We start from the raw sequence: 115,343 nt of genomic DNA on the forward strand, positions 1-115,343 counted from the left end.
GATGCAGGAGCAAGCGGTTTTGCCTACTTTTCCCAAGAGAAAAGTAGGCCGCCGTAAAGGCGGAAGGGGCCGGCCGCCTCGCTGCATGGAATGGATAAGCTCACAACCCAACACCCAACCCCAGCCCCCGCTCATGGGCTTTTACATGGTTCGGCGCTACTATCGGCAACGCTTTCCCTACAAAACAGACAACCAGGAAGTTTATGGACAATCACCTGTTATCCGTTCAGGAACTGGCCGCCCCCGAGGGCGTCTGCTATGGCTGCGGCTGCTCCCACCCCAGCGGGCTGCACATTAAAAGTCACTGGGACGAAGACGGCACGCACCTGATCTGCCGGCATTCACCCGACGGCACCTTTCTCGGCTGGCCGGGCCTGGTATATGGCGGCTTGCTGGCCATGCTGGTCGACTGCCATTCCAACTGGACGGCCATGGCCTGGCATTACCGTGCCGAAGGGCGCGAGCCGGGCAGCCTGCCGCGCATCGACTGCGTCACCGGGCATCTGGGCCTGACCTACCTCAAACCCACCCCGATGGGCGTCGAGCTGCTGCTCAAGGCCCGGGTAGAGGGTGAGGTAGGGCGCAAGACCCGGGTGATCTGCGAGGTCTGGGCCGGCGATGTACTGACCGTGAGCGCCGACTCGGTGTTCGTGCGGGTCGACACCGAGAAGCTCAAGCACAAGGCCCACGGTCAGGCCTGAGGCGTCTCAGCGCAAGCTGCCGGCCATCTGTCCGAGCACATCGAGCACAGCGCTGGCCAGGTCCTTGGAGCGCTGGCCGTTCCAGCCTGTTTTCTTGTCGGGATTGTCGTCGTGGTCCTTGAACGGCATTTCCAGGGTCAGCGACAGGCAGTCGTAGGCCTGGCCGACGCTGTTGGCGCCCAGGGTCAGGTTGGCCTGGCCGGGGGCCGAGCGCGGGTAGCCGTGTACCTGCTGGAAGTCGCGGGTGCGCTTGCACAGGTTGTCGCGGAAGGCTTGTTCCAGCGCTTCCAGACGTGGCGTGAAGCCGGGGTTGCCTTCGCAGCCAGCGGTGAATACATGGGGGATTTCCTCGTCGCCATGCACGTCGAGGAACATGTCGACGCCGTACTGCCTCATCTGCACCTGGGCGAACAGCACTTCGGGGCTTCTGTCGGTGCTTGCGTTCTGCCACGCGCGGTTGAGGTCCTGGCCGGCGGCGTTGGTGCGCAGGTGGCCGGCAATCGCGCCATCGGGGTTCATGTTGGGGATCAGGTACAGGTCGGCGGCCTGCAACAACGCCTGCACGGTCGGGTCGTTGTGCTGCAGGCGATCGATTACGCCCTCCATGAACCATTCGGCCATGTGCTCGCCCGGGTGCTGCTGGGCAATGATCCAGATCTTGCGCTTGCCGGCGGCGCCATCGCCCACACGCAGCAACGGGATATCACGGCCTTCGACACTGCGCCCGGTAGCCAGCAGGTCGACGCCAGGCAGGTTGCGGGCGCGCTCGATCAGTTGATTGTGGCGGGCACGGCTATAGGGTTCGAAATAAGCGAACCACACCTGCGGTTGCGCGGCCTTGAGGCTGAAGCTGAGCGCCTTGCCGTCGAACTCGGTTGGCACCCGGAACCAGTGTTGCTGATCGTAGGAGGCCACGGCCTGGTAGCCTTTCCAGGCCTGGTTGTAGGACGACTGCCCGGCATTTTCCAGGATGAAGTGGTGGTCGTGTCCCTTGGTCAGGCCACTGACCTTGAAGTGAAACCACTGGAAGTGATCGCTGCGGGTATCAGGCCGAATCGCCAGGCGGGTACGGCTCGGGTCGCTGGCGTCGCTGATCAGGATATTGCCGGAATCGAAGTCGCAATCGATATGCAGGGGGGACAGCGTCACAGTCATCACCAGGCTCCTGTAGAGTTGTTGTGAGGCTCACTCTACACGCCTGGCTCACGACCACAAACCGATTGCTGCCAATGCCGCCAGGCCCAGGCCGATGGCCACCGTGCAACCGCCCAGTGACAAGGCCGCGCGCGGCTGACGATACCAGGCGTCGCGTCCCAGTTGCCGGGCCGGGGCGAGCAGGGTGCGCCAGCGCAGTTCCACGGCATGGAAGGCGTCGCGGTGCGCAGGGCTGGCATCCAGCCAGCGGCGAAAGTCGATACGCTCGCTGGCAGTGACCTGCGGGCTCTGCAGGCGCACGTACCATTGCCCGGCCAGGCTTGCCAGCGCATCGGGCTGCGGTTGGACGCTGTGCAGGGCCTGGTTCATGTAGCGCTCCACGGTCAGCGCGGACAGGCCCAGGCGCTCGGTGATGGCGGCGAAATCCAACTGGTCGAGGCGGCTGAGCAGGAATACCTGCTGGACACGGCGTGGCAGCTTCTTCAGTTGCTGTAGCTGGCTGTGGTCCGTCAGGTCGTGGGAATGGGGGTGATGCTCAAGGGGCAGCAACAGACGGGTCATGTACAAGCTCCTTGCTGGTTGGGGGAGGGGGCGTCCTCCATGACGCAGGCCTAGCTTATTAGTAACGAGATTGATTCTCAAGTGCTAAATCTGCAAAGCGTGCTATCGACCTTCACCGGGCGATATTCTTTTGCTATCATCGCGGCCATTCAAGCAACACCCGCCTTCATTAGCCTGAAGAGCCAAAAAAAAAGACCCGGCGAAAAAGCCGGGTCAAAAACCGTGATTAGCCTGATGAGGAGATAATCTGAGAGTCCGACCTAAGGGCTGTCAGTTTATCCAACCAGTCTCGCGACCAGTTGCAAGCAATAATAATCGTTATCATTTGCAAGTCAAATGAATTTTCTGCCATTCCGTAAAAAAATCTTACCGAATGCGCTCCCTCCTACAATGCACGGCACCGACGCCGTCATTGCCTCGACTGCTCACGTTATTCCACTGTTGATTCAAGGCCGCAGATGATCGGCCGGCACGTGTTCGAGCAGGGTTCTGGCCATGTTGATCATGTGCACGACGGTCAGTGCCAGGTCCCTGGGCATGCCTTGCAGGCCATCGGCCGATTCGCAGGCGGTGGCCGCCGCACAGCGCAGCAGCTGGGTGGCGCGTTCGGCGGCCTGGGCGTTGCTCAGGCTGCCATGGGGAACCATCCAGGGAGTGTCCGGAGGCAGGGCCGCGGGGACGGGGTTGAGGTAGAAATCCAGTGCACGCCGGGCGGCGTCGCTGCTGCTCAGGGCTTCGCTGTCCAGGTTGATGTCCATGTCGGGAAAGGTCGGTTTCATTCGGCTACCTGCCATAGAGGGTGGGGAATCGGATGTCTGGACTAACAATAATACGTAATGTAGTTGTCTCGGCTTTTTAAATACTACAATTTGTGTATTGAGCGTCCGGGAGCAGTCCGTATCGTGCCAGCGATGGATAAATGGACTGATCTGGTCAAAGCCAGGATGCGTGAACTGAAGGTCACGCAGGAAAATCTCGCCGAACGCATCGGGGTCACCCAGGGCGCCGTCGGCCATTGGTTGCGCGAGGAGCGCGAGCCCAAGCTGCGGGTGCTCAACCAGATCCTGGTGGAGGTGGGGCTGCCGCCGCTGCAGATGGTGTTCCCGGCTCGTACAGCGGAAGACAGTGGCACTTACTCGGTATCGGGCAATCCGACTACAGTGACTGGCGCTGATGGCCTACAACACGAATTGTATTTTCGTTATCCCGTCCTGAGCTGGACAGGGCTGGACCTTGGGTCTTTGCCTGCGGACGCGGTGCGCCAGTCGACCGATTATCAGGCGCAAGGGCCGGCCTTCTGGTTGCGGGTGGAGGGCGATGCGATGACGGCGCCACTAGGGGTGAGTGTGCCGGAGGGCATGTTGATCCTGGTGGACAGTGGTGTAGCGGCTGCGCCAGGCAAGCTGGTGATCGTGCGGGCTTCTGGCAGCATGGCGACGACCTTTCGCCAGCTGATCGAGGAGGGTGGTCAGCGTTATCTTAAACCGCTCAATCCGACCTACCCGAAAACCCTGTGCACCGAGCAGTGCGAAGTGGTCGGTGTGGTAGTGCAGGCCTTGATGAAATTCCTGTAGGAGCGGGCTTGCCCCGCGATGAGGCCGGCACAGGCTTCACCGCAGGTATCGCCCAGCGTTGGCCACGGTGCGGCCAATCGCGGGGCAAGCCCGCTCCCACAGCGGAGCGACTCAGGCCTCGTCCAGTTCCACCAGCACCGCGCCTTCACTGACCATTTCGCCTTCCTGGCAGAACAGCGCCTTGACGGTCCCTGCCTGGGAAGCGCGGATGCTGTGTTCCATCTTCATCGCTTCCAGTACCACTAGCGGCGTACCGGCTTCTACCGCCTGGCCGACTTCCACCAGCACACGCACGATGCTGCCGTTCATGGGCGCGCCCAGGCCACCGTGATGGCTGTGGCTGGCATCGGCTTCGGCAATCGGGTCGTAAGGGGTCACCGTGTGCAGTTCGCCGTCCCATTGCAGGTACAGGGCGTCGCCACGGCGGATGGCCAGGTGCCGGCGGCGCAGGCCGTCGTGCTCGGTCATCAGGTGCTCGCCGTCGAGCTTCAGGGTCGGCGCTGCGCCCTGCACCAGGCTGATGGCCTGGGCCTGGCCATTGCAGTTCAGGTGCAGGCTGACTTGCGCCGGCACGCCTGCGCGGAAGCCGCTGCTGGCAGCCCAGGGCGAATGGCGATCATCGCTGCGCGGTTGTGCGGGCTGGCTCTGGATGTAGGCTTCACCCGCCGCCTGCCAGAAATCGGCCGGCAGTGCCTCGCTGGCAGGCAGCAGTTGCTCCTGGTAGCGCGGAATGAACCCGGTATCCAGCTCCGCCTCGGCAAAGGCCGGGTGGGCAAGGATGCGCCGCAGGAAGGTGATGTTGGTTTTCACCCCGCCAATGGCGAATTCATCGAGCATCGCCAGCAGGCGCAGGCGCGCCTGTTCGCGGGTCTGGCCCCAGGCGATCAGTTTGCCCAGCATCGGGTCGTAGAAGGGCGAGACGTTGTCGCCTTCGCTGACGCCGCTGTCGACCCGACGGCCTTCGCCCGGCGCCGATTCGCGGTACAGCGCCAGGCGTCCGGTGGCGGGCAGGAAGTCGTTGGCCGGGTCTTCGGCGTACAGCCGCACTTCAATGGCGTGGCCGTCCAGGGGCACTTGATCCTGGCTGATCGGCAGCGGTTCGCCGCAGGCCACGCGGATCTGCCAGGCGACCAGGTCCAGGCCGGTGATGGCCTCGGTGACCGGGTGCTCGACCTGCAGGCGGGTGTTCATTTCCATGAAGAAGAATTCGCCGCGGGCATCGAGGAGGAACTCCACGGTACCGGCACCGACATAGCCGATGGCCTGGGCCGCCTTGACCGCCGCCTCGCCCATGGCCTGGCGCTGGGCGCTGCTCAGGCCCGGGGCCGGGGCTTCTTCGACGACTTTCTGGTGGCGACGCTGGATCGAGCAATCGCGCTCGTTGAGGTACAGGCAATTGCCGTGCTGGTCGGCGAACACCTGGATCTCCACGTGGCGTGGCTTGAGTACGTACTTTTCCACCAGCATGCGCGAATCGCCGAAGGACGATTGCGCCTCGCGCTGGGCCGAGGCCAGGGCTTCGGCCAGCTGGCTTTCGCTCTCGACCACCTTCATGCCCTTGCCGCCACCGCCGGCGGTGGCCTTGAGCAGCACCGGGTAGCCGATCTTCTCGGCGGCGGCGCGGAAGGTTTCCAGGTCCTGGGCTTCACCGTGATAGCCCGGCACCAGCGGCACGCCGGCTTTTTCCATCAGGGCCTTGGCGGCCGACTTGCTGCCCATGGCGTCGATGGCGCTGGCCGGTGGGCCGAGGAAAATCAGCCCGGCCTGCTCGATGGCGCGGGCAAAGCCTGCGTTCTCGGAGAGAAAGCCATAGCCCGGGTGGATGGCCTGGGCGCCGCTGGCCTTGGCCGCCGCCAGCAGCTTGTCGATGTCCAGGTAGCTTTCGCTGGCCTTGGCGCCACCGAGGTCGACACGGATATCGGCCTCGCGGCTGTGCCGGGCCTCACGGTCGATGGCGCTGTGCACGGCGACCGTGGTCAGGCCCAGGGCCTTGGCGGTGCGCATGACCCGGCAGGCGATCTCGCCACGGTTGGCAACCAGCAGGGTGGTCAACGGGGTGCGGCTCATGGGCGCGGCTCCTTGTTCGACGGCTCGGTCTGCCAGGCCGGGGTGCGTTTTTCCAGGAAGGCGCGCAGGCCTTCCTGGCCCTCGGGGCTGACCCGGATGCGGGCAATGGCGTTTTCGCAGTAGCGACGCAGGGCCGGGGTCAGTTCACCGTGGCCCACTTCACGCAGCAGCTCCTTGCTGGCGCGCATGGCCTGGGGGCTGTTCTGCAGCAGGTTGTCGATCCATAGTTCGACCTGTTGCTCAAGCTCCGCCGCCGGGTAGGCTTCGGCCAGCAGGCCCAGCTCGCGGGCACGCTCGCCGCTGAAGCGCTCGGCGGTCAGGGCATAGCGGCGTGCGGCGCGCTCGCCCATGGCCTGCACCACGAACGGGCTGATCACCGCCGGGGCCAGGCCGATGCGCACCTCCGACAGACACAGTTGCGCTTCCAGGCTGCCGATGGCCATGTCGCAGCAGCTGATCAGGCCCAACGCACCGCCGAAGGCCGCGCCCTGGACTACGGCCAGGGTCGGCACCTTGAGCTTGGCCAGGTTGTACATCAGCTCCGCCAGTTCGCGGGCGTCATCCAGGTTGGTGTTGTAGTCCAGGGCCGCCGACTGCTGCATCCAGGCAAGATCGGCCCCGGCGCTGAAGTGCCGGCCACGGCCGCGCAGCAGGACGAAACGCAGCCCGGCGTCCTCACCGATCTGGTCGATCGCCAGGATCAGTTCACGGATCATCTGCGCGTTGAAGGCGTTGTTCTTGTCTTCCCGGCTCAGCCACAGGGTGGCGAAACCACGGGGGTCCTTGATCAGTTCAAGGGTAGTGAAGTCGCTCATGGTCACATCCGGAAAATGCCGAAACGGCTCTGTTCGATCGGTGCGTTGAGGGCAGCGGACAACGCCAGGCCAAGCACATCGCGGGTTTGCGCAGGGTCGATGACCCCGTCGTCCCACAGGCGGGCGCTGGAGTAGTAGGGGTGGCCCTGGTGTTCGTACTGGTCGAGGATCGGCTGCTTGAGGCGGGCCTCGTCTTCGGCGCTGAACGGATGACCGCTGCGCTCACTCTGTTCACGCTTGACCTGGGCCAGTACGCCGGCGGCCTGCTCGGCGCCCATCACGCCGATCCGGGCGTTGGGCCACATCCACAGGAAGCGCGGGTCGTAGGCACGGCCGCACATGCCGTAGTTACCGGCACCGAAGCTGCCGCCGATGATCACGGTGAACTTCGGCACCTGGGCGCAAGCCACCGCGGTCACCAGCTTGGCGCCGTGCTTGGCGATGCCGCCGGCCTCGTACTTCTGGCCGACCATGAAGCCGGTGATGTTCTGCAGGAACAGCAAGGGGATGCCACGCTGGCAGGCCAGTTCGATGAAGTGCGCGCCTTTTTGCGCAGCTTCGGCGAAGAGGATGCCGTTGTTGGCCAGGATCGCGATCGGGTAACCGTGCAGGTGGGCGAAGCCGCACACCAGGGTGGTGCCGAACAGTGCCTTGAACTCGTCGAAGGTCGAACCGTCCACCAGGCGGGCGATCACCTCGCGTACGTCGAAAGGCTGCTTGGCGTCGGCCGGGACCACGCCATACAGCTCCTGGGCGTCGTACAGCGGGGCGATCGGCGTGCGTTGCTGCACCTTGCCCAGCTTGTGCCAGTTGAGGTTGGCCACGCAACGCCGGGCAATGGCCAGGGCGTGCTCGTCGTTGTCGGCGTAGTGGTCGGCAACGCCGCTGGTCTTGCAGTGCACGTCGGCACCGCCCAGGTCTTCGGCGCTGACCACCTCACCGGTGGCGGCTTTTACCAGGGGCGGGCCGGCGAGGAAGATGGTCGCCTGCTGGCGAACCATGATGGCCTCGTCGGCCATGGCCGGCACATAGGCGCCGCCGGCGGTGCACGAACCCATCACCACGGCGATCTGCGGAATGCCCAGGGCGCTCATGTTGGCCTGGTTGAAGAAGATCCGCCCGAAGTGCTCGCGGTCCGGGAACACTTCGTCCTGGCGCGGCAGGTTGGCGCCGCCGGAGTCCACCAGGTACAGGCAGGGCAGGCGGTTCTGCAGGGCGATGGCTTGGGCGCGCAGGTGCTTTTTCACCGTCAGCGGGTAGTAGGAGCCGCCTTTGACCGTGGCGTCGTTGGCCACGATCATGCATTCGACGCCTTCGACCCGGCCGATGCCGGCGATCACGCCGGCGGCCGGTACGTCTTCGCCGTAGACTTCATGGGCGGCCAGCTGGCCGATCTCCAGGAACGGCGAGCCCGGGTCGAGCAGGCGGTCGATACGTTCGCGCGGCAGCAGCTTGCCCCGCGAGGTGTGCCGCTCCTGGGCCTTGTGGCCGCCGCCCTGGTGGACCTTGGCCAGCAGGGTACGCAGGGCCTGGACCTGTTCGAGCATGGCCGCGCTGTTCTGGGCAAATTCCGCCGAGCGCGGGTTGATCTGGGTGTGCAGGATAGCCATGGGCGCCTGGTCCTTATGCTCAGCGGGTTTCGTTGAACAGTTCGCGGCCGATCAGCATCCGGCGGATTTCGCTGGTGCCGGCGCCGATCTCGTAGAGTTTGGCGTCGCGCAGCAGGCGACCGGCCGGGAACTCGTTGATGTAGCCGTTGCCACCGAGGATCTGGATCGCTTCGAGGGCCATCTGGGTCGCGCGTTCGGCGGTGTAGAGGATCACCCCGGCGGCGTCCTTGCGGGTGGTTTCGGCGCGATCGCAGGCCTGGGCCACGGCATACAGGTAGGCGCGGCTGGCGTTGAGCTGGGTGTACATGTCGGCGATCTTGCCCTGGATCAGCTGGAACTCGCCGATGCTCTGGCCGAACTGCTTGCGGTCATGGATATAAGGCACCACCAGGTCCATGCAGGCCTGCATGATCCCGGTCGGGCCGCCGGACAGCACTACGCGCTCGTAGTCCAGGCCGCTCATCAGCACCTTCACGCCGCCGTTGTGGGCACCGAGGATGTTTTCCTTCGGCACTTCGACGTTGTCGAAGAACAGCTCGCAGGTGTTGGAGCCACGCATGCCCAGCTTGTCGAACTTGTTGCTGCGGCTGAAGCCTTTCCAGTCACGCTCGACGATGAACGCGGTGATGCCGTGGGGGCCCTTGTCCAGGTCGGTCTTGGCGTAGATCACGTAGGTGTTGGCATCCGGGCCGTTGGTGATCCAGGTCTTGCTGCCGTTGAGGACGAAATGGTCGCCGCGCTCCTCGGCGCGCAGCTTCATCGACACCACGTCGGAGCCGGCGTTGGGTTCGCTCATGGCCAGGGCGCCGATGTGCTCGCCGCTGATCAGCTTGGGCAGGTACTTGGCCTTCTGCTCGGCGTTGCCGTTGCGGTTGATCTGGTTGACGCAGAGGTTGGAGTGGGCGCCGTAGGAGAGGGCGACCGAGGCCGAGCCGCGGCTGATCTCTTCCATGGCCACCACGTGGGCCAGGTAGCCCAGGCCGGCGCCGCCGTATTCTTCGCTGACGGTGATGCCGAGCAGGCCCATGTCACCGAACTTGCGCCACATGTCGGCCGGGAACAGGTTGTCCTGGTCGATCTGTGCGGCGCGGGGCGCCAGCTCATTCGCGACGAAGGACTGAACCTGGTCGCGCAGCATGTCGATGGTTTCGCCCAGGGCGAAGTTCAGGGTCGGATAGCGCATGCGAGGCACCTTCTGTTGATTGTTCTTGGAGTCGGGTCGGTGTGGAGTCAATCGCGGGGCAAGCCCGCTCCTACAGGGTGGGAGCGGGCTTGCCCCGAGATTGGCCGGTATCGATCACCTTTACGTTAACGTAAACCTGCATTCGGTGGCTGTCAATCGCATCATGACCTTTACGTTAACGTAAATATCAGCCACAGTAAGTCCCGCTTGAATCAGCTCCCAAAACAAACACAACAAGGGATCGCCATGAATCAACCGAGCTATACCCAGGGGCGTCAGGACAAGCCCTTGCTGGCCATGACCATTGGCCAGGCGTTCGACAATACCGTCTCGCGCTTCGCCGAGCGCGAGGCCCTGGTGGTGCGCCACCAGCAAGTACGCTACAGCTGGCGGCAACTGGCCGACAGCGTCGACCAGCACGCCCGGGCGCTGATGGCCCTGGGGCTCAAGACCGGCGATCGCCTGGGGATCTGGGCGCCCAACTGCGCGCAGTGGTGCATTGCCCAGTTCGCCACGGCCAAGATCGGTGTGATCCTGGTCAACATCAACCCCGCCTACCGCACCAGCGAACTTGAGTATGTGCTCAAGCAGTCCGGTTGTCAGTGGCTGATCTGCGCCGGGGCCTTCAAGTCCTCCGATTACCACGCCATGCTCGCCGAGCTGCTGCCAGACCTGGGCGGCTACACGCCTGGCCAGTTGCACAGCGAGCGGCTGCCCGAGCTGCGCGGGCTGATCAGCCTGGACGCCACGCCGCCGGCCGGTTTCCTGCCCTGGGAGCAGCTGGCCGCACTGGCGGCGCAGGTCGAGCCGGCCGACTACCTGGCCCGCCAGCAGAGCCTGCAGTTCGACCAGCCGGTCAATATCCAGTACACCTCCGGCACCACCGGCTTCCCCAAGGGGGCCACCCTCAGTCACTACAACATCCTCAATAATGGCTACATGGTCGGCGAGAGCCTGGGCCTGACCGAGCAGGACCGCATGGTGATCCCGGTGCCGCTGTACCATTGCTTCGGCATGGTCATGGGTAACCTGGGCTGCGTGACCCATGGCAGCACCATGATCTACCCCAACGACGCCTTCGACCCGGTGCTGACCCTGGGCACCGTCGCCGAGGAGCGGGCCACCGCGCTGTATGGCGTGCCGACCATGTTCATCGCCATGCTCGACCATCCCCAGCGCAGCGATTTTGACCTGTCCAGCCTGCGCACCGGCATCATGGCCGGGGCGACCTGCCCGATCGAGGTGATGCGCCGGGTGATCGACCAGATGCACATGAGCGAAGTGCAGATCGCCTACGGCATGACCGAAACCAGCCCGGTGTCGCTGCAGACCGGCCCCGACGATGACCTGGAGTTGCGCGTGACCACAGTGGGGCGCACCCAGCCGCAACTGGAGAGCAAGATCGTCGACGAGCACGGCTGCATCGTGCCGCGCGGGCAGATCGGCGAATTGTGCACCCGCGGCTACAGCGTGATGCTCGGCTACTGGGGCAACCCGGCGGCCACCAGCGAAGCCATCGACCCGGCGGGCTGGATGCACACCGGCGACCTGGCGACCATGAACGAAGCGGGCTATGTGTGCATCGCCGGGCGCAACAAGGACATGATCATTCGCGGCGGCGAGAACATTTATCCGCGTGAGCTGGAAGAGTTCTTCTTCACCCACCCGGCGGTGGCCGACGTGCAGGTGATCGGTATTCCCGATGACCGCTATGGCGAGGAGATCGTCGCCTGGATCAAGTTCCATCCGGGGCACGGTGCCAGCGAGATCGAGCTGCAACAGTGGTGCAAGAACCGCATTGCCCACTACAAGACCCCGCGCTACTTCCGCTTTGTCGACGAGTTCCCGATGACGGTGACGGGCAAGGTGCAGAAGTTCCGGATGCGCGAAATCAGTATCCAGGAGCTGACCTCGCAGTGAGTCCATCGCGGGGCAAGCCCGCTCCTACAGCTTGTAGGAGCGGGCTTGCCCCGCGATCAAGACTGTCTAAGCTTTCACCGGTGGCACGGTCGGCCTGACCTCGCTACCGGGATCTGGATGGCGGGACACCATTCCTTTCGACTGCACACAGCACCCATCGCTCATTTTTTTTTGAACCCCGGGCCGCCCATCCGTTCTGAACTTTTACGTCACCTCGTAACGGAGCAAGGATCGATGACCCGCGAAGAGCCCTTCGAAACCGACCGCACGACCCCGGTAGACGATCATCCCGAGCAGGCCATCAGCCTGTCCCAGGCGCTGCTGGAGCCCAGGATCGTGATCGAGAACACCCAGCCGCTGCTCGACGGCGGGCTGTTCGCGGTCAAGGCCACGGTGGGGGAGGCGGTGACGGTCAGCAGCAAGGTCTACGCCGACGGCCACGACACCCTGGCGGTAAGGCTGAACTGGCGCCAGGCTCATAGCCGGCGCTGGCATTGTGTGCCGATGCAGTTTGTCGGCAACGACCTGTGGCAGGGGGCGTTCAGCGTCAGCGAGCAGGGCCCGCACCTGTTCAGCATCGAAGCCTGGATCGACCCGTTCGCCACCTATTGCCATGACCTGGAGAAAAAGTTCACCGCAAGCCTCGACGTGTCGCTGGAGCTCAAGGAAGGGCAGTTGTTCATCGAGCAGAACATCGCCCGTAGCGACGGGCCTTTGCGTGAACAGCTACGGGCCTTGCACAAGCGCTTGCCCACGTTGCCCGTGGAGGAGCAGGTGACCTTGCTGCTGCATGCCGACACGGCGCTGCTGATGGCCGAAGCCGACCACCGCATGTACCTCAGTCGCAGCCCCGAATACCCGCTGGATGTGGAACGCCTGCAAGCGCGCTTCGCCAGCTGGTACGAACTGTTCCCCCGCTCGATCACCGACGACCCCGAGCGCCACGGCACCTTCAACGATGTGCAGCAACGCCTGCCGATGATTCGCGACATGGGCTTCGATGTCCTGTATTTCCCGCCCATCCATCCCATCGGCATGCGCTACCGCAAGGGCCGCAACAATGCCTTGCAGGCCGAACCGGGGGATCCCGGCAGCCCCTATGCCATCGGCAGCGAGGAGGGCGGCCACGAGGCGATCCATTCAGAGCTGGGCAGCCGCGAGGACTTTCGCCGGCTGGTGGCCGCGGCCGCCGAGCATGGCCTGGAGATCGCCCTGGATTTCGCCATCCAGTGTTCCCAGGACCACCCCTGGCTCAAGGAACATCCCGGCTGGTTCTCCTGGCGACCGGACGGCAGCATCCGCTATGCGGAGAACCCGCCGAAAAAATACCAGGACATCGTCAACGTCGACTTCTATGCCGCCGAGTCCGTGCCATCGCTGTGGCTGGCGCTGCGCGACGTGGTGCTGGGCTGGGTGGCGGAAGGGGTGACGATGTTTCGCGTCGACAACCCGCACACCAAGCCGCTGCCGTTCTGGCACTGGCTGATTGCCAATGTCCGCAGTCAGCACCCGCAGGTGATCTTCCTCGCCGAAGCCTTCACCAAGCCTGCGATGATGGCGCGCCTGGGCAAGGTCGGTTACTCCCAGAGTTACAGCTACTTCACCTGGCGCAACACCAAGGCCGAGCTGCAAAGCTACTTCGAGGAACTCAACCAGCCGCCCTGGTGCTGGTGCTACCGGCCGAACTTCTTCGTCAACACCCCGGACATCAACCCGTATTTCCTCCACGAATCCGGACGTGCGGGGTTCCTCATCCGCGCCGCCCTGGCCACCATGGGCTCGGGCCTGTGGGGCATGTACTCGGGCTTCGAGCTGTGCGAGGCCACGCCGATCCCGGGCAAGGAGGAATACCTGGATTCGGAGAAGTACCAGATCCGTCCCCGGGACTTCACCGCACCCGGCAATATCATTGCCGTGATCGCCCAGCTCAACCGCATCCGCCGACAGAACCCGGCGCTGCAAACCCACCTGGGGCTGGCCTGCTACAACGCCTGGAACGACAACATCCTGTACTTCGGCAAGCGCACCGCCAATCGCGACAATTTCATCCTCATCGCCGTCAGCCTCGACCCGCACAACGCCCAGGAGGCGCAGTTCGAGCTGCCGCTGTGGGAGCTGGGCCTGGACGACAACGCCGACACCCGTGGCGAAGACCTGATGACCGGCCATCGCTGGACCTGGCACGGCAAGACCCAATGGATGCGCATCGAGCCCTGGCACCTGCCGTTCGGAATCTGGCGTATCGAAAAAGCCCTCTAGACACACGGGAAAGGAGTCGACCATGGCCAAGCGCAACCGCCCGGCAGCCTTTATCGACGATCCGCTGTGGTACAAGGACGCGATCATCTACCAGGTGCACGTCAAATCCTTCTTCGATTCGAACAATGACGGCATCGGCGATTTCCCCGGCCTGATCGCCAAGCTCGACTACATCGCCGAACTTGGGGTCAACACCCTGTGGTTGCTGCCGTTCTACCCCTCGCCACGGCGCGACGACGGCTACGACATCGCCGAGTACAAGGCCGTGCATCCGGACTACGGCACCCTGGCCGATGTGAAGCGCTTCATTGCCCAGGCGCACCAGCGTGGCCTGCGGGTCATCACCGAGCTTGTCATCAACCACACCTCCGACCAGCACCCCTGGTTCCAGAAGGCGCGCCATGCCAGGCCTGGCAGCAAGGCCCGGGATTTCTATGTGTGGTCCGACAGCGACCAGAAGTACGACGGCACGCGGATCATCTTCCTCGACACCGAGAAGTCCAACTGGACCTGGGACCCGGTGGCCGGCCAGTATTTCTGGCACCGCTTCTACTCGCACCAGCCGGACCTCAACTTCGACAACCCGCAGGTGATGAAGGCGGTCATCGGCGTAATGCGCTACTGGCTCGACCTGGGCGTCGATGGCCTGCGCCTGGACGCCATTCCCTACCTGATCGAGCGCGACGGCACCAACAACGAGAACCTGCCCGAGACCCACCAGGTGCTCAAGCGGATCCGGGCCGAAATCGATGCCAACTACCCCGACCGCATGCTGCTGGCCGAAGCCAACCAGTGGCCGGAAGACACCCAGTTGTACTTCGGTGAAGGGCAGGGCGATGAGTGTCACATGGCCTTCCATTTTCCGCTGATGCCGCGGATGTACATGGCCGTGGCCCAGGAGGACCGCTTCCCGATCACCGATATCCTGCGCCAGACCCCGGAGATCCCGGCCAATTGCCAGTGGGCGATCTTCCTGCGCAACCACGATGAACTGACCCTGGAGATGGTCACCGACCGCGAGCGCGACTACCTGTGGAACTACTACGCCGAGGATCGCCGGGCGCGGATCAACCTCGGCATCCGTCGGCGCCTGGCGCCGCTGTTGCAACGCGACCGGCGCCGGGTCGAGCTGCTCAGCAGCCTGCTGCTGTCGATGCCGGGCACACCGACCCTGTACTACGGCGACGAGATCGGCATGGGCGACAACATCTACCTGGGCGACCGTGACGGCGTGCGCACGCCTATGCAGTGGTCGATCGACCGCAACGGCGGTTTCTCCCGGGCCGACCCGGCCCGCCTGGTGCTGCCGCCGATCATGGACCCGCTGTACGGCTTCCAGTCGGTCAACGTCGAGGCCCAGGCCCATGACCCGCACTCGTTGCTGAACTGGAACCGCCGCCTGCTGGCGGTGCGCAAGCAGCAGAAGGCCTTCGGCCGTGGCAGCCTGAAAATGCTGTCGCCGAGCAACCGGCGGATCCTGGCCTACCTGCGCGAGTACAGCGGCGCCGATGGCACGCAGGAAATCATCCTTTGCGTGGCCAACGTCTCGCGGGCCGCCCAGGCGGCGGAGCTCGACCTGTCGCAGTACGCCGACAGCGTGCCGGTGGAGATGCTCGGCGGCAGCGCCTTCCCGCCCATCGGCCAGTTGCCGTTCCTGCTGACCCTGTCGCCCTACGGGTTCTACTGGTTCCTGCTCGCGCCCCGGGACCAGATGCCCAGCTGGCATGTGGAGCCGGCGCAGAGCCTGCCCGAGTTCACCACCCTGGTGCTGAAAAAACGTATGGAAGAGCTGCTGGACGCGCCCGCCCGCAACACCCTGGAAGACAGCATCCTGCCCCAGTACCTGCCCAAGCGCCGCTGGTTCGCCGGCAAGGGCGCCAGCATCGACCAGGTGCGCATTGCCTACGGTGTGCGCTTCGGTACGCCCACCAGCCCGGTGTTGTGGAGCGAGATCGAGGTGGGCAGTGGCGAGCAGCTCAGCCGCTATCAACTGCCATTCGGTCTGATCGGTGAAGAGCAGATCACCACGGCCGCGCCCCAACAACTGGCACTGGCGCGGGTGCGGCGCGGGCGTCAGGTAGGCTTGATCACCGACGGCTTCGTGCTCGAAAGCTTCATTCGTGCCGTGCTCGTGGCCTGCCGCGACGGCACCCGGCTGCCCTGCAGTGAAGGCGAGCTGTGCTTCGAGGCCAGCGGGCAGCTGGCCGGCCTGAACCTGACGGACGATGCCCCGGTGCGCTACCTCTCGGCCGAGCAGTCCAACAGCTCGGTGGTGGTCGGGGGCAGCCTGGTGCTCAAGCTGATCCGTCGGGTCAATCCCGGGGTGCACCCGGAGCTGGAAATGAGTGCCTACCTGACCGCCGCCGGCTTTGCCAATATCTCGCCGCTGCTGGGCTGGGTAAGCCGGGTGGATGCCCAGGGCCAACCCCACCTGCTGATGATCGCCCAGGGCTACCTGAGCAATCAGGGCGACGCCTGGGACTGGACCCAGAACAACCTGGAGCGGGCCATTCGCGACGAGCTGGAGCCGGGCAAATCTGCCCGCGATGCGCACGCCGACGCCCTGCAAGAGCTGGCCGGTTTCGCTGCGTTGCTGGGCCAGCGCCTGGGTGAGATGCACCTATTGCTGGCAGCGCCGAGCAAAGATCCGGCCTTTGCACCGAAACCGAGCAGCGCCCGCGACTGCCAGGCTTGGGGCAAGCACATCGGAGCGCAACTGAATCGTGCCCTGGACCTGCTCGACCAGCACCGCGCCGAGCTGGACAGTGAAAGCCAGAGCCTGGTCGATGACCTGCTGCAGCAACGCCAGGCACTGCTGGCCACCGTGACGACCCTGAGCAAACAAGTCCAGGGCGGGCTGTTGATGCGCGTGCACGGCGACCTGCATTTGGGCCAGGTACTGGTGGTGCAGGGCGATGCCTACCTGATCGATTTCGAGGGCGAACCGGCGAGGCCGCTGGAGGAGCGTCGGGCCCGGCACAGTCCGTACAAGGATGTCAGCGGCGTTCTGCGATCTTTCGACTATGCTGCTGCCATGGTGCTGCGCAGTGCCTCCAGTGTCGACCTCTCGGACGTTGCCCTCAAGGCTCGTCAGCGCGTCGCCAGGCGTTATCTGCACCAGGCCCGACAAGCGTTTGTCGAGGCCTACGGGCTGGCCACCGCGGCCATGCCCCATGCCTGGGAACATGCCGACGGCGAGCGTGCGGCACTGGAACTGTTCAGCCTGGAAAAGGCCGCCTACGAAATCCTGTATGAAGCCGAGAACCGCCCAAGTTGGCTGGCCGTGCCTTTGCATGGCCTGCATGGCCTGACAAGTACCTGGGGAGAGAGCTGATGATTCAACGCAAGCGCGAGGAAGGTGGACTGGGACATCGTGACAGCGAGGCGCTGGTCAGGGCCGAGCACGCAGACCCGTTCGCCGTGCTCGGCCCGCACCCGGATGGTGCGGGCGGCCAGTTTGTCCGCGCCTATTTGCCCAATGCCCTGAGCGTCCAGGCCCTGGCCCGTGACGACGGACGGCTGTTGGGAGACCTGGAGCAAGAGCCGATACCGGGGTTGTTCATTGCCCACCTGCCGGAGCAGCAGCCGTATCTGCTGCGTATCAACTGGGCCGGGGGCGAGCAGATCACCGAAGACCCCTACAGTTTTGGTCCGCAGTTGGGCGACATGGACCTGTACCTGTTCTCCGAAGGCAACCACCGCGATCTGGCCGGCAGCATGGGCGCACAGCCGGTGAAGGTCGATGGCGTCGAGGGTGTGCGTTTTTCGGTGTGGGCGCCCAATGCCCGGCGGGTGTCGGTGGTGGGCGACTTCAACAACTGGGACGGCCGTCGTCACCCGATGCGCCTGCGCCACGCCTCCGGGGTCTGGGAGCTGTTCGTGCCACGCCTGGGCGCCGGCGAAGCCTACAAGTATGAAGTGCTGGGGCGTGACGGCATCCTGCCGCTCAAGGCCGACCCGTTGGCCCGCGCCACGGAGTTGCCACCCAGCACCGCCTCGCGGGTAGCCGGGCCCCTGGCCCACCACTGGCGGGACCTGCAGTGGATGCAAGAGCGTGGTGAACGCCAGGTGACCACGGCGCCCTTGTCGATCTATGAATTGCACGCCGGTTCCTGGCAGTGCGAGATGGACGACACCGGTGAAGTGGAGCGTTTCTACAACTGGCGTGAACTGGCCGAGCGGCTGGTGCCCTACGTCCAGCAACTGGGCTTTACCCATATCGAACTGATGCCGATCATGGAGCATCCGTTCGGCGGCTCCTGGGGCTATCAGCCGCTGTCGCTGTTCGCGCCCACCGCGCGCTACGGTTCGGCCGAAGACTTCGCGGCCTTCGTCGATGCCTGTCACCAGGCCTCGATCGGCGTGATCCTGGACTGGGTACCGGCGCACTTTCCCACCGACACCCATGGCCTGGCGCGCTTCGACGGCACGGCGCTGTACGAGTATGACAACCCCCTCGAAGGCTTCCACCAGGACTGGGACACGCTGATCTACAACCTGGGGCGCACCGAGGTCCACGGCTTCATGCTGGCTTCGGCCCTGCACTGGCTCAAGCACTTCCATATCGATGGCCTGCGCGTCGATGCCGTGGCGTCGATGCTGTACCGCGACTATTCGCGCAAGGACGGGGAGTGGGTGCCCAACCGCCATGGCGGGCGGGAGAACCTGGAGGCCATCGACTTTCTGCGCCACCTCAACGATGTGGTCGCCCTCGAGGTGCCCGGCGCCTTGATCATCGCCGAAGAGTCCACGGCCTGGCCCGGGGTCAGCCAGCCGACCCAGCAGGGTGGCCTGGGCTTTGCCTACAAGTGGAACATGGGCTGGATGCACGACACCCTGCACTACATCCAGAACGACCCGATCCACCGCACCTATCACCACAACGAAATGAGCTTCGGCCTGATCTATGCCTACTCCGAGCACTTCATATTGCCCATCTCCCACGATGAAGTGGTGCACGGCAAGCACTCGCTGATCGACAAGATGCCCGGCGACCGCTGGCAGAAATTCGCCAACCTGCGCGCCTACCTGACCTTCATGTGGACCCACCCGGGCAAGAAGCTGCTGTTCATGGGCTGCGAGTTCGGCCAGTGGCGCGAGTGGAACCACGACAGCGAGCTGGACTGGTACCTGCTCAAGTACCCCGAGCACCTGGGGGTCCAGCGCCTGGTCGGCGACCTCAACCGCCTGTACCGCAACGAGCCGGCGCTGTACGAGCAGGACTGCGTGTCCCAGGGCTTCCAGTGGCTGATCGGCGACGATGCGCACAACAGCGTCTATGCCTGGCTGCGCTGGAGCGCCAGCGGCCAGCCGATGCTGGTGGTGGCCAACTTCACCCCGGTGCCGCGCAAGGGCTATCGCATCGGCGTGCCCTTCGGCGAGCGCTGGGCCGAGGTGCTCAACAGCGATGCCGAAGGCTACGCCGGGTCCAACTTTGGCAACCTGGGCGAGGTGGCCTGCGAGGCGGTGGCCAGCCATGGCCAGCCGCTGTCGCTGGCCCTGAACCTGCCGCCGCTGGGGGTGCTGGTCCTGCGGCCGCGATGATCGGCTGAGCGCTTTGTAAAAGCCCTATCTTGAAAAGGGATGTTTACTGTACGTCCGGTATTACGGACGTACAGTCATGCCCATCGTCACTAATTCACCTTCCAACCAACCTCTCATCCCGAAAGAGTTCCTTACACCTACACCGCGCTCAGTGGCAGTCTCAAACCCGCCGGGCATGCAGTCGCAGCGCATCGCAGAAGCGTTACGCAGCGCTGCGGTCGAAGAAAACATCGCCATGACCCTGCTGCCAGGATTGCTGGTGGCCAGTGGCGTGCTCGAATGCGACACCCTGGTACTGGAAGGGGTGGATGGCCAAGTGCTGTACGGAATCAGCATTAGCGATCCCGCCTGCCCACTGGAGGAGGGACAGTTGGGTGTCGGGCTGGGCAACGTAGTCACGATCAGGTTGGAGCCCACGCGCATTGGCCCAATGATCAGGGGCGAGTACCGGGCGATCAGCCTGGAAGGTGATGCCTTTTTCAAGGTGGTGGCCGCGGTAGTCAAGGATTGTGATCCTCAACAGATCACCAATCTGGAAGTGTCGGACCTGCGTAACGAGCTGGCCGACCGGGTTCTGTTGGACGACCCGTTGATGTCGCGGATCTGGGCGCAGGCGCATCCCTCGGTGGAGGACACGGCCAACCCGGTCAGCATGCTGTGGCGCGGCGGTGTCGTGGCTGCGACCGCTGCCACCTTCGGGGTGTTTGGCAGCTTCGCTCCAATGCTGCTTGGCGCCTGGTACCTGGGTCTGCCGCTGGCGGCAACCTTGCACCTGGCTGAGCAAGGGCCGCGCGAGAGTCGCGAGCACCTGCTGTTGCATTTGGCCAGGCAACTGCCGGGTCTGGATGACAGTCACCTGGATATTCTGCTGCGCAAGCTCCACGGGCTGATGGCAGAGCTGGACCTGGAGACAGTGACGGTCAATCTAAAAAGAATGTTCGAGGAGCGCGAGCCGTGGCAGACCGCCACAGATCTGCTTGAGCACTTGCGCCCCGCTGATTGGCTGCGAGCAGTCCGAACGAACAAGCGCCGACAGCCCGTCTTGACGCCACCCCGGCGCTTGCTTGGGGGGGCAATCGAGTTGGCGGTTTACTTGAATGTCCCCGGACTCGTTCCGGGACAGATGTACAAGGCCGGCTCTGTCCCTCCGATTCCACCAGACAGGCAACTCACTTTCGTCGAATCCGAAGTGAAGCCGTCTTCGGCCGCCCCGACAGCTGAAGAAGTGGCGCCGACATCAAGCACTAGTGTGGATTTCATGCTGCCAGTCGTTGCAGCTGTGGTGGCGGCTCAAGGTCCTTCTGGCGGATGGGGATCAGGCCTGATGGCTGGGATGCTGCTGGTGGGTTCGAGTGTCCAGGCAGCGCCTGTAGGACAGCGCCCATTGGCTAACATCGTTGCTGTTCAGGAGTCGGTCGCTGAGCAGGAGACGGAAATCAGCCGTTTGAAGGCGCAGCGTCGGCAACTTGTAGAGCAGAAGGCGGTCTATGAAGCCGCACTTCAAAAAGCGACAGGCGAATTGCCTCTTCCGCCGGGCTCGTATCCAGGTTTCATTTCTGAAAAGCACTACTACAGGTTGTTGATCAGGGGGAATTATCAGCAGCGGATAGCCATGCAATTCAAGATTTCCACCCTCCAGGATCGCATCCGCGTTTTGAAGGGTGCCCTGACGCAAGCAATTAACGCTGCCGATGATGTTGATCGACCGTCGCTCACCTCGAGCGCAGCACCTTCCAGCCCTGCGCTGGGGAGCGATGAATATGTCGATGAAGTGCTGCTCAATCAGTTACGGATACACAACAATAGTGGTCTAGCCTTTGACCGCAAGGTACTGGACGAACAGGTCAGTGTGAAGTTTGCAACCAAGGGCTTTTCATTCAGCAACGCATTTGTGGGTGACCTCACGCGTTACAGTGTAAGAGACATTTTGCTCGGAAAGCACTATCGCTGCGGCAAGGTAGTAGCCAATGTGAATCCAGGCGATAGGTTGAAGCATCATCCGGTTGCGGCTTTCTTGAGGCGTCGCGAGTTTGCAGGGTATGTGGCAAAACAGTTTTCAGCTGATACGGCAGCGCTCAAGAAGGATCCGCTGTATGGCGAGCAGTATGAGCATGTTGCCAGGCAGCGATTTCAAGGCGTGCTGGCTAAATACCTGTTGAATGGCGCGAGTGGCCACGTTCGATACCTGATCAACCAGTGGATGCTGGGGCAGACCCATGAGCGCTTGGTGTTGGTCAATGGCAAGGTCGTTCCTCACCTGTTGGCTCTCTGGGCAACAGCAGGGGCCATGCTGGTCTCGACGGCAACAGGCAAAGTCTATTTGTGGCCGGAGTACGATCAATCTACCGAGTTTGAGCGTTTCATTCGCTACCACCTGTCACACGTGGATCAACAACTGATCAAGTCTGAAGACATCATTGCCCAGCGTTCATCAATCAAGGACGCTCAATACTGGACTGCAAAAATTTCCTTTGAACAACGCCACAATCCTTATGCGCGTTTGTTCACTGCCGAGATGGACTGGCTTGATTCGAACCTGAACGGTTACGTGTTCACAGCCGATGAGCAGCGCCAGGCCGCAGAGATCAACCTTGAAAGGGGATTGATGCAATTTGGCGCCACCGTCGCCACACTTGCCTTGACGCTGGGTGCTGGGGGCGAACTTCTGCCTCTGGTGATCGCGCTGGGGGTGGATGTCGCGACGGGTGTGGCCAGCCTGCATCTGGACTATGAGTTACTTGAAGTTGCAGACAGCGCCGACCTGATTCGAGAGGCAGAGGCCGATATCAGTGCAGATAGACTGATGCTGATCTTGAGTGGAGCGTCCGCCGGGATGCAGGCCGTTCGCCCGTTCATGGAATCAGTAGAAATGGTCGGGGCGTTGACGGCGGATATGAAACAAATAGTCAGGTTGTTTCGCCAGCAGTTGCAATCGCAAAACGGTGAGCGGCTGAGTTTAGCTGCCTTTTTCCGAGCCTCGCCTCGCGAGCGTTCGATCATGATGGCCGAGTTGGGCTTCGAACCAGCCGCCGGGCAGCATCGCCCGGCCTGGCAGCAGGTCATGCATGTGCAATCGCGCGCAGGCATACCGGCCTCGGTGTCCGTGCAAGGCTCGATGGCCCCTGACTGGCGCGTGGTCTTTCTGGGTCGCGAGGCAAAGCAGATCTTCACTGCTGAAGACCTCGAGGCCTTACCTCGTGGTTACCGCGTCGCGGTGGTCGCACAAAGCGATGGCGAGCTCCTGCATGGATCGGTGAGCTTGGGCAACGGCAAGGTCACAGGTCTGGCGCAGCAGACGCTCTTTGCCAAGACCTCCGCCAGGCCTTGGACGGCTGTCGACCTCAAGGAACAGTTGAAATTTGGCCCGGACGGCATCCACTGCAACGGTGCAGGCGTCCTTGTCTACGTCGATGCTTCTGCGCCGGAGTTCAGGGGCGAGCCGCTGCTCGCTCCCGTCAGGACTGCACTCAACAACGCTGAAACCCTTGCTCAGCAAGCATATCTTGCTGACCTTTGGGCCGAGAATCTGCCGGGGGAAATAGACGCTTGTCAACGATCGCTGGAATACATGGAGACCCATGGATTCAGTGATGCCAAGGTCAGGGTCATGAGTGCCTGGAGAAACGATCGCATGATTCTCCATTATCTCGCCGTTGGCACTGACGCGAAGGGGCAGCGTGTGGTCTTTGACTTGAAGCCTGCGGCATCGGGGCTGTGGCGCAGCGAGGTGCTTGATACTTCGATGGTCTTGCCAGAAAACGTGTGGATTGGCACTTATCAGACAGAGGCCAGAGGCTGGACTGTGAAGTATCGGGAATTCGACAGCCTCACGGATGCCAAGTCCTATGCCGTTCAGGCGCAAGCCCTGTCACCCGTTGAGTTTCAGCAAGGTGCAGTGCTGGTCAATGCACCGCAGATCTATAGGCGGTTGACGGGTAGAGGCTTGCAGGCAAAGGCCACCGCGTTAACGTCATCTTCTGCAGACGATACACGTTACGATCAGGAACTGAACAAATGGAGGACAGCGAGCGCTGGCAGAAGCGCTGAATACGCACTGGGGAAAAAAAAGCCGACTGTCGTTCCCGGCTTACCGGTCGATACGCAGCGTTGGTCAAGTGCCAGGCTCAAAGCATGGTATCTCAAGTTTGCGGATAAGCTCAGCGACCGGGAGAAAGGGGCGCTGGCAGCACGTATCGAGCAATCCTCCTACGCTGAATCAGTGATGAAGAACCTGCTGCGGGCGGGCAACAGGTTTAAATACTTTTCGGTTCAGGGTAACGCGGTATACCGAGCGGTGCCTCAGGCATTGGTCATCGGTACAGGTGAGGGAAAATGCCTGGGGCTGGTCAAGGCCATGGCGGTAGCACTGGATGCCGGGACTCAGAATAACCTGGTTGACAGGCTGTTTTTCTACGCGGCGAACACCGGGGCCGCCGAAAGTAAACTGTTGAAGCAAAGCCTGGCGGTCCTGAACAAAGGATCGCTACATTCCCGCACCGGCGCACACTTCCCGCTCAGCGATGTGTTCGACCGACTCAAAGCGCTGACGGCGACCCGATATTATGAGCTAGGTACGCGCAACCATGCCATGCTCATTGGCGCGCGCATCAGTAATGGACGGGCTGTCTATCATTTCTATGATCCCAATACCGGGCTGGTTGAATTCGAGCGCTTCAGCGACTTTGAGGCACTGCTCAAACACTATTTTTCCGACAGGAAGCTAAACAAGGTCTATCGGGTGTATGGCACAGCCAAGGCACCGAGGTTCGAACTGAACAGCATCGATATAGCTATCGAGTCGAAGTTTCGCCTCAATAGCCGGCTGACCACGGCGGATCTTGGCAGTGAAACGCCTTTGGACCTCGCCAAAGGTTGATGACCCCGCGCAGCGGTGAGCGCTGCTGGCTTACCGGGCTCGTCGTTGACGAGCCCGGCTGGCGGAGTAAAGACCAGTCACCAGCGTACCCGCACGCCGAGGTTGCCGACCAGGCCGTTCAGGTCATTGTCATCCACATCGCTGCTGTAATCGGCACTGACGAACAGCGCAACGGTCGGCGAGACCCGTGCCACCAGGCCCAGGCCCAGTTCCACGGTGGCCGAGTTGCGCCCGCTGCTGATCTTGTCGACCTTGTCCAGGCTCACGGTGTCGGCGTTGGAGAAGTCATACCAGACGTTGGTGCGTACGAAGGGTTCGATGGGCATGCCGCGCACGTTGTAGCGCGCCGACAGTTTCGCCCCGACCCGGCCGGTCCAGTTCGGCTGCTGGTCGAACGCCTGCTGGGCCTCGGTCTGGGTCTGGCTGCCGGGAAAGTACTGCTGGTTGATCAACTGGGCCTGGGGTTCGATGGTCCAGGTTTCACCCAGGTTGATCGGGTAGCCACCTTCGACCGACAGGGTCAGGGCATGGCCATTGCTGTCCAGGCGTTCGCCGCTTTCGCTGCGGCCATTGACGTCGAAGCGCGTACCGATGGCCACCGCATCCACGTGCCAGCCCTGCTCATGGGTCATGCTCCAGTACATGCCCAGGCTGTCGCCGGAGAGGTTGACGGTGGCTTTCTTGTCATCGACCTGGGGTTTGCGCAGGCCGTCGAATCCACTTTGCAGGTTGCTGTGGCCGACGAAGAAACCAATGCGGTGAGTATTGCCGCCACCGGTTTCACGCACGAACAGGTCCGGGCTGATCTGCAGGCTCTGGTTGGGTGCTTCCAGGCGCGAGGGGGCCGGTGCGCCGGATTTCACCGGTGCCGGGAAGAACTGCGCCCACTGGCTGGCGATGTGGTCGGTGGCCGCCGGTACATGGCGCTCGGCCATGCGATCGGAAAACACACTCAAGGTGTTCAGGCCCAGGCCGCTGACGCCAACGGGGGCGAGCGACAGTGTCGGCAGGGTTTGCGCCTGCGTTTGTACCAGGGTAATGAACGGGTCGTTGTCCTCCAGGCTCAACGCATGGGTTTCCAACGGGGTCGCCAGCAGCAACGACATGGAAATCGCGTAATAAGCATACTCAAAGCCCGCAGGAGTCGGAGTTTTTTTCATGACGGAACTCCTCTGTTGTAACAGCCAAGGATCTGGCCTGATGTCACGGGCTGTAAGGCAAAACCAGAGGGCGACCCAAACCAGCAAACCGGTCCCTTTCGCGCGCTGAAAGGCGCGAGCTAGAGGCTCGGAATGAATTCAAGCTAGTGTTGCATTACTTTTAGATAAGGAGAGGTGGCGCGGCGCGTCAAGAAAGTGCTGAGCAGCCGTTGTCAAGGGTGCTGATGGCCCAATTGGCTGATATTAAACAATTATTCACCTTCCATAGTGATGGCCGATCTTTCAGCGGTGATGGCTATTCCGAATCATTGTTAAAGCTGCACTTCCACCGCCAAAGGCAGATGATCGGAGAGGTGACTCCAGGGTTTGTTGCCGAGGATTTTCGGCGCATGACTGTTGGCATTGCGCAGGTAGATCCGGTCCAGGCGCAACAGCGGCATACGTGCAGGATAGGTCCTGGCCAGCAGGCCATGATGACGTTCGAACGCTTCGTGCAGGCCCCGGTGCAGGCCCAGGGTGCGGTTACCGCGCAGCTGCCAGTCATTGAAGTCACCGGCAATGATCACTGGTGCCTCGGCCGGCAAAGAGTCCAGCAGCCGGCTGAGCAGATGCAACTGTTTCTGCCGGTGGCTTTCCAGCAGCGACAGGTGCACGCAGACCGCATGCACCTGATGCTGCCCGGGCACATCCAGTACGCAATGGAGCAGGCCGCGGCGCTCGGGGCCGGTGATCGAGACATCCAGGTTGCGGTGTTCGATGATCGGGAACTTGGACAGCAGGGCATTGCCATGATGGCCATCGGGGTAGACGGCATTGCGCCCGTAGGCGAAGTCGGTCCACATGCTGTCGGCGAGGAATTCGTATTGCGAGGTCTGCGGCCAGCCGGCATAACGCGCGGCATGGCGATCGTGGCTGCCGAGCACTTCCTGGAGAAAGACGATATCGGCCTGGGTGCTGCGCACCGCTTCGCGCAGTTCAGGGAGGATGAAGCGCCGGTTGAAGGCGGTAAAGCCTTTGTGGGTGTTGACGGTCAGGACCCGCAGGCGCTGCACGGCGGGCGCTTCGCGGGTTCTTGCATGATGAGCCGGATCCGGTTCGAACTTCACGGTCACTCCTGGTCAGCAAGCCTATTGCATGAGACTGGCGCCGGGGGCGGCAGTTCCCTCTGCTCAATTGTCGTCTTCGCGTTGCAACTCCAGCAACATCAATGAACGCCCTGACACCTGCAGCGGGCTGTCGAAGGGATGCCGCTCGCCCTTGCGCAGTTGCGGTCGGTCGGTGTCGAGCAGGCAGTTCCAGTGCTCGCCTTCGGGGACCGGGGGCAGGGTGAAGGTGATGCCGTCGTGCTGGGCATTGACGATCAGCAGCAAGGTGGCGTCGGCGCCCGGGCGGGGGATGCCGCTGACCTGCGCGCGGCCGTCCATTAACATGCCAAGGCTGCGGCCCTGGTTGTCCTGCCATTGCTCGATGCTCATTTCGCTGCCATCCACTGCCAGCCAGGTCACGTCCTTGACGCCGATCGCCTCATTGTAGTCGCCGACCAGAAAGCGCGAGCGGCGCAGTATCGGGTAGGCCAGGCGCAGCTTGGTCAGGCGCTTGACGAACTTGAGCAGGGCGGCGCCTTCATCGTCCAGCGCCCAGTTGACCCAGCCGATCTCGCTGTCCTGGCAGTAGGCATTGTTGTTGCCGTGCTGGGTGCGGCTGAACTCGTCGCCGGCGACGATCATCGGCGTGCCCTGGGCCAGCAGCAGGGTGGCGAAGAAATTGCGCATCTGGCGCAGGCGCAGGGCATTGATGGCCGGGTCGTCGGTGGGGCCTTCGACGCCGTGGTTCCAGGACAGGTTGTGGTTGCTGCCGTCCTGGTTGTTCTCGTCGTTGTCTTCGTTGTGCTTGTGGTTGTACGAGACCAGGTCGCGCAGGGTGAAACCGTCGTGGGCGGTGACGAAGTTCACCGAAGCGTAAGGCCTGCGCCCGCGCCGGTTGAACAGCTCGCCGGAGGCAGTCATGCGCGCGGCAAAATCGGCCAGTTGGCCTTCGTCGCCTTTCCAGAAGGCCCTTACGGTATCGCGAAAACGATCGTTCCATTCGGCCCAGCCAGGGGCGAAGTTGCCCACCTGGTAGCCGCCGGGGCCGCAGTCCCAGGGCTCGGCGATCAACTTGACCTGGCGTAGCAGCGGGTCCTGGCGGCAGGCGACGAGAAAGCTGTGACGTTCGTCGAAGCCCTCGTGGTAACGGCCGAGGATGGTCGCCAGGTCGAAGCGAAAGCCGTCCACGTGCATCTCGCCGGCCCAGTAGCGCAACGAGTCGGTGACCAGTTGCAGTACGCAGGGGTGGCTCAGGTCCAGGGTGTTGCCGGTGCCGGAGTCGTTGATGTAGAGACGCTTGTCGTCCGGCATCAGACGGTAGTACGAGGCGTTGTCGATCCCGCGCATCGACAGGGTCGGGCCCAGCTCGTTGCCCTCGGCGGTGTGGTTGTAGACCACGTCGAGGATCACCTCGAGGCCGGCATCGTGCAGGTGGGCGACCATCTCCTTGAACTCGGCGATCTTGCCGTTGGCCAGGTAGCGCGGGTGCGGGGCGAAGAAGGCAATGCTGTTGTAGCCCCAGTAGTTGTTCAGGCCTTTTTGCAACAGGTGCTGGTCGTTGACGAAGGCATGGATCGGCAGCAGCTCGATGGACGACACGCCCAGCTGCTTGATGTGTTCGAGCAGCTCATCGCACATCAGCCCGGCAAAGGTGCCGCGGTGGGCTTCGGGCACGGCCGGGTGGCGCATGCTGATGCCGCGCACATGGGCTTCGTAGAGGATGGTGCGTTCCCAGGGGATGGCCACGCGCTGGTCGCGGCCCCAGGTGTAGGCTGGGTCGATGACCTTGCACTTGGGCACGAACGGGGCGCTGTCGCGTTCGTCGAAGCTGAGGTCGCCATCAGGGTGGCCGATGGTGTAGCCGAACAGCGCTTCGGACCACTTCAGGCTGCCCACCAGTTGTTTGGCATAGGGGTCGATCAACAGCTTGTTGGGGTTGAAACGGTGGCCGTCCTGCGGCGTGTAGGGGCCATGCACCCGGTAGCCATAGATCAGGCCGGGGTGGGCGTCGGGCAGGTAGCCGTGGAAGATTTCGTCGGTGTATTCGGGCAGTTCGATGCGTTCGAGCTCGACCTCGCCGCTGGCATCGAACAGGCACAGCTCGACCTTGGTGGCATGGGCCGAGAACAGCGCAAAGTTGACGCCCAGACCGTCCCAGGTGGCGCCCAGGGGAAAGGGCAGGCCTTCGCGGATGCGCGAGGGTTCGACGACAGGCGTGGGCTTGGTCATGGGGCTTCCCAGGTTTGTAGGCCTGTGGGGCCTGTGAGGGCTGTGGGAGCTGGCGAAGCCTGCGATCGAGTGCGCAGCACTCGCCGTGCAGACAGGTGCGGGGCTGGCGCTATCGCAGGCTTCGCCAGCTCCCACAGTTTCAACAGCTCCCACCGCTCTCACAGTTCTTTGCGCTTATGGCGTCAGGCCACCGGCGGCTTTTTCGGCGCCCGTGGTTTTTTCGCCGCTGCCGGCTTGGCCGGGGTCGCTACCGGTGTCGCCGGCTTGGCCCTGGCCTTGCGCGGCGTCGCCTTGGGCGCCAGGGATTCTGCTTCGGCAAGTTTGCGCGCCATGTCCCAGTGGCGGGACTCCTGGCCCTCTGGCTTACCTTCGGATTCCCAGATCTGGTAGGCGAATTCGCGGATACGTTTTTCTTCGACACTCATCTCGACGCTCCTGATGGCTTAGGCATGATCAATCAACAGGTTGACCGGGAACTCCTTGAGTACAGCGCTGAGCAACACCTCCTTTGAGGGTGTGACTGCGGCGCTGGCAAAAAGTCCCGAACAGTTGGCAGCTGACAAGGCAAACGGCAATAGCAGCCGGGTATCGTCCCAGTTCTGTGCCGGGATCAAGGGAATCGGGGTATCGCCAAGCAAGTGGCAGGCCAGGCGCGGGACGATCACTATCGCCCGTTCGTCGTCGCTCACCCGGGCGAAGGCCAGCACCTGTCCGGCGTGCCGGCCCTGTACCGGCAAGGGCAGGTACTGGCCCTGGGCAAACAGCCGGGGGTACTGCTGGCGGCGCTCCAGCACCTGGCCGATCAGCGCCTGTTTGACCCGTGCGCTGCGCCAGTCCTGCAACAGCTGCGCGGTGGTGGTGCTGTCATCCAGGCCCTGGCGGCGCGCGGCGAAGTCCACCGCGCGGCGGTTGTCCGGATCGACCAGGCTCAGGTCCCAGTATTCGGTACCCTGGTACAGGTCGGGCACCCCGGGGACGGTCATGCGCAGCAGGCACTGGCTCAGGCTGTTGAGGGCGCCGGCGCAGGCAATGGCGTGCGCCGCAGCGGCCAGGGAATGACGCAGTTGCTGGTTCTGCGTGTCCAGCAGCAGGGCTTCGATGTAGCCCAGGCAGGCCTGTTCAAAGCCCTCGTTCGGTGCACTCCAGCTGCTGCGCAGCTTGGCTTCGCGCAGGGCCTTGCGTTGCCACTGCTGCAGGCGTTCGGCAAACGAGCGCAAGGCCAGGGGATCGTGTTCATCCAGGCTCATGGGCCAGCTGCCGACCAGGGTCTGGTACAGCATCCATTCCTCTTCCGGCCCCGGGGCGATGCCGTCCGCCAGGGCGCTGCGCAGCGGCGTCGCCAGTTCACGCCAATGCTCGACGCGACTGCTCCACCATTGGCTGCGCTCGCTCAGCACGGCCAGGCGGGCGCGGCTGTCCTCGCCGCGCTTGTGATCGTGGGTGGCGGTGCACAGCAGGTTGTGCGGGAACTGCGCCAGGCGCTGCTGGCAGGCGTGATGAAAGTCCTCGGCCGGGGCGCTGAAGCGCTCGGCGTCAAAGCCTACGTCATGGCGCGACAGCAGCAGCGCCGAGCGGTAGAAGGCGGTGTCTTCCACAGCCTTGGCCGCCGTCGGTGCGGTCAGTTGCTGAAAGCGGATGCAGGCATGGCGCAGGTGCTTGCGCGCCCGGCCCGGGGGCAGGCTGCGCCAGGGCTGGCCGCCCAGCCAGTGCTGCAGGTAGTCGAGCACTGGCCAGTCGCCTTCGCCCAGCTGTTGCCGGGCGGCGGTCATGGCGTGCTGGAAGAAAGGTTCGTCTTCAGCGCGGCGCCCGCCGGCATGCAGGTAGCTGCGGTACACCGGGTAGTGTTCGACCAGCGCCTGCAGCGCCCGGCGGATCGCGCCCAGGGTCAGGTCGCGGCTCATCAGGTCGTCCCGGGCCACTTGCCACAGGGCCTGGGCCACCGATTCGAAGTCGCCGGCAAGGCTGGTGTTGAGCACGTGCCGGCGGGCCAGGTGCACTTCCTCGGCAAAGGCCGGGCGTTCGCTCAGGGCACTCCAGGCTTCGCGCAGCGCCGCTTCACCGGCCGGGTCGTGCTGCAGCAGGCTGACCTGGTTCATGAACTCGTAGCCGGTGGTGCCGTCCACGCCCCAGTCGCGGGGCAGGTGCTCGTGGGCGCCGAGAATCTTTTCGACGTAGATCGGCAGGTGCTCCAGTGCCGCCTCGACCGGCCGTTCGGCCAGCAACCCGTCGACCCGGCGGCGCAGCTTGCGGCAATAGCCACGGGGGTCGGCAAGGCCGTCGACATGGTCGATGCGCAGGCCATCGACCAGGCCCTGGCCGATCAGCGCGAAGATTTTCTGGTGGGTCGCCTCGAACACGTCGTTGCGCTCGACGCGCAGGCCGCCCAGTTCGTTGATATCGAAAAACCGCCGCCAGTTGATGTCATCGGCGGCGGTGCGCCAGCTGGCCAGGCGATAGGCCTGGTGTTCGAGCAGCTCGTGCAGGCGCTGGAAGCCGGCCGGGGTGCGGCCGTCGAAGGCGTCGAGCAAGTCGTCGATCGCCACCTTCGCGGCCAGCGCCACCAGTTCCTGCTTCAGGCCGACGGCCTTGTCGGCCGCCTGGGTGGCGCTGTGCAGTGCGGCAAAGCGCATGCCCAGCGCCTGTACCTCGGTGTGTTCGCTCAGGCACAGGACCCGGCCGAAATCGGTGGGGCTGATGGGGAAGCGGTGTTCATGGTGGCGGATATGAAAGCTGCCGTCGTGGGCGGCAAAGCACAGCGGTATCTCGCCGGCCCGCAGCATGGCGCCGTAGTCGCCGGCCAGAAAAGGCAGCAGCAACTGGCCTTCGAGCAAGGGGTCGCTGGAGTGCCACTGGATATCGAAGAAGCCGGCATAGCGGCTGCGCCGGCCCCAGGTCAGCAGGTCCTGCCACCAGGGATTGTCGCTACCGACGGCCATGTGGTTGGAGACGATATCGAGGATCAGGCCCATGCCGTGCTGGCGTAGCGCGGCGACCAGGCGCCGCAGCGCTGCCTCACCGCCGAGCTCCGGGTTGATGCGGGTCGGGTCGACCACGTCATAGCCATGTAGCGAGCCCGGCCGCGCGCTGAGCAATGGCGAGGCGTACAGGTGACTGATGCCCAGGCGGGCGAAGTAGGGCACCAGTGGCAGCGCATCGTCCAGGGTGAAGCCGGCATGAAACTGCAGGCGCAGGGTGGCTGTCAGGGTTTTCATCGGTCGCGCTCCCAGGCCTGTTCCCGGGCCTGGGCCAGCAGCTCCAGGCGGCGGGCGGCATCGGCATCGTCGAGCAGCGCCGCGGCGTCCAGGGCGAAGCGCCGACGCCAGTTCGGGTGAGTGTCCACGGTGCCCGGCAGGTTGGGTTGTTCGTCGATGCCCAGCAGGTCTTCCAGTGGCAGCAGCACCAGGGGCGCGCGAGTGTGGCCGAGCAAGCGCACGCAGGTATCGAGCACGGCTTCGTCGTCGCCCTGCACGCCGTAGTTTTCCTCAAGCGCGCGCTTCAGGCCCTGGCGTTCGTGCTGGCGGCTGTCGCGCCAGTGCCGCTCGGTGGTGTCGTCGATCAGCGCCAGGCGCTGGTTCCAGTCGATGTCGCGGGCCGCCAGCCAACCGGCCAGTGGCGGCAGGTCGTGGGTACTGGAGGTGGCCAGGGCATCGTCCGGCCAGTCGAGGATGGGTTTGAATCGACCGGGTGGATCCTGCTCGAACTGCAACACGCGGATGCCGAGGATGGCTCGTTGCGCGAGCTTTTCCCGCAGCCCCTCGGGCACGGTGCCCAGGTCTTCGCCCAGGACGATGGCCCGGTGGCGCACCGACTCCAGGCACAGCAGGCGCAGCAGGTCGTCCAGTGGGTAGTTCAGGTAGGCGCCTTCGCTGGCATGGCCACCCAGGGGCACCAGCCACAGGCGCTGCAGGCCCATGACATGGTCGATGCGCAGGCCGCCGGCATGGGCGAAACTGGCCCGCAGCATCTCGATGAACGCGCGGTAGCCATTGCGCCGCAGCCCCTCAGGCGAGAAGGCGCAGATGCCCCAATTCTGCCCGGCGCGGTTGAGGATGTCGGGTGGGGCGCCGACATTGAGCCCGGCCAGCAGTTCATCCTGGCGGCTCCAGGCCTGGCTGCCGGCGCCGTCGGCACCTACGGCCAGGTCGGCGATCAGGCCGATGCCCATGCCGTTGCTGCGCGCAGCATCCTGGGCGCGTTGCAGGCCGCGCTGGATCAGCCACTGGCAGAAGGCATGGAACTGGATCTGGCGCTGGTGCTGGCGGGCGAAGGCGGTCATCTCTTCGCTGTCAGGGTCGTGCCAGGCACTGGGCCATTGGCGCCAATCCTGGCCCAGGCCGCTGGCTTGGGACTCACCGAGTATCACCTCGAAACGACAATGCTGCTCCAGGGCCTGGCCGGCTTGAGCCCGGTAGCTGTCGAAGTCGGCGCGCAGCGGATGCTCGCCGTCGATGAAGTCGTCGAACAGAAACTGCAGCAACCGGTAGCGTGCTGCCGCCGCTTCTGGCCAGTCGATCAGGGGCAATTGCTCCAGCTGTTGCAACGTTTGCGCAAGGTCCAGGGCTTCGATCGCCACGCGTACCGCGCGGTCCCCCAGCAAGGCGGCGGGGCTGGCATAGAGGCTGTTGAGAAACAACCGGCTGGACGGCGAGTAGGGGCTGTAGCGCCGGGTGTCGCTGGCGAACATGGCGTGCAGCGGGCTGATGGCCAAGGCGTCGGCGCCACGCTCCCCGGCGCTGCGGGCCAGTTGCTCCAGAGCCAGGCAATCGCCGAAGCCGCCGTCACCTTCACGGCGCAGGCTGTAAAGCTGGGCACTGATGCCCCAGCAGCGCGGCGTCGGGGTGCCCAACGCATCACCGAGGCTGAAGCAGCGTGCCGGGGCGACCGCCAGGGTAAAGCCATGGGTGTCGATCTGCACGCGGTGGTAGCCGATCGGCAGGCCGGGGGGCAGTGCGCCCTGGGCATCGAGTTGCAATAGCTGTTCGCTGCCATCCTCCAGGCGTACCCGCAAGGCACTGCCGGCGCTGAAGAACATGGACAAGTCCAGGGCCTGGCCCACGTCGACGGTGAACAGCGGCGGCAGGTGGCGGGCATCGTGAGCGGTCTTGAGCGCCTGCAGGCTGGCGGCGATGGCCTGCGGATCGTGCGCCGGATGACCGAGGCCGTTCAACACGGCGCGCAGGGCGCTGTCCGCGACCCGTTGAGGACGACCGTTGGCATCGATCCAGTCGACGGAAATACCCGCCAGTTCTGCCAGTTGCTGCAGCTGTGGGTCAGTCATGGGCAGTCTCCGGCGGGTGGCTGGGCAGCAGGCTGACCAGGGTCGAGAAGGGCGGCAGACGATCGCCGGACAGCGGCTCGTCGGCACACAGGTAGCACTGCGCCGCAGCCGGGGGCAGTGCGCAGGGCACTGCTGCCGGGCCCAGGTTGAGGTCGATGCGCAGCTCAGCGCCATTGGCCAGGCGCCAGCGGGCGGTCAGGGCCTTGGCACCGATCACTTCGGCGCCCAGGGCGCGGCAACCGGGCAGCCGGTCGACAAGCCGTTGCCGGCGCAGGTGCAGCAACTGGCGGTAGAACGCCGGCCAGGTCTGCTGCGGGTCATCCGGCGTTTGCGGGCGTGAGGCCTGGTAGGTGGCCAGCGCATTGGGATCGGGAATCGCCGCCCGCCGCTGTGGGTCGGCGAAGGCGTCGAACTGGGCGAACTCGGCCCGGCGGCCCTCACGCACGGCATCAGCCAGCGCGTCGTGGTGGTCGGTGAAGTACAGGAACGGCTGCTCGCAGCCTGCTTCCTCGCCCATGAACAGCAGCGGGATCATCGGCGACAGCATCACCAGGGTGGTGGCAGCGCGCAGGGCCTGGGGCGGGCACAGGTGGATCAGCCGTTCACCCAGGGCGCGGTTGCCGACCTGGTCATGGTTCTGCAGGAATAGCACGAAAGCGTTGGGCGGCAAGTGAGCGCTGGGTTCGCCGCGGGGCCGGCCGTTGCGGTCCTTCTCGCCCTGGAAGGCAAAACCCTGGCTCAGGCAGCGGGCCAGTTTATGAATGGGGTTGTGGCGAAAGTCGGCGTAGTAGCCTTGCGCTTCGTCGGTCAGCAACACGTGCAAAGCATTGTGGGCATCGTCGTTCCACTGCGCGTCGAAGTCATCGGTGAGCAGGCTCGCCTGGTTGTGCTCGTTCTCCAGCACCAGCCAGACCTGGCGCCCGGGCTCAAGCGACTGACGAACCCGCCGGCCCAACGCACCAAGAAAGTGCGGGTCGTCAATGGCGTGCACCGCATCCAGGCGCAGGCCGTCGAAGCGGTAGTCGGTGAGCCACATCAGGGCATTCTCGATGAAGTAATCGGCGACTTCGCTGCGTCCGAAGTCGATGGCCGCACCCCAGGGCGTATGACGGTCCTGATCGAAGAACGCGCTGGCGTACTGGCCGAGGTAGTTGCCGTCGGGGCCGAAGTGGTTGTACACCACATCCAGCAGCACCATCAGGCCAAGGCCGTGGGCCTGGTCGATCAACTGGCAGAGTTGTTCCGGGGTGCCATAGCTGTGCTGCGGCGCGAAGGGCAGGACGCCGTCGTAGCCCCAGTTGCGCTCACCGGGGAACTGCCCCAGGGGCATCAGTTCGATGGCGGTCACGCCCAGTGCCGCGAGCCGGGGCAATTGCCTAGCGACCTGGGCATAGCCACCCAGGAGGCCGACATGCAGCTCGTAGATCACTGCCTCATGCCAGGGCCGGCCTTGCCAGTGAGGGTGCTGCCAGCGCCAGGCCGACGGATCGACCAGCTGACTTAGGCCGTGCACGCCTTCGGGCTGGTAGCGCGAGGCCGGATCGGGCAGTGGTGGCCCGCCGTCGATGCTGTAGCCATAGCGGCTGCCGACGGCAGCGAGCAGGCAGGCGCTGAACCAGCCGTGCGCGCTACGCGCCAGGGGCAGGCGCTGATTGGGCGCCAGGCACAGCTCGACGCTGCGGGCATCGGGTGCCCACAGCGCAAAGCGTGCGGTATGGCTGTCGAGCATCACGGCCCCGTGGGTCGCGAGCCGGTCTGAGCTCAAGGGCATGCCTGCCACCTCGTCCTCAGCGACCTACGTGGGCGCGCTCGACCAGTTCCTCATACAAGCGTGCATAGGGCTCCACCGCCTGGCACCAGTTGAACGGCTGGGTCATGGCCAGGCAGCGCATGGCGCCCAGCAGGTCTGGCTTGGTGTAGACATAGAAAGCCCGGCTCAGCGCCTCGCGGTAGCTGTCGACGGTGGATTCGTCGAACAGAAAACCGGTGACGCCATTCTCGATGGTATCGGCCAGCCCCCCGGTATTGCGCGCCACCGGCAGCGAGCCGAAGCGCTGGGCATACATCTGGCTCAGGCCGCAGGGCTCATAGCGCGACGGCATCAGCAGGAAGTCGCTGCCGGCGAACATGCGCCGGGCATCGGTTTCATTGAAACCGATGCGCACGCCGACCTGCCCGGGATGACGCAGGGCCAGTTCGCGCATGGCCTGTTCTTCCTCCGGCTCGCCTCGGCCGATGATCGCGATCTGGCCGCCTTGGCTGACGATGTAGTCGGCCACCCCCAGGGTCAGGTCCAGGCCTTTCTGGTAGACCAGTCGCGAGACCACCGCGAACAGCGGCCCGGTCGAGGGCTTGAGGTTGAACAGCTCGCGTACCTGATGGGTGTTCTTCGCTTTGCCGTCCCAGTCGTTGAGGCTAAAGGGGTGGGCCAGGTGCGGGTCGCTGGCCGAGTCCCAGCTTTCATCGATGCCGTTGGGAATGCCGCTGAGCAGGCCTTGCTGGGCCTTGCTGCCGAGGAAGCCATCGAGGCCGCAGCCAAAGTCCGGGGTGGTGATTTCCCGGGCATAGGTGGCGCTGACCGTGGTGATGTGGTTGGAGTAGGCCAGGCCCGCCTTGAGGAACGACAGCTTGCCGTAGAATTCCATGCCTTCCTGTTGCAGGGCATGGTCGGGGATCGCCAGTTCCGGGCAGCAGGCGCGGCTGACCACGCCCTGGTAGGCCAGGTTGTGGATGGTGAACAGGGTCGGGGTACGCAGGCCGCGCCAGTGCATGTAGGCCGGCGCCAGGCCGGCTGGCCAGTCGTGGGCGTGCACCAGATCGGGCTTCCAGTGCACCATGCCTTCACCGGCAGCGATTTCCGCGGCTGCCAGGCCCAGGCGGGCGAAGCGGATATGGTTGTCCGGCCAGTCGCGACCATTGTTGGCGCCATAGGGCGTGCCTTCGCGCTGGTACAGCTCCGGGCAGATCAGCACATAGATGACCAGGCCATCGGCCAGGTCCATGCGCCCGATCTTGCAGGGCGGCAAGGCCGCATGCCCGCCCAGCTCGCCCACCAGGTGGATCGGGTTGTCGCTCTCCAGTACCTGCGGGTAGCCGGGAATCAGCACCCGCACGTCATGCAAGTGACGGATCGCCCGTGGCAAGGCGGCAGAGACATCGCCCAGGCCGCCGGTCTTGACCAGGTCGGCGATTTCCGAGGTCACGAACAGGACCTTGCGTTTATGCGGATTGTGCCGGGAGTCGGCGCCGGGTGCCTTGGCTGTCGTGCGCAAATCCGCGATCGAGGCATCACGGGTGTCCGAAGTAAACTGCTCTACGTTGGGTTCGACAGCGGCACTGATCATACTTCTCTCCGTCCCTATGTGGCGGGTGTGCTCACCCGCGGTTGTGTCGTGCTGAAGGCATCTCTCTGTGTATAAGGTGTGTAGTGCGTTCCATGCCCCTGAAAACTTGCGCGCAAGCGCTGTGCCAATCGGCGCTCCCGCCGCAGGCGTACTGACGAAAGGGGTATGTGAGCCGCAGCTGGATGTCCAGTAGCGGTGGCCTCCTAAAATTGCTGACCTGTTGCGATTCCGGAAAGTTCGACTTTTTTCGGTCGGATTTTCCGGACAATCCCGGGGCCGCTACAGAGTGTAGGAGAGAAGTTGAGAAAATGTGACCCATTGGTCACTTTACTTTGCTGTGTTGCCGTGCCGTACAATCAGCCGACCGCGCCAACGCCGCGCGGGCCGCCACTTCGCTCGCAATGGGAATGACAATGGACGTTGAAAAGATTCTGGTGCTGCAAGCCAGTTACACCAATCCGATGCACGCCGAGGCCATCGCCCTGGTGCTCGACCACTATGCCCGCGACCCCATGGGCGGTGGCCAGCCACTGGACCCGCAGCTGCTGGCGCAATTGCCGGCGGAGCTGGCCAAGCGGCCCCATGCCTTCAGCGTACTGGCGTTTGTCGACGGCCAGCCGGCGGGGCTGGTCAATTGCTTCGAGGGCTTTTCCACCTTCGCCTGCCGGTCGCTGGTGAACATCCATGACGTGTCGGTGGTGCCGGCCCATCGCGGCAAGGGCCTGAGCCACAAGATGCTGGCCAAGGTCGAGGAAATCGCCCGCCAGCGCGGCTGCTGCAAACTGACCCTGGAAGTGCTCGAAGGCAATCCCGCCGCCCAGGGCAGCTACCGCTCGTTCGGCTTCGAGCATGCCTGCTTCGACCCGGCCCATGGCGCCATGCAGTTCTGGACCAAGGCGCTCTAGGAAGGCCGGGGCAGTTCAGGAGAGGGTTGGCTTGTCGCTCGCCTGGGCTTGCTGCAACTGCAGGCTCAGGGCATTCACTTGTTGCCGGAGCAGGTCGCGCTCTTCACGCAAACGTTGCAATTCGTCCCGGCGGACCGTCACGTAGAGGGTCTGTGGCGGCATCTTCGGTAGCAGGGTTCCCATTGCACACCTCGCAAATGGCAGAAAGTTGTTACAAGCGTAGCGGCTCGATCCGGCGGCGATTCTGAATTCTTTTTTCTGTCATGGGAACTTTTTTGTTTCTTGCTGTCTCGCCGCCGGTCGCTGAACCACGGGCGCGCGGGCTGGACTAACCTTGAAGGCCTGAACGGGCGGTTTTTATCTGATTGGGAGCATCGGCACATGCAACTGGGAATCGTGGGGCTGGGCCGCATGGGCGGCAATATCGCGCGGCGCTTGATGAAGGGCGGCCACCGTACGGTGGTCCACGACCGCGACCGCAAGGCCGTGGAAACCCTGGTCGCCGAAGGGGCCAATGGCGCCCATGACCTTGGCGCCCTGGTGGCCAAGCTGGAAAAGCCGCGGGCGGTCTGGGTGATGCTGCCGGCGGGTGAGCCCACCGAACAGACCATCGCGCAACTGGCCGACCTGCTGGACGCCGACGACGTGATCATCGATGGCGGCAACACCTTCTACAAGGACGACATCCGCCGCGCCGCGAACCTCGCCGGGCGCCAGCTGCATTACGTGGATGTCGGCACCTCGGGGGGCGTGTGGGGCCTGGAGCGTGGCTACTGCATGATGATCGGCGGCGAAAAGGCCGTGGTCGAGCGCCTCGATCCCTTGTTCGCCACCTTGGCCCCGGGCATTGGCAACATCCCCCGTACCCGTGGCCGCCAGGGCCCGGCCGGGCGCGCCGAGCAGGGCTACATCCATGCCGGTCCCGCCGGTGCCGGGCACTACGTGAAGATGATCCACAACGGCATCGAGTACGGGCTGATGCAGGCCTACGCCGAAGGCTTCGACATTCTCAAGAGCAAGGGCAGCGAGGCGTTGCCGGCCGATCAGCGTTTCGACCTGGACCTGGCCGAGATCGCCGAAGTCTGGCGCCGTGGCAGCGTGGTCACCTCCTGGCTGCTGGACCTGACGGCCGACGCCCTGGTGGCCGATCCGCAACTGGGTGGCTACAGCGGCTCGGTGGCCGACAGTGGCGAAGGGCGCTGGACCATTGATGCCGCGGTCGAGCAGGCGGTGCCGGTGCCAGTACTGTCCAGTGCGCTGTTCGCGCGCTTCCGTTCGCGCCAGCAGCAGGGCACCTACGCCGACCGGATGCTCTCGGCGATGCGCTTCGGCTTTGGCGGCCATGTCGAGAAAAAAGCCGAATGACCAGTGCACAGATCGAAGCCGCACCCCCTTGCAACCTGTTCCTCTTCGGCGCCAGTGGCGACCTGGTCAAGCGGCTGTTGATGCCGGCGCTGTACAACCTCAATCGCGACCGCTTGCTGGACAAGAACCTGCGCATCATCGGTATCGACCACAACCCGGCCAGCGACAGCGAATTCGCCGAACGCCTGCACGCCTTCATGCGTGAGCGCGAAAAAGCCAGCAGCGATGCTGGCAAGTGCCTGGACGATAAGCTCTGGAGCCAGCTGGCCAAGCGCATCGGCTACCTGACCGGCGACTTCCAGGACGAGGCCACCTACCAGGCCATTGCCCGGCGGATCGAAAAGAATCCCAGTGCCAACGCAGTGTTCTACCTGGCCACCTCGCCACGGTTTTTCAGCGAAGTGGTGCAGCGCCTGGGCGCCGCCGGCTTGCTCGATGAGACCAACGGCTTTCGCCGGGTCGTGGTGGAAAAGCCCTTCGGCTCCGACCTTGCCAGCGCCGAGGCGCTCAATGCCTGCCTGCTCAAGGTGATGAGCGAAAAGCAGATCTACCGGATCGATCATTACCTGGGCAAGGAGACGGTGCAGAATATCCTGGTCAGCCGGTTTTCCAATGGTCTGTTCGAGGCGTTCTGGAACAATCACTACATCGACCACGTGCAGATCACCGCCGCCGAAATGGTCGGCGTGGAAAGCCGCGGGGCTTTCTACGACAGCACCGGTGCCCTGCGCGACATGGTTCCCAACCACCTGTTCCAGCTGCTGGCGATGGTCGCCATGGAGCCGCCGGCGGCGTTCGGCGCCGATGCGGTGCGCAGTGAAAAGGCCAAGGTGATCGGCGCCATCCGCCCCTGGTCCAAGCACATGGCGCTGAAAAACTCGGTGCGCGGCCAGTACACCGCCGGCAAACAGGGGCGCAAGAAGCTGCCCGGTTATCGTGATGAGCCCCGGGTCGATCCCGACAGCCAGACCGAAACCTACGTGGCCCTGAAGGTGATGATCGATAACTGGCGCTGGGTCGGGGTGCCGTTCTACCTGCGCACCGGCAAGCGCATGAGCGTGCGCGACACCGAGATCGCCATCTGCTTCAAGCCGGCGCCTTACGCGCAGTTTCGCGACACCGAGGTGGAAAAACTCAAGCCCAACTACCTGAAGATCCAGATCCAGCCCAACGAAGGCATGAAGTTCGACCTGCAGGCCAAGCGGCCGGGGCCGGCGCTGGTCATTGAGAACGTCGAGCTGGGATTTGCCTACAAGGACTTCTTCAAGATGCAGCCGTCCACCGGCTACGAGACGCTGATCTATGACTGCCTGACCGGCGATCAGACCCTGTTCCAGCGGGCGGACAACATCGAGAACGGCTGGCGTGCAGTGCAGCCGTTCCTCGATGCCTGGAAGGAGGGCGGTGAGGTTCAGCCATATGCCGCAGGTGAGGACGGGCCGGCGGCGGCCGATGAGTTGCTGGCCAGGGATCACAGGGAGTGGCACAGCATCGGTTGAAAGCCATCGCGGGGCAAGCCCGCTCCTACCGACCCGTAGGAGCGGGCTTGCCCCGCGATAAGGCCGCTACTTACAGCCAGTAGGTCACCGCCCACCATCCCAATCCACCCATGACCACGGTGTAGGGCAGGGCCATCCACACCATCCGCCCGTACGACAGGCGAATCAGCGGTGCAATGGCCGACGTCAGCAGGAACAGGAACGCCGCCTGGCCATTGGGGGTGGCCACGCTCGGCAGGTTGGTACCGGTGTTGATCGCCACCGCCAGGGCCTCGAAGTGCTCGCGGCTCATGTGGCCGTTGACGAACGCCTGCTTGACCTCGGTGATGTAGATGGTGGCGACGAACACGTTGTCGCTGATCGCCGACAGCAGGCCGTTGGCAATGAACAGCATGCCCGGCTGCTGCTCGCTCGGCAGGGCCAGCACCCACTGGATCAGCGGCGTGAACAGCTGCTGGTCATGAATCACTGCCACCACGGCAAAGAACACCACCAGCAGGGCGGTGAACGGCATGGCGTCCTGGAAGGCGCGACCCAGGCGGTGCTCGTCGGTGATGCCGGTGAAGGCGGTGATCAGCACAATCACCAGCAGGCCGATCAGGCCCACCTCGGCGATGTGCAGGCCGAGGCTGACAATCAGGATCAGCGCAGCCACACCCTGCACCACCAGGGCGGCGCGTTGCTGGCTGGTGCGCTGGGCGTCGTCTTCGGCGGCATAGGCGGCCAGCACATCGCGCACGCTCTCCGGCAGCAGGGTGCCATAGCCGAACCAGCGCAGCTTCTCCAGCAGCACGCAGGTCACCAGGCCCGCCACCAGTACCGGCAGGGACACCGGCGCGACCTTGAAGAAGAACTCGGCAAAATGCCAACCCATTTCGTGGCCGATCAACAGGTTCTGCGGCTCGCCCACCAGGGTGCACACGCCGCCCAGGGCAGTACCGACCGCGCCATGCATCAGCAGGCTGCGCAGGAAGGCGCGAAACTGGTCGAGGTCGCCGCGCTGCAGGTGGGCGATCTGTTGGTCGCTGTCCAGGTCGGAGTCTTCCCGCGGGTTACTGCCCGACGCCACCCGGTGGTAGACCGAGTAGAAGCCCACTGCAGCGCTGATGATCACCGCGGTCACGGTCAGCGCATCGAGAAAGGCCGACAGGAAGGCCGAGAGAAAGCAGAACAGCAGGGCCAGCAGGGCCTTGGAACGCACCCCCAGGAGGATTCGCGAGAACACGAACAGCAGCAGGTCCTTCATGAAGTAGATGCCGGCGACCATGAACATCAGCAGCAGGATCACCGGGAAGTTGTGCTGCAGCTCGTCATACAGCGCCTGGGGCGTGGTCATGCCCAGCACCAGGGCCTCGACCACCAGCAGGCCGCCGGGCATCAGCGGGTAGCACTTGAGGGCCATGCCCAAGGTAAAGATGAACTGGATCACCAGCACCCAGCCGGTGACCACCGGGCCGAGGGTAAACAGCAGCAGCGGGTTGAGCAGCAGGAACAGGCACAGGGTGGCCTTGTACCAGCCGGGCGATTGTCCGAGGAAGTTGTGGGCCAGGGCGCCGGCCAGGGAGCGGGACATGAAATGTATCCTAATAATTCAAACAGGTGCGCACGGTGCCGGATACGGGCCGTCAGATCAAGGCAAAAGTCCCGGTTTTGGCACAAGTACGGCCTTGGTCGAAATCAATGCCTTGATATAGTCAGGCGATCGAAGCGGCTCTCTCAAGGAATGCAACTGTGAGCGAAAACAAAGCACTCGAAGTCGAACCGGGCGAATACCAGGCCTTCAAGGTCGAGCTGAAGAACAGCATCGCCCACGTGCAGATCAACCGCCCGGAAAAGTACAACGCGATGAACGCGGCGTTCTGGAGCGAGATCGTCGAGATCTTCAAATGGATCGATGACACCGACGCCGTTCGCGTGGTGGTGATCAGTGGTGCCGGCAAGCACTTCTCCGCCGGCATCGACCTGATGCTGCTGGCGTCGGTGGCCAACGAGCTGGGCAAGGATGTCGGCCGCAACGCCCGCCTGCTGCGCCGTACCATCCTGCGCATGCAGGCGTCGTTCAATGCCGTGGACAACTGCCGCAAGCCAGTGCTGGCGGCCATCCAGGGTTACTGCATCGGCGGCGCCATCGACCTGGTCTCGGCCTGCGACATGCGCTACTGCAGCCGCGATGCGCAGTTCTCGATCAAGGAAATCGACATGGGCATGGCCGCCGACGTCGGTACCCTGCAGCGCCTGCCGCGCATCATCGGCGACGGCATCATGCGTGAACTGGCCTACACCGGACGCACGGTCGAGGCCGACGAGGCGCAGCGCATCGGCCTGGTCAACCGCGTCTATGACGATCACGCGGCGTTGCTCGACGGAGTCTTTGCCATTGCCGCTGAAATTGCGGGAAAATCCCCCATTGCCGTGGCCGGCACCAAGGAAATGCTCAGCTATATGCGCGATCACCGTATCGACGATGGCCTGGAGTACATCGCCACCTGGAACGCCGCCATGCTGCAATCCACCGATCTGCGGGTGGCCGTGGCTGCCCACATGAGCAAACAGAAACCCGAGTTCGCCGACTGACCCACAGCGGCGCACCGAGCAAGGAGCCGCACGATGTCAGCGCGTTGGACCACCGCAGTACTGGACACGAACCTCGCCGGCGGCTGGGCGGTCGCCCGCTGCAACGAGGGCTTTCTGGTTGATGGCAACGGCGCGCTGTTCCCGCGCGACTGGCTCAAGCGCCAGGAACTGGACGTATTGTTCGAGCACGGCATCGGTCATTTCGACGGCCAGCCGGTGTACCTGCTGGAACTCAAGGGCCCGCAGGCGGTGGCCGGTTGCAGCTGGCGCGGCCTGCGCCAGTTCATGCTCGAAGGCGACTTCGACACCTACAAGATCCTCGGTTACGCCGCGCAGATCGGCACCTGGGCCCGCGAGCACCGCTTCTGCGGCAGCTGCGGCCAGCCCATGAGCCAGATCCAGCTGGAGCGGGCGATGTATTGCCAGCCCTGCGACCTGCGCAACTACCCGCGGATCTCACCAAGCATGATCGTGCTGATCACCCGTGGCGACGAGATTCTCCTGGCCCGTTCGCCGCGTTTCGTCACCGGGGTCTACAGCACCCTGGCGGGCTTCGCCGAACCCGGTGAGTCGGCCGAGGACTGCCTGGTGCGCGAGGTGCGTGAAGAGGTGGCGATCGAGGTGCGGAACATCCAGTACATCGGTAGCCAGTGCTGGCCGTTCCCCCATTCGATGATGCTGGGATTCCATGCCGAGTACGCCGGCGGCGAGATCGTCATGCAACCGGACGAGATCGAGGATGCCCAGTGGTTCCGGGTCGATGCGCTGCCGCCGTTGCCGGCGGGGCGTTCGATTGCGCGGTACCTGATCGACCTCTATGTGGCGCGGCGGTTGGGGTTGGCGGAGCCGGTGCTGGTCAGTTGAGGCACGGGTTCGATGTGTGGGAATACATGAGGAATTACTTCCTGGTGCGTATTCGTTTTGAGAAAGCTCAGTATGTGCAACTTTTCAACTGAAGGCTCAAAACATGCCAATCTCACCTATCGATACCAGTGCCGTTCAGTTAAGTACGAGGCCATCGCAGGCGCCAACCTTCGAACAGGTGCAGGCCGAATTTAGAGAGGCTCAAAGTGCCAGGGCAGCCGGTACAGGCTCGGCCGAGCGCACCTACGGCCTGTTGATGACGCTGTTCGAGACTTCTGCCAAGAACAATTTATCAGAGGCGGATCGACGTTCCGCTGACTCAATACTGTATGAGGCGAAAGTCTCGGGTGTATTGGTTGATCCATTCGTTAAATTGGCGGCAAAGCCACTTTTTGTCGTAGGTGGTGTTGCGGGAGCAGAGGCCCGTCAGAGCTACCCGTTTCCTCAGGCGCTTGTTGCGTTCACCTGCAACGAGAGCGGGGCCGGCGTCGTTTTCGATGTGGAGTCCGGGTGCCACGGACTTAAGCATCGGTCTGATCTGGCCACGTTGTACAGCGGTTTGCATGAATTTGACCTGGTGTCCACGGAGACTGGCATTACCCCAGCGCCCCGCAATCCTTTCGTTGCATTGATGGACGTCGTTCCAGAGATGGACGTAGTTCCAGAAGAACCTCGACGGGAAGCGGTTCATGACGTTGACGGTGTGCTGGGCAACCAGATCCGTGCGCATCTGCGGAACAAAGGGTTGCTCTAGCATCAAGTAGTCACGCCTGCCCAAACCAATGCTGCCAGGCCAACCGCACCGTCAACGCCAGCACCACGGTGATGAACACCGGGCGGATGAACTTGCTGCCGCCGCTGATGGCGGTGCGTGCCCCGAAGAAGGCACCGACCATCAGCGCCGAGCCCATGGACAAGCCCACCAGCCAGTCGACCTGGCCGGAGAAGATGAACACCGACAGGGCGGCGGCGTTGCTGACGAAGTTCATGCTGCGCGCCACGCCGCTGGCCTTGACCAGGTCGATGGGGTAGAGCAGCAGGGTGCTGACGGTCCAGAAGGCGCCGGTACCGGGGCCGGCCACGCCATCGTAAAAGCCCAGGGTCAGGCCCTGGGGCAGTTGCCACTTCTTTTTCACCGGTACGTCGGCGTCCAGCGGCGCCTTGGGCGTGCCGCCGAACAACAGGTAGACGCCGCAGAGAAAGACGATCACCGGCAGCATCTTGTTCAGCCACTCGGCCGGCAGGTAGTGGGCGATGATTGCCCCGAGCAGGGCGCCGACAAAGGTGCCGAACAGGGCGTGGCGCCACTGCGCCGGATGGAACAGCTTGCGCCGGTAGTAGGTGAAGCCGGCGGTGGCCGAGCCGAAGGTCGAGCTGAGCTTGTTGGTGCCCAGCACCAGGTGCGGTGGCATGCCGGCGGTGAGCAGGGCCGGGGTGGTGAGCAGGCCACCGCCGCCGGCGATGGCGTCGATGAAGCCGGCGACGAAGGCCACGGCGGCGAGGATAAGCAGGGTGGTGGGTTCTACGCTGAGTTCGAAAGGCATGGGATCGGCTTGGTCGGTGGGCTGCGGCAAACGGTCGCTATGGTAAAGGAGAACGTTTGCGAAGCCCAGTTATGTACCGAACTTCACGGGGGACGCTACGCGCCCCGTGGGAGCCGGCGATCAGGCCCTCAGGACAGGAACCCGCCATCCACATTCAACGCCACACCCGTGGTATAGCTCGAGGCATCGCTGGCCAGGTACAGCACCGCGCCGGCCATTTCCTTCGGATCGGCCACGCGCTTGAGCGGGATCTGCTGCAGGGCGGTGTTGAGGATCACGTCGTTCTTGACCAGCGCCGAGGCGAACTTGGTGTCGGTCAGGCCCGGCAGCAGCGCGTTGCAGCGAATGCCGAACGGCGCGCACTCCTTGGCGAAGACCTTGGTCATGTTGATCACCGCGGCCTTGGTCACCGAGTAGATACCCTGGAACACGCCGGGCGAGACGCCATTGATCGAGGCGACGTTGATGATGCTGCCGCCACCGTGCTCGCGCATCAGCTTGCCGGCTTCCACCGACATGAAGAAGTAGCCGCGGATGTTGACGTCGACGGTCTTCTGGAAGGCGCTGAGGTCGGTGTCCAGTACGTTGCAGAATTGCGGGTTGGTGGCGGCGTTGTTGACCAGGATGTCCAGGCGCCCGAACTGTTCGCGAATGCCGGCAAACACTGCATTGATCTGTTCCATCTCGCCGATATGGCAGGCCACGGCGGTGGCCTTGCCGCCGGCGGCGATGATGGCATCGGCCACCTGCTGGCAGCCCTCCAGCTTGCGGCTGGAGACGATCACATGGGCGCCTTGCTGGGCCAGCAGGTGGGCGATGGCTTCACCAATGCCACGGCTGGCGCCGGAAACGAAGGCGATTTTGCCGTCGAGGTCGAGCAGGTGGGTCTTGGACATGGTCTTTTCCTTGTTGTAGTCGTCAGAGGCTGGACTTGGCGATGACCTGCAGGCTCATGTGCTCCAGCAGTTTGTTCATGTGGATGAACTGGGCGAAGCGCTTGTCCTGGGTCTGGCCGTGGTAGAAGCGGTAGTAGATCTGCTGGACGATCCCGGCCAGGCGGAACAGGCCATAGGTGTAGTAGAAGTCGAAGTTGTCGATGCGGATGCCGGCGCGCTCGGCGTAATAGTCGACGAACTGCTGGCGGCTGAGCATGCCCGGGGCGTTGCTCGGCTGGCGGCGCATCAATTGCACCGGTGCCGGGTCCGCGGCCTCGATCCAGTAGGCCAGGGTGTTGCCCAGGTCCATCAGCGGGTCGCCGAGGGTGGTCATTTCCCAGTCGAGCACGCCGATGATGCGCATCGGGTTGTCGGCATCGAGGATGACGTTATCGAAGCGGTAGTCGTTGTGCACGATGGCAGGCTTGGGATGATCGGCCGGCATTTTCTCGCGCAGCCAGGCGATGACCTTTTCCCAGCGCGGCGCGTCGGGGGTCAGGGCTTTTTCATAGCGGCTGCTCCAGCCTTCGATCTGGCGCTGCACATAGCCTTCAGGCTTGCCCAGGTCGCCCAGGCCGCAGGCGTTGTAGTCGACCCGGTGCAGCTCGACCAGGCGATCAATGAAACTCTTGCACAGCGCTTCGGTGCGTTCGGCGTCCAGGCCCAGTTCCGGCGGCAGGTCCGAGCGCAGGATGATGCCCTTGACCCGGTCCATCACGTAGAACTCACCCCCGATCAACGACTCGTCGGTGCAGTGCACGTAGGCCTTGGGGCAGTAGGGGAAGCCGCTGTTGAGCTGGTTGAGGATGCGGAACTCGCGGCCCATGTCGTGGGCCGACTTGGCCTTGTGGCCGAACGGTGGACGGCGCAGGACGAATTCGCGCTCGGGGTACTGCACCAGGTAGGTCAGGTTCGAGGCGCCGCCAGGAAACTGGCTGATCCGGGGCGTGCCGCTCAAACCCTGGATGTTGGCCTTCAGATAAGGGTCGATCACAGCGGCATCGAGTTCTTCGCCGGGGCGGACCTGGGTGGACTGGTCAGTGAGCGTCATGCTTTTCCCTTATGATGGTTGGTCGGGATCATTGAACAATCTAATGAGTTGAACCGGGCCTAACAAGCATTGCCCACTGTTATAGATCACTGTGTTGCGCCGCGATCACTGAGCCTGATGCATGGCAGATTGTTCATGCAATATGTACCGCAAGGGTACTGATGGGATGAGTTCAACTCGTGAACTCATTCCGCTGAGGTAGTACGCCATGGCACCAACCCACCCCGCTATCAATTTCATCCAGGCGCGCATTCCCACCTGGGTTGCCCGACTCAAGCGCAAGGAGCTGGCAGGCCTGTTGCCTGACAGCGCCACCGCCAGCGAGCCGCAATGGCTACGCAGTGCATCCGCTCGAATGCGCAAGGAGTTGCTGGCCAACCAGGCCCGCAGCCATGCCTCGCGCCATGAGGCGGCCAAGGCATTCGCTGCGTTGCAAAGCGCCTATGAGTTCTGCTTGCCGAAAATCGATGCGATGCTCAAGGAAAAGTTCGACGTTACGGTCGATTGCCTTCAAGCGCAGTTCGTGAAACGTGTGGCTGGCTTCAATGTGAGCAGCACTTCGGTGTTCGAAGCTGCAATGAAGAACTTCACCGCCGATGAAGTAGTCGCACTTCGGCGCGACACATCCAGCCTCCTGAGCCGGGCCGCGAGTTCGCCGGCCTATCCTGATCGCTTGCCTGTTTCGGCGGCCGAATTTGCCCAGGCGTGCCGGGAGCTTGATCTGGGCCGGCACTATCAGGAACACCTGAAAAGCGTGCTGGATTCGGCACAGGACCAGGCACTGCTGCGCAGCAAGAAGAAGACCGTGCTGCGCGACCTGCTGCGGGTGGATGCGACGATCGCACGGATCAAGGGCGACATCGATGAGCAGGGGTATACCCTGTTGGCCGCGTTGTTGCGCCAGGCAGAGGTCGCCCAGGCGCAAGTGCCGCTCAGCCCCAGCCTGCCCTCGGGCCATGTCTTCACTGACACCCGGTGCATGCGGCTGAGCTTGTCTGGCGTGGCATTGACGCAAATCGTGATCATGGCACCTTCCGTGACAGACGCCAGTGCCATCGTGCCTTGTATCGTCTTTATCCCGGGCGATCCGCTGCACCCGCTCAAGCAGTATGCCTCGTTGGAGGATTTCAAGCGTGACCTTGTCAATCGACTTGCGGCCAGGGACTTCCAGCAGTTCCTGGCGCGTTTCGTCACGCTCAACGAGCGGCCAGCTTTCCTTGACCTGCTGCTGGAGCCTGGCCTTTACCGGGCGCAACACTGGCAGCTGTTCAACGTGCATCGGGAGTTGTTCGATGCGCTCTACACCGAAAGTGTCCGCTACATCAAAGACCAGGCCCGGGCATTGGTGAGGAGTACCCTGGACAGCGACCGGGGAGACCTGGACACCTTCTACAACTCGGCACTTGCTGCGTCTGGTCTAGGCGCGCTGGTTATGCCTGCGGTGGGTGTTGTCGCCTTTACCGCCGTGCTTACGGCCAAGTGGTTGACGCGCTACTTCCATGCTGCCGACCATTGGAATGCGCGTGTGCACGAAAGTGGTCAGGCGTTCTTGCGTGCGGTCCTGCTCAATGCGGCCATTGCCGATGGCGAGGAGGAAGACGACCTGCAGGTGCCAACCGAGATGGCACGGCTGATCGCGGTGCGCCTGGAGAACGGCCAGGAGCGGCTTTGGCACCCCAACGTGTTGCCCTATGCACAGGAGGTTCGCTGGAAGAACCAGTTGGCACCTAATCGCCCCGACGGCATTTATGACGTGGAATCCCAGCAGTGGGTGCGGATCAACAACGAAATCTATCGGATCGAAAAAGACCCCAGGCTGGACAAATGGCGCATTGTCTCGCCCCGGGATCCGGCCTTGTTTCGCCCGCTGCTCGAACATAATGGCCAGGGCGCCTGGCACCATGTGATGGAGCAACCCCACCTCTGGAGTCGCAGGACGCTGCTGCGCCGCCTCGGGTACGTGACCGAGCGGTTCGATGTGGCGCAACTGGAGCTGCTGGGGGCAATCAGTGGTGTGACTACAGCGCAGTTGCATGAGGTATTTCGTGACGACGCACCGTTGCCAGGCGTGCTGCACGACACCTTGATTCGACTTACCGCCGATCGCCAGGTGCAGGACCTGATCAGTCGAGCACGTCGGGGCGCGCTGTTGCCGGGGGATTTCACCCATGTGGCAGCGTTGCTGGTGACGTTGCCGAACTGGCCACGAGGCAAGACGCTGGAGCTGTATGACAGTGTCGAATACTTTGGCTCCCCCGTGGAAGTACATGGCACCGCTATCGAAGGCGTGGCGCCGCTGAAGATTGCACGCACCGATCAGCAGCAAGATCGACTGTTTGACCGGATCGTCGAGGTGCTTCGTGCCGCCGCCCGGCCTCGACGTGACACATCGGATGAAGAAGACGACGGCGACGACGCGTCTGCGCGTGACGCGCTGTGCCAGACGGTGGCGGGAGGGTTGGAGCAGACTCGCCGGGGACTGTTCCAGCGGTTCTATGCGCAACTGCCGACGCTGGTGGCTGTCCCGGTCGACGATGAGCAGGCATTGGCCAATTTGCAACGCTTGTTTCCCGTCTTGCCAAGGCCAGTCGCCGTACAATTGCTGCAAATGGCTGACGCCCGCGAAAGGGCCACTTGGCAAACTATCCAGGCGCCGTCCCTGCAGCTGGCGCAAAGGGCGGAAGAAGCAGGAAGGCGCGTGCGCTTGAGTCGCGCATTCACCGACTTCGAACTTGGTTATCTGCAGAATGAAGACACCCAGGTGCTGGCCCTGAGGCTGCTTGAGCAGTTGCCTGGCTGGCCGGGGCAATTGCGCCTGGAGGTGCGTGACCTGAGTCGCGAAGGACGTCTGCTGGCTGGGATCGGGGCGCTCAGTGCAACCAACCACCGGGTGTTGGTCCGCGTCATGCGGGGATGGGAGCTGTACGATGCCGGTGGGCTGCGCCTGGGTACTTACTACAACCGAAGCTACAGCTTCTTTGAGGCGCTGTTCGCTGCCTTGCCGGCACTGACCTTGCGATCGTTGCAAACCTGGCCTACAAGCGCCGAAGCCTTGCGTCGAAGCTTGCGCGACATGGCGACCGGGGATCCGGAGCGGGCGCGCAGGCTGCTGGGGATGGTTGCGGCGTCTAGCTGGTTGAGTCTGCGTCAGCCCGACGCGGCCGGGCGCCGTGTTTATCCAGGCAGCAGCCTGGTCAACCGGGTGTTTGGCAGGCGTACGCTGCAGCAGCGCCTGGAAGCGTTGTTCGTCGACGACACCCCGGAACAGATCGCTGTTCGGCTCCAATACCTCGTGGGTAGTGCGACGCAGAATGAACAGGTGGTAGCAGGCCTCGAGCAGCGTTTGGCGTCGTTCGAGTCGCAGCTTCATACCTGGGCCAGGGATACCGGGAATGAGTCTGTCAGGAGACGGGTAAGAGGAGGAACAATCAACTACGTCTGCGGACCTGAACGGCGCATGGAGCTCGCTCAGTTGCTCGGTTCGGCATGGCGCTTTCAAGTGCTCAATGGCCGGACCTTCAGGCTTTCCTCCGGTGGACTGCGCTTGCGCATCATAGACCGACCCATTGCCAGTCTGCCGCCATTGAGCGATGAACTGGCGTCGGTGGAGATTCTTGAGCTCGAGGATCTGGATATTTCCAGTATCCCTGAGAGCTTCCTGCGGGCCTTGCGCAACCTCCGTGAGTTGAGAATCCGGGATGTGGCGTTGCAAGCGCTACCCGAAGCCATCGGCAATCTGGCCTCGCTGCAGGTCCTGGAGCTCAGCTGTCCGGGTATGCGGCCCGAGGCATTGGCGCCTTTACGCACTGCGCGGAGCTTGACGGAGCTGTACATCAATTTCGGTGAAGTGCCGTCGCACTGGACGGTGGACCATATGTCAGTCTTGTCAGCCATCTTGACGTTAAGGGGGCTGGACATTGTGGGCAGCGCCGCAACGTTCGAGGCCGGAGCGTTCGCCGGGCTGGGACAACTTCAGCGGCTGAACCTGAGCGGCAACCGGATTGCGCTCGATGCCGGATCGGCGGGGCAGTGGCAGGGCCTGACAGGGTTGCAGTACCTCAACCTCTCTGACAACCCGCTGGGGCATGCGCCCAGCCTGGTGGGTATGACACAGTTGCGTAGCGTGATGCTGGAGCAATGTGACATCAGTGAATGGCCAGCGGGGCTGGAAAGTTTGCCCGCAGTGACTGGGGCGTCGTTGCTATACAACCCTATTGCCCGGGTGCCGGTCGGCGCCGGACGTGTCGTCGGGCTGCGGCTGTCGCTTGGGAATCTGGAAGCGATTGAACGCCAGCGGGTCATTGACGAGATGGCGACAGTCCACAATCTGCAGCGCTTTTCGCTCACCTTCGAGTACCGGCAGATGGAACTGATGGAGGGCGCGGCGCCGGAGGAGCGATGGCAGTGGGAGGAGATGCTGGCGTCCGAAACACCTGGCATGTACCACTTTGCCAGGCAGCTTTATTCGATGGCATCGACTGAGGTGGTACCCGGTAACCGGTCCAACTTCCTGGAGGCGGTACAAACGTTGTTCAGGCTGATGGTTGCCAACCTGGATTTCAGAGAAATGGTTTGTAGTTATGTCCTCCGGCAGAGCGAAACGGGGCACAATCACTTAGAAATATTTCATGGGGTAATGGTGTACGCACAAGCGCACACAGTTGACCGGGAGCCCGGCAGGGAGCGGAGCATGCTGATGCAGCTGACGCGCGAGTACGGGCGCGGGGTTGCATTGATCCGGTATGTGGAGGAGCACATTCATGAATGGATCGCACCGGGGCGAGTCGTCGATTTCGCCGAGGTGCTCAATGGCTTCCAATCCAGGTTGGCGAGGGTGATGACGCTCCATCTGCCCTTGTTCGAACGCAGGCCCCTGGTTGAACTCGACTGGATCAACGATGCGATGGTACAGGCGGCAGCGGATGCGATAAGGAGCAGGGAAGGTCGGGACGTTGTGCGGTGGGCACTGGCGGACCTTCATTGGATAAATTACCTGCGAAACGAATTTGCCGAGCGCTACGATGAGGCGCTGGCCGTCGCGCAAAGCGCCAGGGATTACCTTACCCAAGCGTTTACGACGGCGCAGCCCGCTGTGCCGAGCGAAGCGGTCCGGTCACTGCTGGCCAGGGTCATGGAGGTTGCGCCAACTGAGGTGCAGGCGACGAACATTGCCCGTTCCAGACTTCCTGCAGCACAACGGGACGCGCGCCTGGACGAGTGGCGGGAGCGCCTGGAAACATTGCTCAGGCAAGACTGGGTGGATTTGAGGCGCGCCCTGCTCGAAGAAGTGTTCAGGCCAGCACCGCCAGCCTGAATGCACAACTGAAACGCAAAAAAAACCGAAGCCCAGGCTTCGGTTTTTTTGTGGCTCGGACTCAGGCCGGGAACAGCTCGCTCAGTTTCATCGACAGCATCATGTCGCCTTCGACGCGCAGCTTGCCGCCCATGAAGGCCTGCATGCCGTCGGTGTCGCCGCTGACGATACCCTTGAGGGTTTCGCTGTCCAGCACCAGGGTGCAGTTGGCGTCGGGGTTTTCACCTTCCTGGATTTCGCAGGTGCCATCCTTGACGATCAGGGCGTAGTGCTTGTCTTCGTCGGTGATGTTGAAACCGAACACCAGGTCAAGACCGGCAGCAGCGGCTGGGTTGAACTTGGCTTTCATCGCTTCGACGGCTTTTGCTACATCGCTCATGGTGTGTTCCTTGTTAAGTGATTTGCGCGACCTTGCGGGTCGCAACGTGCCGGTGCTCACCGGTAGGTGATGAGCTCCGGCGCCTTCAACAGCTGCACGTGTGCCTGGCTGTTGAAGGAAGCCAGGGTCACCTCGCGGCCACGGAACTTCAGGTGGCTGAGCGAGGTGTTGATGATCTGCCAGTTCAGCTCGAAAGCCTGGCCGGCAGTGATACGGGTTACCAGGTGGAGCAGGGCGGCGATGGTGCCGCCGGAGGTAAAGATGGCAATGTTGTCGCCGCTGCCGGCCTGCTGCAGTACCCGCTGCAGGCCGCCGTCGACGCGCGCGACGAACGTCTGCCAGGACTCGGCGCCTTCGCAGGCGTGCTCACCGCCATGCCAGCGCTGCACCAGCAGGGCGAACAGGCGCTGGAACTCGCTGCGGTTTTGTGTAGCGTTGCGCAGGATGTTCAGGGCCTCGGGCTCTTCCGGCAGCAGACCGGGCAGCAGGGCGCGGATCATCGCGTCGGCATCGAACTCGTTGAAGGCGTTGTCGGTTTCCAGCAGGGGGACGTTACAACCTGTGTTGTGCATGGCCGCCAGGGCCAGGCGCGCGGTGTCCTGCTGACGGCGCAGGTCGCCGGCCAGGCAGCGATCCAGGCGCAGGCCCAGTTGGGCCAGGTGCGCGCCGAGTACCTCGCTCTGGCGGATGCCCACGGGCGAGAGGACGTCGTAGTCGTCCGCACCGAATGAAGCCTGGCCATGTCGAATCAGGTAGATACTGCCCACGTCGTCCGCCTGCACTAAGGATGAGCCGAGGTTAGGTTGCCGCCAGCAGGCTGTCAATGAAAAAACATACAAGCGTTTGAAAAGAGCGTTTGAACTGCGTTGCCGGAGATTTCCTACGCTGGTAGGGGCAGGGCGGCCTCGGTATGCTTGACTATTGGTTCGCGCCGCACGGGCGCAGGTATGTTAAGGAGTTACTGTGGAGTTTCTTGCAGAGTACGCAAGCTTTCTCGCCAAGACCGCGACCCTGGTGATCGCGATCCTGATTGTCCTCTCGGCGATCGCCGGGCTGCGCGGCAAGGGCCGGCGCAAGGCCGGCGGGCAATTGCAGGTCAACAAGCTCAACGAGTTCTACAAGGACCTGCGCGAGCGCCTGGAGTCCGGGATGCTCGACAAGGCCGAGCTCAAGGCCCTGCGCAAGCAGCAGGCCAAGGAGCAGAAGCAGCAGAAGAAAAAGCCCGACGACAAGTCGCGGGTGTTCGTGCTCGATTTCGACGGCGACATCAAGGCCTCGGCCACCGAGAGCCTGCGCCACGAGATCAGCGCCGTGCTGAGCCTGGCCACCCCCCGTGACGAAGTGGTGCTGCGCCTGGAAAGCGGCGGCGGCATGGTCCACAGCTATGGCCTGGCCGCCTCGCAACTGGCGCGCATTCGCCAGGCCGGCGTGCCGTTGACCGTGTGCATCGACAAGGTGGCGGCCAGCGGCGGCTACATGATGGCCTGCATCGGCGAGAAGATCGTCAGTGCGCCGTTCGCCATCCTCGGTTCGATCGGCGTGGTGGCGCAGCTACCCAACGTCAACCGCCTGCTGAAGAAGCACGATGTCGATTTCGAAGTGTTCACCGCCGGTGAGTACAAGCGCACCGTCACCGTGTTCGGCGAGAACACCGAGAAGGGCCGGGAGAAGTTCCAGCAGGACCTGGACATCACTCACCAGCTGTTCAAGGATTTCGTCTCCCGCTATCGCCCGCAGTTGCACATCGACGAGGTGGCCACCGGCGAGGTCTGGCTGGGCGTTGCTGCGCTGAACAAGCACCTGGTCGATGAGCTGATGACCAGCGACGAGTACCTGGGCCAGCGTGCCCGTGAAGCCAACCTGTATCACCTGCACTATGCCGAGCGCAAAAGCCTGCAGGAGCGGGTAGGGCTGGCGGCCGGCACCACGATCGAGAAAACCGTGCTGGGGCTGTGGAGCAAGCTGGGGCAGTGGCGGGCTTGAAATGATCGCGGGGCAAGCCCGCTCCCACCAGGTGATGCCTGTGGGAGCGGGCTTGCCCCGCGAAAGGCTGACGGATCAGCGACGACGGAACAGCGGTTGCGGTTCGTCAGTGGCGGCCTGGTAGGTCACCGAGAAGTCTTGCAGGCTTTGCAGCGCTTCGACCGGGTCCTTGTCGGCGCGCAGGGCGAAGGCGTCGAAACCACAGCGTTTCATGTAGAACAGCTGGTCACGCAGCACATCGCCAATGGCTCGCAGCTCGCCGGTGAACTTGTAGCGATCACGCAGCAGGCGCGCATTGGAGTAGTTGCGCCCGTCGGTGAAGGCCGGGAAGTTCAGGGCGATGACCTGGAACTCGTTGGCCACCTCGCCGATTTCCTCGGCTTCTTCATCGGCGTCCAGCCACACGCCCAGGCCGCCATCGCGGGCCTTGAGCATACGGCTGTGTTCACGCCACAGCTGCAACGGCACGATGTAGTCGTCGCAGTTGGTCACTTCGTCGATGCTGAAATCCTTGGGCAGCAGGTGCCAGGTTTCGTCGACGATTGCGTTGTTCTTAATGATTCGCTGCATAGACGCGTTCCTTGAAAGGGTCGATGCCAATACGCTGGTAGGTGTCGATGAAGCGCTCGTCTTCGGTACGTTTTTCAACGTAGACGGCGATCAGCTTCTCGATCACATCCGGCATGTCGTCCTGGGCAAAGGAAGGGCCGAGGATCTTGCCCAGGCTGGCGTCGCGGCTGGCGCTGCCACCCAGGGAGACCTGGTAGAACTCTTCACCTTTCTTGTCCACCCCGAGAATGCCGATGTGACCGACGTGGTGGTGACCACAGGCGTTCATGCAGCCGGAGATGTTCAGGTCCAGTTCACCGATGTCGAACAGGTAGTCCAGGTCGTCGAAGCGGCGCTGGATGGATTCGGCGATCGGGATCGACTTGGCGTTGGCCAGGGAGCAGAAGTCGCCGCCCGGGCAGCAGATGATGTCGGTCAGCAGGCCGATGTTCGGCGTGGCGAAGCCGTTCTCGCGCAGTTCCAGCCACAGCGCGTGCAACTGGCTCTGCTCGACGTCGGCGAGGATGATGTTCTGCTCGTGGGAGGTGCGCAGCTGGCCGAAGCTGTAACGCTCGGCAAGGTCGGCCACCGCATCGAGCTGCTTGTCGGTCAGGTCGCCTGGCGCTACGCCGGTGGGCTTGAGCGACAGGGTCACGGCCACGTAGCCCGGCTTCTTGTGCGCCAGTACGTTGCGGGTGCGCCAGCGGGCGAAGCCGGGGTGCTGTTGTTCCAGCTCGCTGAAGTCGAGGTTGTCCAGCGCCTTGTAGTCCGGGTCGACGAAGTGCTTGGCCACGCGCTGCACTTCGGCTTCGGTCAGGGTGGTGCTGCCGCCGCGCAGGTGGACCATTTCGGCCTCGACCTTCTCGGCGAAGACTTCCGGCGTCAGGGCCTTGACCAGGATCTTGATGCGCGCCTTGTACTTGTTGTCGCGACGGCCATAGCGGTTGTACACCCGCAGGATCGCGTCCAGGTAGCTGAGCAGGTCCTGCCAGGGCAGGAACTCATTGATGAAGGCGCCGACCACCGGGGTACGGCCCAGGCCGCCACCGACCAAAACACGGAAGCCCAGCTCGCCGGCGTCGTTGTACACCGGCTCCAGGCCGATGTCGTGCACTTCGATGGCCGCGCGGTCGCTCGATGCACCGTTGATGGCGATCTTGAACTTGCGCGGCAGGTAGGCGAATTCGGGGTGGAAGGTGGTCCACTGGCGGACGATCTCGCACCAGGGGCGCGGGTCGATCACTTCATCGGCAGCGACACCGGCGAACTGGTCGGTGGTGACGTTGCGCAGGCAGTTGCCACTGGTCTGGATCGCGTGCATCTGCACGGTGGCCAGCTCTTCGAGTATGTCCGGGATGTCTTCCAGCGCAGGCCAGTTGTATTGCACGTTCTGCCGGGTACTGATGTGGGCGTAGCCCTTGTCGTAGTCGCGTGCGATCTTCGCCAGCATCCGCGTCTGGCGGGAGGTCAGCTGGCCATAAGGCACGGCGACCCGCAACATCGGGGCAAAACGTTGGACATAGAGGCCATTTTGCAGGCGCAGGGGGCGGAACTCTTCTTCGCTCAGCTCACCGGCCAGGTAGCGGCGGGTCTGATCACGGAACTGCTTGACGCGGTCCTCGATGATCCGCTGATCGTACTCGTCGTATACGTACATAGGGGTCCTGTTCTCAAGCTGCTTGCAGCTAATCGCGCGCACGGCCGCGCACTCCCAAGCGGAGCGGAGGAAAGATAGCAGTTTGCGTTTATGCGCAAAAGTGATGTTTTAGCATATGAAAAGAACCATTTGGACTAAGTGAGACTGACTGGCATTTCGCCGTTTCAACCCCGCGGGTGTTTATAATCGGCGGCTTTGAATAGCAGGAGCGAATCCGCATGCTCAAGGCCTTGTGCCACAGCCTTTGCCTGAGCCTGCCGCTGGCGGCCAGCGCGCAGGCCGCGTCGGTGGTGTTTCTGAATCCGGGCTATTCCAGCGAAACCTTCTGGGTCAGCTACTCGCGGTTCATGCAGGCCGCAGCGAGCGATCTGGGCATGCAGTTGCAGGTCCAGTACAGCGAACGGCGCCCCGAACTGGCCCTGACCCAGGCGCGCCAGGTGCTGGAAGGCAAGGATCGACCGGATTACCTGGTGCTGGTCAATGAGCAGTACATCGCCCCCGAGATCATTCGCCTGTCGCGCGACAGCGGGGTCAAGCTGTTCCTGGTGCACAACGGCCTGACCCCGGACCAGGCGAGCCTGATCGAAGAGCACCCGGACAAATACCCGCCGGTGCTCGGCAGCCTGGTCGGCAACGACGAACAGGCCGGTTACCAGATGCTCAAGGAACTGATCGCCTTGCGCGCCCGGCCAGGCATGACCCGGCCGATCGAGTTGCTGGCATTCTCCGGGATCAAGACCACGCCTGTCTCGCAGTTGCGCGAGCAGGGCATGCGCCGGGCCCTGGCCGAGCATCCGGAGGTGCGCCTGCGCCAGGTGGTCTATGGCGGCTGGGTCAAGGCGCGGGCTTACGAGCAGGCACGGCAACTGATCCAGCGCTACCCGAAGGTGGAGCTGGTCTGGTCGGCCAATGACGAGATGGCCTTCGGCGCCATGCAGGCTTTCACCGAGGCTGGGCGCACACCAGGCAGAGATGTCCTGTTCAGTGCCGTCAACAGCTCCCCGCAGGCCTTGCAGGCGCGTATCGACGGGCAATTGAGCGTGTTGATGGGCGGGCACTTTTCATTGGGCGGCTGGGCCATGGTGCTGTTGCACGATGATGCCCTGAAGCTGCCGATCAACCGCGACGGTCGCGGCGAACAGCAGGTCCCGGTGTTGCAGTTGATCGACCCGCTGCGGGCGCGCCGCTGGTTGCAGCTGCAAAACCAGGCCGACTATGGCCTGGACTTCAACCGCTTCAGTGCCCAGGGGCACGCTGCCGGGTACCGCTACCCATTCCTGAGAGGGCCGGTCAATTATTAGAAAGCCCTTGCTTGAGCAACGGACATTGCTGGACTTAACTGCTACGGGTGACATGCATTCCCGATAAACACTACAAGAGGCGATGCAATGGGTAACTCGACCAAAGCGGGTAAGAGTGACAGCAGTGTCGACGCCTGGGCGATACTCTGTCTGATCATCCTGGCTGTCGTGACCGCCGTGTATTGGGTCAGCCACCAGTGACATCACGCGATGGGTAACCTTGTACCGCCCGCAGAATGGACACCTGCGGGCGGTTTGCATTTCAGCGGGCGGTCAGGTGCATGGCCAGTTGCACCAGCCCTACCAATACCAGAATGAAGACCAGGGTGAAGACGGTGCCCAGCGCAATGAAATGGCTGGCCTTGCCGTAGGTGAAGTCGCGGGCGCGGTTCTTGCCGCTTTGCACGCCGAACGCTGCTGCCAGGATGCTTTGCAGCATCTGCCAGAAGGTCGGGGGTTTGCCCTGGGTGGGTTCGTCCATGAGGGGCTCCTTTGGGTGAAGGCATCTCCCTCAGTGTAGACCGCATCGCGGGGCAAGCCCGCTCCCACAGGGTAAATGCAATCCCTGTGGGAGCGGGCTTGCCCCGCGATCACATCAGTTGTCGTAACCCAGGTTAGGCGCCAACCAACGCTCACTTGCGCTCAGCTCCTGGCCTTTGCGCGCGCTATAGCTCTGGACCTGGTCCTTGTCGACCTTGCCCACGGCAAAGTACTGCGCCTGCGGATGGGCGAAGTACCAGCCGCTGACCGCCGCCGCCGGGAACATGGCGAAGTGATCGGTAAGGAACACGCCGCTCGGGCCGGTCTCGCCGATCTCGGTGCCGTCGAGCAGGCGGAACAGGGTTTCTTTCTCGGTGTGGTCCGGGCAGGCCGGGTAGCCCGGGGCAGGGCGGATACCCGAGTACTGCTCCTTGATCAGCGCCTCGTTGTCCAGGTGCTCATCCTTGGCGTAACCCCAGTAGTCCTTGCGCACCTGCTCGTGCAGCCATTCGGCGCAGGCTTCGGCCAGGCGGTCGGCCAGGGCCTTGACCATGATCGAGCTGTAGTCGTCGCCCTTGTCCTGGTAGGCCTTGGCCACTTCCTCGGCGCCGATGCCGGCGGTGGTGATGAAGCCGCCGACATAGTCGGTGAGGCCGCTTTCCTTCGGCGCGACGAAGTCGGCCAGAGAGAAGTTCGGCTTGTTGTCCGGCTTGATGGTCTGCTGGCGCAGGTGGTGCAGGCGGGCCAGGGGCTGGCCGTCGGCGCCATAGACGTCGATGTCGTCATGGTTGACCTGGTTGGCCGGCCAGAAGCCGAACACCGCGCGGGCGCTGATCAGCTTCTCGTCGATCAGCTTGGCGAGCATGTCCTGGGCGTCCTTGAACAGCGCGGTGGCCGCTTCGCCGACCACTTCGTCGGTGAGAATGCGCGGGTACTTGCCGGCCAGGTCCCAGGAGATGAAGAACGGCGTCCAGTCGATGTACTGGGCCAGTACCTTGAGGTCGATATCCTCCAGCACCTTGACCCCGGTGAAGCTAGGCACTGCCGGCTGGTAGCCGGTCCAGTCGTACTGCGGCTTGGCGGCAATCGACTGGGCGTAGCTCAGGCGTTCGGTGCGGGCGCTGCGGTTGGCGGTGCGCTCGCGGACCTCGACGTACTCCTGGCGGGTCTTCTCGACGAAGCCCGGCTTGAGTTCCTTGGACAACAGCTGGGTGGCGACACCCACCGCGCGCGAGGCGTCGGTGACGTAGACCACCGCATCGTTGCTGTACTTGGGCTCGATCTTCACCGCGGTGTGGGCCTTGGACGTGGTCGCACCACCGATCATCAGCGGCAGGTGGAAGTCCTGGCGCTGCATTTCGCGGGCAACGTGGACCATTTCGTCCAGCGACGGCGTGATCAGCCCGGACAGGCCGATGATGTCGCACTTCTGCTCGCGGGCGGTCTGCAGGATCTTCTCCGCCGGGACCATCACGCCCAGGTCGACGATGTCATAACCGTTGCAACCGAGCACCACGCCGACGATGTTCTTGCCGATGTCGTGCACGTCGCCCTTGACCGTGGCCATGAGGATCTTGCCCTTGGCTTGGGGCTTGTCGCCTTTTTCGGCTTCGATGAAGGGGATCAGGTGGGCTACCGCCTGCTTCATCACCCGGGCGGATTTGACCACCTGGGGCAGGAACATCTTGCCGGCGCCGAACAGGTCGCCGACCACGTTCATGCCGCTCATCAGCGGGCCTTCGATGACCTCGATCGGGCGCGCGCATTGCTGGCGGCATTCTTCGGTGTCTTCGACGATAAAGGCGGTGATGCCCTTGACCAGTGCGTGTTCCAGGCGCTTGTCGACCGGCAGCGAGCGCCACTCTTCGTTCTCCACTTCCTTGCTGGCGCCGCCGCCCTTGTAGTCATCGGCGATCGCCAGCAGGGCGTCGGTGCCGTCCGGGGTGCGGTTGAGCACCACGTCCTCGACCTTCTCGCGCAGGGCGGCGGGGATCTCGTCGTAGATCTCCAGCTGGCCGGCGTTGACGATACCCATGGTCAGGCCATTCTGGATCGCGTGGTAGAGGAACACCGAGTGGATCGCCTCGCGCACCGGGTTGTTGCCGCGGAAGGAGAACGACACGTTGGACACCCCACCCGAGCTCAGGGCATACGGCAGGTGGTCGCGGATGTAGGCGCAGGCTTCGATGAAGTCCACGGCGTAGTTGTTGTGCTCTTCGATGCCGGTGGCCACGGCGAAGATGTTCGGGTCGAAGATGATGTCTTCCGGCGGGAAGCCCACTTCGTTGACCAGGATGTCGTAGCTGCGCTGGCAGATTTCCTTCTTGCGCGCGGCGGTGTCGGCCTGGCCGACCTCGTCGAAGGCCATCACCACCACGGCGGCGCCGTAGCGCTTGCACAGTTTGGCGTGATGCTTGAAGGCCTCGACGCCTTCCTTCATCGAGATCGAGTTGACGATGCCCTTGCCCTGGATGCACTTGAGGCCGGCTTCGATCACTTCCCACTTGGAGGAGTCGATCATGATCGGCACGCGGGAGATGTCCGGCTCACCGGCGATCAGGTTGAGGAACTTGACCATGGCCGCCTGGGAATCGAGCATCCCCTCGTCCATGTTGATGTCGATCACCTGGGCGCCGGCCTCGACCTGCTGCAGGGCGACTTCCAGGGCCTCGGTGTAGTTCTCTTCGCGGATCAGGCGGGCGAACTTGGCGGAGCCGGTGATGTTGGTGCGCTCGCCGACGTTGACGAACAGCGAGTTGCGATCGATGGTGAACGGCTCCAGGCCCGACAGCCGGCAGGCCTTGGGAATGTCCGGGATCGGGCGCGGCTTGTACTTGGCCACGGCCTCGGCGATCGCCTGGATATGCCCCGGGGTGGTGCCGCAGCAACCGCCGATGATGTTGAGGAAGCCACTGGCGGCGAACTCCTCGACCACCACGGCCATCTCGGCCGGGGTTTCATCGTACTCGCCGAAGGCGTTCGGCAGGCCGGCGTTGGGGTGCGCGGAGACGTGGGTGCCGGCCTTGTCGGACAGCTCCTCCAGGTACGGGCGCAGGTCCTTGGCACCGAGGGCGCAGTTCAGGCCCACCGAAATCGGGTTGGCATGACGCACCGAGTTCCAGAAGGCTTCGGTGGTCTGCCCGGACAGGGTCCGGCCGGACGCGTCGGTGATGGTCCCGGAGATCATGATCGGCAACTCGACGCCGTCGTCCTCGAACACCTGCTGCACGGCGAAGATCGCCGCCTTGGCGTTGAGGGTGTCGAAGATGGTCTCGATCAGGATCAGGTCGGCGCCGCCCTCGATCAGGCCACGGGTGGCCTCGACGTAGTTTTCCACCAGCAGGTCGAAGGTGACGTTGCGAAAGCCCGGGTCGTTGACGTCCGGGGAGATCGAGCAGGTGCGGCTGGTCGGGCCGAGCACGCCGGCGACGAAGCGTGGCTTGTCCGGGGTCTCGAGAGTCTTGGCGTCGGCCACCTGGCGGGCGATGCGCGCGCCTTCGACGTTCAGTTCATAGACCAGCGACTCCATGCCGTAGTCGGCCTGGGAAATCTGCGTGGCGTTGAAGGTGTTGGTTTCGAGAATGTCGGCACCGGCATCCAGGTAGGCCTTCTCGATGGCGGCGATCACGTCCGGACGCGAGAGCAGCAGCAGGTCGTTGTTGCCCTTGACGTCGCTTGGCCAATCGGCGAAGCGCGTGCCACGATAGTCGTGTTCCTCGAGGCGGTAGCTTTGGATCATAGTACCCATGCCGCCATCGAGAATCAGGATGCGCTCTTTGAGTGCTTGCTGAAGTGCTTGGAAACGAGCGCTGCGGTCAGACATAGGACTACCTGGTCGGGCAAAGACAAAAGTTGCGGAATAATAACAAAGCTGCGCGGTTTTTAGACGTGTCGGGGATTTACATGAATTTCATTCATGTTGACGCGCCGCCAGCACCGGTAGAATCGTGAAGCTTTCAAAACCAGGACATTCGGCACATGGTGCATCGTTTACTTGCCGGCGCTTTCGCTCTGCTCATCAGCGGCGTGGCGTTGGGGCAAGCCCCTCAATCCACCCCGGCTATTTCCTATACCCGGGATATCCAACCGATCTTCACCGAGAAGTGCGTCGCCTGCCACGCCTGTAACGACGCTGCCTGCCAGTTGAACCTGGGCAGCGCCGAGGGCGCCGCGCGGGGTGCCTCCAAGGTGCCGGTCTATGAAGGGGGGCGCAGCACGGCGGTGCCGCCGACCCGGTTGTTCCTCGACGCCCAGAGCACCGAGGCCTGGCAGCGCAAGGGCTTCTATTCGGTGCTCGACAACCAGGGCAGCCAGGCGGCGCTGATGGCGCGAATGCTGGAGCTGGGCCACAACACCCCGCTGACGCCCAACGCCAAGCTGCCCGAAGAGATCGTCCTGGGCCTGAACCGCACCAACATGTGCCCCTTGCCGGGTGAATTCGACGCCTACGCCGGCGCCCATCCCAAGGAGGGCATGCCGCTGGCGGTCACCGGCCTGACCGATGCCCAGTACCAGACCCTGCAACGCTGGCTCAAGGCCGGTGCGCCGGTAGAGAGCAACCCGATCCAGCCGAGCGCCAAAGAAGCTGCACAGATCGCCGAGTGGGAGGCGCTGCTCAACAGCCCGGGCTCGACCGAGGCGCTGGTCGGCCGCTGGTTGTACGAGCACCTGTTCCTCGCCCACATCTATTTCGTTGGCGGTGAGCCAGGGCATTTCTTCCAGTGGGTACGTTCGCGCACGCCAAGCGGCCAACCGGTCGACCTGATCGCTTCGCGCCGGCCCAACGACCCGCCAGGCACCGACTTCTATTACCGGCTGATCCCGGTGCAGGGCGTGATCGTGCATAAAACCCACATCACCTACCCGATGGGGCCGCAGAAGCTCAAGCGTGTCAAGCAGCTGTTCTACAGCGGCGACTGGCATGCCAAGGCGCTGCCAGGCTATGGCCCGCGCCACCGCGCCAACCCGTTCGAAACCTTCGAGGCGATCCCGGCGGTGGCCCGTTACCAGTTCATGCTGGATAACGCCGAGTACTTCGTGCGCACCTTCATTCGTGGCCCGGTATGCCGTGGCCAGATCGCCACCGACGTGATCCGCGACCACTTCTGGGCGCTGTTCCAGGAGCCGGCCCACGACCGCTACCTGACCGATGCCGAGTACCGCGGCCAGGCCACGCCGCTGTTGGCCATGCCTGGGCAGATCGACGACGTGGGCAGCATCCTGAGCCTCTGGCACGCCTACCGCGACAAGCGCAACGAGTATGAGAAGCTGCGCCGCGATGCCTATGCCGACATGCCGGCGCCGAGCTGGTCGACCCTGTGGGCCGGCAACGACAATGCGCTGCTGACCATCTTCCGCCACTTCGACAGCGCCTCGGTGACCAAGGGCCTGATCGGCGATGTGCCCAAGACCGTGTGGCTGTTCGACTACCCGCTGTTCGAACGCACCTACTACCAACTGGCGGTCAACTTCGACGTGTTCGGCAACGTCTCGCACCAGGCGCAGACGCGGCTGTACTTCGACCTGATCCGCAATGGCGCCGAGGTCAATTTCCTGCGCCTGATGCCGGCCGATGCGCGTGGCGCGATCCTCAGCGACTGGTACCAGAACAGCGGCAAGGTGAAGATGTGGCTGGACTACGAGGAGATCGACACCGACACCCCGAGCGCGCTCAAGCTCGATGCGGCCGATCCCAAGCGTGATTTCGGCTTCAAGCTGATCCAGCGCACCGGCAGCCTCAATGCCGCACCTGATCCGATCAACCGCTGCGTCGATGCCTACTGCTCGCGCCCGCAAATGAACGAGGAGTTCCGTGGCGTCGAACAGAGCCTGAGCCGCCTGGTGTCGCGTCCGGCAGCGGGCCTGAAGGTGATCAACCAGCTGCCTGAGGCCACCATGCTGCGCATCGAAGGGCAGGGTGGCCAGCGCCAGGTCTACAGCCTGCTGCGCAACCGTGCCCACAGCAACGTGGCGTTCATGCTCGGCGAGGCCTACCGCTACCAGCCGGGCCTGGACACCCTGACGCTGGTCCCGGGCGTGCTCAGCAGCTACCCGAACTTCATGTTCAACGTTCCGGCCCGCGATGTGCCGGAGTTCGTCGAGGACATGGAAGCGGCGCGGGACGACACGGCGAAGTTCGAGCGCATCGTCATGCGCTGGGGCGTGCGCCGCAGCCACCCGCAGTTCTGGCAGTACTTCCATGACCTGGACCGCTACATCCAGGAGACCGACCCGGTGGAGTCGGGCGTGCTGGACATGAACCGCTACGAGAACCTGTGAGGATGACCGCCGGGAAGGTCGCCTGACCTTTCCCGGCGTTGCGATCCGTTCGCGTTTCCTGACTTAAATACTAGGACTTTGTTCGAAGGCCAGCTTGGCGTAAACTGCCGCCATGTCTGTGAGGAACTTCCATGAGCGCCATAACTATTACCGACGCCGCGCATGATTACCTGGCTGATCTGCTGTCCAAGCAGAACACCCCGGGTATCGGCATTCGCATCTTTATCACCCAGCCGGGCACGACCTACGCCGAGACCTGCATCGCCTATTGCAAGCCGGGCGAAGAGAAGCCGGAAGACACCGCCGTCGGCCTGAAAAGCTTCACCGCCTACCTGGATGCGGTCAGCGTACCGTTTCTGGAAGATGCGGTGGTCGACTACGCCACCGACCGCATGGGTGGCCAGCTGACCATCAAGGCGCCGAACGCCAAAGTGCCGATGGTCAACGAAGACAGCCCGATCAACGAGCGCATCAACTACTACCTGCAAACCGAGATCAACCCGGGTCTGGCCAGCCACGGCGGCCAGGTCAGCCTGATCGAAGTGGTCGAGGACGGCATCGCCGTGCTGCAGTTCGGTGGCGGCTGCCAGGGCTGTGGCCAGGCCGACGTGACCCTGAAGGAAGGCATCGAGCGCACCTTGCTCGAGCGCATTCCCGAGCTCAAGGGTGTGCGTGATGTGACTGACCACAGTCAGAAAGAGAACGCCTACTACTGAGTTTGCTGGCCTCTTCGCGGGGCAAGCCCGCTCCTACAGGTTGACAATCCCTTCGCGGGGCAAGCCCGCTCCTACCTGTGGGAGCGGGCTTGCCCCGCGATGCGTTTACGCTAACGCCACGGCGCACCCTCGGCGAACTGCTGTTCGATCCACTGCTTGAAGGCCAGCAGCGCCGCCGTATTGAACCGCGCCCCCGGGCGAACGAAATAGATACCGGCATCACGATCCAGTTGCCACTGTGGCAGCACGCGCAGCAAGCGCCCGCTGTCCAGGTCCTTCTTCATCATCCAGTCCCCGCCGGCAACAATGCCCAGGCCCGCACGCGCGGCGCCCAGCAGCGCCTCGTTGTCATTGCTCTGCATCGAGCCCTGGATCTTCACGCTGTGCATTTCATCGTGACGGTACAGGTGCCACTGCGGATAGCTGCGCAGGCCGGTAAAGCCCAGGCAATTGTGTGCGCCCAGGTCTTCGGGTGACTGCGGCTGTCCGTGACGCTCAAGATAAGCGGGTGAAGCGCAGAGGATGCGCCGGTGCTCGCACAGCTTGCGCGCCACCAGGCGGCTGTCGGCCAGCTCGCCGATGCGGATGGCGGCATCGAAGCCTTCGCCGACCAGGTCGACGAAGCGCTCGGCGTACTCGGTTTCCAGCGTCACCTGCGGGAAGGCCAGGGCAAACTCGGCCAGCATCGTGCAGAGCCACAGCCGGCCCAGGTTCGCCGGCAGGGCCAGGCGCAGGCGTCCGCGCACTTCGGTCGCGCCCTGGCCGGCTTCCCGCTCGGCATCGCTGATCAGGCTGGCGGCATGTTGCAGGCGTTCGACCAGACGTAAGCCTTCATCGGTAAAGCGCAACTGGCGGGTGGTGCGCTCGACCAGGCGAATGCCCAGGCGCTGCTCCATCGCCCCCAGGCGTTTGGACAGCACCGAAGGGTGGCGTTGCAGCTGCCGGCCCGCGGCGGCGAACGAGCCGTGGGCGAACAGTGCGAGGAGCGTGGCCAGTTCATCGGCCTGGCGACTGTCGAACGGGTCCATGTCGGTGTGGCGTCTCGCTTCAGGGGGTGAGGATGATCGCGCCCTGGGACCGTCCGTGCTGCAGGTCGTCGTGGGCATTGGCCACCTCGGCCAGCGGATAGCTGCGCCAGATGTGCGGGGTAATGATACCTGCGGCCACCGCCGTCAGCACATCCTGCGCGCGGTGCTGGTACTCCTGCGCCGTGGCGGTGTGGGCCGCCAGGGAAGGGCGGGTGACGAACAGCGAGCCCTTGGCGTTGAGGGTGGCCATGGCCAGGGGCTCGGGCGCGCCCGAGGTCACCCCGTAGGACACCAGCAGGCCGCGTGGGCGCAGGCTGTCGAGCGAGGCGTCGAGCGACACCCGGCCGACCGAGTCGTAGACCACATCGACCTTGTGCCCCTGGGTGGCCTCCAGTACCTGCGCAGCCAGGGTGGGTGCATCGAACACCAGCGTCTCGTTGCAGCCTGCCGCCTGTGCCCGGGCCACGCTTTGCACTTTGGAGACCACGCCGATCACGAAGGCACCCAGATGCCGGGCCCAGGCCACCATCAACTGGCCGAGCGCACCGGCGGCGCCGTAGATCAGCACCCGGGTGCCGGGGCCGACCGGGTAGGTGCTCTTGAGCAGGTACTGGGCGGTGATGCCCTTGAACAGCACGGCGGCGGCATCCGTGGCCGTCAGCAGGTCGGGCAGTTTGACCAGGCGTTCGGCCGGAAACAGGCGGGCACTGGCGTAGGCGCCCAGCGGACCGGTGGCGTAGGCCACGCGATCACCGACCTGCACGCTGGTCACGCCCGGGCCGACTGCGGCGACGGTGCCGGCGCCTTCCAGGCCAAGGCCTGAAGGCAGGGCGATGGGGACATCGCCCTTGCGCTGGTTGACGTCCAGTGGGTTGACGCCGATAGCGGCCTGGTCCAGCCAGACTTCGCCGGGGCCGGGTGTTTGCGGTTCGGTCTGTTCGAGTTGCAGGACGTGCGGGGCGCCGGTTTGCTGGAGACGGATGTGCATGACCATGGCTTGATTCCTGAAGCGCTAAGAAGAGTCTTCGAGGGTAATTACCAAGCCATGGCGCAACAATCAGGTTTACTGCAGTTCATTGCTGCATGCAATACACATATCCCTGTAGGAGCGGGCTTGCCCCGCGATCGCGTGTTGTCAGTCACATAGCATCGCGGGGCAAGTCGAGTCGTCGCACCGCCGCTCCTACAGCGATCAGGCCAATACTTCGCTTATCCGGCGGGCGATGTACGCCACGTGGGTCTCCAGGGCGAAATGCCCGGTATCCAGCAGCTCGACCACGGCGTCGGGATTGTCGCGCTTGAATGCCTCTGCCCCCGGCGGAATGAAGAACGGATCGTGCTTGCCCCAGATGATCAGCGAAGGCACTCGGGTTTCACGGAAGAACGCCTGGAACTGCGGATAGCGCTTGAGGTTGTTGGCGTAGTCGAGGAACAGGTCAAGCTGGATCTCCTTGTTGCCAGGCCGCTCCATCAACAGCGCATCCAGGGTGTAGGACTCCGGGGCCACCAGGGTCGGGTCGGCAACACCGTGCAGGTACTGCCAGCGGGTGGCGTCAAGGTTGAGCACCGCATCGCCCACAGCCTTGCGGTTGGCCGCCGAGGGCTCGTCCCAATAGGTACGGATCGGCGCCCAGGCGTCACCCAGGCCTTCGAGGTAGGCATTGCCGTTCTGCGAAACGAACCCGGTCACCCGTTCCGGGTGCTCGACCGCCAGGCGCAGGCCGGTCGGGGCGCCGTAGTCGAACACGTACAGGGCATAGCGGCGCAGGTCCAGGGCGTCGACGAAGGCCCCCAGGGTCTGTGCCAGGGCGTCGAAGCTGTAGCGGTAGTCGCGCTCGGCCGGCACTTCGCTGAAGCCGAAGCCGGGCAGGTCCGGGGCAATCAGGTGGAAGCGCTCGGCCAGCAGCGGGATCAGCTCGCGGAACTGATGCGAAGAGCTGGGGAAGCCATGGAGCAACAGCAGCACCGGTAGCTCGGGGTTGCCGGCCTCGCGGTAGAACACACGGACACCGTCGGCTTCGACGAACTTGTAGCGGATGACGCTGGAGGCTTGGGAATTCATGGGGATGCTCCTGTGTAACCGTTTAAATTCATTTAATGGGTTACTGCGAGGGCAAAAATTGCACACGCTATGTAACCTGTCAAATTATTTATAGGGGTTACACGCTCAAGGTGATCAACGGCCTCCAGGTCAGACCTGTAACTTGATAAAGGCGTCAAAAGGGTTACCATGGATCAACTCCCCCAGGCGGCTTCGATCATGACCGACACCCTCAGCGAACCCTTTGTACTGGCTGACCACCCGGTGCTCGACATGCTCAATACCCAGGCCATCGTCGAGGGCCAGGTCACCGACTTCTGGCGCAGCGACGCCGATGTACTGGCCTGGCTGCAACGCCTTGGCCTGCATCAAGGGCCGCTGCCACGCCTGGCCCGGGGCGTGTTGCTGGACACGGCGCGGCGCCTGCGCGAAGCGGTGCGTGTACTGGTGGAGCAGCGCAAGGCCGGCGGCTGGGGCGATCCGGCTGAGCTCAATGGCTTCCTGCAGCAGGCGGCCAGCCATGCCCAGCTGGTCTGGAGCAAACACGATGGCCCCCGTTTGCAGCGGGTCGCCGAACACCGTTCGGCCGAGCAGCTGCTGGCGCCGCTGGCGGAGCAGGCGGGTGAGTTGATCGCCACCGGGGACTTCACCCTGGTCAGGCAGTGCGAGCACAGCGAGTGCATTCTCTGGTTCTACGACCGCACCAAGTCCCATCGCCGGCGCTGGTGCAGCATGGCGCTGTGCGGCAACCGGCATAAGGTCGCCGAGCATCGCAAGCGCCTGCGCGAGCTGTGATGTCGGCCGTTTCCGGCACCGCGGATTAAACACCTTCAGCCGCTATAGCGCTAAACCGGTGCAAGGCACCTGTTTGGCCCTTTTCCTCGTGCGCGCCATTCTGGCCCGCTATGTGCTTTGCCTCCTGCATCGATTGCTGATCGATTGGTCAAGCCTTCAGGTTTTTTCTCCGAATGCTTGAGTAAGACCAATCCTTCAAATACGTCGGACTCCGTATTTACAGGGATCAGATGCATGACGCTTGCCCAACCCCTCGACCTCGCCGCCCGCGATTCCGGCTGGAGTGCCGAATTGATGCTGCGCTTTGTTCGCCGTGGGACGAAGACCTGTATTGGTGCGCGTCGGCATTTCGGTCCTCTTTTGGTGCAGCGACCGTTCTATCCGGAGGGCGGGCCTTGTCACGTTTATGTGCTGCACCCGCCCGGTGGGGTGGTCGGAGGCGACAAGCTGGTGCTCGATGTGCACCTGGAGCCGGGCAGCCATGCGTTGCTGACCATGCCCGGGGCCACCAAGTTCTACCGCAGCGCGGGCGATACCTCGACCCTCGACCAGCATTTCCACCTGGCCCCCGGCAGCGTGCTGGAGTGGCTGCCCCAGGGCAGCATCTGCTTTCCTGGCGCCCGTGTGCGCCTTCAGAACCGCTTCAGCCTGGCCCCGGGCGCGCGTTTGCTGGCCTGGGAGACCTTGTGCCTGGGCCGCCCGGTGATTAACGAAAGCTTCAGCCATGGCGCCTTGGACAGCCGCCTGCATATCGAACTGCCCGACGACCCCGGCCTGCAGGAGCGCCTGCGCATCGAAGGCGGGCAGCTGCAAAAGCTCGCCGGCTACCCGCTGCAGGCGACGTTCTGCGCGTATCCGGCCAACGATGCCTTGCTCGAACAGGCCCGCGCATTGATCGACGAACTGTGCGTACCCAGCGGCGCGACCCTGCTCGGTCAGCTGCTGGTGGTGCGCCTGCTGGACCACGACAACCTTCGCCTGCAACTCACCCTGCAGCGGCTCTGGCATGCCCTGCGACCGGCCGTGGTCGGCCTGGCGCCATGCCCGCCGCGGATCTGGGCCACCTGAGAGAACGCCATGGAGCTGACCCCGAGAGAGAAAGACAAACTGCTGCTGTTCACCGCCGCGCTGCTCGCCGAGCGCCGGCTGGCCCGTGGCTTGAAGCTCAACTACCCGGAAGCCGTGGCCCTGATCAGCGCCACGGTGATGGAGGGCGCCCGCGACGGGCGTACCGTCGCCGAACTGATGAGCCTGGGCCGCGAGGTGCTCAGCCGCGACCAGGTGATGGACGGGGTCGGCGACATGATCACCGACGTGCAGGTGGAGGCCACCTTTCCCGACGGCACCAAGCTGGTGACCGTGCATGAGCCGATTGTCTAGGAGCGCAGGATGATCCCAGGAGAAGTACAGGTCGCCGACGGCGACATCGAACTCAACGCCGGCTACCCGACCCTGAGCGTCACCGTGGCCAATCACGGCGACCGTCCGGTGCAGGTCGGCTCGCATTATCACTTCTATGAGGTGAACGACTGCCTGGTGTTCGAGCGCGAAACCACCCGCGGCTATCGCCTGGATATCGCCGCCGGCACGGCGGTGCGCTTCGAGCCGGGCCAGGCGCGCAGCGTGAACCTGGTGCCCTATGCCGGCAAGCGTGAGGTCTACGGCTTCCAGGGCAAGGTGATGGGCAAGCTGGAGGTGTACGGATGAGCCGGATCTCGCGGCGGGCCTATGCCGACATGTTCGGCCCCACGGTGGGCGACCGGGTGCGCCTGGCCGATACCGAACTCTGGGTGGAAGTGGAGAAGGACTTCACGCGCTACGGCGAAGAGGTCAAGTTCGGCGGCGGCAAGGTGATTCGCGACGGCATGGGCCAGGGCCAGATGCTCGCCGCCGAGGCGATGGACCTGGTGCTGACCAATGCCCTGGTCATCGATCACTGGGGCATCGTCAAGGCTGATATCGGCGTGAAGAACGGGCGCATCTTCGGCATCGGCAAGGCCGGCAACCCCGATGTGCAGCCCGGCGTGACCCTGCCCATCGGCCCCGGCACCGAAGTGATCGCCGCCGAAGGCAAGATCGTCACCGCCGGCGGCATCGACTCGCACATTCACTTCATCTGCCCGCAGCAGGTGGAGGAGGCGCTGACCTCGGGCATCACCACCTTCATCGGTGGCGGCACTGGGCCTGCCACCGGCACCAATGCCACCACCTGCACCTCCGGGCCCTGGTACCTGGCGCGCATGCTCCAGGCCGCCGATGAGCTGCCGATCAATATCGGTCTGCTCGGCAAGGGCAACGCTTCGCGGCCCGAAGCCTTGCGCGAGCAGATCAACGCCGGCGCCGTGGGCCTGAAGCTGCACGAGGACTGGGGCTCGACCCCGGCCGCCATCGACTGCTGCCTGAGCGTGGCCGAAGAGCTGGATGTGCAGGTGGCCATTCACACCGACACCCTCAACGAATCCGGCTGCATCGAAGACACCCTGGCGGCCATTGGCGATCGCACCATCCACACCTTCCACACCGAAGGGGCGGGCGGTGGCCATGCACCGGACATCATCAGCGCAGCGGCCTGCGCCAATGTGCTGCCATCCTCGACCAACCCGACGCTGCCCTACACGGTCAACACCGTCGACGAGCACCTGGACATGCTCATGGTCTGCCATCACCTGGACCCGAGCATCGCCGAGGACGTGGCCTTCGCCGAATCGCGCATCCGCCGCGAGACCATCGCCGCCGAAGACATCCTTCATGACATCGGAGCGTTCGCCATGACCTCGTCCGACTCCCAGGCCATGGGCCGGGTCGGCGAGGTGGTGTTGCGTACCTGGCAGGTGGCCGACCAGATGAAGCGCCGGCGTGGCCCCTTGGCGCCGGACAGCCGCTACAGCGACAACTTCCGGGTCAAGCGCTACATCGCCAAGTACACCATCAACCCGGCGCTGACCCATGGCATCGCCCATGAAGTGGGCTCCCTGGAGGCGGGCAAGCTGGCCGACCTGGTGCTCTGGTCGCCGGCTTTCTTCGGGGTGAAACCGGCGCTGGTGATCAAGGGCGGGATGATCGCCATGGCGCCCATGGGCGATATCAACGGCTCGATCCCGACCCCGCAACCGGTGCACTACCGGCCGATGTTCGGCGCCCTGGGCGCGGCGCGCAATGCCACGCGCATGACCTTCCTGTCGCAGTCGGCAGTGGAGTGCGGCGTGCATCAGCAACTGGGCCTGCGCAGCCTGATTGGCGTGGCCAGGGGCTGCCGGCGGGTGCGCAAGGGCGACATGGTCCACAACGATCTGCTGCCGTTGATCGAAGTCGATTCGCAGACCTACGAGGTACGTGCCGACGGCGAACTGCTGGTGTGCGAACCGGCCACCGTGTTGCCGATGGCGCAACGTTATTTTCTGTTCTGAAGGAGCGAGCATGATCCTGTTGACCCGTCGGCTGAGCGAAGCCGCATGCATCAGTGGCACCGTCACCTTGAACCTGGACACGCGGATCAAGAGCCGCGTGCGCGTCACCCTCGACGACGGTCGAGAGGCCGGCCTGATGCTCGAACGCGGCCAGTTGCTGCGCGGCGGCGAGCTGCTCGCGGATGCGCAGGGCGCACAAGTGATCCGCGTGCTGGCCGCGGCCGAGCAGGTCTCCACCGTTCATTGCGCCGATCCCTTGCTGCTGGCCCGTGCCAGCTACCACCTGGGCAACCGCCACGTGCCCTTGCAGATCGAGGCCGGCCTGGTGCGCTACCAGCACGATCATGTGCTGGACGAAATGGTCCGGGGCCTTGGCCTGCAGGTCACCGTGGAGCAGGCCCCGTTCGAGCCTGAAGCCGGTGCCTACCAGAGCGCGCCGCACAGCCACGCCTATGCCGATCACCCCTTTGTTCGCGTTGCCCAGCACTGATTCTGTCAAGGAGATAGTTGTATGAAAAACACCCTGGTACTCGCCTTGCTGCTGATCGCCGCACCGGCGTTCGCCCACCCTGGCCATGATGCCAACCCGCTACAGGACGGCCTGCTGCACCCACTGACCGGCCTGGATCACCTGCTGATGCTGCTGGGTACCGGCGTGCTCGCTGCCTTGACCGGCCGCACCCTGGTCTTGCCGCTGCTGACCTTGTGCGCGATGTTCGGCGGCGCGTTGCTGGGCCACCTGTTCGGCGGTGTGCTGGGCATGGAGCAGATGATCATCGGCTCGCTGCTGGTGGCGGCCGCCGCGCTGCTGCTGCCGAGCCGGCAATTACTGCTGGCCCTGGCGATGCCAGTGTTTGCGCTGTTCCATGGTTGGGCTCATGGCGTCGAGGCCAGCCCGGGTGCTTTCTGGGTATTCAGCGCAGGCTTCGTCAGCGTCAGCGGCCTGTTGTTGCTGGCAGGCTTTGCCACGGGCTGCCTGCTGCGCCGTCACAGCGGCCTGCAAAAAGCCTTTGGCGGCGGCCTGCTGGCTGGCGCCACGCTGGTCATGGCCGGTTGATGAGCCATGAACTGAAGCTGCTGCGCCTGCTGCAACTGGCCAGCCCGAACCTGCCGGTGGGTGGTTTCACCTACTCGCAGGGGCTGGAGTGGGCGGTGGAAACCGGCTGGGTGAAGGGCGCCGACGGCTTTCGTGCCTGGCAGCGCCAGCAGTTGCACGACAGCCTCGGCTACCTCGACTGGCCATTGCTGGCGCGCCTGTACCGGGCCTGCCAGGACCAGGATGCCGAGGCCTTCGCGTACTGGAGTCGGTTCCTGCTGGCCAACCGCGAAACCGCCGAACTGCGCCTTGAAGAACGCCAGCGCGGCATGGCCCTGGCCCGGTTGCTCGATGGCTGGCAACTGTGCCAGGCACCCGCGTGGCGGGCGTCGCTGGAGCTGAGCCAGCTCGGTGGCATGGCCTGGCTGGGGGCGCACTGGGAGATCCCGTTGCGCGACCTGGCCCTGGGTTATGGCTTCGCCTGGCTGGAAGGGGCGGTGATGGCCGGGGTCAAGCTGGTGCCGTTCGGCCAGCAGGCGGCCCAGACCCTGCTGCACGACCTGAGCGAAGCACTCCCCGCCGTGCTGGAAACGGCCCTGGCCCTGCCTGACGACCAGCTTGGCGGCAGCCTGCCGCTGCTGGCGATCGCCTCGGCCCGTCACGAAACCCAATACACCCGATTGTTCCGATCCTGAGGAAGACCCCATGCAAAGCTACCAGCAACCCCTGCGCGTCGGAGTCGGCGGCCCGGTCGGCTCCGGCAAGACCGCGCTGCTCGAAGCCCTGTGCAAGGCCATGCGCGATCACTACCAGATCGCCGTGGTCACCAATGACATCTACACCAAGGAAGACCAGCGCATCCTCACCGAAGCCGGCGCCCTGGAGCCGGAGCGCATCGTCGGCGTGGAAACCGGTGGCTGCCCGCACACGGCCATTCGCGAAGACGCCTCGATGAACCTGGCAGCGGTGGAGGCACTGGCGCGCAAGTTCGGCAACCTGGAAGTGATCTTCGTCGAGAGCGGCGGCGACAACCTCAGCGCCACCTTCAGCCCGGAACTGGCCGACCTGACCGTCTACGTCATCGACGTGGCCGAAGGCGAGAAAATCCCGCGCAAAGGGGGGCCTGGGATCACCAAGTCGGACTTCCTGGTGATCAACAAGATCGACCTGGCGCCTTATGTCGGCGCCTCGCTGGAAGTGATGGAAAGCGACACCCGGCGCATGCGTCCCGAGCGTCCCTGGGCCTTCACCAACCTCAAGACCGGCCAGGGGCTGCAGCGGGTGATCGACTTCATCGTCGAGCGCGGGATGCTACAACGTGTAGCGCAGGGCTGCTGAGCAGCCATCGCCGGCGTTGCCGGCTCCCACAGGGCCTGGGCTTGCCCCCCTACTGTGGGAGCAACTGTCTTTGTGGGAGCCGGCGAAGCCTGCGATCGACTGCGCAGCAGTCGCAATCCGGTCACCTCATTGGGTCAGGTGTACTGAGGCGGTCTGGTTTTACGGCCGCTTCGCGCCCGATCGCAGACTATCGGCAGCTCCCACAGCGTCCGGGCATACCGGGAACCCTTGTGGGAGCTGGCGAAGCCTGCGATGGATTCACCGCAATTTCAGCCGTTGAGCGTCGCCATATCGATCACGAAGCGGTACTTCACATCCCCGGCAATCATCCGGCTGTAGGCTTCGTTGATCTGGCGAATGTCCAGCATCTCGATGTCGCAGCCAATCCCGTGCTCGGCGCAGAACTCCAGCACTTCCTGGGTCTCCTTGATGCCGCCGATCAGCGAGCCGGCCAGCACCCGGCGTTTCATCACCAGGTTGGCTGCGTGCAGGGCCGGGTCCACCGGTTCGATCAGGCCGACGAGGATGTGCACGCCGTCGAACTTCAAGGTCTGCAGGTAGGGATTGAGGTCATGCTGCACCGGGATGGTGTCGAGGAGGAAATCGAAGCGTTCGGCGGCGGCCTGCATCTGCGCTGCATCGGTGGACACGATCACATGATCGGCGCCCTGGCGCCGGGCTTCCTCGGCCTTGGCCGGGGAGCGGGTGAACAGGGTGACTTCGGCGCCCATGGCCTTGGCGAACTTGATGCCCATGTGGCCCAGGCCGCCCATGCCGAGAATACCGACGCGGTCACCGACCTTGACGCCATAGTGCTTGAGCGGTGAGTAGGTGGTGATGCCGGCGCAGAGAATCGGCGCGGCGCTCGGCAGGTCGAGGGCCGCCGGGATGCGCAGGACGAAGCGCTCGCTGACCACGATGCTGCTGGAGTAGCCGCCCATGGTGTTGCTGCCGTCGATGCGATCCGGGGTGGCGTAGGTCATGGTCGGGCCTTCCAGGCAGTACTGCTCGAGGTTGGCGTGGCAGGCGTCGCAGTGCTGGCAGGAATCGACCATGCAGCCGACACCGACCTTGTCGCCGACCTGGTAGCGGCTGACGCTGGCACCCACGGCGGTGACCTGGCCGACGATCTCGTGGCCGGGCATCAGCGGGTAGACGGCGATGCCCCATTCATTGCGGGCCTGGTGGATGTCCGAGTGGCACACGCCACAGTAGAGGATCTCGATAGCCACATCGTCCGGGCGCAGGGCCCGGCGTTGAAAGGTCATGGGCGCCAGGGGCGCGGTGGCGGACTGGGCGGCGTAGCCAATGGCGGTGTACATAAAAACCTCGATGAATCGTTTAAGCGGTACAGGCTGCGCATTGTCCGCAGGAGCAGGGGGGGCTGCCCACCGTCATTCCTCCGCCAGTCATGCCTAAAGCTCCGTACTTGGGTCGGCGCTGCACACAGCGGGCCGCCAAGCTGCGATCATGTCAGTGTCTATTCCTCCGTCCGGATTCTTATGCAGCTGACCCGCCACCTCGATGCCAACGCCACCCTCTGTACCCTGATTCGCCAGTTGGCTGTGCGCCCGGGCTTCGTCGACACCCGCCTGCCCCAGGTGCAGGTGCTGTCGGCCGACCAGTATGTGGCCAGCAGCCCGCAGATCTATGAGCCGAGCCTGATGATCCTCGCCCAGGGCAGCAAGCTGGCGCGCCTGGGGCCGCGTACCCTGGAGTACGGTGCCGGGCATTACCTGGTGCAGGCACTGTCGGTGCCATTCATGTGCGAAACCTTCGCCACGCCCCAGGAGCCGCTGCTGGGGGTGGCCGTGGCGATCGACCGCATCGTGCTCGGTGAGCTGGTGCAGAGCATGGGCTTGCCGGTGGACCGGGCGATCAAGGCACAGACGCCGGAGTCGATGAGCTCGGCCGCCCTGGATGAGGCCATGCGCGACAGTGTCGAGCGCTTGCTGCGTTGCCTGCTCGATCCGCTGGACAGTCAGGTCATGGGCCCGGCGCGGGTGCGCGAGGTGCTGTACGTGGCCTTGCGCGGACCGCAGGCCGGGGTGTTGCGGGCCCTGGTCGAGCAGCAGGGCCACTTCGCCCGCATCGCCGCCGCGCTCAACCACCTGCGCGACCACTACGCCGAACCCTTGAGTGTCGAGGCCCTGGCCAGCTGCGCCAACATGAGCGCATCGACCTTTCATGAGCACTTCAAGCGCAGCACCTTGCTCTCGCCGATGCAGTACCTCAAGCGCCTGCGCCTGCTCAAGGCCCAGCAGATGCTGATCGGCGAAGGCTTGGGGGTGGCGCAGGTGGCGCACCGGGTGGGGTACCAGAGCACTTCGCAGTTCAGCCGCGAGTACAAGCGCCATTTCGACCGCAGCCCGGGAGAGGAACTGCCGTACCGGGTTGCGTAGCCTGGTCTCGGCCGAATCCGTCTCGTGGGAGCTGGCGAAGCCTGCGATCGACTGCGCAGCAGTCGCAACCCGGCCACCTCGCTGGATCAGACGTACTGGGGCGTTCTGGTACTGCGGCCGCTTCGCGCCCGATCGCAGCCTGTCGGCAGCTCCCATAGATCCCCTGCAACCACTGTGGGAGCTGGCGAAGCCTGCGATCGACTGCGCAGCAGTCGCAACCCGGCCACCTCGTTCGATTAACCGTACTGAGGCGCTCTGGTACTGCGGCCGCTTCGCGCCCGATCGCAGCCTGTCGGCAGCTCCCACAGATCCCCTTCAACCACTGTGGGAGCTGGCGAAGCCTGCGATCGACTGCGCAGCAGTCGCAACCCGGCCACCTCGCTGGATCAGACGTACTGGGGCGTTCTGGTACTGCGGCCGCTTCGCGCCCGATCGCAGCCTGTCGGCAGCTCCCATAGATCCCCTGCAACCACTGTGGGAGCTGGCGAAGCCTGCGATCGACTGCGCAGCAGTCGCAACCCGGCCACCTCGTTCGATTAGCCGTACTGAGGCGCTCTGGTACTGCGGCCGCTTCGCGCCCGATCGCAGCCTGTCGGCAGCTCCCACAGATCCCCTGCAACCACTGTGGGAGCTGGCGCTGCCGGCTCCCACCAGGGCCAGGCAGCGGCTACGGGAGCTCGTCGGCGCCACCGAAATGCACCGCCAGCCAGACTGTTGCCTTTTGGCTGTCGGTCCATTCCACCCGATGCCGGCAGTGGGCGGGGATCTCGGTATGATCACCAGGCCCGAGCACCCGTTCATGGGCCTCGTGCTCCAGGCGCAGGCCAGCCGAGCCGCTGAGCACCAGCACCCATTCGTCCTGCGGCTGGTCGTACCAGAAGCCCGGCGGGCTGGCCTGGCCACAGGAGACGATTCGTTCGATTCGCAGCCCCGGGCGCGCCAGGAGCAGGTCGAACTGCTCCTGCGCCAAGGCAAAGGGAAGCGGGTTGAACAGGTTGTCGGGCATCGTGGCGGGTCCCTCGTCAGATACTACAGTGTGGTTGAAAACGACGCACAGCGCCCCGGCCACGGTGGTGGCCAGTGCCCGCAGCAGGCAACAACTACGCGCTGATTGAGCTATTGTGCGCTCTGCCGTCCTTTGGAAGTCAGAACATGCACGCGACTCATCCCAGCAGCCCATGGCAGGTGTTTCTTATCTTCCTGCGCCTGGGGCTGACCTCCTTTGGCGGCCCCATCGCCCACCTGGGCTACTTTCGCGATGAATTCGTCACTCGCCGTGGCTGGCTGGGCGAGCGCAGCTACGCCGACCTCTTAGCGCTCTGCCAGTTCCTGCCGGGGCCGGCCAGCAGCCAGGTGGGCATTGCCCTGGGGTTGTCACAGGCGGGCTACCGTGGCGCGTTGGCGGCGTGGCTCGGCTTTACCCTGCCGTCGGCTGTGCTCTTGACCGGCTTCGCCCTTGGGCTGGCGAGCCTTGGTCAGGCCATGCCCGCCGGCGTGTTGCAGGGCCTGAAGGTCGTGGCGGTGGCGGTGGTGGCCCAGGCGGTCTGGGGCATGGCGCGCAACCTGTGTCCGGACGCACCGCGCATCGCACTGATGGTCCTGGCCACCACCCTGGTGCTGCTGGTGCCTTCGGCCTGGGGGCAGGTGGGCGTGATTGTGGCGGCGGGCGTTGCCGGCCTGGTCATGTTCAAGCCGGCGCAGCGCCAGGCCCATGAGCCGTTGCCGGTCGCCGTCAGCCGGCGTGCGGGGCTGTGCTGGCTCACGCTGTTCGTTCTCCTGCTACTGGGCATGCCGCTGCTGGCCGGGCTCTGGCAGGACCCGACCCTGAGCAGGCTGGAAGCCTTCTACCGCAGCGGCTCGCTGGTGTTCGGCGGCGGGCATGTGGTGCTGCCGTTGCTCCAGGCTGAAGTGGTGTCGCCTGGCTGGGTCAGCAATGAAACCTTCATGGCCGGCTACGGCGCAGCCCAGGCGATGCCGGGGCCCTTGTTCACCTTTGCGGCGTTTCTGGGGGCGTCGATGCACGGGATATATGGCGCTGTGCTGTGCCTTGGCGCCATCTTCCTGCCGTCATTCCTGCTGGTGTTCGGCGCACTGCCGTTCTGGGCGCAGTGGCGGCGCAACCTGCGCATGCAGGCGGCGATGTTCGGGATCAACGCGGCGGTGGTGGGGCTATTGCTCGCGGCGCTGTATCAGGCGGCGTGGAGCGCCATCCTCCAGCTGCAGGACTTTGTTCTGGCGCTGGTCGCCTTGCTGGCACTGATGGTCTGGAGGCTGCCGCCCTGGCTAGTGGTGGTCGGTTGCGCTGTTGCCGGTGGGTTTTTGTAGGCGCAGCAACCGCTCGACCTGCGCCAGCTCCCAGGTGCTGAGCAGACTGACCGGGTCGGTACCGCGCGGCCAGTCGTCCAGGGCGCCCTCGCGGCCATCGGTGCTGCGGCAGTGCAGGCAGTGGTGCAGGTGGGTGCCATCGAAATCCAGCGTCAGGCGCCAGCCTTCAATGTCGACCTCATCACCCAGGCGACGCAACGGGCGCAGCCCCAGGGCGGCGTCGCGCAGTTGCTGGTAGACCTCGCGGGGGTTGAGGGTGGGCATCGGCAGGGTGCTCGGTAACGGGATGGCCCTCAGGATAGCGCGGAGCACGCCTGCACCGGTAGGAGCGGGCTTGCCCCGCGATCGCGTACTGTCAGTCACATAGCATCGCGGGGCAAGCCCGCTCCTACAGATCAAGGATACCCTCAGGCGTCGCGCAGCAAGTCCTGGGCATCGAGCAAGCGCCAGGCGATCTCCGGTCGACGCTCCAGGGCCCGGCGGATGGCGGCAGGGATGTTCTGCCGGGTCTTGCGGCACAAGCCCGGCAGTTCCTCGATCTGGATGTTGAAGCCACGCATGGTCCGCACTTCGTTGTCGCTGGGGCTGATCTGCAGGCGGATGCCGAGGTTCTCGTACAGCTTGCGCTGCATGTGCTCGAGGTCGGCCAGACTCTGCAGGTTTTCCAGGCGCTCGAGCAGGCGCTTTTCTTCCTGGCGGGTCAGCAGCAGGATGCGCAGGTCCTGCAGCGTCTCGCGCCCGCAATTGCAGGCGCCAGGCGGGCAGGGGGAACGAGTGGGCAGGGTGGCGTTCATGCCCCAAGCATAGCGATGAGCACGGCTTTTTGCCCAGAGGCGAGCCGCTGCCTGTCGTCGGGCGGCTCGCCTTGTACTCAGCGCACCAGGCAGGGTTGCTTGTTGTCGAAGCGCCAGCCCGGGATCAGGTACTGCATCGCCACGCTGTCGTCCCGCGCCCCCAGGCCCATGCCTTTGTACAGTTCGTGGGCGCGGCCCACGGCGTCCATGTCGATGTCCACGCCCAGGCCCGGCTTGCTCGGCACCTGGACATGGCCGTCGACGATCTGCAGCGGGTTGTGGCTCAGCTGCTGGCCGTCCTGCCAGATCCAGTGGGTGTCGATGGCGGTGATCTCGCCCGGTGCCGCGGCGGCGACCTGGGTGAACATGGCCAGGGAAATGTCGAAGTGGTTGTTCGAATGCGAACCCCAGGTCAGGCCCCAGTCATGGCACATTTGCGCCACCCGCACCGAGCCTTGCATTGTCCAGAAGTGCGGGTCGGCCAGGGGAATGTCCACCGATTGCAACTGGATCGCATGGCCCATCTCGCGCCAGTCGGTGGCGATCATGTTGGTGGCGGTCGGCAGGCCCGTGGCGCGGCGGAACTCGGCCATCACTTCGCGGCCGGAGTAGCCGTTCTCGGCGCCGCACGGGTCTTCGGCATAGGCCAGGACCTTGTGCTGGTCGCGGCACAGGGCGATGGCCTGCTTCAGTGACCAGGCGCCGTTCGGGTCGAGGGTGATGCGCGCCTCGGGGAAGCGCTCGGCCAGGGCGGTGACGGCGAGAATTTCCTCTTCGCCGCGCAGTACCCCACCCTTGAGCTTGAAGTCGTTGAAGCCATAGCGGGCCCGGGCCGCCTCGGCCAGGCGCACCACCGCTTCGGGGGTCATCGCCGCTTCGTGGCGCAGGCGCAGCCAGTCGTCGGCGGCGTCGGCTTCGTTGCGGTAGGCAAGGTCGGTTTGCCGGCGGTCGCCGATGTAGAACAGGTAACCGAGCATCTTTACCCGCTCGCGTTGCTGGCCTTCGCCGAGCAGGGCGGCGACAGGCACCTGCAGGTGCTGGCCGAGCAGGTCAAGCAGTGCCGCTTCCACTGCGGTGACGGCATGGATGGTGATGCGCAGGTCGAAGGTCTGCAGGCCGCGACCGGCGGCGTCGCGTTCGGCGAAGGTCTGGCGCATCTGGTTGAGGATGCGCTGGTACTGGCCGATGGGTTGGCCGACGACCAGGCTGCGGGCGTCCTCCAGGGTCTGGCGGATGCGTTCGCCGCCGGGTACTTCGCCAACCCCGGTGTTGCCGGCGTTGTCCTTGAGAATCACGATGTTGCGGGTGAAAAACGGGCCATGGGCGCCGCTCAGGTTGAGCAGCATGCTGTCATGGCCGGCCACCGGAATGACCTGCAGGCTGGTGATGACCGGGGTGTGCTGTTGTTGTGTGTTCATCAGGCGTGTCCTGGTAGGGCCAAGGGAGTCAGTGGGATTTGCCGAGGGCGGTCGGTGCCGGGCTCGTCTCGAGCGCTTGCTCGTGGGTTGCCCGTCGGGTACGGGCGAAAAACACCAGCACGGCGGCGATCGCCGAGGTGCCGGCCAGGCCGTACAGGCCGCCCTGGATGGAGCCGGTGCTCTGCTCGAGGAAGCCGAAGGTGGTCGGGGCGACGAAGCCACCGAGGTTGCCAATAGAGTTGATCAGGGCGATCACCGCCGCGGCGATGCGGGCATCCAGGTAGGCCTGGGGGATCGGCCAGAACAGCGCGGAGGCGGACTTGAAGCCGATGGCGGCAAAGCACAGGGCGACGAAGGCGAAGATCGGCCCGCCGGTGGTGGACAGGAACATGCCGGCGGCGGCAATCAGCAGTGCCGTGGCCACCCACGCCTGTTGGGCACGAAAGCGCGCGGACAGCGCCGCGAAGCCGTACATGGCCAGGATCGAGATCAGCCAGGGAATGGAGTTGAAGAAGCCCACCTGCAGGTCACTGATGTCGCCCATTTTCTTGATGATGCTGGGCAGCCAGAAGGTCGCGGCATAGATGGTCAGCTGGATGCAGAAGTACAGCACGCAGAACAGCAGGATCTGGCCGTCCTTGAGCAGTTGGCCAATGCTTGGCTTGACCGTGGTCTGGGCATCGCGCTCGCGCTGTTCGGCATCGATGGTATCGACCAGTGCATCCTGTTCGGCGCGGCTCAGCCATTTGGCGTCGTGGGGCCTGGAATCGAGCCAGAACCAGACGAACACGCACAGGAACACCGAGGCCAGGCCTTCGATCAGGAACATCCACTGCCAGCCGTGCAGGCCCATGCCTTCGATCTGCAACAGCGCCCCGGCCAATGGCCCGGAAATCAGTGAAGCCAGCGCCGAGCCACTGAGGAAGATGGCAATCGCCTTGCCGCGTTCAACGGCTGGCAGCCAGCGGGTGAAGTAGTAGATCACGCCGGGGAAGAAGCCGGCTTCGGCGATGCCCAGCAAAAAGCGCAGGATGTAGAAGTGGGTTTCGTTCTGGATGAAGGCCATCAGTGTCGCCACGATGCCCCAGGTGAACATGATCCGGGTCAGCCAGATTCGTGCGCCGACCTTTTGCAGAAGCATGTTGGAAGGCACTTCGAACAGGGCATAGCCGATGAAGAACAGGCCGGCGCCCAGGCCATAGGCGGCCGCGCCGATGCCCAGGTCGTGCTCCAGGTGGGTGCGGACGAAGCCGATGTTGACCCGGTCGATGTAGTTGACGATGAACATGATGACGAACAGCGGCAGTATGTGGCGCTTCACCTTGGCCACGGCACTGGCCAGGGTAGGGTCGCGCTCGGCTGCCGTCGATGCAGGGCGTTGAGTAGTCACGTTGCCAATCTCCCACTCGTTGTTGTTATGCGGGGTTGTCTGTTGGTGGCGTTTTCTGGGGCATGATGCGCATCATGTTGATAGACATCGTACAAGTGGATTTTCACCTGTGCAATCGCGTGGCGGGATTTTTTCTTTGATTATGCGCTTGTGCTGGCGGGTTTGTGATTGCTGCGATGCTTGCTGGCTGGTGCCAAGGACGCGATAGATGCCACTTGTCGGTTAGATGTCATACAAGTTATTGAGCCGAGATCTCTACCAGATCCTCAGGCAGTGGTAAGCTCGTACGGGCCTCAACCTTCCTTGCTCGGGTACTTCATGGACAACCTCACTTCAGACAACGGCGTTGCGCGCCGGCGCACGGGCAGCCTGGCCCACGAGCTGGTCGATCAGTTGAGCCAGCGCATCCTGCTGGGGCAACTCAAGCCGGGAGAGAAACTGCCCTCGGAAACCACCATCGTGCGCGAGCATGGCGTCAGCCGCACCGTGGTGCGCGAGGCGCTGTCCAGGTTGCAGGCCTCCGGGCTGGTGGAAACCCGTCACGGCATCGGCACTTTCGTGCTGGCCCGCGAGACCTCGATGGGCTTGCGCCTGAACGTCGATACGGCCGCCAGCGTGCGCGGCATTCTCGAGCTGCGCCTGGGCCTGGAGGTGCAGGCCGCCGCCCTGGCCGCGCTGCGCCGCAGTGACGCGCAGCTCCAGCAGATGCGCCAGGCCCTGGATGACTACCAGGCGTCACTGAAGAACAACGACTGCTGCGTGGAGCAGGACAAGCGTTTTCACCAGTTGATCGCCGAGGCCACCGGCAACAGCTACTACACCGACATCATGCAGCACCTGGGCAATTCGATGATCCCGCGCACCCGGGTCAATGCCGACGAGCGCGGCGATACCGATTTCTCGCAACTGGGCTACCTGGCCAACCTGGAGCACGAAGCGATCCTGGCCGCCATCGCTCGCCAGGATCCGGATGCGGCGCGCGCCGCCATGCTGCTGCACCTGAGCAACAGCCTGGCGCGCTTCTGCACCGGTGGCAGTGCCTGAGGAGCTGTCGCGCTCATCCGCTCAGCGGTTCGTGCATTACTCCTTGAGCTTCCAGGTGCCCGGCAGTGACAGGTCGCCAGAGCTGATATCCCATACGCTGCTCACGCACAGCAGCGGGTTGTGCAGGTCGGCATTGACCTTCAGTGCCGCCGTCACGCCGTCGTAGTTGAAACTTTGCGGGAAGCCCACGGCGGCCAGCGGCACACTGATGCGTGCGGCATTGTTGTCCAGGCTCAGGTCGTAGCCGGGGGAGTCGATGTAGATCGGTGCACCGGGCCAGGTGGCCGGGAGCTTCGGCTTCACCCCTTCAGGGATATCGCGCACCTTCAGCCCGCTCGGGCCGCAGCTGGCGTCCTTGCTCAGCACTACCCAGTGCGAGTGCCACAAGCCGCCGTCGTTGTCGTTCTTGCCGTCGCGGTTTTCGTCCAGTTTGGGTGTGTCGTCGAAGTCGGGGTGCGAGGTCAGGGCCAGGGCCAGGATGCCGGCCTGAGCTTCAAAGCCGACGCTGCTGCTGTCCAGGCTGGTGGGCCAGACATAGCTGTACACCTCGGCGCCGGCAAACGAACCTTTGGCGCTGGGCAGGCGGCTGCCGGCCTTACCGTCGACCAGTTGCTCGAACACCAGGTTGTCACCCTGCTTGAAGACCCGGGTCTGGACCAGGTCGAAGGCGGCTTCGGCATTGCCCTTGGCGCTATTGATGCCAGGGCTTTCGTGGGCCCAGGCCTGGGTGGCGAGCAGGCCGAGGGTGAAGGCGAGGGTGCGTTTCATGGGGTGGCTCCTGTGCGGTTTATGGTTTCGAATCGATACCAAATAGCCTAAGCCTATGCCGCGCTTTGTCAATATGGTTTTTATTCGATACTATCTATCGAGATCATCAATCGAGGCCTCCTGCCGTGCTATTCGACCTGTTGGAAAGGCTGTCGAGCCTGACCCGCGTCTGGTTTCGCCAGCACCCGCTGCTGGCCGATCTGCAGCCGATCCAGCTCAGCGCCTTGCTCTACCTGTCGCGCTGCAACCGTTACTCCAATACGCCCCTGGCGGTCACCGAGTACCTGGGGCTGACCAAGGGCACGGTGTCGCAATCGCTCAAGGCCCTTGAAACCAAGGGCCTGATCGTCAAGACCCAGGACCAGGCCGACAAGCGCAGCGTGCACCTGAGCCTGACTGCGCCTGCGCGTGCACTGCTCGACGCAGTCATGCCGCCGGCGTTCCTGGCTTCGGCCAGTACGCGCATGGGTGAGCGCGCCGGGGACCTGGAGGCGCTGCTGAGCGAGCTGTTGCGCACCATCCAGCAGCACGAGGATGTGCCGGGTTTCGGCCTGTGCAAGACCTGCCGCTTTCACCGCAAGACCACCACGGGTGGTTTTTGCGAACTGACCCAGGAGCCGCTGGCCCCGGCCGAGCGCGAACTGATTTGCCGCGAGCATCAGCTCGCCGAACTGACGGAGTGAGTGGCAATGAAGCTTGAGACCATCCTGACCGGCAAGGCCGTGCCCTATACCCGGCCGGGTTCCAGCAGTGCCATCGCCAAGCTGCCGCGCAATGGCGAACTGGCCGTGACTGAACTGGGCCTGGCCGGTGACGAGCAGGGCGACCTGCGGGTGCATGGCGGCAAGGACAAGGCAATCCATCACTACCCCCGCGAGCACTATGCGCAGTGGCGCGCCGAACTGGGCGAGCATCCGCTGTTGCAGGCGCCCGGGGCCTTTGGCGAGAACTTCAGCAGCCATGGCCTGACCGAGGCCGAGGTCTGCCTGGGTGATCGGTTCCGTGCCGGCACGGCCATCCTGGAGGTGTCCCAGGGGCGCCAGCCGTGCTGGAAGCTCAATGATCGTTTTGCGGTGAAGGATATGTCGTTGCGGGTCCAGCAAAGTGGTCGTACCGGCTGGTATTACCGGGTGCTGGAGGAGGGGGTCGTGGCGGCAGGTGCGGCCTTCGAACTGATCGCGCGTCCGCATCCGCAGTGGTCGGTGGCGCGGTTGTCGTCGGTGTTGTTCGAGAGGCAGGTCAATGCCGAGGTGATTCGCCAGTGCCTGGAGCTGCCGCTGGCGCCGTCGTGGCGCAGGACGCTGGAGCGTCGGTTGGAAAAGGCCGAGGTGGAGGATTGGGCGCCCCGGTTGCAGGGGCCGTCGGCCAGTATTTGAACGCATCGCGGGGCAAGCCCGCTCCCACCGCCGGTAGGAGCGGGCTTGCCCCGCGATCCATTACGCTGCCGAACTAAAGGTCTTTACACCTTGGGCCTTCGCTACCTGCTTGCGGCAGGCCTCGCCGAAGGCTTCGAACATTTTGATCGAGTCCGGGTTCTTCGCTGCTTGCCACTCCGGGTGCCATTGCACGGCGAACAGGAACGGCGACAGGCTTGGCGCGTGGATGGCTTCGACCAGGCCGTCTTCGGCCCAGGCCAGTGGCTCGATGCCCTTGCCCAGCGTGTTCAGGCCCTGGCCGTGCAGCGAGTTGACGCGGATCTCGTCGCTCTTGAGCAGCTTGTGCAGCCAGCTGCCTTGCTCCAGGCGCACGCCGTGAACGGCGCTGTACTGGACGTCTACCGGATCCTCGGGGTTTTCCCGGTGATCGTTGAAGCCAGGCTCGGCGTAGACCTTCTGGTGGATGTCACCACCCAGGGCCACGTTGATTTCCTGCATGCCACGGCAAATGCCGAAGATCGGCAGGCCACGGGCGATGGCGGCCTTGACCAGGGGCATGTCGAACAGGTCGCGGTCGCGGTCCTGGCCCTTGCCCGGGGTCTGGTTTTCCTGGCCGTACAGGGCCGGGTCGATGTTGCTGCCTGCACCGGTCAGGTACACGCCATCGGCCATGTCCAGGTAGGTTTCCAGGTCTTCGATGCCGCAGCAGGTCGGTACCAGTACTGGTACGCAGCCGGCGTGTTCAACCAGCGGCACGATGTATTTGTGGGTCATGACCTGATAATCGTGACCTTTGCGCTCCTGGGCGCCCATGGTCATCAGGACGACGGGTTTGCGAAGGGTTTGTTTCTTATTGCCAATGTTGCTGTTGGGCATATGTCACCTTGGGACAGGCGCGGCCTGTCATTATTGTGCAGGCGCGCAACTGGAACCCTGCGCTACCTGAGGTTTCGAGCACTGCCGGAACGCCGCTTGGGGCCAATGTTTCCGGTCGAAACCTGTATTAAGCTTGCCAGAGCCGTTTAATATGTCAAACGACTTCAGATTGCGCGGCCGAAGCTTGTCATTGCCTGGATGCAATGATCAGGCTGAGCGCGGCAGGAACTGGCGCAGGTCAGGGTGTTTGCCAGTCAATAATAATTAACGATGCGTGGGGCTTGCAAAACCGGCCGGACCTGAGCGCGCCGGGCCCGGAGCCGGGTTGCAACCTGGCATTTTTACCAGGTGCCGATCGAAGGCCGGCTTTGGCGCACTGGCCGCGTGCTACCTATACTTTGTCACTCGGCAACAGCCCGCTGTCGTTGACCGGATCGAGACGCCTCTGATCCTGTGGTCATGCCTTTGTAGTCGGTGGATGCGAGTCGTCATCTCTCAACGCTACATGGGGTTAACGTGATGGATATCGTCAGTCTGGTGGTTCAGATCATTGCCGGCGTGGTCGGCGGCAACGCCGTCGGCATGAGCAAGCAAGGGATGGGCACAGGGCTCAATTCGATCGTCGGGGGTATCGGCGGGGTGGTGCTCGGGCAGATCGTCGCGGCGATTACCGGAGAGCCGGGTGCTGCCGCGGCGGGCGGGGCCATGGACCTGCCGTCGCTGATCAGCAGCATTGTCGGCGGTGGTGCCGGTGGTGCGGTGCTGACCTTCATTGTGGGGTTGATCAAGTCGAAGATGCATCCGCAGTAAGCCCGATCGCGGGGCAAGCCCGCTCCCACCCTGTGGGAGCGGGCTTGCCCCGCGATTGACCTCAATGCAGGATCTGCGCGAGGAACCCCTGCGCCCGCGCACTCTGCGGATTATTGAAGAACGCCTCGGGGCTGGCGTCCTCGATGATCTGCCCGCCATCGAGGAACAGCACGCGCTCGGCCACCTGGCGGGCGAAGCCCATTTCATGGGTGACGCAGAGCATGGTCATGCCGGTGTCGGCCAGTTTCACCAGCACGTCCAGCACCTCGGCTACCATCTCCGGGTCGAGCGCCGAGGTCGGCTCGTCGAACAGCATGATCTTCGGCTTCATGCACAGCGCCCGGGCAATCGCTACCCGCTGTTGCTGGCCGCCGGAGAGCTGGCTGGGGTATTTGCCGGCCTGGCTTTCGATGCCCACCTTGTTCAGGTAGAAACGCGCACGTTCCTCGGCTTCCTTGCGCGACAGGCCGCGCACGGTCATGGGCGCCAGGGTGCAGTTGTCCAGCACGCTCATGTGCGGGAACAGGTTGAAGTGCTGGAACACCATGCCGATTTCACTGCGGACCTCGGCGGCCTGGCGGGTGGTCAGGGCCAGGTCCGTGTCGTGGACGCGGATGGTGCCGCGCTCGGCGATTTCCAGGCGGTTGATGCAGCGGATCAGGGTCGACTTGCCCGAGCCGGAAGGGCCGCACAGGACGATGCGCTCGCCCTCGCGCACGTTCAGGTTGATGTCGCGCAGCACATGGAAGGCGCCGTAATGCTTGTTCAGCCCTTCGATGGTCACCACGACCTTCCGCGGGTCGGTGTGTGGGGTAGGGGTGGAGGCTGCAAGGCTCAGTGAAGCGGTCATATTGTTATTCTCCCGCGATCAGTTGAAGCGTGCCGCGCTGTAGGGCGCAGGGTCGGTAAAGGTGTCGGCGCCGGTCATCATTTCCGCCAGCAGGCGGCCGCTGACCGGGCCCAGGGTCAGGCCGTGGTGGGCATGACCGAAGTTGAACCACAGGCCCTTGTGGCGCGGCGCCGGGCCGATCACCGGGCGCATGTCCGGCAGGCAGGGGCGGCGGCCCAGCCAGGGCTTGGGATCGAGGCGCTTGCCCAGGGGGAAGATCGTGCGGGCAATGGCTTCGCAGCGCTGCAGCTGGATTTCATTGATGGCGTCGCTGCTGGCGGCGAACTCGATGCCGGTGGTCAGGCGAATGCCCTGGGCCATGGGTGCCAGCACATAACCACCCTGGGCGTCACAGATCGAATGCTTGAGCGCGGCCCCATCGCGGCCCTGGTAGTGCATGTGGTAGCCACGCTTGATTTCCAGGGGAATGGTGTAGCCCAGCGGCCGGAACAGCTCACCCGACTGCGGGCCGAGGGCGACCACCACCTCCGGCGCAGTGATCGGCCCCTGGCGGCTGTCCACCTGCCAGTCACTGCCGACCTGGCGCAGGGTCCGCGCATCGCCATGGATGAACTGGCCGCCGCGCTTGACGAACAGCGCCGCATAGCCACGGGTCAGGCCGCCGGGGTTGGTGACGGTCTTGGGATCGAGCCAGTGGATGCCGCCGACCACGTTTTCGGTGAGGTCGGTTTCGCGTTCGCGCAACTGCCGGCGATCGAGGATCTCGTAGCTCAGGCCGAACGACTTCAGGGCATGAGCGTCGGCCTGGGCCTTGCGAAATGCGGCGTCGTTGTGAAAAACCTCGATCCAGCCATGGGCCTTGACCAGGTCTGCCAGGCCCGCGTCTTCGATCAGGGCATCGTGTTCTTCCACGCAGCGCTGCACCAGCGGCAGCATGGCCTTGGTGGCCACGGCAAGGCCGGCGGCGGAGGAGTTCTGCCAGTACTTGAACAGCCAGGGGGCGATCTTCGGCAGGTGCAGCGGGCTGTAGCGCACGTCGGACTGACGGTTCAGGCCATAGCGCAGCAGGCTCGACAGCTCCCGGGGGAAGGCATAGGGAATCACGCTCGAGCGCTCGATCAGCCCGGCGTTGCCATGGCTGGTGCCGCTGCCCGGTTCGTCGCGGTCGATGAGGATCACCTTGCGGCCGCGGGCCTGCAGGTGCAGCGCCGTGCTCACGCCGACGATACCGGCGCCCAGAACGATGGTTTGACAGTGCATTGGAACGGTCCTCAGAAAACAGGCAATCAGCGCAGGTGGCGGCCCAGTCGGCCTTCGATGTGTTTGAGGCTGCGCCGTACGATCTCGACGATCAGCAGGTAGAGCACGGCGGCCCACAGGTAGATCTGGAAGTCGAAGCTGCGCGAGAAGGCCAGCTTGGTCACGCCCATCAGGTCGTAGATGGTCACCAGCGAGGCAATGGCGCTGGCCTTGATCATCAGGATCAGCTCATTGCCCAGCGGGCCGATGGCGACGATCAGCGATTGCGGCAGGATCACCTTGAAGAAGGTGGTCGAGCGCTTGAGGCTCAGGGCCTTGGCTGCTTCATACTGGCCGGGGGCCACGGCCAGCAGGGCGCCGCGGAAGATCTCGGCCTGGTAGGCGGCGGTGTTGAGCACGAAGGCCAGCAAGGTGCAGTACCAGGCTTCGCGGAAGAACCACCACATACCGACGTCTTGCCAGAAGCCCTTGAGCGAACCCAGGCCGTAGTACAGCAAGAACAGCTGGGCCAGCAGCGGCGAGCCACGGAAGAAGTAGATGTAGCCGGCGCTCAGGCGTTGCAGCAGCAGGTTGTTGGACAGCCGCGCCAGGGCCAGGAGCATGCCCAGCAGCGCGCCGAGGGTGAAGGAAATGGCCACCAGCTTGGCGGTCACCAGCAGGCCGTCGATAAAGCGTGGGCCGTAGCGTTCCAGCAGGTCGGGGTCGAGAACGAAGGCCAGCAGTTGATCGAAACTCATGTCCGGGCGCTCCGCAGGTGACGGCTGAAATACTGCTCGATGAATACGAAGACCCGGCCCGACAGCGCCGAGAACAGCAGGTAGCCCAGGCAGGCCACGCCGTAGAAGAACATCGGCTCCTTGGTCACGCTGACCGCAAGGTTGGTCTGGCGCATCAGGTCGACCAGGGAAATGGTCGAGACCAGCGAGGTGTCCTTGAGCAGCGACAGCCAGTTGTTCGACAGCCCCGGCATGGCGATGCGCACCAGTTGCGGGAAGATCACCTTGCGAAAGGTGGTGGCCTTGCTCAGGCCCAGGGCCTGGGAGGCCTCGTACTGGCCCTTGGCGACGGTCTTGAAGGCGCCCAGCCAGATTTCGCTGGAGAACGCGGCGAACACCAGGCTGAAGGCGATCATCGCGGCGAGGAAGGTGTTGATCATCACCTCGCCCTCATAGCCCATGGCCAGGAGGATTTTCTGCGCGGCGATCTGGCAGCCGTAGTAGATGATCAGCAGCGTGAGCAGTTCGGGCAGGCCGCGGAATACAGTGGAAAACACCGTGGCCACGGCGCGCGGAAAGCGCTTGGGCGAACGGGCCATCAGGGCCACGCCCAGGCCCAGGGGCAGGCCGATGGGCAGGCAGGCCAGGGCCAGGGAAATGGTCACCAGGGCGCCGGCCAGCAGGGCCTGGCCCCAGCCGCCGCTGGCGAAAGATAACAGGGACAGTTGTTCGAGCATGGGCGAACCCTCTCGGTTAAAGAGTGTGTGGTGCTGAGGAGGGCTTTATCGCGGGGCAAGCCCGCTCCCACACTGGGTGGGAGCGGGCTTGCCCCGCGATCGGTCACTGATAGATATCGAAGTCGAAGTAACGACTGGCGATCTTCTGGTAGGTGCCGTTGGCGACGATTTCGTCCAGGGCCTTGTTCAGGCGCTCGCGCAGGGCTTCATCTTCCTTGCGCACGGCAATGGCGGCATCGGCCTTGGTGCCGTTGACGTCGCCGAGGATCTTGCAGCAGTCCTTGCCGGCCTTGCCCAGCCACTCGTGCAGCGGGAACTTGTCGGCGATCACGCCGTCCAGGCGCCCGGCGGCAAGGTCGGCGTTGGCTTCATCGAGGGTCGGGTAGAGTTTGACGTCGGCACCGGCCTTGCCGTACACGTCTTCGGCATAGATCGCCTGGGTCGAGGAGGACTGCGCACCGACCGTGTAGCCCTTGAAGCTGGTCTGCGCGTCGTTGATCTCGCTGTCCTTGGCCACGGCGACCGACAGCGGGGTCTTGTAGTAGTGGTTGGTGAAGGCGATCTTCTTGCGTCGCTCCTCGGTGTCGATCATCGACGCCACCACCGCGTCGTACTTCTTGGCCATCAGCGCCGGGATGATGCCTTCCCAGTCCTGGGCCACCAGGGTGCATTCGACCTTCATCTGCTCGCACAGGGCCTTGGTGATATCGATATCGAAGCCGTGCAGCTGGTTATCCGAGTCCACATAGTTGAACGGTGGGTAGGCGCCTTCGGTGGCGAACCTCAGGGTTTCGGCCTGGGCCATGGTTGCGCTGGCGAGCAGCAGGGCGCACGCGCCTGCAAAGCGGATAACGGGTTTCATGTAACACCTCGATCTGTTATTTGCACTCTTGCTATTGTTTGCTCGCTGACGTGTAGCCAACGAATTCATTGTGTAGAGCGGCAGTTGCTTCCAAGCGTTTTTCAACATCCGGTCCAAGCTTCTTGCAGACCTCGTTGACCATCAGGTGCGCCCACGACAGCATCGTCGCGGTCGACTCCCAGAACAGATTGAATTCGGTGGGGATGCGAAACACCTCATCGGCGTTGGCATCGGCCCAGTCACAGAAGGTGTCGGTAACCAGTGTTACCGGGATGCCCGCTTCCCGTGCCTTGCGACACAGGGTCAGGGCGTGGCGCGAGTAACGGCGTGCCTCGAACACCACCAGGGCGCACTCGCCAGGCTCGGCCAGCAACACTTCGCCGAAGTGCCCGGCACTGCCATCGACCACCTGCACGCCGTCGCGCAGGTACTGCAGCAGGTGGGCCATGCACTGGGCGATGCCGCGCTCGGTCTGAAAGCCTGCGACGAATACCCGGCGCCGTTGCGCCAGGCGCTGGCTGACCGTTTCCCAGGCCGGGGTACGGCTGTATTCGTAGACCCGCACCAGTGCCGCGACTTCCTGTTCGAGGCTGCGGGCGATGCCGGCGGCATCCTTGCCCTGCTGTTGGCGGAATTCTTGCAAACGATCACCGACCAGCCAGGGGCCATCGCCCAGGTCGTCCTTGAGATCGTGCTTGAGCGCCTTGAGGTGCTCGTAGCCCAACGCACGGCAGAAACGCCCGACGCTCGACTCGCTGACGCCGATCTTGGCCGCGAGGCTGGCCGAGGTTTCGAAGGGCAGGTCGGTGAGGTTGGCGAGCATGTAGCTGGCGATCTTGCGACCCGAAGCCGCCGCGTTGTGCAGGCTGTTTTCCAGGCGTTGCTTGATCGGTTGGCTCACGGGCGATTCTCGAAGGCGGTTGCACTTGGAAACAGAAAATGAATGTTTTCTGTCATCAAGTCAATATTTGACAGTTTGCTGTCACTGCGCGAGAGTTCCAGGCCTTGCCCTGCGCTGTAAGCCCATACCAAATCCAATAAGGGAGCTTCAGATGTCCGCACGTCCCGACACCGCCGTCACACAGATTGCCTTTGCCGATTTGCAGGCCTTGCTGCACCGCATCTTCGTTCGTCACGGCTGCAGCGACGCGGTGGCCGCCAGCCTTGCCTTCAACTGTGCCAGTGCCCAGCGTGATGGCGCGCACAGCCACGGGGTGTTCCGTATCCCCGGTTATGTCTCGACCCTGGCCAGTGGCTGGGTCGATGGCCAGGCTGTGCCTGTGGTCAGCGATGTCGCCAGTGGTTATGTCAGCGTCGATGCCCGGGGCGGCTTCGCCCAGCCTGCGCTGGCTGCCGCCCGCGAGCTGCTGGTGGAGAAGGCGCGCAGTGCCGGCATCGCCGTGCTGGCGATCCATAATTCGCACCATTTCGCAGCACTCTGGCCGGATGTCGAGCCGTTTGCCGACGAAGGCCTGGTGGCCCTGAGCGTGGTCAACAGCATGACCTGCGTGGTGCCCCATGGCGCGCGCAAGCCGCTGTTCGGCACCAACCCGATCGCCTTTGCCGCACCTTGTGCCGGCTGCGATCCGATTGTCTTCGACATGGCCACCAGCGCCATTGCCCACGGTGATGTGCAGATTGCCGCACGCAAGGGTGAACTGCTGCCCGAAGGCATGGGCGTGGACAGCGACGGCCAGCCGACCCGTGAGCCGGGCAAGATCCTCGACGGCGGGGCGCTGCTGCCGTTCGGCGGGCACAAGGGCTCGGCGCTGTCGATGATGGTCGAGCTGCTGGCGGCGGCGCTGACCGGAGGGAATTTCTCCTGGGAGTTCGACTGGACGCAGCACCCGGGGGCGAAAACCCCATGGACCGGGCAACTGATTATCGTCATCGACCCGAGCAAGGCTGAAGGCAATCGCTTCGCCGAGCGCAGCCATGAGCTGGTCAAGCAGATGCAGGCGGTGGGCTTGACCCGCATGCCCGGTGAGCGGCGCTACCGTGAGCGTGAAGCCTCGGCGCGTGACGGGGTGAGCCTGACGGTGGAAGAGCTGGCGCAGTTGCAGTCCATGGCGCAGGCCTGAGTGCCCAGACCCCATCGCCAGCCTGGCTGGCGATGGGGTCTGTTCCTACAGGCCTGTGGCTTTCCAGTTGCTGGTGTTGCTGTGTCCATCCTTCAGCGGTAGGCGGTAATGATTGCAGAGGCCCTCGGCGTCGGTAGAGGCGCCAAAGCCCGCTGCATTCTGCACCACCTCGTAAGTGTTGGTGCCCGTCCAGGTCACGATCCAGGGAATGCGCACCCTGCAGTCGAAGTCACGCTTGCTACGTTGCAACGGGTTGAGCGATGTGCAGAGCTGTTGCAGCGTCGCCAGGTCCATGAACATCACGGTATTGGGATACTGGTGACCGAACTCTTCGACCCTCGCCTGGAGGGTGATACCCGCCCGGTGTGTCACCGCTTCACGGGTGTTGTCGATCTTCTGGTTAAGGATGAGCATCGCTTCCACAGGCACCTCGAGATCGCGTTGAATCAGTTGGTTGTACAGATCGTCAGGTTGGCGCTGGCCAAGAATGCGCACGTGCTTGACCAGGAAGTCGGATGTGCAATTACACATGATGGTGTCCTCGCGGCAGCCCTTGCGGGCTGCCCTGTGCAGGTTGATTGAGCGGGCGCTGGTCAATGTTCGAGATCTTTGGCCGAGGTCTTGCCCGGCCATACGCCCGTCATCTGGATTTCCCGGCTTCCGGTCAGCCACTGGCCCAGCGGGCTGGGCCAGCTGAAGCTGTAGTTGTCGCTGTTCACCATCCCTTTGAACGTCACCTGGACAGCGATGTTGGTGGCGTTGAGCGGAATGTTCCCCACGGTTTTCGACAGGCCGCCACTCAAGCTGAACGACTGGTGCTGCTTGCCTGACGGCGTGTCGTAGTCCAGGGTGATGGCGGTGATGTAGGTGCAACCGGGTTTGTTGTTGAACAGAATCTCCAGCCCGCCCAGGCGATTGATCCAGTTGGGGATCAGCAGCTCGCCGTCGAATGACGCGAAGGTGTAGGCGATCGGGATCGACTGGGTGGCCAGTGTGCCGGCCTTGTCGGGCCACAAGTGCTGGTCGACGCTCTTGGTCTGATTGGTCGAAACGTAGGAGCCCTTGGCGTCGGCACTGGCCAGCAGGTCTTGCACGCCACCCACGGAGCCGGTGATGGAGAACGACGAGCTGTTGTCCTGCGAGCCGACGTTCAGGCCGCTGGTGGCGTAGATCACGCTGGTGACCACACCGAAGCCCTGGGCGATACCTGCGCTGGACGCCATGCTGACCCGGCTGGCTTGGTCTTTGAGCCATTGCAGGGTCTGGGGTTGGGTCAACACCGTGAGGTCGCCCAGGTAGTCCTCTGAGGCAATACCGAACTCCGAGGCGATCGAGCCGGTGGAGGCAAAGTCCCATTTCACCTCGGTGCCCGCGGTGATCTTGGTGCCGGTTTCCGGGTCGGTCGCCGATCCGTCCAAGGCAACGTTGCTCTGGCTGCGTTTCACATTGCTCGACGATAGTTTCCACTGGTTGGGGGCATTTCGGGTGCTGACGGTCAGCCCGGGCGCTTGTTCCTGCACCAGCGTGAAATCACCGCTGTCGGGAGAAACAAAGCCGACACAGCCGACCTTGAGCTTCTGGTCGAGGGTCCAGTTGCCCCAGTACGCGGCACGGCCATTGCGGATCAGATCAGTAAACGAGCGGTTCCAGTTCATGATGCGCATTCCTTTTCCGTTGAGTGTTCGAGTGGGCCGAACAGCGACTCGCAGCGACATTCCCTGCCGCCGACCACCGGGTTGAATAACGTCGGCAACTGAATCGTCCATCTGTATGGGGGGCTGAGAACATTCGGCAAATGCGGTATGCAAAAGGGGCTTTTGGCCCGACTTGACAGGGGTAGGGCAGGTCCTAGGCTTGCTCTTCAGGTGCGGGCAAGCCTCGGCGCAGTTGCGAACGGTTCAGGGAGCGAACATGCGATTGAGTGAGCGGGAAACCGTGGTGCTTTCGTTGATTGCACAGGGATTGACGGACCGGGAAGTGGCCCTGCAGCTGTCCATCGCCTTTTCCACTGCACGCAAGCACCGCGAGAACCTGCTCGACAAGCTCAAGCTCGGCCGCGCCAGCGCGCTGGTGGCGATCTACCTGTGCCTGGGCGCGATCCAGCCCGGCAATCGTCGGCGACACCGTTGTCGACACGCGAGCAGCAGGTGCTTGGCTGCCTGTCCCGGGGGCTGAGCGACAAGCAGGTGGCCCGTGCGCTGGGGATCAGCGACCAGACCGCCCGCACGCATCGACGCAACATGCTCGACAAGACGGCCACGGCCAATGTCTGTGCGCTGCTGTACCTTGCCTACCGTGAAGGCTGGCTGCCCTGGCCCGACCAGGCGACAGGCGTGCATGAATGCATTGATTAGTTGCACCCGCAGACATGTTCCTTCGGCGCCGCTACAGGTATTCTCGCCACAGTCCTTTTCGAATTGCCCAGAACCAAGGAGCTGCACGCTGTGTTCAAACATGTCGATGCCTATGCCGGCGACCCGATCCTCTCCCTGATGGAGACCTTCAAGGCCGACCCACGGGCCAACAAGGTCAACCTGAGTATCGGCCTGTATTACGATGCCGCAGGCGTGGTACCACAGCTGGCTGCCGTTGGCGAAGCCGAGAAGCGCATGGCCGGACAGCCTCATGAAGCCTCGCTGTACCTGCCGATGGAAGGCCTGCACAGCTATCGCCAGGCGATCCAGGCGCTGCTGTTCGGTGCTGATCACCCGGCTGTGCAGGGCGGCCGCGTGGCCACCGTGCAAACTGTCGGTGGCTCCGGCGCGCTGAAGGTCGGTGCCGACTTCCTCAAGCGCTACTTCCCCGAGTCGCAGGTCTGGGTGAGCAACCCGACCTGGGACAACCACCGGGCGATCTTCGAAGGCGCAGGGTTCAAGGTCAACACCTACCCGTACTTCGACCAGGGCAGCCGTGGCCTGGATTTCGACGGCATGCTCGCCACTCTCAAGACCCTGCCGGCCAACAGCATCGTGCTGCTGCACCCGTGCTGCCACAACCCCACCGGCGTCGACCTGAGCCAGAACCAGTGGCAACAGGTGATCGAGGTGGTCAAGGCGCGCGAGCTGATTCCGTTCCTCGACATCGCCTACCAGGGCTTCGGCGAGGGCCTGGCCGAAGACGCCTATGCCATCCGCGAAGTGGCCCGCGCCGGCGTGCCGTGCCTGGTCAGCAACTCGTTCTCGAAGATCTTCTCGCTGTACGGTGAGCGGGTAGGGGGCCTGTCGGTGGTCTGTGACGATGCCGACACCGCGCAAAGCGTGCTCGGCCAGCTCAAGGCCACCGTGCGTCGCAACTACTCCAGCCCGCCCAGCTTCGGCGCCCAGCTGGTGGCCGCGGTGCTCGGCGATGCCGAACTCAATGCCCAGTGGGCGGCGGAAGTCGAGCAGATGCGCCTGCGCATCCTGGACATGCGCCAGGGGCTGGTCGACGCCCTGGCAGTGCTGCTGCCGGGCCAGGACTTCCAGTTCTTCCTGGAACAGCGCGGCATGTTCAGCTACACGGGCCTGAGCGTTGCCCAGGTGCGTCGCCTGCGTGACGAGTTCGGTGTGTACCTGATCGACAGCGGCCGGGTGTGCATGTCGGGCCTGCGTCCGGACAACCTGCAGCAGGTGGCCGAGGCGATTGCTGCGGTTCAGTAATCGGTGTAGACGCTGATCGCGGGGCAAGCCCGCTCCCACGCAACAGGTGTGGGAGCGGGCTTGCCCCGCGCTGTTTTTTGGTAAAGGTGCAACCGCTCCTCGGAAGGGGGCTTCTCAAGTGCAACCTTTGAGCGCACAATCGCGCCCCTCTTTTATGGCTGGGGTGCGTGAAGCGTCTGTTTCGCCACTCTCAGCGCTGTTGCAGTCTTGCGAGTGGAGTTGCACCCGGATGAATGAGCAGGCCCCGAGCGTTGAACAACGCTTTGAATCGACCCCAGCCGCCCTCGGCAGCTGGTCCCGTCACGACACCACCTGGATGCTGGGCCTGTTTGGCACGGCCATCGGCGCCGGAACCCTGTTCCTGCCGATCAACGCCGGGCTCGGTGGTTTCTGGCCTTTGCTGATTCTGGCACTGCTGGCCTTCCCCATGACCTATTACGCGCACCGTGGCCTGACCCGCTTCGTGCTCTCCGGTCGTGACGGCGCCGATATCACCGAAGTGGTCGAAGAGCACTTCGGCATCAAGGCCGGTGCCCTGATCACCCTGCTGTACTTCTTCGCCATCTTCCCGATCCTGCTGATCTACAGCGTGGCCCTGACCAACACGGTCGGCAGCTTCATGGAGCATCAGCTGCACATCGAGCCGCCACCGCGCGCGGTGCTGTCCTTCGTGCTGATCCTCGGCCTTTTGGCCATCGTGCGCTGCGGCGAGCAGGCCACGGTCAAGGTCATGAGCCTGCTGGTGTACCCGTTCATCGTCGCCCTGGCGTTCCTGGCGGTGTTCCTGATTCCACACTGGAACGGCGGCATCCTCACCACCGCCAACGAGTTGCCATCGGGTTCAGCCTTCCTGCACACCCTGTGGCTGGCGATTCCGGTAATGGTCTTCTCCTTCAACCATTCGCCGATCATCTCGGCCTTTGCCGTTGACCAGAAGCGCCGCTACGGTGCCCATGCCGACGAGCGCAGCGGGCAGATCCTGGGCCGCGCCCACCTGTTGATGGTGGCCATGGTGATGTTCTTCGTGTTCAGCTGCGTACTGACCCTGACGCCTGCGCAACTGGCCGAAGCCAAGGCGCAGAACCTGTCGATCCTGTCGTACCTGGCCAACCACTTCAGCAACCCGACCATCGCCTTTGCCGCGCCGCTGATCGCCTTCGTGGCCATCGCCAAGTCGTTCCTGGGCCACTACATCGGCGCCAGCGAAGGCCTCAAGGGCCTGATCGTCAAGAGCGGCAAGCGCCCGGGCGCCAAAGCACTGGACCGCATGACCGCGGCCTTCATGCTGGTGATCTGCTGGATCGTCGCCACCCTCAACCCGAGCATCCTGGGCATGATCGAGACCCTCGGTGGCCCGGTGATCGCCGCGATCCTGTTCCTGATGCCGATGTACGCCATCCGCAAGGTGCCGGCGATGCGCAAGTACAGCGGGCAGATGTCCAACGTCTTCGTGGTTGCGGTGGGCCTGGTGGCCATTTCGGCACTGGTCTATTCGCTGCTGAGCTGATGCTGTGAAGCGCTCCGGAAGCTGGATTGTCAGCTTCCGGACACTCGCTTTGTCCACAAAAGTTGTCTGGCAATACAACAATTTATCATTTCGCCCATAGGTGCCCGGGCACTTTCATGATTAACTCTGGTCCTTAACTCACCCCCGCATAAGGACTCAGCTCATGGCTCAAGTGACTCTCAAAGGCAACCCGGTTCAGGTCAAGGGCGATCTGCCGAAAGTCGGCGCCCAGGCGCCAGCGTTCTCCCTGGTCGGCGCCGGCCTGGCTGACGTGACCCTGAAAGACTTCGCCGGCAAGCGCAAAGTGCTGAACATCTTCCCAAGCGTCGATACCCCGACCTGCGCCACTTCGGTCCGCACCTTCAACAAGAAGGCCAACGACGTCGCCAACACCGTGGTGCTGTGCATCTCCGCCGACCTGCCGTTCGCCCAGTCCCGTTTCTGCGGCGCCGAAGGCCTGGAAAACGTCAAGAACCTGTCCACCCTGCGTGGCCGTGAGTTCATCGAGAACTACGGCGTTGCCATCGCCGACGGCCCGCTGGCCGGCCTGACCGCCCGCGCCGTGGTGGTACTGGACGAGAACGACAAGGTGCTGCACAGCGAGCTGGTGGGCGAAATCGCCGACGAGCCTAACTACGACGCTGCGCTGGCCGTGTTGAAGTAAAGCGATCGCGGGGCAAGCCCGCTCCCACAGGAGCGGGCTTGCCCCGCGATGCTGCTAATTTGCTAGCAGTTGTAACGGCCTGGCCCTAGTCCAGGCCGTTTTTATTTATAGTTCATTGTCTTAGCAACGTAAGCCCAAGGTAAATTGCCGGTAAAGGCGCTTTGCTTATCCTCGTTCAGTGCTTATCGTTCAGCCTCCTCAAAAGAATTCTTATTCGCACAATGGTCGATCAACCGATGCTTTCTCGTTCCCGTTCCCCTCGTCGCTGGCTTGTCGGCCTGCTGATCCTGCTGCTGGTCGCCGGCCTGTGCTGGTGGCTGTGGCCTGCACCTGCAGCCAACAAGCCGGCGGGCGGGCTGGGCGGACCAGGCGGCAAGGGCGGGCGGCCGGGGTTCGGCGCCTTTGCCGGGCCCGTACCGGTGCGGGTGGCGCCAGCCACCGTCGGTGACTTCCCGGTCTACCTCAAGGCCCTGGGTACGGTCACCGCGACCAACACTGTCAACGTGCGCAGCCGGGTCGCCGGTGAGCTGGTCAAGGTCAATTTCCAGGAAGGGCAGAAGGTCAAGGCCGGCGACCTGCTTGCCGAGATCGACCCGCGCAGCTACCAGATCGCCCTGCAACAGGCCGAAGGCACCCTGGCGCAGAACCAGGCGCAATTGAAGAACGCCCAGATCGACCTGGCGCGCTATAAAGGCCTGTACGCCGAAGACAGCATCGCCAAGCAGACCCTCGACACCCAGGTGGCGCTGGTCGGCCAGTACCAGGGCACGATCAAGACCAACCAGGCCGCGGTTGGCGATGCCAAGCTGAACCTGGACTTCGCCCGCATCCGCGCGCCGATTTCCGGCCGCCTGGGCCTGCGTCAGCTGGACGTCGGCAACCTGGTGGCGGCCAACGACACCACCGCCCTGGTGGTGATCACCCAGACCCAGCCGATCACCGTGGCCTTCACCTTGCCCGAGTCGGAGCTGGGTACCGTGCTGGCGCGCTACCGCAGCGGCGCCAACCTGCCGGTGGAAGCCTGGGACCGTGGCGACGTCAAGCAGCAGGCGGTCGGCGTGCTGCGCAGCCTGGACAACCAGATCGACACCACCACCGGCACCCTCAAGTTCAAGGCGCGCTTCGAGAACCAGGACGAAGCGCTGTTCCCCAACCAGTTCGTCAATGTGCGCCTGCTCGCCGATACCCTGAAGAACGTGGTGCTGGCCCCTTCGGCGGCGATCCAGTTCGGCACCGATGGCACCTTCGTCTATGTGCTCGAAGGGGACAAGAAGGTGCGTATCCGTGCGCTCAAGGTCGGTGCCAGTGACGGCGACAACACGGTGGTCCTCGAAGGCCTGGCCAAGGGCGAGCGGGTGGTGCTCGAGGGCACCGACCGCCTGCGTGACGGCAGCGACGTGGAAGTGGTCAACGACAGCTCCGAGGTGCCTGCCAGCCCCGGCCAGCACCTGCAGGGCCAGGGCGAGCAAGACGCTTCCGCGGACGCGGACAAGCAGCGCAAGCACGGCAAGGCCGGCGCATGAACCTTTCGCGGCTGTTCATCCTGCGCCCGGTGGCGACCACCCTGAGCATGCTGGCCATCGTCCTGGCTGGCCTGATCGCCTACAAACTGCTGCCGGTGGCGGCATTACCCCAGGTTGATTACCCGACCATCCGGGTCATGACCCTGTACCCGGGCGCCAGCCCCCAGGTGATGACCAGCGCGGTCACCGCCCCCCTTGAGCGTCAGTTCGGGCAGATGCCGGGGCTGACCCAGATGGCCTCCACCAGTTCCGGTGGCGCCTCGGTGCTGACCCTGCGCTTCAGCCTGGACATGAACATGGACGTCGCCGAGCAACAGGTGCAGGCGGCGATCAACGCTGCCACCAACCTGCTGCCGAGCGACCTGCCGGCACCGCCGGTGTATAACAAGGTCAACCCGGCCGACACCCCGGTGCTGACCCTGGCCATCACCTCCAGGACCATGCTGCTGCCCAAGCTCAACGACCTGGTCGACACCCGGGTGGCGCAGAAGATCGCCCAGATCAGCGGCGTGGGCATGGTCAGCATCGCCGGCGGCCAGCGCCAGGCGGTGCGGATCAAGGTCAACCCCGACGCCCTGGCCTCGGCGGGCCTGAACCTGGCCGACGTGCGCACTCTGATCGGTGCCTCCAACGTCAACCAGCCCAAGGGCAACTTCGACGGCCCGACCCGGGTGTCGATGCTCGACGCCAACGACCAGTTGCGCTCCCCCGAGGAATACGCCAACCTGATCCTGGCCTACAACAACGGCGCGCCGCTGCGCCTGAAGGACGTCGCCGAGATCGTCGACGGCGCCGAGAACGAACGCCTGGCAGCCTGGGCCAACCAGAACCAGGCGGTGCTGCTGAACATTCAGCGCCAGCCCGGGGCCAACGTCATCGAGGTGGTCGACCGGATCAAGGCCATGCTGCCGACCATCACCGACAACCTGCCGGCCGGCCTGGACGTGATGGTGCTCACCGACCGCACCCAGACCATCCGCGCCTCGGTCAAGGACGTACGCCACGAGTTGCTGCTGGCCATCGCCCTGGTGGTCATGGTCACCTTCCTGTTCCTGCGTCGCCTGAGTGCCACCATTATTCCTTCGGTGGCGGTACCGCTGTCGCTGATCGGCACCTTTGCGGTGATGTACCTGGCCGGCTTCTCGATCAATAACCTGACGCTGATGGCCCTGACCATCGCCACCGGCTTCGTGGTGGACGACGCCATCGTCATGCTGGAGAACATTTCCCGGCATATCGAGGAGGGCGAGACACCGATGCAGGCGGCGCTCAAGGGCGCCCGGCAGATCGGGTTCACCCTGGTGTCGCTGACCTTCTCGCTGATCGCGGTACTGATCCCGCTGCTGTTCATGGCCGACGTGGTCGGCCGCCTGTTCCGCGAGTTCGCCATCACCCTGGCGGTGGCCATCCTGATTTCCCTGGTGGTGTCCCTGACCCTGACGCCGATGATGTGCGCCCGCCTGCTCAAGCGCGAGCCCAAGGAAGAGGAGCAGGGGCGCTTCTACCGGGCCAGCGGAGCGTTCATCGACTGGATGATCGAGCACTATGGCCGTGGCCTGACCTGGGTGCTGCGCCATCAGCCGCTGACCCTGCTGGTGGCGGTGGCCACCCTCGGGCTCACCGTGGTGCTTTACCTGATGGTGCCCAAGGGCTTTTTCCCGCAGCAGGACACCGGTGTCATCCAGGGTATTTCCGAAGCCCCGCAGTCGATCTCCTTTACCGCCATGAGCCAGCGCCAGCAGGAGCTGAGTGCGGTGATCCTCAAGGACCCGGCGGTGCAGAGCCTGTCGTCCTACATCGGCGTCGATGGCGACAACGCCACCCTCAATAGCGGGCGCCTGCTGATCAACCTCAAGCCCCACGGCGAGCGCGACGTCACCGCCGCCGAGGTGATCACCCGCTTGCAGCCGCAGCTCGACAGACTGGTGGGCATTCGCCTGTTCATGCAGCCGGTGCAGGACCTGAGCATCGAAGACCGGGTCAGCCGTACCCAGTACCAGTTCAGCCTGTCGTCCCCCGACGCCGAGCTGCTGGCGCAGTGGAGCGGCAAGCTGGTCGACGCCCTGCAGCAGCGCCCTGAACTCACCGACGTTGCCAGCGACCTGCAGGACAAGGGCCTGCAGGTGTACCTGGTGATCGACCGTGACGCCGCCAGCCGCCTGGGCATCAATGTTGCCGACATCACCAACGCGCTGTACGACGCCTTCGGCCAGCGGCAGATCTCCACCATCTACACCCAGGCCAGCCAGTACAGGGTGGTGCTGCAGGCCGAGGCGGCGACCAGCCTCGGGCCGCAGGTGCTGGAGCAGATCCACGTCAAGGCCGTCGATGGCGGGCAGGTGCGCCTGTCGAGCCTGGCACGCATCGAACAGCGCCAGGCGCAACTGGCCATTGCCCATATCGGCCAGTTCCCGGCGGTGATGATGTCGTTCAACCTCGGCCAGGGCGTGGCCCTGGGCGACGCGGTCAAGGCCATCGAGCAGGTGCAGCAGGAGATCGGCATGCCGGTGGGCGTGCAGACCCGCTTCCAGGGCGCGGCCGAAGCCTTCCAGGCTTCGCTGTCGAGCACCTTGCTGCTGATCCTGGCGGCGGTGGTGACCATGTACATCGTCCTGGGCGTGCTCTACGAGAGCTACATCCACCCGGTGACCATCCTCTCGACCCTGCCGTCGGCGGCGGTGGGCGCCTTGCTGGCGCTGATCCTCTCCGGCAACGACCTGGGCATGATCGCCATCATCGGCATCATCCTGCTGATCGGTATCGTCAAGAAGAACGCGATCATGATGATCGACTTCGCCCTGGAGGCCGAGCGCAACCAGGGCATGGACCCGCAGGCGGCGATCTACCAGGCGGCGCTGCTGCGTTTCCGGCCGATCCTGATGACCACCCTGGCGGCGCTGTTCGGTGCCATCCCGCTGATGCTCGCCACCGGCTCCGGCGCCGAGCTGCGCCAGCCCCTGGGCCTGGTGATGGTCGGCGGCTTGCTGGTCAGCCAGGTGCTGACGCTGTTCACCACGCCTGTCATCTATTTGTACTTCGATCGCCTGGCGCGACGTTGGCGCCGTCAGCCTGACGCCGTGGTGCAGGCCAAGCCATGAACCTGTCAGCACCCTTCATCCGGCGCCCGGTGGCGACCATGCTGCTGAGCCTGGCGATCATGCTGCTCGGCGGCGTCAGCTTCGGCCTGCTGCCGGTGGCGCCGCTGCCGCAGATGGATTTCCCGGTGATCGTGGTCCAGGCCAACCTGCCGGGGGCCAGTCCCGAGGTCATGGCCTCCACCGTGGCGACGCCCCTGGAACGTTCCATGGGCGCCATCGCCGGGGTCACCACCTTGACCAGCAACTCCAGCCAGGGCTCGACCCGGGTGGTACTGGCCTTCGACCAGGACCGCGACGTCGACGCCGCCGCCCGCGAAGTACAGGCCGCCATCAACGCCTCGCGCAACCTGCTGCCCAGCGGCATGCGCAGCATGCCGACCTACAAGAAGATCAACCCGGCCCAGGCACCGATCATGGTCCTGGCCCTGACCTCCAATGTGCTGCAAAAGGGCCAGCTGTACGACCTGGCCTCGACCATCCTGTCCCAGAGCCTGTCCCAGGTGCCGGGAGTAGGGGAGGTGCAGATCGGCGGCAGTTCGCTGCCGGCGGTGCGTATCGAGCTGGAGCCGCAACTGCTCAACCAGTACGGCGTGGCCCTGGACGACGTGCGCCAGACCATCGCCAACGCCAACCAGCGCCGGCCCAAGGGCTTTATCGAAGACGGCCAGCGCAACTGGCAGGTGCAGGCCAACGACCAGCTGGAAAAGGCCAAGGACTACGAGCCGCTGGTGATCCGTTACCAGGACGGCGCGGTGCTGCGCCTGAGCCATGTGGCCAAGGTCAGCGACGCGGTGGAGAACCGCTACAACAGCGGCTTTTTCAATGACCAGGATGCCGTGCTGCTGGTGATCAACCGCCAGACCGGGGCCAACATCATCGAGACGGTGGCCAAGATCAAGGAACAGCTGCCCGTGCTCGAATCGCTGATGCCTGCCAGTGTCCAGCTCGATGTGGCCATGGACCGCTCGCCGGTGATCACCGCCACCCTCAAGGAAGCCGAGCACACCCTGCTGATCGCCGTGGCCCTGGTGATCCTGGTGGTGTTCCTGTTCCTGGGCAACCTGCGTGCCTCGCTGATCCCGACCCTGGCGGTGCCAGTGTCGCTGGTGGGCACCTTCGCGGTGATGTACCTGTGCGGCTTTTCCCTGAACAACCTGTCGCTGATGGCGCTGATCCTTGCCACCGGCCTGGTGGTGGACGATGCCATCGTGGTGCTGGAGAACATCTCCCGGCACATCGATGAAGGCGTGGCGCCGATGCGCGCCGCCTACCTGGGTGCCAAGGAAGTCGGCTTTACCCTGTTGTCGATGAACGTATCGCTGGTGGCGGTGTTCGTTTCCATCCTGTTCATGGGCGGTATCGTCACCTCGTTGTTCCGTGAGTTTTCCATCACCCTGGCGGCGGCGATCGTGGTGTCCCTGCTGGTGTCCCTGACCCTCACGCCGATGCTCTGCGCGCGCTGGCTCAAGCCACACACGCCAGGCCGGCAGACCGCCCTGCAACGCTGGAGCGAACGCCTCAATGAGCGCATGATGGCCAGTTACGGACGCAGCCTGGACTGGGTGATGCGCCACCGGCGCCTGACCCTGGCAAGCCTGTTGGTGACCATTGCGGTCAACATCGCCCTCTACGTGGTGGTGCCCAAGACCTTCCTGCCGCAGCAGGACACCGGCCAGTTGATCGGCTTTGTTCGCGGCGACGACGGCCTGTCGTTCCAGGTCATGCAGCCGAAGATGGAAATCTACCGCCGTGCCTTGCTCAAGGACCCGGCAGTGGAGAGCGTCGCCGGTTTCATCGGCGGCAACAACGGCACCAACAACGCCATGGTGCTGGTCAAGCTCAAGCCCATCAGCGAGCGCAAACAGTCGGCGCAGAAGATCATCGACCGCTTGCGCAAGGAAATGCCCAAGGTGCCGGGCGGGCGGCTGTTCCTGATGGCCGACCAGGACCTGCAGTTCGGGGGCGGCCGCGAGCAGAGCACCTCGCAGTTCCTCTACACCTTGCAGAGCAGCGATCTGTCGGCATTGCGCGAGTGGTACCCGAAGGTGGTCGCCGCCTTCAAGGCCTTGCCGGAGCTGACCGCCATCGACGCCCGCGACGGCGGCGGCACCCAGCAGATCACCCTGGTGGTCGACCGCGAACAGGCCAAGCGCCTGGGCATCGACATGAGCATGGTCACCGCGGTGCTGAACAACGCCTACAGCCAGCGGCAGATCTCGACCATCTATGACAGCCTGAACCAGTACCAGGTGGTGATGGAGATCAACCCCAGGTACGCCCAGGACCCGCGTACCCTGGAGCAGGTCCAGGTGATCACCGCCGATGGCGTGCGGGTGCCGCTGGCCACCTTCGCCCACTATGAGAACAGCCTGGCCGACGACCGCGTCAGCCACGAAGGCCAGTTCGCCGCCCAGAACATCAACTTCGACGTCGCCGAAGGCTACAGCCAGGACCAGGCCATGACCGCCGTGGAGCGGGCCGTGGCCAAGGTCGGCCTGCCCGAGTCGGTGATCGCCAGGCTCGGTGGTACTGGTGATGCCTTCACCAAGAGCCAGCAGGGCCAGCCGTGGATGATCCTCGGCGCCTTGCTGGCGGTGTACCTGGTGCTGGGTATCCTCTACGAGAGCTACATCCACCCGCTGACCATCCTCTCCACCTTGCCATCGGCCGGGGTAGGGGCCTTGCTCACGCTCTACGTGGTCGGCAGCGAGTTCAGCCTGATCTCCCTGCTGGGCCTGTTCCTGCTGATCGGTGTGGTGAAGAAGAACGCCATCCTGATGATCGACCTGGCCCTGCAACTGGAGCGCCATGAAAGCCTGAGCCCGGAAGCCTCGATCCGTCGCGCCTGCCTGCTGCGCCTGCGGCCGATCCTGATGACCACCATGGCCGCCATCCTCGGCGCGCTGCCGTTGCTGCTGGGCCAGGCCGAAGGCGCCGAGATGCGCCAGCCGCTGGGCCTGACCATCATTGGCGGTCTGGTGTTCAGCCAGGTCCTCACGCTGTTCACCACCCCGGTGGTCTACCTCTATCTGGACCGCCTGCGCCACCGCTTCAACCGCTGGCGCGGCGTGCGTACCGACGCTGCTTTGGAAACCCCGCTATGACCCGACGTCCGCTTCTCTCCAACCGCTTGCTGCAGCAACTGCCGGGCACCCGTGGCTCGCGCCTGCTGGCCTCCAGCCTGTGCCTGGCGCTGCTCACGGCCTGCACCCTGAGCCCGGACTACCAACGCCCCGACAGCCCGACCCCGGCGCAGTTCAAGCATGCTGCCGGCTGGACCCAGGCCAACCCCTCCGATGCCCTGGAGCGAGGTGCCTGGTGGGAACTGTATGGCGACGCCCGGCTCAACAGCCTGGTCGAGCAGCTCAATGCCGGCAACCAGACCGTCGCCCAGTACGAAGCCCAGTACCGCCAGGCCCAGGCCCTGGTGCGCAGTGCCCGGGGCGCGTTGTTCCCCACCCTCGACCTGAGCGCCGGCAAGACCCGCTCCAGCCAGGGCACCGGCAGCTCCAGCTCCAGCCTGAGCAACAACAGCAGCGGCATTCGCAACACCTACAACACCACCCTGGGCGTGAGCTGGGAAGCCGACCTCTGGGGCAAGCTGCGCGACGGCCTGGCCGCCAACGAGGCCAGCGCCCAGGCGAGCCTCGCCGACATGGCCGCGATTCGCCTGAGCCTGCAGTCGGAACTGGTACAGAACTACCTGCAACTGCGGGTAATGGACGAACAGAAACGCCTGCTCGAAGCCACGGTCGAAGCCTACCAGCGCTCGCTGACCATGACCGAAAACCAGTACCGTGCCGGCGTCTCGGGCAAGGATGCGGTGGCCCAGGCGCAGACCCAGCTGAAAACCACCCAGGCCGACCTGGTCGACCTGGTCTGGCAGCGCGCCCAGCTGGAAAATGCCATCGCCGTGTTGCTGGGCAAGGCCCCGGCCGACTTCGCCCTGGCCGACAGCCAGGACATCCCGGCGTTGCCGGACGTCCCGGTGGCGCTGCCATCGCAGTTGCTCGAACGTCGCCCGGACATCGCCTCGGCCGAACGCAATGTGATGTCGGCCAATGCCAGCATCGGCGTGGCCAGGGCCGCCTACTTCCCGGACCTGACCCTGAGCATGAATGGCGGCTACAGCAGTAGCAGCTTCAGCGACTGGATCAGCGTGCCCAACCGCTTCTGGTCGGTGGGCCCGCAACTGGCCATGACCCTGCTCGACTTCGGCCAGCGCGCCGCCGAGGTCGATCGCAGCGAGGCGGTCTATGACCAGACCGTGGCCGTGTACCGCCAGACCGTGCTCGACGGTTTCAAGGAAGTGGAAAACTACCTGGTGCAGCTCAAGGTCTACGAAGACGAGGCGCGCATCCGTAGCGAAGCCCTGGACGCCGCCCGCGAATCCCTGCGCCTGACCAACAACCAGTACAAGGCCGGGCTGATTGCCTACCTGGATGTGGTCAACGTGCAGACCACCGCACTGAGCAACGAGCGTAGCGTGCTGAACCTGTTGCAGGGGCGGCTGGTGGCCAGTGTGCAGTTGATTGCGGCGTTGGGGGGCGGGTGGGATGCGCAGGGGGCGTTTGCTGACGGGCGTTGAGATGGCGCAACGTAGAAATATCAGTACATAAATTACACGGGCATTTCCGGTAAGTATGTAGGACGTTTCTTTATCGTGTTTTGTGGGGTGGAATACTTCCTCGATAAGTCCCAAAGTTGTAAGGACGGCGTTCGCATCGTATGCAGATGTGAACGTCACTTCCAATTGAGGCATATTCGGGGGGGTTATGGCTTCCAGCAGTTTTCAAAATGAAGTGCCAAAGGCACGGGTCAATATAAAATTAGACCTGCATACCGGCGGTGCCCGGAAAGACGTCGAGCTTCCGCTCAGGCTGATGCTGATGGGGGACTACAGCAACGGTAAAGAACAGCGTCCATTGTCTGAAAGAAGCAAGACAGGCATCAATAAACTTAATTTCGACAGCGTACTGGCGGAGTACTCACCTGGCCTGAAACTGGCGGTGCAAAATACACTGGCCAATGAAGGCACCGATACGACGGTCGAGTTGAACTTCCAGCACATGAAAGACTTCGAGCCGGAGCAGGTTGCCCGCCAGATCCCGCAGCTTCGAGCGCTGCTGGCCATGCGCAACCTGTTGCGCGACCTGAAGTCCAACCTGTTGGACAACGCCACTTTCCGCCATGAACTGGAGCGAATCCTCAAGGACGAGGCGCTGAGTAATGAGTTGCGTGATGAACTGGCGGCCCTGGGTGGTCACCAAGTCAATCATTAACGCCTCCAGGTTTTAATTACAGGAAGTTTACTTATGTCCGTAGAGCAATCCTCCACAGCCTCTCGTGGCGCCTCGGTGCAGCCTGAAACTAACCAGAGTGTCTATGCCGCGCTGTTTGAAAAGATCAACCTGAACCCCATTGAAGCGCTTGGGGGTATTGATATATTCCAGAACGAAGAGGCGTTGTCCGAAGCTTCGGCTGACAAGCGTGTAACCGCTTCTGTCAGTGTGTTCCTTGATTTGCTCAATCAATCTGCACGCAAAGTAGAACGCCTCGACAGGGCATTGCTGGACATGCACATCGCCTCGCTGGATGCGCAAATCAGCCGCCAGCTCGACGCGGTCATGCACCATCCCGAATTTCAGCGTGTCGAGTCGACCTGGCGTGGGGTGAAATCGCTGATCGACCAGACCGACTTTCGCAAGAATGTCCGTATCGAGTTGCTCGATATCAGCAAGCACGACCTGGTGCAGGATTTTGATGATGCGCCGGAAGTCGCACAAAGCGGGTTGTACCTGCATACCTACACCCATGAGTACGATACGCCGGGTGGCGAACCGATAGCGGCAGCCATTTCCAATTACGATTTTGACAGCAGCCCGCAGGATGTCGCCTTGTTGGGCAATATCTCCAAGGTCTCGGCGGCAGCGCACATGCCCTTCATCGGTGCGGTGGGGCCGGCATTTTTCGGCAAGCAGACCATGGAGCAAGTGGCCGCCATCAAGGACATCGGCAACTACTTCGATCGGGCGGAGTACATCAAGTGGAAGGCGTTTCGCGACAGCGACGATGCCCGCTACATCGGCCTGACCATGCCGCGCGTGCTGGGGCGATTGCCCTATGGGCCCGACACCGTTCCGGTGCGTAGCTTCAACTACATCGAGAGTGTCAAGGGCCCGGATCACGACAAGTACCTCTGGACCAATGCTTCGTTCGCCTTCGCGGCGAACATGGTCAAGAGCTTCATCCGCAACGGCTGGTGCGTACAGATCCGTGGTCCACAGTCAGGTGGCGCGGTGACTGACCTGCCGATCCACCTGTACGACCTGGGTACCGGCAACCAGGTGAAGATCCCGTCGGAAGTCATGATTCCGGAGACACGCGAGTTCGAGTTTGCCAACCTCGGATTCATCCCGCTGTCGTACTACAAGAACCGCGACTACGGCTGTTTTTTCTCCGCCAACTCTGCCCAGAAGCCCGCCCTGTACGACACGGCGGATGCAACGGCCAACAGTCGCATCAATTCGCGCCTGCCGTACATTTTCCTGCTGTCACGCATCGCCCATTACCTGAAGCTCATCCAGCGGGAAAACATAGGTACCACCAAGGATCGACGCCTGCTCGAGCTGGAGCTGAACAAATGGGTCGGTGGCCTGGTGACGCAGATGACCGATCCCAGTGACGACCTTCAGGCCTCACACCCGTTGCGCGACGCCAAGGTGACCGTCGAGGACATCGAGGACAACCCAGGGTTCTTCCGTGTCAGGTTGTATGCCGTGCCGCACTTCCAGGTAGAAGGCATGGACGTGAACCTGTCGCTGGTTTCGCAGATGCCCAAGGCGAAAGCCTGAGTCAATCGACAAGGAACCCTCACCATGAAAATCGACCGCCCCCTATGGGTCGCGGGGGCTATGCTGTCCCCGCAACAATTTCAGCAACAGGCACGCTGGGAGGCCTGGACCAACGAATGCGTTGCCAGGTTGTCACTGGTGCACCCTTGGGGCGTGCAGGCAGCGTCATTCGACCTGGAGGCCCTGCGCCTGGGTAAGCTCAAGGCCACCCGTCTGTGCCTGCGCATGCCCGACGGCACGCTGATCGATACCGATCATGCGGACCCGTTACCGCCAGCGCTAGAAATCTCCCGACTATCGACCGATGACAACTTGCACCTGACGGTGGTGCTTTCGCTGCCGATGGAGCAGGCCAATGGCAACAACTGCCTGTTCGAGGGGAGCAGAAACGATCGACCGATGCGCTATCGCCAGGCCTGGCGCGACGTTCAGGATGTCTTCGCCGACGAAGTCGAGTCGATGGGTGTACTTGAGCACTCGCTGACCCTGCGCCTTGAGAGCGACGACAATGCTGACTACCTGACCTGTCCCGTCGTGCGCCTGGTACGCGACAGCCAAGGAGGCTGGTGCCTCGACCCTGATCATGTGCCGCCGTTGCTCAGCGTTGCGGCTCATCCCGGACTGCAGGCACAGCTGCATAACCTGCAGACCCAGTTATCGGCCAAACGCCAGCGCTTGATGGGCATGCGCCGCGAGAGCAACCAGCGCATGGCGGATTTCGCCGTGGCGGACGTTTCTCTGTTCTGGCTGCTCAACGCCTTGAATACCTATGAGCCGGTACTGGCGGATTTCCTTGCACATCCGGCGCGGCACCCGGAACAGCTTTACCTGGAACTGACGAAGCTGGCGGGCAGTTTGCTGACGTTCTCGCTGGAGCATGACATCGAGCAGCTTCCGGCCTACCGGCACGAACAGCTGGAAAGTGTCTTTGCGCCGTTGATACGCCTGCTGTCCACGTTGCTGGAGGCCAGCCTGCCGTCGCGGGTCATTGCCCTGGCCCTGGAGGAGCAGGGCGCCAATCGCTGGAAGGTCAGCCTCAACGACGCGCGGCTGCGAGAACACGAAGGTGTCGATTTCTACCTGTCGGTGCGTTGCCGTCTGCCCGCCGTCCAGGTCCAGAGCCAATTTCCGCGCTTGTGCAAGGTCGGTACACCGGATGAGGTCGACCAACTGGTCAATGCCGCGCTCGACGGTGTGCCCTTGCAGCCGCTCAGTCATGTGCCTGCTGCCATTCCATTGCGCCTGGAAAACCAGTACTTCGCCCTTGACCTTGCTCATGCAAAGGGCCGCGCGATGCTGGCCGAGGGCGTGTGCGCGTTCTACGTTCCCGCCACACTGGCCGAGGTCAAGCTCGAGCTGTTCGCGGTGCTGCGCACATGAACCCGATAACGACAGGTACACCGTCCACAGTGGCAGTGGACGTCGATGCCTTGCTGCAAGACAGCTACCTGCTGGTTGTCGAGCTGCGCCATGGCGCGTCGGCGCAGAACAGTCTGGAACTGCAACAGCGCAGTGCCAGGCAGGTCGAGCGGGTACGCGAGCAGCTTGCCGCGGCTGGGGTCAGTCAACGCAGCATCGATCACATCAGTCATGCCCAATGCGCCTTGCTCGACGAGGTCATGCTTGGCTGTGCCAAGGGCGTGGCCCACGACGGCTGGGCAAGCGAGCCGCTGCAGGCGAAATTCTTCAGCCATCATCAGGCCGGGGAATCCCTCTACGAAGACATGCGTGAAGTGCTGCGCGAGCCTGCACCGGACCTTCAGGTCCTCACCGCCTTCCAGCGGGTGCTGGCCCTTGGCTTTCAGGGCCGCTATCGCGACATCAACGACCCCGAGCGCGCACAGCTGCTGACTGCGCTCAATGCGCAGGTCGCTCCGTTGAGCACCGGCCCGGTACCAGTCGCCCTGGCGGGCCCCGGTCTGCCAACGGGCAATCTGCGCGGATTGCGT

92 protein-coding genes (1 of these 92 running past the window's edge) are annotated in these 115,343 nt (G+C 63.8%); 47 read left to right on the forward strand and 45 right to left on the reverse strand.

What is annotated here, in order from left to right; genetic code table 11:
- Positions 1–203: 203 nt before the first annotated feature.
- The gene (locus M2D63_RS10870; protein WP_285862894.1) at positions 204–701 is read left to right on the forward strand and encodes a PaaI family thioesterase; all 498 of its coding nucleotides are present in this window, start codon (positions 204–206) and stop codon (positions 699–701) included.
- Between the two features lie 6 nt (positions 702–707).
- Here M2D63_RS10870 and M2D63_RS10875 read toward each other — a convergent pair whose 3' ends face one another.
- From M2D63_RS10875 to M2D63_RS10885, 3 genes are all read right to left on the reverse strand, one after another.
- Positions 708–1,856 (reverse strand): M14-type cytosolic carboxypeptidase, encoded by a 1,149-nt coding sequence (locus M2D63_RS10875; protein WP_285862895.1) that lies wholly within the window; start codon positions 1,854–1,856, stop codon positions 708–710.
- 48 nt (positions 1,857–1,904) lie between these two features.
- Positions 1,905–2,417, reverse strand: a complete 513-nt coding sequence (locus tag M2D63_RS10880) for a DUF4880 domain-containing protein (RefSeq protein ID WP_285862896.1) — start codon at positions 2,415–2,417, stop codon at positions 1,905–1,907.
- Positions 2,418–2,863: 446 nt separating this feature from the next.
- Complete coding sequence (locus M2D63_RS10885; RefSeq protein ID WP_285862897.1) at positions 2,864–3,196, reverse strand: DUF6124 family protein; 333 nt, start codon at positions 3,194–3,196, stop codon at positions 2,864–2,866.
- A 132-nt stretch (positions 3,197–3,328) separates the two neighbouring features.
- Between M2D63_RS10885 and M2D63_RS10890 the strand changes: the two genes are divergently transcribed.
- A complete protein-coding gene (locus M2D63_RS10890; protein WP_285862898.1) occupies positions 3,329–3,991 on the forward strand; it encodes a LexA family transcriptional regulator in 663 nt (220 codons plus the stop codon).
- Positions 3,992–4,102: 111 nt separating this feature from the next.
- Here M2D63_RS10890 and M2D63_RS10895 read toward each other — a convergent pair whose 3' ends face one another.
- The 4 genes from M2D63_RS10895 to M2D63_RS10910 are packed head-to-tail and all read right to left on the reverse strand — an operon-like array spanning position 4,103 to position 9,666.
- Positions 4,103–6,058 (reverse strand): acetyl/propionyl/methylcrotonyl-CoA carboxylase subunit alpha, encoded by a 1,956-nt coding sequence (locus tag M2D63_RS10895; RefSeq protein WP_285862899.1) that lies wholly within the window; start codon positions 6,056–6,058, stop codon positions 4,103–4,105.
- The gene (locus M2D63_RS10900) at positions 6,055–6,873 is read right to left on the reverse strand and encodes a gamma-carboxygeranoyl-CoA hydratase (protein ID WP_285862900.1); all 819 of its coding nucleotides are present in this window, start codon (positions 6,871–6,873) and stop codon (positions 6,055–6,057) included. Before M2D63_RS10900 ends, M2D63_RS10895 begins: the two co-directional genes overlap by 4 nt.
- Before the next feature lie 2 nt (positions 6,874–6,875).
- Positions 6,876–8,483 (reverse strand): carboxyl transferase domain-containing protein, encoded by a 1,608-nt coding sequence (locus tag M2D63_RS10905; RefSeq protein WP_285862902.1) that lies wholly within the window; start codon positions 8,481–8,483, stop codon positions 6,876–6,878.
- A 19-nt stretch (positions 8,484–8,502) separates the two neighbouring features.
- A complete protein-coding gene (locus tag M2D63_RS10910) occupies positions 8,503–9,666 on the reverse strand; it encodes an isovaleryl-CoA dehydrogenase (protein WP_285862903.1) in 1,164 nt (387 codons plus the stop codon).
- Between the two features lie 246 nt (positions 9,667–9,912).
- Here M2D63_RS10910 and M2D63_RS10915 point away from each other — a divergent pair, with 246 nt between their 5' ends.
- The 5 genes from M2D63_RS10915 to M2D63_RS10935 all read left to right on the forward strand — a co-directional run bounded on the left by M2D63_RS10915 (position 9,913) and on the right by M2D63_RS10935 (position 24,265).
- Positions 9,913–11,586 carry an AMP-binding protein gene (locus M2D63_RS10915; protein ID WP_285862904.1) on the forward strand — a complete coding sequence of 558 codons (1,674 nt, stop codon included), beginning with the start codon at positions 9,913–9,915 and terminating at the stop codon, positions 11,584–11,586.
- Positions 11,587–11,820: 234 nt separating this feature from the next.
- Entirely contained in the window at positions 11,821–13,845 is a 2,025-nt protein-coding gene (locus M2D63_RS10920) for an alpha-1,4-glucan--maltose-1-phosphate maltosyltransferase (RefSeq protein ID WP_285862905.1), read from the forward strand.
- 22 nt (positions 13,846–13,867) lie between these two features.
- The gene (treS, locus tag M2D63_RS10925; protein ID WP_285862906.1) at positions 13,868–17,179 is read left to right on the forward strand and encodes a maltose alpha-D-glucosyltransferase; all 3,312 of its coding nucleotides are present in this window, start codon (positions 13,868–13,870) and stop codon (positions 17,177–17,179) included.
- Entirely contained in the window at positions 17,179–19,389 is a 2,211-nt protein-coding gene (glgB, locus tag M2D63_RS10930; RefSeq protein ID WP_285862907.1) for a 1,4-alpha-glucan branching protein GlgB, read from the forward strand. The genes treS and glgB overlap by 1 nt, the downstream gene beginning before the upstream one ends.
- A 76-nt stretch (positions 19,390–19,465) precedes the next feature.
- Positions 19,466–24,265 (forward strand): hypothetical protein, encoded by a 4,800-nt coding sequence (locus M2D63_RS10935; protein WP_285862908.1) that lies wholly within the window; start codon positions 19,466–19,468, stop codon positions 24,263–24,265.
- Between the two features lie 77 nt (positions 24,266–24,342).
- On the opposite strand, the gene M2D63_RS10940 is transcribed toward M2D63_RS10935, so the two are convergent.
- The 8 genes from M2D63_RS10940 to glgA all read right to left on the reverse strand — a co-directional run bounded on the left by M2D63_RS10940 (position 24,343) and on the right by glgA (position 37,361).
- Positions 24,343–25,425 carry an autotransporter outer membrane beta-barrel domain-containing protein gene (locus M2D63_RS10940; RefSeq protein WP_285862909.1) on the reverse strand — a complete coding sequence of 361 codons (1,083 nt, stop codon included), beginning with the start codon at positions 25,423–25,425 and terminating at the stop codon, positions 24,343–24,345.
- Positions 25,426–25,736: 311 nt separating this feature from the next.
- On the reverse strand, positions 25,737–26,531 hold the full coding sequence (locus M2D63_RS10945; RefSeq protein ID WP_285862910.1) for an endonuclease/exonuclease/phosphatase family protein: 795 nt from the start codon (positions 26,529–26,531) through the stop codon (positions 25,737–25,739).
- A gap of 63 nt (positions 26,532–26,594) precedes the next feature.
- On the reverse strand, positions 26,595–28,739 hold the full coding sequence (gene glgX / locus M2D63_RS10950; RefSeq protein WP_285862911.1) for a glycogen debranching protein GlgX: 2,145 nt from the start codon (positions 28,737–28,739) through the stop codon (positions 26,595–26,597).
- 182 nt (positions 28,740–28,921) lie between these two features.
- Positions 28,922–29,164, reverse strand: coding sequence for a DUF2934 domain-containing protein (locus M2D63_RS10955; RefSeq protein ID WP_285862912.1), 243 nt, complete (start codon positions 29,162–29,164; stop codon positions 28,922–28,924).
- An 18-nt stretch (positions 29,165–29,182) separates the two neighbouring features.
- Positions 29,183–31,951 (reverse strand): malto-oligosyltrehalose synthase, encoded by a 2,769-nt coding sequence (locus M2D63_RS10960; RefSeq protein WP_285862913.1) that lies wholly within the window; start codon positions 31,949–31,951, stop codon positions 29,183–29,185.
- Positions 31,948–34,017 carry a 4-alpha-glucanotransferase gene (malQ, locus tag M2D63_RS10965; protein WP_285862914.1) on the reverse strand — a complete coding sequence of 690 codons (2,070 nt, stop codon included), beginning with the start codon at positions 34,015–34,017 and terminating at the stop codon, positions 31,948–31,950. Before malQ ends, M2D63_RS10960 begins: the two co-directional genes overlap by 4 nt.
- Positions 34,010–35,788, reverse strand: coding sequence for a malto-oligosyltrehalose trehalohydrolase (gene treZ / locus M2D63_RS10970; RefSeq protein WP_285862915.1), 1,779 nt, complete (start codon positions 35,786–35,788; stop codon positions 34,010–34,012). The genes malQ and treZ overlap by 8 nt, the downstream gene beginning before the upstream one ends.
- Before the next feature lie 16 nt (positions 35,789–35,804).
- The gene (gene glgA, locus M2D63_RS10975; protein WP_285862916.1) at positions 35,805–37,361 is read right to left on the reverse strand and encodes a glycogen synthase GlgA; all 1,557 of its coding nucleotides are present in this window, start codon (positions 37,359–37,361) and stop codon (positions 35,805–35,807) included.
- A 413-nt stretch (positions 37,362–37,774) separates the two neighbouring features.
- Between glgA and M2D63_RS10980 the strand changes: the two genes are divergently transcribed.
- Complete coding sequence (locus M2D63_RS10980) at positions 37,775–38,266, forward strand: GNAT family N-acetyltransferase (protein WP_285862917.1); 492 nt, start codon at positions 37,775–37,777, stop codon at positions 38,264–38,266.
- A gap of 15 nt (positions 38,267–38,281) precedes the next feature.
- Here the strand turns inward: M2D63_RS10980 and M2D63_RS10985 are convergent, their stop codons facing one another.
- Positions 38,282–38,449, reverse strand: a complete 168-nt coding sequence (locus M2D63_RS10985) for a DUF6026 family protein (RefSeq protein ID WP_285862919.1) — start codon at positions 38,447–38,449, stop codon at positions 38,282–38,284.
- Positions 38,450–38,608: 159 nt separating this feature from the next.
- On the opposite strand from M2D63_RS10985, the gene gnd reads away from it, so the two are divergent.
- Both gnd and zwf read left to right on the forward strand, forming a co-directional pair.
- The gene (gene gnd, locus M2D63_RS10990) at positions 38,609–39,631 is read left to right on the forward strand and encodes a phosphogluconate dehydrogenase (NAD(+)-dependent, decarboxylating) (RefSeq protein ID WP_285863004.1); all 1,023 of its coding nucleotides are present in this window, start codon (positions 38,609–38,611) and stop codon (positions 39,629–39,631) included.
- The gene (gene zwf / locus M2D63_RS10995; RefSeq protein WP_285862921.1) at positions 39,628–41,130 is read left to right on the forward strand and encodes a glucose-6-phosphate dehydrogenase; all 1,503 of its coding nucleotides are present in this window, start codon (positions 39,628–39,630) and stop codon (positions 41,128–41,130) included. Before gnd ends, zwf begins: the two co-directional genes overlap by 4 nt.
- A 70-nt stretch (positions 41,131–41,200) precedes the next feature.
- On the opposite strand, the gene nhaB is transcribed toward zwf, so the two are convergent.
- The gene (gene nhaB, locus M2D63_RS11000) at positions 41,201–42,703 is read right to left on the reverse strand and encodes a sodium/proton antiporter NhaB (RefSeq protein WP_285862923.1); all 1,503 of its coding nucleotides are present in this window, start codon (positions 42,701–42,703) and stop codon (positions 41,201–41,203) included.
- Positions 42,704–42,861: 158 nt separating this feature from the next.
- Between nhaB and M2D63_RS11005 the strand changes: the two genes are divergently transcribed.
- From M2D63_RS11005 to M2D63_RS11015, 3 genes are all read left to right on the forward strand, one after another.
- A complete protein-coding gene (locus tag M2D63_RS11005; protein ID WP_285862925.1) occupies positions 42,862–43,704 on the forward strand; it encodes a crotonase/enoyl-CoA hydratase family protein in 843 nt (280 codons plus the stop codon).
- 33 nt (positions 43,705–43,737) lie between these two features.
- Positions 43,738–44,568 (forward strand): NAD(+) diphosphatase, encoded by an 831-nt coding sequence (gene nudC / locus M2D63_RS11010; RefSeq protein WP_285862926.1) that lies wholly within the window; start codon positions 43,738–43,740, stop codon positions 44,566–44,568.
- Between the two features lie 103 nt (positions 44,569–44,671).
- Positions 44,672–45,322, forward strand: coding sequence for a hypothetical protein (locus M2D63_RS11015; RefSeq protein WP_285862927.1), 651 nt, complete (start codon positions 44,672–44,674; stop codon positions 45,320–45,322).
- A gap of 10 nt (positions 45,323–45,332) precedes the next feature.
- Here the strand turns inward: M2D63_RS11015 and M2D63_RS11020 are convergent, their stop codons facing one another.
- The 3 genes from M2D63_RS11020 to M2D63_RS11030 all read right to left on the reverse strand — a co-directional run bounded on the left by M2D63_RS11020 (position 45,333) and on the right by M2D63_RS11030 (position 48,098).
- The gene (locus tag M2D63_RS11020; protein WP_285862929.1) at positions 45,333–46,112 is read right to left on the reverse strand and encodes a TSUP family transporter; all 780 of its coding nucleotides are present in this window, start codon (positions 46,110–46,112) and stop codon (positions 45,333–45,335) included.
- 128 nt (positions 46,113–46,240) lie between these two features.
- Positions 46,241–47,008 carry an SDR family oxidoreductase gene (locus M2D63_RS11025; protein WP_285862931.1) on the reverse strand — a complete coding sequence of 256 codons (768 nt, stop codon included), beginning with the start codon at positions 47,006–47,008 and terminating at the stop codon, positions 46,241–46,243.
- 22 nt (positions 47,009–47,030) lie between these two features.
- Positions 47,031–48,098, reverse strand: coding sequence for a phosphotransferase family protein (locus tag M2D63_RS11030; RefSeq protein WP_285862933.1), 1,068 nt, complete (start codon positions 48,096–48,098; stop codon positions 47,031–47,033).
- Positions 48,099–48,306: 208 nt separating this feature from the next.
- Between M2D63_RS11030 and M2D63_RS11035 the strand changes: the two genes are divergently transcribed.
- Positions 48,307–53,412, forward strand: coding sequence for a leucine-rich repeat domain-containing protein (locus M2D63_RS11035; RefSeq protein ID WP_285862934.1), 5,106 nt, complete (start codon positions 48,307–48,309; stop codon positions 53,410–53,412).
- Positions 53,413–53,473: 61 nt separating this feature from the next.
- Here M2D63_RS11035 and M2D63_RS11040 read toward each other — a convergent pair whose 3' ends face one another.
- Positions 53,474–53,791 (reverse strand): SCP2 sterol-binding domain-containing protein, encoded by a 318-nt coding sequence (locus M2D63_RS11040; RefSeq protein WP_285862935.1) that lies wholly within the window; start codon positions 53,789–53,791, stop codon positions 53,474–53,476.
- 56 nt (positions 53,792–53,847) lie between these two features.
- On the reverse strand, positions 53,848–54,558 hold the full coding sequence (locus M2D63_RS11045; protein WP_285862936.1) for a histidine phosphatase family protein: 711 nt from the start codon (positions 54,556–54,558) through the stop codon (positions 53,848–53,850).
- A 196-nt stretch (positions 54,559–54,754) separates the two neighbouring features.
- On the opposite strand from M2D63_RS11045, the gene sohB reads away from it, so the two are divergent.
- A complete protein-coding gene (sohB, locus tag M2D63_RS11050; protein ID WP_285862937.1) occupies positions 54,755–55,774 on the forward strand; it encodes a protease SohB in 1,020 nt (339 codons plus the stop codon).
- A 75-nt stretch (positions 55,775–55,849) separates the two neighbouring features.
- Here the strand turns inward: sohB and M2D63_RS11055 are convergent, their stop codons facing one another.
- Together M2D63_RS11055 and M2D63_RS11060 are read right to left on the reverse strand one after the other, a co-directional pair.
- A complete protein-coding gene (locus M2D63_RS11055) occupies positions 55,850–56,344 on the reverse strand; it encodes a DUF934 domain-containing protein (protein ID WP_285862938.1) in 495 nt (164 codons plus the stop codon).
- Entirely contained in the window at positions 56,328–57,980 is a 1,653-nt protein-coding gene (locus tag M2D63_RS11060) for a nitrite/sulfite reductase (RefSeq protein ID WP_285862939.1), read from the reverse strand. The genes M2D63_RS11055 and M2D63_RS11060 overlap by 17 nt, the downstream gene beginning before the upstream one ends.
- 218 nt (positions 57,981–58,198) lie before the next feature.
- Between M2D63_RS11060 and M2D63_RS11065 the strand changes: the two genes are divergently transcribed.
- On the forward strand, positions 58,199–59,281 hold the full coding sequence (locus M2D63_RS11065; RefSeq protein ID WP_285862940.1) for an ABC transporter substrate-binding protein: 1,083 nt from the start codon (positions 58,199–58,201) through the stop codon (positions 59,279–59,281).
- Between the two features lie 262 nt (positions 59,282–59,543).
- Here the strand turns inward: M2D63_RS11065 and M2D63_RS11070 are convergent, their stop codons facing one another.
- Both M2D63_RS11070 and metH read right to left on the reverse strand, forming a co-directional pair.
- Positions 59,544–59,762, reverse strand: a complete 219-nt coding sequence (locus M2D63_RS11070) for a DUF2970 domain-containing protein (protein WP_285862941.1) — start codon at positions 59,760–59,762, stop codon at positions 59,544–59,546.
- A gap of 114 nt (positions 59,763–59,876) precedes the next feature.
- Positions 59,877–63,584, reverse strand: coding sequence for a methionine synthase (gene metH / locus M2D63_RS11075; protein ID WP_285862942.1), 3,708 nt, complete (start codon positions 63,582–63,584; stop codon positions 59,877–59,879).
- Between the two features lie 155 nt (positions 63,585–63,739).
- Between metH and M2D63_RS11080 the strand changes: the two genes are divergently transcribed.
- The gene (locus M2D63_RS11080; protein ID WP_285862945.1) at positions 63,740–66,040 is read left to right on the forward strand and encodes a fatty acid cis/trans isomerase; all 2,301 of its coding nucleotides are present in this window, start codon (positions 63,740–63,742) and stop codon (positions 66,038–66,040) included.
- Positions 66,041–66,171: 131 nt separating this feature from the next.
- Complete coding sequence (gene nfuA, locus M2D63_RS11085) at positions 66,172–66,756, forward strand: Fe-S biogenesis protein NfuA (protein WP_285862946.1); 585 nt, start codon at positions 66,172–66,174, stop codon at positions 66,754–66,756.
- 110 nt (positions 66,757–66,866) lie between these two features.
- Here the strand turns inward: nfuA and M2D63_RS11090 are convergent, their stop codons facing one another.
- The 3 genes from M2D63_RS11090 to M2D63_RS11100 form a co-directional block, all read right to left on the reverse strand.
- On the reverse strand, positions 66,867–67,784 hold the full coding sequence (locus tag M2D63_RS11090; RefSeq protein ID WP_285862947.1) for a LysR family transcriptional regulator: 918 nt from the start codon (positions 67,782–67,784) through the stop codon (positions 66,867–66,869).
- Between the two features lie 19 nt (positions 67,785–67,803).
- Entirely contained in the window at positions 67,804–68,778 is a 975-nt protein-coding gene (locus M2D63_RS11095) for a quinone oxidoreductase (protein ID WP_285862948.1), read from the reverse strand.
- Between the two features lie 198 nt (positions 68,779–68,976).
- Positions 68,977–69,846, reverse strand: coding sequence for an alpha/beta fold hydrolase (locus tag M2D63_RS11100; RefSeq protein ID WP_285862949.1), 870 nt, complete (start codon positions 69,844–69,846; stop codon positions 68,977–68,979).
- 168 nt (positions 69,847–70,014) lie between these two features.
- Between M2D63_RS11100 and M2D63_RS11105 the strand changes: the two genes are divergently transcribed.
- From M2D63_RS11105 to ureG, 9 genes are all read left to right on the forward strand, one after another.
- Positions 70,015–70,620 carry an ABATE domain-containing protein gene (locus tag M2D63_RS11105; RefSeq protein WP_285862950.1) on the forward strand — a complete coding sequence of 202 codons (606 nt, stop codon included), beginning with the start codon at positions 70,015–70,017 and terminating at the stop codon, positions 70,618–70,620.
- A gap of 234 nt (positions 70,621–70,854) precedes the next feature.
- The gene (locus M2D63_RS11110) at positions 70,855–71,688 is read left to right on the forward strand and encodes an urease accessory protein UreD (RefSeq protein WP_285862951.1); all 834 of its coding nucleotides are present in this window, start codon (positions 70,855–70,857) and stop codon (positions 71,686–71,688) included.
- A 9-nt stretch (positions 71,689–71,697) separates the two neighbouring features.
- Positions 71,698–72,000: an urease subunit gamma gene (locus M2D63_RS11115; RefSeq protein ID WP_285862952.1), complete on the forward strand. Its 303-nt coding sequence runs from the start codon at positions 71,698–71,700 to the stop codon at positions 71,998–72,000.
- 9 nt (positions 72,001–72,009) lie between these two features.
- Positions 72,010–72,327: an urease subunit beta gene (locus M2D63_RS11120; protein WP_285862953.1), complete on the forward strand. Its 318-nt coding sequence runs from the start codon at positions 72,010–72,012 to the stop codon at positions 72,325–72,327.
- Positions 72,324–74,027: an urease subunit alpha gene (gene ureC, locus M2D63_RS11125; RefSeq protein WP_285862954.1), complete on the forward strand. Its 1,704-nt coding sequence runs from the start codon at positions 72,324–72,326 to the stop codon at positions 74,025–74,027. Before M2D63_RS11120 ends, ureC begins: the two co-directional genes overlap by 4 nt.
- A gap of 10 nt (positions 74,028–74,037) precedes the next feature.
- Positions 74,038–74,517, forward strand: a complete 480-nt coding sequence (gene ureE / locus M2D63_RS11130; protein WP_285862955.1) for an urease accessory protein UreE — start codon at positions 74,038–74,040, stop codon at positions 74,515–74,517.
- A 21-nt stretch (positions 74,518–74,538) separates the two neighbouring features.
- Positions 74,539–75,084, forward strand: coding sequence for a HupE/UreJ family protein (locus tag M2D63_RS11135; RefSeq protein ID WP_285862956.1), 546 nt, complete (start codon positions 74,539–74,541; stop codon positions 75,082–75,084).
- Positions 75,084–75,758 (forward strand): urease accessory protein UreF, encoded by a 675-nt coding sequence (locus M2D63_RS11140; protein WP_285862957.1) that lies wholly within the window; start codon positions 75,084–75,086, stop codon positions 75,756–75,758. The genes M2D63_RS11135 and M2D63_RS11140 overlap by 1 nt, the downstream gene beginning before the upstream one ends.
- Before the next feature lie 10 nt (positions 75,759–75,768).
- Positions 75,769–76,401 (forward strand): urease accessory protein UreG, encoded by a 633-nt coding sequence (gene ureG, locus M2D63_RS11145; RefSeq protein WP_285862958.1) that lies wholly within the window; start codon positions 75,769–75,771, stop codon positions 76,399–76,401.
- Between the two features lie 269 nt (positions 76,402–76,670).
- Here the strand turns inward: ureG and M2D63_RS11150 are convergent, their stop codons facing one another.
- Positions 76,671–77,723 carry an NAD(P)-dependent alcohol dehydrogenase gene (locus M2D63_RS11150; protein WP_285862959.1) on the reverse strand — a complete coding sequence of 351 codons (1,053 nt, stop codon included), beginning with the start codon at positions 77,721–77,723 and terminating at the stop codon, positions 76,671–76,673.
- A gap of 180 nt (positions 77,724–77,903) precedes the next feature.
- Between M2D63_RS11150 and M2D63_RS11155 the strand changes: the two genes are divergently transcribed.
- The gene (locus M2D63_RS11155; protein WP_285862960.1) at positions 77,904–78,803 is read left to right on the forward strand and encodes an AraC family transcriptional regulator; all 900 of its coding nucleotides are present in this window, start codon (positions 77,904–77,906) and stop codon (positions 78,801–78,803) included.
- 667 nt (positions 78,804–79,470) lie between these two features.
- Here the strand turns inward: M2D63_RS11155 and M2D63_RS11160 are convergent.
- Complete coding sequence (locus M2D63_RS11160; RefSeq protein WP_285862961.1) at positions 79,471–79,809, reverse strand: cupin domain-containing protein; 339 nt, start codon at positions 79,807–79,809, stop codon at positions 79,471–79,473.
- A 146-nt stretch (positions 79,810–79,955) separates the two neighbouring features.
- Here M2D63_RS11160 and chrA point away from each other — a divergent pair, with 146 nt between their 5' ends.
- On the forward strand, positions 79,956–81,128 hold the full coding sequence (chrA, locus tag M2D63_RS11165; protein WP_285862963.1) for a chromate efflux transporter: 1,173 nt from the start codon (positions 79,956–79,958) through the stop codon (positions 81,126–81,128).
- Here the strand turns inward: chrA and M2D63_RS11170 are convergent.
- The 4 genes from M2D63_RS11170 to M2D63_RS11185 form a co-directional block, all read right to left on the reverse strand.
- Positions 81,087–81,392, reverse strand: coding sequence for a hypothetical protein (locus M2D63_RS11170; RefSeq protein WP_285863005.1), 306 nt, complete (start codon positions 81,390–81,392; stop codon positions 81,087–81,089). The genes chrA and M2D63_RS11170 overlap by 42 nt on opposite strands.
- Positions 81,393–81,535: 143 nt before the next feature.
- Complete coding sequence (locus M2D63_RS11175) at positions 81,536–81,922, reverse strand: hypothetical protein (RefSeq protein ID WP_285862965.1); 387 nt, start codon at positions 81,920–81,922, stop codon at positions 81,536–81,538.
- 77 nt (positions 81,923–81,999) lie between these two features.
- Positions 82,000–83,340, reverse strand: a complete 1,341-nt coding sequence (gene gudD / locus M2D63_RS11180; protein WP_285862966.1) for a glucarate dehydratase — start codon at positions 83,338–83,340, stop codon at positions 82,000–82,002.
- Between the two features lie 28 nt (positions 83,341–83,368).
- Positions 83,369–84,730 carry an MFS transporter gene (locus tag M2D63_RS11185; protein WP_285862967.1) on the reverse strand — a complete coding sequence of 454 codons (1,362 nt, stop codon included), beginning with the start codon at positions 84,728–84,730 and terminating at the stop codon, positions 83,369–83,371.
- A gap of 318 nt (positions 84,731–85,048) precedes the next feature.
- Between M2D63_RS11185 and M2D63_RS11190 the strand changes: the two genes are divergently transcribed.
- Positions 85,049–85,774: a FadR/GntR family transcriptional regulator gene (locus M2D63_RS11190; protein WP_285862968.1), complete on the forward strand. Its 726-nt coding sequence runs from the start codon at positions 85,049–85,051 to the stop codon at positions 85,772–85,774.
- Positions 85,775–85,810: 36 nt separating this feature from the next.
- Here M2D63_RS11190 and M2D63_RS11195 read toward each other — a convergent pair whose 3' ends face one another.
- On the reverse strand, positions 85,811–86,542 hold the full coding sequence (locus tag M2D63_RS11195) for a hypothetical protein (RefSeq protein WP_285862969.1): 732 nt from the start codon (positions 86,540–86,542) through the stop codon (positions 85,811–85,813).
- Between the two features lie 125 nt (positions 86,543–86,667).
- On the opposite strand from M2D63_RS11195, the gene M2D63_RS11200 reads away from it, so the two are divergent.
- On the forward strand, positions 86,668–87,225 hold the full coding sequence (locus M2D63_RS11200) for a MarR family winged helix-turn-helix transcriptional regulator (protein ID WP_285862970.1): 558 nt from the start codon (positions 86,668–86,670) through the stop codon (positions 87,223–87,225).
- A 6-nt stretch (positions 87,226–87,231) separates the two neighbouring features.
- Positions 87,232–87,918: an MOSC domain-containing protein gene (locus M2D63_RS11205; protein ID WP_285862971.1), complete on the forward strand. Its 687-nt coding sequence runs from the start codon at positions 87,232–87,234 to the stop codon at positions 87,916–87,918.
- A 60-nt stretch (positions 87,919–87,978) separates the two neighbouring features.
- On the opposite strand, the gene M2D63_RS11210 is transcribed toward M2D63_RS11205, so the two are convergent.
- Complete coding sequence (locus tag M2D63_RS11210; RefSeq protein ID WP_285862972.1) at positions 87,979–88,794, reverse strand: gamma-glutamyl-gamma-aminobutyrate hydrolase family protein; 816 nt, start codon at positions 88,792–88,794, stop codon at positions 87,979–87,981.
- 519 nt (positions 88,795–89,313) lie between these two features.
- On the opposite strand from M2D63_RS11210, the gene M2D63_RS11215 reads away from it, so the two are divergent.
- Positions 89,314–89,604, forward strand: a complete 291-nt coding sequence (locus M2D63_RS11215) for a hypothetical protein (RefSeq protein WP_285862973.1) — start codon at positions 89,314–89,316, stop codon at positions 89,602–89,604.
- Between the two features lie 61 nt (positions 89,605–89,665).
- On the opposite strand, the gene M2D63_RS11220 is transcribed toward M2D63_RS11215, so the two are convergent.
- The 6 genes from M2D63_RS11220 to M2D63_RS11245 form a co-directional block, all read right to left on the reverse strand.
- Positions 89,666–90,454 carry an amino acid ABC transporter ATP-binding protein gene (locus tag M2D63_RS11220; RefSeq protein ID WP_285862974.1) on the reverse strand — a complete coding sequence of 263 codons (789 nt, stop codon included), beginning with the start codon at positions 90,452–90,454 and terminating at the stop codon, positions 89,666–89,668.
- Positions 90,455–90,472: 18 nt separating this feature from the next.
- Positions 90,473–91,714, reverse strand: coding sequence for an FAD-binding oxidoreductase (locus tag M2D63_RS11225; protein WP_285862975.1), 1,242 nt, complete (start codon positions 91,712–91,714; stop codon positions 90,473–90,475).
- 26 nt (positions 91,715–91,740) lie between these two features.
- Positions 91,741–92,451, reverse strand: a complete 711-nt coding sequence (locus tag M2D63_RS11230) for an ABC transporter permease (protein ID WP_285862976.1) — start codon at positions 92,449–92,451, stop codon at positions 91,741–91,743.
- Positions 92,448–93,167 carry an ABC transporter permease gene (locus M2D63_RS11235; protein WP_285862978.1) on the reverse strand — a complete coding sequence of 240 codons (720 nt, stop codon included), beginning with the start codon at positions 93,165–93,167 and terminating at the stop codon, positions 92,448–92,450. The genes M2D63_RS11230 and M2D63_RS11235 overlap by 4 nt, the downstream gene beginning before the upstream one ends.
- A gap of 103 nt (positions 93,168–93,270) precedes the next feature.
- Complete coding sequence (locus M2D63_RS11240) at positions 93,271–94,029, reverse strand: transporter substrate-binding domain-containing protein (RefSeq protein ID WP_285862980.1); 759 nt, start codon at positions 94,027–94,029, stop codon at positions 93,271–93,273.
- Positions 94,030–94,060: 31 nt separating this feature from the next.
- On the reverse strand, positions 94,061–94,930 hold the full coding sequence (locus M2D63_RS11245) for a MurR/RpiR family transcriptional regulator (RefSeq protein ID WP_285862982.1): 870 nt from the start codon (positions 94,928–94,930) through the stop codon (positions 94,061–94,063).
- Positions 94,931–95,081: 151 nt separating this feature from the next.
- On the opposite strand from M2D63_RS11245, the gene M2D63_RS11250 reads away from it, so the two are divergent.
- Positions 95,082–96,110, forward strand: coding sequence for an Ldh family oxidoreductase (locus tag M2D63_RS11250; protein ID WP_285862983.1), 1,029 nt, complete (start codon positions 95,082–95,084; stop codon positions 96,108–96,110).
- Positions 96,111–96,155: 45 nt separating this feature from the next.
- Here the strand turns inward: M2D63_RS11250 and M2D63_RS11255 are convergent, their stop codons facing one another.
- Together M2D63_RS11255 and M2D63_RS11260 are read right to left on the reverse strand one after the other, a co-directional pair.
- Entirely contained in the window at positions 96,156–96,707 is a 552-nt protein-coding gene (locus M2D63_RS11255; protein ID WP_285862984.1) for a hypothetical protein, read from the reverse strand.
- On the reverse strand, positions 96,704–97,765 hold the full coding sequence (locus M2D63_RS11260) for a hypothetical protein (protein WP_285862985.1): 1,062 nt from the start codon (positions 97,763–97,765) through the stop codon (positions 96,704–96,706). The genes M2D63_RS11255 and M2D63_RS11260 overlap by 4 nt, the downstream gene beginning before the upstream one ends.
- A 256-nt stretch (positions 97,766–98,021) precedes the next feature.
- Between M2D63_RS11260 and M2D63_RS11265 the strand changes: the two genes are divergently transcribed.
- The 13 genes from M2D63_RS11265 to tssL form a co-directional block, all read left to right on the forward strand.
- Positions 98,022–98,285: a response regulator transcription factor gene (locus tag M2D63_RS11265; protein ID WP_285862986.1), complete on the forward strand. Its 264-nt coding sequence runs from the start codon at positions 98,022–98,024 to the stop codon at positions 98,283–98,285.
- Positions 98,258–98,464 (forward strand): response regulator transcription factor, encoded by a 207-nt coding sequence (locus M2D63_RS11270; protein ID WP_285862987.1) that lies wholly within the window; start codon positions 98,258–98,260, stop codon positions 98,462–98,464. Before M2D63_RS11265 ends, M2D63_RS11270 begins: the two co-directional genes overlap by 28 nt.
- 90 nt (positions 98,465–98,554) lie before the next feature.
- Positions 98,555–99,748, forward strand: coding sequence for an amino acid aminotransferase (locus M2D63_RS11275; protein ID WP_285862988.1), 1,194 nt, complete (start codon positions 98,555–98,557; stop codon positions 99,746–99,748).
- Positions 99,749–99,977: 229 nt separating this feature from the next.
- Entirely contained in the window at positions 99,978–101,255 is a 1,278-nt protein-coding gene (locus M2D63_RS11280) for an HAAAP family serine/threonine permease (protein WP_285862989.1), read from the forward strand.
- A 163-nt stretch (positions 101,256–101,418) separates the two neighbouring features.
- Entirely contained in the window at positions 101,419–101,919 is a 501-nt protein-coding gene (gene tpx, locus M2D63_RS11285; RefSeq protein ID WP_285862990.1) for a thiol peroxidase, read from the forward strand.
- A 221-nt stretch (positions 101,920–102,140) separates the two neighbouring features.
- On the forward strand, positions 102,141–103,442 hold the full coding sequence (locus tag M2D63_RS11290; RefSeq protein ID WP_285862991.1) for an MdtA/MuxA family multidrug efflux RND transporter periplasmic adaptor subunit: 1,302 nt from the start codon (positions 102,141–102,143) through the stop codon (positions 103,440–103,442).
- Entirely contained in the window at positions 103,439–106,540 is a 3,102-nt protein-coding gene (locus M2D63_RS11295; protein WP_285862992.1) for an MdtB/MuxB family multidrug efflux RND transporter permease subunit, read from the forward strand. Before M2D63_RS11290 ends, M2D63_RS11295 begins: the two co-directional genes overlap by 4 nt.
- Positions 106,537–109,644 (forward strand): efflux RND transporter permease subunit, encoded by a 3,108-nt coding sequence (locus M2D63_RS11300; RefSeq protein ID WP_285862993.1) that lies wholly within the window; start codon positions 106,537–106,539, stop codon positions 109,642–109,644. Before M2D63_RS11295 ends, M2D63_RS11300 begins: the two co-directional genes overlap by 4 nt.
- Positions 109,641–111,128 carry an efflux transporter outer membrane subunit gene (locus tag M2D63_RS11305; protein WP_285862994.1) on the forward strand — a complete coding sequence of 496 codons (1,488 nt, stop codon included), beginning with the start codon at positions 109,641–109,643 and terminating at the stop codon, positions 111,126–111,128. The genes M2D63_RS11300 and M2D63_RS11305 overlap by 4 nt, the downstream gene beginning before the upstream one ends.
- A 187-nt stretch (positions 111,129–111,315) precedes the next feature.
- Positions 111,316–111,822, forward strand: a complete 507-nt coding sequence (tssB, locus tag M2D63_RS11310) for a type VI secretion system contractile sheath small subunit (protein WP_285862995.1) — start codon at positions 111,316–111,318, stop codon at positions 111,820–111,822.
- Between the two features lie 33 nt (positions 111,823–111,855).
- The gene (gene tssC / locus M2D63_RS11315; protein WP_285862996.1) at positions 111,856–113,394 is read left to right on the forward strand and encodes a type VI secretion system contractile sheath large subunit; all 1,539 of its coding nucleotides are present in this window, start codon (positions 111,856–111,858) and stop codon (positions 113,392–113,394) included.
- A 24-nt stretch (positions 113,395–113,418) separates the two neighbouring features.
- Positions 113,419–114,774, forward strand: coding sequence for a type VI secretion system baseplate subunit TssK (tssK, locus tag M2D63_RS11320; protein ID WP_285862997.1), 1,356 nt, complete (start codon positions 113,419–113,421; stop codon positions 114,772–114,774).
- On the forward strand, positions 114,771–115,343 hold the 5' portion of the coding sequence (gene tssL / locus M2D63_RS11325) for a type VI secretion system protein TssL, short form (protein WP_285862998.1). 111 nt of this gene lie beyond the right edge of the window; 573 of the gene's 684 nt are visible here — the first part of the coding sequence; the start codon lies at positions 114,771–114,773; its stop codon lies beyond the right edge, outside the window. The genes tssK and tssL overlap by 4 nt, the downstream gene beginning before the upstream one ends.

Origin of the sequence: Pseudomonas sp. BJa5 (assembly GCF_030272875.2) — a bacterium.
Classification (GTDB): domain Bacteria; phylum Pseudomonadota; class Gammaproteobacteria; order Pseudomonadales; family Pseudomonadaceae; genus Aquipseudomonas.

Bases quoted from the DNA above. Each gene is read 5' to 3' on its own strand.
- M2D63_RS10870 (WP_285862894.1), top strand. From the start codon at position 204: ATGGACAATCACCTGTTATCCGTTCAGGAACTGGCCGCCCCCGAGGGC.
- M2D63_RS10875 (WP_285862895.1), bottom strand. From the start codon at position 1,856: ATGACTGTGACGCTGTCCCCCCTGCATATCGATTGCGACTTCGATTCC.
- M2D63_RS10880 (WP_285862896.1), bottom strand. From the start codon at position 2,417: ATGACCCGTCTGTTGCTGCCCCTTGAGCATCACCCCCATTCCCACGAC.
- M2D63_RS10885 (WP_285862897.1), bottom strand. From the start codon at position 3,196: ATGAAACCGACCTTTCCCGACATGGACATCAACCTGGACAGCGAAGCC.
- M2D63_RS10890 (WP_285862898.1), top strand. From the start codon at position 3,329: ATGGATAAATGGACTGATCTGGTCAAAGCCAGGATGCGTGAACTGAAG.
- M2D63_RS10895 (WP_285862899.1), bottom strand. From the start codon at position 6,058: ATGAGCCGCACCCCGTTGACCACCCTGCTGGTTGCCAACCGTGGCGAG.
- M2D63_RS10900 (WP_285862900.1), bottom strand. From the start codon at position 6,873: ATGAGCGACTTCACTACCCTTGAACTGATCAAGGACCCCCGTGGTTTC.
- M2D63_RS10905 (WP_285862902.1), bottom strand. From the start codon at position 8,483: ATGGCTATCCTGCACACCCAGATCAACCCGCGCTCGGCGGAATTTGCC.
- M2D63_RS10910 (WP_285862903.1), bottom strand. From the start codon at position 9,666: ATGCGCTATCCGACCCTGAACTTCGCCCTGGGCGAAACCATCGACATG.
- M2D63_RS10915 (WP_285862904.1), top strand. From the start codon at position 9,913: ATGAATCAACCGAGCTATACCCAGGGGCGTCAGGACAAGCCCTTGCTG.
- M2D63_RS10920 (WP_285862905.1), top strand. From the start codon at position 11,821: ATGACCCGCGAAGAGCCCTTCGAAACCGACCGCACGACCCCGGTAGAC.
- treS (WP_285862906.1), top strand. From the start codon at position 13,868: ATGGCCAAGCGCAACCGCCCGGCAGCCTTTATCGACGATCCGCTGTGG.
- glgB (WP_285862907.1), top strand. From the start codon at position 17,179: ATGATTCAACGCAAGCGCGAGGAAGGTGGACTGGGACATCGTGACAGC.
- M2D63_RS10935 (WP_285862908.1), top strand. From the start codon at position 19,466: ATGCCCATCGTCACTAATTCACCTTCCAACCAACCTCTCATCCCGAAA.
- M2D63_RS10940 (WP_285862909.1), bottom strand. From the start codon at position 25,425: ATGAAAAAAACTCCGACTCCTGCGGGCTTTGAGTATGCTTATTACGCG.
- glgX (WP_285862911.1), bottom strand. From the start codon at position 28,739: ATGACCAAGCCCACGCCTGTCGTCGAACCCTCGCGCATCCGCGAAGGC.
- M2D63_RS10955 (WP_285862912.1), bottom strand. From the start codon at position 29,164: ATGAGTGTCGAAGAAAAACGTATCCGCGAATTCGCCTACCAGATCTGG.
- M2D63_RS10960 (WP_285862913.1), bottom strand. From the start codon at position 31,951: ATGAAAACCCTGACAGCCACCCTGCGCCTGCAGTTTCATGCCGGCTTC.
- malQ (WP_285862914.1), bottom strand. From the start codon at position 34,017: ATGACTGACCCACAGCTGCAGCAACTGGCAGAACTGGCGGGTATTTCC.
- treZ (WP_285862915.1), bottom strand. From the start codon at position 35,788: ATGCCCTTGAGCTCAGACCGGCTCGCGACCCACGGGGCCGTGATGCTC.
- glgA (WP_285862916.1), bottom strand. From the start codon at position 37,361: ATGATCAGTGCCGCTGTCGAACCCAACGTAGAGCAGTTTACTTCGGAC.
- M2D63_RS10980 (WP_285862917.1), top strand. From the start codon at position 37,775: ATGGACGTTGAAAAGATTCTGGTGCTGCAAGCCAGTTACACCAATCCG.
- M2D63_RS10985 (WP_285862919.1), bottom strand. From the start codon at position 38,449: ATGGGAACCCTGCTACCGAAGATGCCGCCACAGACCCTCTACGTGACG.
- zwf (WP_285862921.1), top strand. From the start codon at position 39,628: ATGACCAGTGCACAGATCGAAGCCGCACCCCCTTGCAACCTGTTCCTC.
- nhaB (WP_285862923.1), bottom strand. From the start codon at position 42,703: ATGTCCCGCTCCCTGGCCGGCGCCCTGGCCCACAACTTCCTCGGACAA.
- nudC (WP_285862926.1), top strand. From the start codon at position 43,738: ATGTCAGCGCGTTGGACCACCGCAGTACTGGACACGAACCTCGCCGGC.
- M2D63_RS11015 (WP_285862927.1), top strand. From the start codon at position 44,672: ATGCCAATCTCACCTATCGATACCAGTGCCGTTCAGTTAAGTACGAGG.
- M2D63_RS11020 (WP_285862929.1), bottom strand. From the start codon at position 46,112: ATGCCTTTCGAACTCAGCGTAGAACCCACCACCCTGCTTATCCTCGCC.
- M2D63_RS11025 (WP_285862931.1), bottom strand. From the start codon at position 47,008: ATGTCCAAGACCCACCTGCTCGACCTCGACGGCAAAATCGCCTTCGTT.
- M2D63_RS11030 (WP_285862933.1), bottom strand. From the start codon at position 48,098: ATGACGCTCACTGACCAGTCCACCCAGGTCCGCCCCGGCGAAGAACTC.
- M2D63_RS11035 (WP_285862934.1), top strand. From the start codon at position 48,307: ATGGCACCAACCCACCCCGCTATCAATTTCATCCAGGCGCGCATTCCC.
- M2D63_RS11040 (WP_285862935.1), bottom strand. From the start codon at position 53,791: ATGAGCGATGTAGCAAAAGCCGTCGAAGCGATGAAAGCCAAGTTCAAC.
- M2D63_RS11055 (WP_285862938.1), bottom strand. From the start codon at position 56,344: ATGCAGCGAATCATTAAGAACAACGCAATCGTCGACGAAACCTGGCAC.
- M2D63_RS11060 (WP_285862939.1), bottom strand. From the start codon at position 57,980: ATGTACGTATACGACGAGTACGATCAGCGGATCATCGAGGACCGCGTC.
- M2D63_RS11065 (WP_285862940.1), top strand. From the start codon at position 58,199: ATGCTCAAGGCCTTGTGCCACAGCCTTTGCCTGAGCCTGCCGCTGGCG.
- M2D63_RS11070 (WP_285862941.1), bottom strand. From the start codon at position 59,762: ATGGACGAACCCACCCAGGGCAAACCCCCGACCTTCTGGCAGATGCTG.
- metH (WP_285862942.1), bottom strand. From the start codon at position 63,584: ATGTCTGACCGCAGCGCTCGTTTCCAAGCACTTCAGCAAGCACTCAAA.
- M2D63_RS11080 (WP_285862945.1), top strand. From the start codon at position 63,740: ATGGTGCATCGTTTACTTGCCGGCGCTTTCGCTCTGCTCATCAGCGGC.
- nfuA (WP_285862946.1), top strand. From the start codon at position 66,172: ATGAGCGCCATAACTATTACCGACGCCGCGCATGATTACCTGGCTGAT.
- M2D63_RS11090 (WP_285862947.1), bottom strand. From the start codon at position 67,784: ATGGACCCGTTCGACAGTCGCCAGGCCGATGAACTGGCCACGCTCCTC.
- M2D63_RS11095 (WP_285862948.1), bottom strand. From the start codon at position 68,778: ATGGTCATGCACATCCGTCTCCAGCAAACCGGCGCCCCGCACGTCCTG.
- M2D63_RS11100 (WP_285862949.1), bottom strand. From the start codon at position 69,846: ATGAATTCCCAAGCCTCCAGCGTCATCCGCTACAAGTTCGTCGAAGCC.
- M2D63_RS11105 (WP_285862950.1), top strand. From the start codon at position 70,015: ATGGATCAACTCCCCCAGGCGGCTTCGATCATGACCGACACCCTCAGC.
- M2D63_RS11110 (WP_285862951.1), top strand. From the start codon at position 70,855: ATGACGCTTGCCCAACCCCTCGACCTCGCCGCCCGCGATTCCGGCTGG.
- M2D63_RS11115 (WP_285862952.1), top strand. From the start codon at position 71,698: ATGGAGCTGACCCCGAGAGAGAAAGACAAACTGCTGCTGTTCACCGCC.
- M2D63_RS11120 (WP_285862953.1), top strand. From the start codon at position 72,010: ATGATCCCAGGAGAAGTACAGGTCGCCGACGGCGACATCGAACTCAAC.
- ureC (WP_285862954.1), top strand. From the start codon at position 72,324: ATGAGCCGGATCTCGCGGCGGGCCTATGCCGACATGTTCGGCCCCACG.
- ureE (WP_285862955.1), top strand. From the start codon at position 74,038: ATGATCCTGTTGACCCGTCGGCTGAGCGAAGCCGCATGCATCAGTGGC.
- M2D63_RS11135 (WP_285862956.1), top strand. From the start codon at position 74,539: ATGAAAAACACCCTGGTACTCGCCTTGCTGCTGATCGCCGCACCGGCG.
- M2D63_RS11140 (WP_285862957.1), top strand. From the start codon at position 75,084: ATGAGCCATGAACTGAAGCTGCTGCGCCTGCTGCAACTGGCCAGCCCG.
- ureG (WP_285862958.1), top strand. From the start codon at position 75,769: ATGCAAAGCTACCAGCAACCCCTGCGCGTCGGAGTCGGCGGCCCGGTC.
- M2D63_RS11150 (WP_285862959.1), bottom strand. From the start codon at position 77,723: ATGTACACCGCCATTGGCTACGCCGCCCAGTCCGCCACCGCGCCCCTG.
- M2D63_RS11155 (WP_285862960.1), top strand. From the start codon at position 77,904: ATGCAGCTGACCCGCCACCTCGATGCCAACGCCACCCTCTGTACCCTG.
- M2D63_RS11160 (WP_285862961.1), bottom strand. From the start codon at position 79,809: ATGCCCGACAACCTGTTCAACCCGCTTCCCTTTGCCTTGGCGCAGGAG.
- chrA (WP_285862963.1), top strand. From the start codon at position 79,956: ATGCACGCGACTCATCCCAGCAGCCCATGGCAGGTGTTTCTTATCTTC.
- M2D63_RS11170 (WP_285863005.1), bottom strand. From the start codon at position 81,392: ATGCCCACCCTCAACCCCCGCGAGGTCTACCAGCAACTGCGCGACGCC.
- M2D63_RS11175 (WP_285862965.1), bottom strand. From the start codon at position 81,922: ATGAACGCCACCCTGCCCACTCGTTCCCCCTGCCCGCCTGGCGCCTGC.
- gudD (WP_285862966.1), bottom strand. From the start codon at position 83,340: ATGAACACACAACAACAGCACACCCCGGTCATCACCAGCCTGCAGGTC.
- M2D63_RS11190 (WP_285862968.1), top strand. From the start codon at position 85,049: ATGGACAACCTCACTTCAGACAACGGCGTTGCGCGCCGGCGCACGGGC.
- M2D63_RS11195 (WP_285862969.1), bottom strand. From the start codon at position 86,542: ATGAAACGCACCCTCGCCTTCACCCTCGGCCTGCTCGCCACCCAGGCC.
- M2D63_RS11205 (WP_285862971.1), top strand. From the start codon at position 87,232: ATGAAGCTTGAGACCATCCTGACCGGCAAGGCCGTGCCCTATACCCGG.
- M2D63_RS11210 (WP_285862972.1), bottom strand. From the start codon at position 88,794: ATGCCCAACAGCAACATTGGCAATAAGAAACAAACCCTTCGCAAACCC.
- M2D63_RS11215 (WP_285862973.1), top strand. From the start codon at position 89,314: ATGGATATCGTCAGTCTGGTGGTTCAGATCATTGCCGGCGTGGTCGGC.
- M2D63_RS11220 (WP_285862974.1), bottom strand. From the start codon at position 90,454: ATGACCGCTTCACTGAGCCTTGCAGCCTCCACCCCTACCCCACACACC.
- M2D63_RS11225 (WP_285862975.1), bottom strand. From the start codon at position 91,714: ATGCACTGTCAAACCATCGTTCTGGGCGCCGGTATCGTCGGCGTGAGC.
- M2D63_RS11230 (WP_285862976.1), bottom strand. From the start codon at position 92,451: ATGAGTTTCGATCAACTGCTGGCCTTCGTTCTCGACCCCGACCTGCTG.
- M2D63_RS11235 (WP_285862978.1), bottom strand. From the start codon at position 93,167: ATGCTCGAACAACTGTCCCTGTTATCTTTCGCCAGCGGCGGCTGGGGC.
- M2D63_RS11240 (WP_285862980.1), bottom strand. From the start codon at position 94,029: ATGAAACCCGTTATCCGCTTTGCAGGCGCGTGCGCCCTGCTGCTCGCC.
- M2D63_RS11250 (WP_285862983.1), top strand. From the start codon at position 95,082: ATGTCCGCACGTCCCGACACCGCCGTCACACAGATTGCCTTTGCCGAT.
- M2D63_RS11260 (WP_285862985.1), bottom strand. From the start codon at position 97,765: ATGAACTGGAACCGCTCGTTTACTGATCTGATCCGCAATGGCCGTGCC.
- M2D63_RS11265 (WP_285862986.1), top strand. From the start codon at position 98,022: ATGCGATTGAGTGAGCGGGAAACCGTGGTGCTTTCGTTGATTGCACAG.
- M2D63_RS11280 (WP_285862989.1), top strand. From the start codon at position 99,978: ATGAATGAGCAGGCCCCGAGCGTTGAACAACGCTTTGAATCGACCCCA.
- tpx (WP_285862990.1), top strand. From the start codon at position 101,419: ATGGCTCAAGTGACTCTCAAAGGCAACCCGGTTCAGGTCAAGGGCGAT.
- M2D63_RS11290 (WP_285862991.1), top strand. From the start codon at position 102,141: ATGGTCGATCAACCGATGCTTTCTCGTTCCCGTTCCCCTCGTCGCTGG.
- M2D63_RS11295 (WP_285862992.1), top strand. From the start codon at position 103,439: ATGAACCTTTCGCGGCTGTTCATCCTGCGCCCGGTGGCGACCACCCTG.
- M2D63_RS11300 (WP_285862993.1), top strand. From the start codon at position 106,537: ATGAACCTGTCAGCACCCTTCATCCGGCGCCCGGTGGCGACCATGCTG.
- M2D63_RS11305 (WP_285862994.1), top strand. From the start codon at position 109,641: ATGACCCGACGTCCGCTTCTCTCCAACCGCTTGCTGCAGCAACTGCCG.
- tssB (WP_285862995.1), top strand. From the start codon at position 111,316: ATGGCTTCCAGCAGTTTTCAAAATGAAGTGCCAAAGGCACGGGTCAAT.
- tssC (WP_285862996.1), top strand. From the start codon at position 111,856: ATGTCCGTAGAGCAATCCTCCACAGCCTCTCGTGGCGCCTCGGTGCAG.
- tssK (WP_285862997.1), top strand. From the start codon at position 113,419: ATGAAAATCGACCGCCCCCTATGGGTCGCGGGGGCTATGCTGTCCCCG.